A 115,343-nucleotide genomic window follows, 5' to 3' on the forward strand; every position below is an offset into this window, starting at 1 on the left:
GCACACCAGCGCCCGCTCACGGATCAGCCGCAGCCGCACGGGGCCGCCGACGTGCCGTATGGCGTTGGTGACCAGTTCGCTGACGATCAGCTCCGTGGTGAAGACCAGGTCGTCCAGCCCCCAGCGGGCCAGCTGCCGGGTGCTGGTCCTGCGGGCCTCGGCCACGACCGCCGGATCGGCCGGCAGCTCCCAGACCGCGATCTGCCCGGGGTGGAGACGCCTGGTGCGCGCCATCAGCAGGGCCACGTCGTCGTACGGCCGGTCCGGGACCAGCGTGTCGACCACCGCGCGGCAGCTCGGCTCGAGCGCCGCCGCGGCGCCCCGCAGCGCCTGCCGCAGCCGTTCGCGGTCCGCCTCGTCGGGCGCGGGCTTCCCGCCGGCCAGCAGACCGTCCGTGTGCAGGGCGAGCGTGCTGCCCTCGGCCAGGGTCAGCTCCACCGCGTCGAACGGCGGGCCGCCCACACCGAGCGCCGGCCCCTGCGGGAGGTCGATGAAGGCGACCGTGCCGTCGTGCGCCACCACGGCGGGCACGGGATGGCCGGCGGCCGCCATCGCGCACCGCCCGTCCACCGGGTCGTAGACGACGTACAGGCAGCTGGACCCGACGGACCGGCCGGGGAAGTCCCCGGACTCCCCGTCGCCCTCGTCCCGCGCCAGCCGGGACGCCAGGTCGTCCAGATGGGCGAGCACCTCCTCGGGCGGCAGATCGATCGCGGCCAGCGTCCGTACGGCGGTGCGCAGCCGTCCCATGGCCGCGGCGGCGTCGATGCCGTGCCCCGGCACCTCGCCGACGACCAGGGCGACACGGGCGCCGGACAGCGGGATGAGGTCGTACCAGTCGCCGCCCAGACCGGTCAGCTCGTCCGCCGGGCGGTAGCAGGCGGCCACCTCCACCGCGTCCTGCTCGGGCAGCCGCCGGGGCAGCAGACTGCGCTGCAGGACCAGCGCGGCGTCCCGCTCGCGGGTGTAGCGCCGGGCGTTGTCCACGGAGACGGCGGCGCGGGAGACCAGGTCCTCGGCCAGATGGAGGTCGTCCTCGTCGAAGGGGTTCTGCCGGCGGCGGAAGAACGCGGTGATGCCCAGGGTGACGCCCCGGGCCCGGACCGGGACGACCATCGCGCTCCGCAGGCCGAGCTCCAGGAAGGTGGACTCCCGGCCGCCCGGCGGCGTGGCCCACGCCAGGGCGAGCGGGTCGAGCCGCTCCTGACGCCAGGACCGGCCCGTGGTCAGGCAGCGCACCGGCGGGGAGTCCACCGGGTACGACAGGACCGCCCCGGTCTCCACGGCCGTCCGCGGCAGGTCCTTGTGCAGCGACCGCTGGCCCGCCCGGCGCAGCGGCACCCGGTCGGAGCCGGCGAGGGGGTCCGGCGGGACCTCGGCGCCGCGCAGCACCGTCTCCAGCAGGTCCACGACGACGAAGTCCGCGAGCTCCGGCACGGCCACGTCCGCCAGTTCCTGCGCGGTGCGCACGACGTCCAGGGTGCGGCCGATGCGCTCGCCGGCCCGGTCGAGCAGGGCGAGGCGCTGCCGGGCGCGGTGCCGTTCGGTGACGTCCACGACCGTGTAGTACACGCCCATCGGACGGCCCCGGTCGTCGTCGAGGCGGGTGAACGACAGCACGTGCGCGGTCTCGCGCAGCGGCGCCGAGCGGACCCGGCCGACGTGCTCGTAGTCGAGCACCTGTTCGCCGGTGTCCAGCACGTGCCGCATCCGGGCCTCGACCGCCTCGGCGTCCATACCCGGCTGGACGTCCGCGAACCGCAGTCCCAGACGCCGCCCGGCCGGCCCGCCGCCGAACTGCTCGAGCGCGGCGTTGGACCACACGAAGCGCAGCTCCGTGTCCACGATCGCGATGCCGATCGGCGCACCGGCGACCAGCTGCTCCAGCACGGCGCGGCTCATGTCCCAGCCGGCCGACCCGGCCAGCTCCGACAACAGGACCAGCAGCGACGAACGGCCCCGCGGTTCCACGGCCGCCGTGATCCGCGCCATCACCGCGACCGGCCGCCCGTCCCGGCGCCGGGCCGTCAGCAGGCCCGCCCAGTCGCCGTCCGACCGGCACCGCTCGACCAGGTCCGGCACCCGCTCGGCGTCGTCGGGGACCAGCAGCTCGGCGAACTTGCGGCCCACGGCCTCGAAGGCGCGGTACCCCAGCAGCCGCTCGGCGCCGCCGGTCCAGCTCGACACCATGCCGTGCGGATCGAGCAGCAGGGGAACGGCGTCGGCCACATCGAACCCCTGCCAGGCAACGTCCTGCTCCTTGTGTCCGCCCACGGCCGACCTCTCTGTCGCTGAGAGTGGTCTACCCCCTCTTGTCCCCATCTTCACCCTTGGGGCGGTATGAGGGCTCTCCGGGGTACGCCGTCCCCCTCCGGACCCGGAGGGGGACGGCGGCTCAGGCGCTTCGGGCCAGGACCTTCTCCACGGTGTGCAGGGCGCTCTGCAGCTCCTCCGCCGTGACGGTCAGGGGCGGGGCCAGACGGATGGTGGAGCCGTGGGTGTCCTTGACCAGGATGCCCTCCCGCATCAGGCGCTCGCTGATCTCGCGGCCGGTGCCGAGCGCCGGATCGACGTCCACGCCCGCCCACAGACCGCGGGAGCGGAAGCCGACCACGCCCTTGCCGACGAGCGACTCCAGGCCCTCGCGCAGGATCCCGCCCAGCTCCGCCGCCCGGCGCTGGAACTCGCCCGTCTCCAGCAGCTCCACCACGGCCGTGCCGACCGCCGCGGCCAGCGGATTGCCGCCGAAGGTCGACCCGTGCTCACCCGGATGGAGCACCTGGAGCACCTCCCGCCGGGCCACCACCGCCGACACCGGGACGATGCCGCCGCCCAGCGCCTTGCCGAGCAGGACGACGTCCGGGACGACCGACTCGTGCTCCACCGCGAGCGTGCGCCCCGTGCGGCCCAGACCCGACTGGATCTCGTCCGCGACGAACAGGCACCCCGCGCGGCGCGTCAGCTCCCGCACCCCGGCGAGGTAGCCGTCGTCCGGGACGATCACCCCCGCCTCGCCCTGGACCGGCTCGATCAGCACCGCCGCCGTCGTCTCGTCGACGGCCGCCTCCAGCGCCGCCAGGTCGTTGTACGGCACCACCCGGAAGCCCGGGGTGAAGGGCCCGAACCCGCTCCGCGCGACCTCGTCCGTCGAGAAGCTCACGATGGTCGTCGTACGGCCGTGGAAGTTGTCCGCCGCCACCACGATCGTCGCCCGGCCGTCCGGGACGCCCTTCACGTCGTAGGCCCACTTGCGGGCCACCTTGATCCCGCTCTCCACCGCCTCCGCGCCGGTGTTCATGGGCAGCACCATGTCGAGACCGGTCAGCGCGGCCAGCCGCCGCGCGAACTCGGCGAGCCGGTCGTTGTGGAAGGCGCGCGAGGTCAGCGTGAGCCGGTCCAGCTGGCGGTGCGCCGCCTCGATCAGCGCCGGATGCCGGTGGCCGAAGTTGAGCGCCGAGTAGCCGGCCAGCATGTCGAGGTACCGCCGGCCCTCCACGTCCTCCACCCACGCGCCCTGCGCGCGGGCGACGACCACGGGCAGCGGATGGTAGTTGTGCGCGAGGACCGGCTCCTCCGCGCCGATCAGCTCGGCGGACGTACGCACGGGGACGACAGCAGTCATGAGCGGATCTCCTGTGTGCAGCACTTGATGCCCCCGCCTGCCTTGTGGAACTCGGACAGGTCGACGGGAACGGGAACGTAGCCGCGGTCGGCGAGCCGGGCGGCGAGGGCCGTGGCCCCCGGGGAGACGAACACGTGGCGGCCGTCGGAGACGGAGTTCAGCCCGAACGCCGTCGCGTCCTCACGGGTCGCGAGCACCGCGTCCGGATACAGCCGGGCCAGGACCTCGCGACTGCCCGGCGAGAACGCCTCCGGGTAGTACGCGACGTTCTCCCCGTCCAGCACGAACAGCGCCGTGTCCAGGTGGTAGAAGTACGGATCCACCAGCGTCAGTCCGATCACCGGCACCCCGAAGAACTCCTGCGCCTCGCGGTGCGCCTCGGGGGTGGTGCGGAAGCCGGTGCCGGCGAGGATCCAGCGCCCGGCGGGCACCAGGTCGCCCTCACCCTCGCACACCGACCCGGGATGGTGCACCTCGTACCCCTCGGCCTTGAACCAGGCCTCGTACGGCACGGACTCCGGGCGCCGCTCGGGCGCCCGGAACAGGGAGCCGAGGACGCGGCCCGCCACGACGACCGCCGCGTTCGCGGCGAACACCATGTCGGGCAGTCCGGGCTCCGGCTTCACGGTCTCCACGGTATGGCCGTGGTCGCGGTAGGCGTCGATCAGCGTCCGCCACTGGCGTCGGGCGAGGGCGACGTCGACGGGACGGTCGGGATGCATCCAGGGATTGATCGCGTACCGCACGGCGAAGTGTCTGGGTTCGCAGACGAGGTAGCGCCGCCGGGACGCCACACGGAAGTCGGGCACAGAGGGGTTCCTCCGCTTCCACGCGGTCTCGACAGGGGGTGAGACCACGGTAGGAAGCGGGCGATACGGACGACAAGGAACGAGAGCTGCGTGTTCGCGCAGGAACGCTGCGCAGTTCCGCGGTTCAGCGCACGTCTGCTGCGCCCTCCGGCGCGGGCTGACTCACTCCTGCCTCAGGACTGTCCGGCAGCAGATGGGACAGCACCATCACGCTGATCGTCTTCCGGATGAACGGCTCCCGGCGGATCCGCTCCAGCACCTCCTCGAAGTGCTCCACGTCCCGCGCCCGCACGTGCAGCAGCGCGTCCGCACCGCCGGTCACCGTCATCGCCGCGGCGATCTCCGGATGGTTGCGCACCACCTCCGCCAGCCGTCGGGGCGGCGCCGCCCCCTCGCAGTACACCTCGACGTACGCCTCGGTGCGCCAGCCCAGCGCCGACGGCCGTACCGTCGCCGTGAAGCCGGTGATCACCCCGGTCCCGCGCAGCCGGTCCACCCGGCGCTTGACCGCCGTCGACGACAGCCCGACGGCCGCGCCGATCTCGGCGAAGGACGTCCTGGCGTTCGCCATCAGCGCGGTGACGATCTTCCGGTCGAGTTCGTCGAACGACGCGGGCCTGCTGTTCATGCGGGCACTGTATCCAGCGCGAACGCCCATGTCCGGGGCATGTCCAGACGTGGAAAACCCCCCTACACTCCACCTTCATGCTGCGCGCCCTCGCCGTCGACGACGAACGCCCCTCACTGGAGGAACTGCTCTACCTGCTGAACGCCGACCCCCGCGTCGCCGGCGCCGAGGGCGCCGGCGACGCCACCGAGGCGCTGCGCCGCATCAACCGCGCCCTGGAGTCGGGCCCCGACGGGCCCGAGGCCATCGACGTCGTCTTCCTCGACATCCAGATGCCCGGCCTCGACGGCCTCGACCTCGCCCGGCTGCTCGGCGGGTTCGCCCGGCCGCCGCTCATCGTGTTCGTCACCGCCCACGAGGACTTCGCCGTCCAGGCCTTCGACCTGAAGGCCGTCGACTACGTGCTCAAGCCCGTCCGCAAGGAACGGCTGGCCGAGGCCGTCCGCCGCGCCGCCGCGCAGCGCGGCGCCGCCCCCCGCGACACCGCCCCGCGCATCCCCGTGCACGAACCCGACCCCGACCACATACCCGTCGAGCTCGGCGGCGTGACCCGCTTCGTCGCCGTCGACGACATCACCCACGTCGAGGCCCAGGGGGACTACGCCCGCCTGCACACCGACCGGGGCAGCCACCTCGTACGGATCCCGCTCTCCACCCTGGAGGAACGCTGGCGCTCCCGCGGCTTCGTCCGCATCCACCGCCGTCATCTGGTCGCCCTGCGCCACATCGGCGAACTCCGGCTCGACGCGGGCACCGTGAGCGTCCTGATCGGCTCCGAGGAACTCCAGGTCAGCCGCCGGCACGCCCGCGAACTGCGGGACCTGCTGATGCGCCGGACCACGGGCTAGGCGGGGGAGCGCACATGCCACAGGACCCGACCGAACGCCGCGTGGTCGTCACCGGCCCGCCCCGCCGCGCCCTCCGCTCCTCCGGCTACTACCGTCCGCGCACCGAGATCGACGAGCAGACCACCCTCGGCCACACCTACGTCCGCTCCCTGATGCGCATCCAGCTGCGCACCGGGCTCACCGTGTTCGCCGTCCTGGCCCTGCTCATCGGGCCGCTCCCGCTGGTCTTCGCCGCCGCCCCCGACGCCCGCCGCCTGGAGTGGGCGGTGCTCGGCTTCGGGCTCTACCCCCCGCTGGTCCTGCTCGCCCGCTGGTACGTGCGCCGCGCCGAACGCAACGAACGCGACTTCGTACGGCTCGTCGAGGACCGCTGAGACCGGGACCCCCAGCACCGTGAACTCCGCCTACGCCGTTCCCGCCGTCGCCCTCGTCGTCCTCGCGACCGTCCTCGTCGGCGCCTTCGGCCTGCGCATCTCCCGCACCACCTCCGACTTCTACGTCGCCTCCCGCACCGTCGGCCCCCGCCTCAACGCGGCCGCCATCAGCGGCGAGTACCTCTCCGCCGCCTCCTTCCTCGGCATCGCGGGACTCGTCCTCGTCCAGGGCCCGGACATGCTCTGGTACCCGGTCGGCTACACCGCCGGCTACCTGCTGCTGCTGCTGTTCGTCGCCGCCCCGCTGCGCCGCTCCGGCGCCTACACCCTGCCCGACTTCGCCGAGGCCCGGCTCGCCTCGCAGACGGTACGGCGGCTCGCGGGCGCCTTTGTCGTCGGCGTCGGCTGGCTGTACCTGCTGCCGCAGCTCCAGGGCGCCGGGCTCACCCTGACCGTCCTCACCGGAGCGCCCGACTGGCTCGGCGGAGTGATCGTCGCCGTGGTGGTGACCGTCATCGTCGGCGCGGGCGGCATGCGCAGCATCACCTTCGTGCAGGCCTTCCAGTACTGGCTGAAACTCACCGCCCTGCTCGTCCCCGCCCTCTTCCTGATCGCCGCCTGGCAGAGCGACGGCGCCCCCAGCCACGCCTTCGACGAACCGGCCGCCTTCCGCGAACAGCGGGTGGTCCGCGTCGACGACACCCTCGACCTCCGGCTCGAGAGGCCGCTCACCGTCACAGTGGACGGCACCGTCGACGGCCGCGACCTCGACGGCGCCGAGACCGCGCTGTCCGCAGGCGCCCACCGCATCGACGGCGGCACCCGGCTCACCTTCGCCGGGGGCGCCGAGGTCCCCGCCGCCGGACGCGGCGCCGACGACGCCCTGTCGCCCTCGCGCGCCGAGTCCCGCGAGGAACGCCCGCTGTACGCCACGTACGGACTGATCCTCGCCACCTTCTTCGGCACCATGGGACTGCCCCACGTCGTGGTCCGCTTCTACACCAGCCCGCACGGCGTGGCCGCCCGCCGCACCACCGTCGTGGTCCTCGGCCTGATCGGCGCCTTCTACCTCCTCCCCCCGGTCTACGGAGCCCTCGGCCGTCTCTACGCGCCCGAACTCACCCTCACCGGCGACGCGGACGCCGCCGTCCTGCTCCTGCCCGGCCGGATGATCGGCGGGACGGGCGGCGACCTCCTCGGGGCGCTGGTCGCCGGGGGCGCCTTCGCCGCGTTCCTGTCGACGGCCTCCGGCCTCACCATGGCCGTGGCCGGCGTGCTCACCCAGGACGTGCTCCCCTCGCGCGGAGTACGGCACTTCCGGCTCGGCACCGTCCTCGCCATGGCCGTACCGCTCGGGGCGAGCCTCCTGGTCGGCGGACTGCCGGTGGCCGACGCCGTGGGACTCGCCTTCGCCGTCTCCGCCTCGTCGTTCTGCCCGCTGCTCGTCCTCGGCATCTGGTGGCGCCGGCTGACCCCGCCCGGCGCGGCGGCCGGGATGCTGGTGGGCGGCGGCGCCGCGTTCGCCGCCGTCGCCGCGACCATGGCCGGCTACCCGGGCACGGGGCCCTGGCACGCCCTGCTCGCCTGGCCCGCGCTCTGGTCGGTGCCGCTGGGCTTCCTCACCATGATCCTGGTGTCCCTGGCCACCCCCGGCCGGGTGCCGCCCGGCACGGCGGCGGTCCTGGCCCGCTTCCACCTGCCGGAGGAACTCCGTACGGAGGTGTCCGCGTGAGCGGTTTCCTCGCCGGTCTGCTCGTCGCCGTCCTGCCCCTGCTGGCCGCGGGGTTCTGGATCGGCCGGCGCACCGCCCGCCCCGCCGGCCTCGCCGGGCTCGGCACCCCCGTCGAGCACGCCACCTTCGAGACCCTGCACACCGCCTCCCTGGCCACGCCCCCGCTACGGGCCGGCCTGACGGAGGAGACCGCCGGCAAGTCCGCCCGCAAACTGCGCTCCCTGCTCGGCACGGACGCCCTCTGCCTCACCGACCGCGACCGGGTCCTCGTCTGGGACGGCGCCGGCGCCCACCACCGCGCCGAGATCATGGAACGCCTCGGCGGCCCCCTCGACACCGGCCGCGGCGAGGCCTTCCCGCTCACCTGCGACACCCCCGACTGCTCGGTGCGCTGGGCGGTCGTCGCCCCGCTCACCGTCGACGACCGGGTGCACGGCGCGCTCGTCGCCTGCGCGCCCCGCGAGTCCGCCGTCCTCGTCCGGGCCGCCGGGGAGGTCGCCCGCTGGGTCTCCGTCCAGCTCGAACTCGCCGACCTCGACCAGTCCCGCACCCGCCTCATCGAGGCCGAGATCAGGGCCCTGCGCGCCCAGATCTCCCCGCACTTCATCTTCAACTCGCTCGCCGTGATCGCCTCGTTCGTGCGCACCGACCCCGAACGGGCCCGCGAACTGCTTCTGGAGTTCGCCGACTTCACCCGCTACTCGTTCCGCCGGCACGGCGACTTCACCACCCTCGCCGACGAACTCCACGCCATCGACCACTACCTGGCGCTGGTGCGGGCGCGCTTCGGCGACCGCCTCTCCGTCACGCTGCAGATAGCCCCCGAGGTACTGCCGGTCGCGCTGCCCTTCCTCTGCCTCCAGCCGCTGGTGGAGAACGCCGTCAAGCACGGCCTGGAGGGCAAGGCCGACACGTGCCGCATCCAGATCACCGCGCAGGACGCCGGCGCCGAGGCCCTCGTCGTCATCGAGGACGACGGCGCCGGGATGGACCCCGTTCTGCTGCGCCGCATCCTCGCCCGCGAGGTCAGCCCCACCGGCGGCATCGGACTGTCCAACGTCGACGACCGGCTCCGCCAGGTCTACGGCGACGACCACGGCCTCGTCATCGAGACCGCCGTCGGCGCGGGCATGAAGATCACCGTCCGGCTGCCGAAGTACCAGCCGGGCGTGCACCTGACGGGGCGGCTCACCCCGAAGTGAGGCGGGCCGCCCGGACACTCCTCAGGCGCTGCGGGTGGCGACCATTCCCAAGGTGATCAGTCCCAGGACCACCCAGCCGAACCACAGCCAGCCGTTGCTGCCGAGCGCCACCGTGTACGCCGTCACGGCGACCAGACCGCCGACGGTGAGCACTCCCATGGTCTTCGTCGACGTGGAACCGTTCGTGGAACCGGGCATCGCGGCACCCTCCTCATGGTTCGGCTCCCTCCATGGTGCCCCCGTTCTGCCTCCTTACGGTGCACACGACGACATGTGCGCCGGATTTCCAGGGTTCCTCGCCGGCCCACGACCCGGCTTCGTGGACCGACGGGGCGAAGCCGTGGTCACGCGGCGGCACGTCGCGCGCACGCCGCGTCCGACTCGGTGCGCGCGACGTCCTCGTCCAGCGGGGCGGACCCGGAGCCCGGCGGGGGCGACGGCGCGGAGCCGGCCGGTGCGGACGGTGACGCGGACGGCGGCGGCGAGCCGGGGCCCTTCGTCTCCCGCGACGACTCCGCGCCCGGGGGAGGGGCCCCACCGCCGGACGTACCCGTGTCCTCCGCCACGCTCAGCGTGACGTGCGCCCCGGCCCGGGTCCGTGCCCCGCGGCCGTCGCGCGAATCGGCGAGGGACCGCTTCAGCCGGTCGACGTCGCAGATCGCCGCCTTGCCGGTGCCCCCGTACAGGCCGGGCGCGTCCCTCTGCCGCGGACCGCCGTGAACGGGCCGCGACCGTACGCCGGCGTCCCGTCCGGGTCCGCGGCGCTCGGCGAGGAACGGTGTGAGGGGGGCGACCCCCGCGGCCGCCGCCCTCACGTCGAACAACGGGGTGACCGAATCGCACCCGCCGGCGACGGGAAGTGACGACGACAGGACGGCGATCTTCCGGGTCGCCCCTTGTCCCGCCCTGCGCGTGAACGCGCGAAGTGCCGTCACCGCTCCCCCCGGCGGCCCCCTGAGGCATTCATGCCACCGGCGGACATTCCCCGTTCAGGGGGACCGGGGAGACGGTGAACTCAGTTTCCGCGTGCGTTCAGCGAGGCCAGATAGGCGTTGTACGCCTCGAGTTCCTTGTCCCCGTCCCGGTCGGCGGCGCGGTCCTTGCGCTTCGCCTGCCGCTGGTCCGAGGCGTACCACTGGAACAGCAGCGCGAGCAGCACCAGGACGGAGGGGACCTCGCTGAACGCCCAGGCGATGCCGCCGGCCGCGTTCTGGTCGGACAGGGCCTCGATCCCGAGCGAGGCGGGCGGATTCTCGAACGTCGTGACCATCGGGGTGGACGCCATCATCAGCGCGATGCCGAAGAACGCGTGGAACGGCATGCCCGCGAACAGCTCCAGCATCCGCATCAGGTACCCCGGCCGGTGCGGACCCGGGTCCACACCCATGATCGGCCAGAAGAAGACCAGGCCGACGGCGAGGAAGTGCACCATCATCGCGATGTGCCCCGGCCTGGAGCCCATCAGGAAGTCGAAGAGCGGGGTGAAGTACAGGCCGTACAGGCTGGCGATGAACATCGGGATGGTGAACACCGGGTGGGTGACGACCCGCATGTAGCGGCTGTGCAGCAGCATCAGCAGCAGCTCGCGCGGTCCCTTGCGGCCCCGCCCGGCCGGCGGCAGCGCGCGCAGGGCGAGGGTGACCGGGGCGCCGAGCAGGATCAGGATCGGCGACACCATGCTGATCATCATGTGCTGCACCATGTGCACGCTGAACATGACCATGCCGTAGTCGTTCAGCCCGGTGCACATCATGAGCCCGATGCTCAGCACACCGGTGACGAACGCGACGGTCCGCCCCACCGGCCACTTGTCGCCGCGCCGCACCAGACGGAACACGCCCCAGCCGTACAGCGCCAGCCCCAGCAGGCAGGCGACGAGGAAGAAACCGTCCGCCGACCAGGCGAGCCCTCGCCCCAGCGTGAACGGCGGCAGATCCATGGTCGTGCCGTGCCCGCTGTGATCCATCCACCGGCTCCTGTTTCGTACGGGTTGTGCGCCATCTGTCCGCACCAGAGTAGAACCGCCTCCGGCGATCTCCGTCGCCGGGGGCGGTGAACGCGCTCCGAAGGAACGCGGGGCTGTACGGACACGCGGCTCCGCCGCGGGGGCGTGGGAGACCACGGACGGCCCGCACCCCGTGGCTCACCTCACGGACCGAGCTGCCACCGGAGGGTCACAGCACGCACTCCGCTTCCGCGTACCGCGATTCCGGCACCGTCTTCAGCGTCTCGACCGCCTCGGCGAGGGACACCATCACGATGTCCGTGCCCCGCAGCGCGGTCATCCGCCCGAACTCGCCCCGGTGCACCGCCTCCACCGCGTGCCAGCCGAACCGCGTCGCCAGCACCCGGTCGTACGCCGTGGGCGTCCCGCCCCGCTGCACGTGCCCGAGGATCACCGGCCGGGCCTCCTTGCCGAGCCGCGACTCCAGCTCCAGGGAGAGCTGCCGCGCGATCCCGGCGAACCGCTCGTGACCGTAGACGTCCTTGCCGCCCTCGTCGAAGTCCATGGTCCCGGCCTTCGGCTTGGCCCCCTCCGCGGCGACCACGATCGCGAACCGCTTGCCGGCCGAGAACCGCTCGCCGACCTTCGCGGTCAGCTCGTCGATGTCGAAGGGCCGTTCGGGGACGACGACGGCGTGCGCGCCGGCCGCCATGCCGGAGTGCAGCGCGATCCAGCCCGTGTGCCGGCCCATGACCTCGACGATCAGCACCCGCTGGTGCGACTCGGCGGTGGTCTTCAGCCGGTCCAGGGCCTCGGTCGCCACGCCGACGGCCGTGTCGAAGCCGAAGGTGACGTCGGTGACGGCGATGTCGTTGTCGATGGTCTTCGGCACCCCCACTATCGGCAGGCCGTTGTCCGACAGCAGCCGGGCCGCCTTCAGCGTGCCCTCACCGCCGATCGGGATGATCGCGTCGAGGCCGAGTTCCCGGACGTGCCCCTTGGCCCGCTCCACACCGTCCCGCAGGTGCTCGGGACGCACCCGGGAGGAGCCGAGGATCGTGCCGCCGCGGGCGAGGATGCCGCTCACCGCGTCGAGGTCGAGCTTGAGGTAGTCGCACTCCAGGAGGCCCTTCCAGCCGTCCCGGAAGCCGATGACCTCGTCGCCGTGGTCGACGACGGCACGGTGCACGACGGACCGGATGACGGCGTTCAGGCCGGGGCAGTCGCCGCCGGACGTGAGGACACCAATGCGCATAGCCCGAAACAACCTTCTCGATGTGGGCCGGCACCGGACCGCGCTGTCCGGCTCGATCACCGCCACCCTAGCCGCTCCGAGGGGCGGGACCGCACCTGGCGTCCGCCTGCTGGACGACCCCGCTCACCTGTGCGGACCAGCCGTCAGACGGGCCGGTTACGCCCGTCCGACGTCCAGGTGTCCGCGCTCCGCGGGCGGGGTCCGCGGACCTTCTCAGGCGGGCTGCTGCGCCGCCGCGATGCGCTCGTTGCGCAGCGCCTCGTACCAGCGGTCGTCGGTCGGCGGCAGCGCGTTGACGTCGAGCGCCAGCTTCAGCAGCAGGTCCGCGATCTGCGGGTTGCGGGCCAGCACCGGACCGTGCATGTACGTGCCGAAGACGGTCTCGTTGAACGCGCCCTCCGTGCCGTCCCCGGTGCCGTTGCCGTTGCCGAAGCGCACCTGGGCGAGCGGGCGGGCCGTGGGACCCAGGTGGGTGACACCCTGGTGGTTCTCGAACCCGGTCAGCGGGGGCAGCCCCAGCTGCGGGTTGACGTCCCCCAGCACGTCGCCCACGCACCGGGCGCCCTCACCGCGTACCGAGACCACGTCGAGCAGGCCGAGACCGGGCTCGCGCTGGCCGAGGTCGTTGATGAACTCGTGGCCGAGGATCTGGTACCCGGCGCAGACCGAGAAGACGATCGCGCCGTTGCCCACCGCCCGGTGCAGACCGCCGTCCCGGCGCAGCCGCTCGGCGGCCAGCCGCTGCGGACGGTCCTCGCCGCCGCCGATCAGGTAGATGTCGCCGGAGGTCGGGATCGGCTGGTCGCTGCGCACGTCGAGCCGCGCCACGTCCAGGCCGCGCTGCCGCGCCCGGCGCTCCACGACGAGGACGTTGCCCTGGTCGCCGTACGTGCTGAGCAGGTCCGGGTAGATCCACACGACCCGCAGCTGGTTGTCGCTCACTTCAAGTCCCCTGGGGTGTCGTTGGTCAGTTGCCGACGCGGCGGCGCAGGTCCTGGAACGCGGTGTAGTTGGCGATGACCTCGATCCGGCCCGGCGGGCACAGCTGCACCGCCTGGTCGAGGTCGTCGCAGACCTGGAACTGCTGGTTCGCGACCTCCAGGCGCACCGCGAGGTCCAGCTTCCGGTCGCCGACGACGCAGATCGGGTGGCCGGTCAGCCGGGTGTAGTCGACGTCCCACAGCCAGGAGGTGTCGGTGCCGTCGGCGGAGCGCGCGTTCACCGAGAGGATCACCGGCGTGGGCGGCGGGTCGATCAGCGAGAACGTCTCGAGCCAGCCCGCGGGGTTCTTGGCGAGCAGCAGGCGCAGGTCACGGCCCTCGAACTGCACGACGTCGTAGCGGCCGGCCACGGCCTGGACCTGGTACATGCGCTCCAGGGCGACCTGCGGCGGCACCCCGAAGACGGCGGCGACGGCCGCGGAGCTCGCGGCGTTGGCCTTGTTGGCGCGGCCCGGCAGCTGGAGGTGGATCGGCCAGGCGGAGCCGTGCGGGTCGAGCACGTGGTCGCCGGAGAGCGCCCAGCTCGGGGTGGGCCGGCGGAAGCCGCACTCGCCGCAGAACCAGTCGTCGCCCGGTCGCTGCATCACACCGCCGCAGGACGGGCAGGACCAGGCGTCGTCCTTCCACATCTGGCCGGCGGCGACCCAGATCACGTTGGGGGAGGAGGACGCGGCCCACACCACCAGCGGGTCGTCGGCGTTGGCGACGATCACGGCCTTGGACCCGGCCAGGCCCTCGCGCCAGTTCTCCGCCAGCATCCGGGTCTCGGCGGCCCGGTCCAGCTGGTCGCGGGAGAGGTTGAGCAGTGCGATGCACTTGGGGTCGGTGTCCCGGGCGACGCCCGCGAGGTACTTCTCGTCGACCTCGATGACGCCGAACTTGGCCTCCGAGCCGCCGGCCAGCGCCGAGGTGATGCCGGCCGGCATGTTGGCGCCGAGCGCGTTGGAGACGACGGGCCCCGCGGCCCGCAGCGCCTCGGCGATGAGCCGGGTGGTGGTGGTCTTGCCGTTGGTCGCCGAGACCAGGATGCAGTCCAGGTTCTGTGCGAGCCGGGCGAGGAGATCGGGGTCGAGCTTGAGCGCCACCCGGCCGCCGATCACCGAACCGCTGCCGCGTCCGGCTGCGCGGGATGCCGCCGCGACCGCCTTGCCCGCGGTCACGGCCAGCTTGGCCCGCGGCGTGAGCGGGTCCGAGTTGCCTGCCATCAGTTCTCGATCCTCCTTGCGTACGCGCCGCGTCTGTGCCTGACGGCCACGTGGTGAGACCTCAGCCTATCGAGATCCGTTCGCACTCCAGAACCGAGGCACCATCGTGAGACGGGCGCTGCTGGAAGGACCGTACTCTTGCCGCCATGCGACACGGCTCCATCCCCGGCGTCCACGGACGTGTGCGGCCCCTCACCCTGCTCGGCGACCCGGCGCTGCACGCGCCCTGCCGGGAGGTCACCGACTTCGGCCCGGAACTCGTCCGCCTGGTGGACGACTTGTTCGCCACGATGTACGCGGCGCGGGGCGTGGGCCTGGCCGCCAACCAGATCGGCGTGCCGCTCAGGGTGTTCGTCTACGACTGCCCGGACGACGAGGACGTCCGCCACCTGGGCCACGTGGTGAACCCGAAGCCGGTCGAGACGGACGGGGTGGTGGTGCGCGGCCCGGAGGGCTGTCTGTCCCTGCCCGGCCTGGAGGCGGGGACGGAGCGGTACGACCACGCGGTCGTCGAGGGCTTCACGGTGACCGGCGAGCCGGTCACCGTCCACGGCACCGGGTTCTTCGCCCGGTGCCTGCAGCACGAGTGCGACCACCTGGAGGGCAGGGTCTACGCCGACCGCCTGACGGGGTGGCGGCACCGCAGGCTCATGCGGCAGGTGAGCCGGGCCTCCTGGCGCCGGCCGGGCTGAGCGCTCAGAATCCGGGCCCGCCGACCTTGTCGCCCGCGGCGGCCAGCCGCCCCCACAGCAGATCCGCCAGACTGCGCACCAGCTCCGCCCGGGAACAGGGCCGTTCGCCGAGCCACCAGTCGCCTGCCGCGTGCATCATGCCGACGATGCCGTGCCCCCACACCCGGGCCAGCTGCCGGCCGCCCGGCCCGAGGTCCAGTCGTTCCCCGATGACCTGGGCCAGCTCCTCGCCCATCCGGCGCAGCAGCGGCGCCGAGTGCTTGCCGACGTCGAAGCCCTGGTCGCTCTGCGACTCCTCCGCGGGGTGCATCAGGAACCGGTACACCTGGGGCCGTGCCTCGATCGCCGAGAGGTAGGTGTCCAGGGTGGCCTCGACCCGTTCGCGCCGGTCCGCCGGGGCGTCCAGCGCGGCCCGCAGCGAGTCCAGCAGGGCGTCGGTGTGCCGTTTGGCCAGTGCGGCGTAGAGTCCTCCCTTGTCGCCGAAGTGCCGGTAGAGGATCGGCTTGGTGATGCCGGCCTCGGCGGCGATCGCGTTCATCGAGGCCTGGGGGCCGTCGCGGAGCACCACCCGGTCGGCGGCCTCCAGCAGCTCGCGCCGGCGTCGGTCGGCGGACCGCTGCTGGTCGGTCCGCTGTGTGGTGTTCATGAGCTCTCCCCACCCGTGCTGATTCGGTGACGCCTGCGCAAACTAACACCGAAGGCGATCCGCTCCTCGAACGGGATGCCGGCGGTCCTGGGGAGTTGACTTTCCCTACCCGCTGGTAACAGACTCGGTGTTACCGCAAGTAACATGCATGTGCGCCGCTGGAGGGGTCATGGCCGAGTTCACCATGGAGCTCAACGACGAACAGAAGGAGGTCCGGGACTGGCTGCACGGCTTCGCCGCCGATGTGATCCGCCCCGCGGCCGCCGAATGGGACGAGCGTGAGGAGACCCCCTGGCCGGTCATCCAGGAGGCCGCCAAGGTCGGCATCTACTCCCTGGACTTCTACGCCCAGCAGTACTTCGACGCGACCGGCCTCGGCATCCCGATGGCCATGGAGGAGCTCTTCTGGGGCGACGCCGGCATCGCCCTGTCGATCGTCGGCACCGGTCTGGCCGCCGTCGGCGTCCTCGCCAACGGCACCGAGGAGCAGATCGGCACCTGGATCCCCCAGATGTACGGCGACGCCAACGACGTGAAGGTCGCCGCGTTCTGCTCCTCCGAGCCCGACGCCGGCTCCGACGTGGCCTCGATGCGCACCCGCGCGGTGTACGACGAGGCCAAGGACGAGTGGGTGATCAACGGCACCAAGACCTGGGCCACCAACGGCGGCATCGCCAACGTCCACGTCGTGGTCGCCGTCGTCGACCCGGACCTCGGATCCAAGGGGCACGCCTCCTTCATCATCCCGCCGAACACCCCCGGCTGCTCCCAGGGCCAGAAGTTCAAGAAGCACGGCATCCGCGCCTCGCACACCGCCGAGGTCGTCCTGGACGACGTGCGCGTTCCCGGCTCCTGCCTGCTCGGCGGCAAGGAGAAGCTGGACGAGCGCCTCGCCCGCGCCCGAGAGAAGGCCAGGAAGGGCGGTGAGCGCGTCAAGAACGCCGCCATGGCCACCTTCGAGGCGTCCCGCCCCGCCGTCGGCGCCATGGCCGTGGGCACCGCCCGCGCGGCCTACGAGGTCGCCCTGGAGTACGCCACCAGGCGCGAGCAGTTCGGCCGCCCGATCATCGACAACCAGGGCGTCGCCTTCCAGCTCGCCGACATGCGCACCCGGATCGACGCCGCCCGCCTCCTGGTGTGGCGCGCCTCCTGGATGGCGGTCAACGGCAAGCCGTTCACGGCCGCCGAGGGCTCGATGTCCAAGCTGTTCGCCAGCGAGACCGCCAAGAAGGTCACCGCCCAGGCGATCCAGATCCTCGGCGGCAACGGCTACACCCGCGAATACCCGGTGGAGCGCATGCACCGCGACGCCGCGATCTACACCATCTTCGAGGGCACGAGCGAGATCCAGCGCCTGGTGATCGCCCGCACCCTGTCGGGCATGCCCATCCGCTGAGGCCGGCCCCACCCGGACGACCCGGCGGTGCGGGCGGCGCCGCCGGGTTACCTCCGTCCGGCTCCCGGGGAAGGCTCGTGCGTGACCGACGCGACGGAGGACGCGATGACACGCACGGCCCGGGAGCTGCTGGAGACGACCGCCGGGGAACTCGCCCCCGACCCGGGGTCCAACCCCCTGGTCCCCCTGATCGCCCGCGGCGAGGCCGACCGGGCCGTCCTGACCGCGCTCGCCCTGGAGCAGCGCCGGGTGATCCCGGCCGACCGCCGGGCCTTCCTCCACCTGGCGGAGCGGGCCGACCCGGAGTCGGCCGCGTACTTCACCGCCCTGGCCGAGGGCGAGGCCCTGGCGGCGGGACACCTGGAGACCTTCGCGGCCGCGTGCGGCGCGGACGGGGCGCGGGCGGACGCGTACGTCCCCCTGCCGGGCTGCCAGTCCTACCCCGCGTACGTCGCCTGGCTGGCCCTCAACGCGAACCCGTCCGACGTGGTCCTGGCCCTGACCGTCAACTTCTCCGCCTGGGGCGGCTACTGCGCGACGATCGCGAAGGCCCTGCGCACCCGCTACGGCTTCGGGGACGAAGCCTGCGCCTTCTTCGACTTCTTCGCGGAGCCCGCCCCCGGCCTGGACCGTGCGGCTGTACAAGCAGTCCGGACGGCCCTGGAGGAGGGACGCCTCGACGAGAAGCGCGCACGCCGGTACGCCGACCTGCTCCAGACCTACGAGGCGATGTTCTGGGCAACGCTGAGGGAACACGCCTAGGGGCGCGGGACCGTGCACGAGGGGCGGCTACGCCGCGTGGGCACGACACGCCACGAACCACCCGCGCCCGGCTACGGCGCACCCCCACTGCTGTGGGCGATACAGGCCACGTCGATCCGGTCGGCGAGCTTCGCGAGCTCGATGGTCAATGCGGCCACCGTGTCCTCGTCGAGCCCGTCCTCCCCCGCCTCGACGAGCCGGACCCACCTCCCGCCCACCGTACGCAGCAGTTTGCTGACATCGGCGGCGGCCACCTGCAAGGTCCCGCGGTCGTCGACGATCAGAGGCAGAGTCACTTCGCGGTTCACAGTCGGGATCGTAACCGCGCGGCCGTCACGCACCCTGCCACACCGTGGTGATGTTGCAGAACTCGCGGATTCCGTGCCCGGACAGCTCACGGCCGTAGCCCGACCGCTTCACCCCGCCGAAGGGGAACGCCGGATGGGACGCCGTCATCCCATTCACGTACACGCTTCCCGCCTCCAGGTCCCGTACGAACCGGTCGACCTCGGCCTCGTCGCGGGTCCAGACGTTGGAGCTCAGCCCGAAGTCGGTGTCGTTGGCGATCAGGACCGCCTCGTCGACGTCCGCCGCGCGGTACAGCGTGGCCACCGGGCCGAAGGCCTCCTCGCGGTGGATGCGCATCTCCCGGCCGATGCCGGCCAGGACGGTCGGCGGGTAGAACCAGCCGGGCCCGTCGGGGCGCTCGCCGCCGCACAGCACGGTGGCGCCCGCGCGGACGGCGTCGTCGACCAGTTCCTCCAGGTCGTCCCGGCCCCGTTCGCTGGAGAGCGGGCCGACGTCGGTCTCCTCGTCCATCGGGTCGCCGACCTTCAGCGCCTTCATGCCCGCGACGAAGCGCTCGGCGAAGGCGTCGTAGACGTCCGTGTGCACGATGAACCGCTTGGCGGCGATGCAGGACTGCCCCGCGTTCTGCGTCCGCGCGGTGACCGCGACCTCGGCGGCCCGGTCCAGGTCGGCGGAGGGCATGACCACGTACGGGTCGCTGCCGCCCAGCTCCAGCACCGTCTTCTTGATCATCTCCCCGGCGGTGGAGGCGACCGCGCGGCCCGCGGGCTCGCTCCCGGTGAGGGTGGCCGCCTTCACCCGCTCGTCCCGCAGGATGTCGTCGACCGCGGCGGAGCCGATGAGCAGGGTCTGGAAGCAGCCCTCGGCGAAGCCCGCGCGGTGGAAGAGGTCCTCCAGGTACAGCGCGGTCTGCGGCACGTTCGAGGCGTGCTTGAGCAGTCCCACGTTGCCCGCCATCAGCGCGGGCGCGGCGAACCGCACCACCTGCCACAGCGGGAAGTTCCACGGCATCACGGCGAGCACAGGACCCAGCGGCCGGTAGCGCACCAGGACCCGGGAGGCGCCGGAGTCCTTCACGTCAAAGGCGTCGGGTTCCTCGTCCGCGAGGAGCTCCGCCGCGTGATCGGCGTACCAGTGCATCGCCTTGGCGCACTTCGCGGCCTCCGCGCGGGCCTGTGCGATCGGCTTGCCCATCTCCGTGGTGATCACCCGGCCGATGGTCTCCCGGTCCTCGTCGAGGATCTCGGCGGCCCGGTGCATCAGGCGGGCGCGCTCGTCGAAGGTCGTCGTCCGGTACGTACGGAACGTGGCCTCCGCGAGCTGGATCCGGTGCCCGATCTCCTCCTCGTCCATGGGGTGGTACGTCTTGACCGTCTCGCCGTTCGCCGGGTTCACCGTGGCGATGTGCATCGCTGTCCTCCCTGGGGCGGGCTGTGCTTTCCGACCTTCCCGTGCGGCGGTGGGCGGCGCAACGCGGGAGGTCTCCTCAGGGCGAGTGCTCCGCCAGGCGGTCGAGAAACGCGGCCTGCGCGCCGATGATCACGTCGCGGGCCCGCTCCAGGGGGAACCACGCCACCCGGTCCAGCTCCGGGAACTCCTGGATCCGCCCCGATCTCGGCGGCCACTCCATCGTGAAGGTGCCGGGGAGGACCGTCGCCGGGTCGAGGTCCGCCTCCACCGCCCAGGCCGTGACGGTCTTCCCGCCGGACTGCCGGACCTCCCCGAGCGGCAGCGCCTCCCCGTCCGGCGGCGGCAGCCCCAGCTCCTCCCGGAACTCGCGGCGCGCCGCCTCCCAGGCGGGCTCACCAGGGTCGTACTCGCCCTTCGGCACGGTCCACGCCCCGCTCTCCCGCCGGGCGAAGAACGGACCGCCCATATGACCGAGCAACACCTCGATGCCCCGATCGGTGTGGCGGAACAACAGCAGTCCGGCGCTCCGGGCGCCCTTCACGGCCGTACCCCGGGGTGCGCGGCGAGCAGGGCCTCGACCGTGTCCGCCTCCTCGGGGCGCTTGTCCTCGCGGTAGCGGATCACGCGGGCGAACCGGAGGGTGACGCCGGCCGGGTAGCGGGTGGAACGCTGGAGGCCGTCGTAGGCGATCTCCACGACGAGCTCGGGGCGTACCGTCACGACGTATCCGCTCTCGTCGACCGCAAGCTCCCGCAGCCGTTCGGTCTGCCAGGCCAGCATCACGTCGGTCAGGCCCTTGAAGGTCTTGCCGAGCATGGCGAAGCCGCCGTCGGAGGTGCGGGCGCCCAGGTGCAGGTTGGAGAGCTTCCCGGTGCGGCGGCCGTGGCCCCACTCGGCGGCCAGCACCACCAGGTCGAGCGTGTGGACGGGCTTGACCTTCAGCCAGGACGCGCCGCGGCGGCCGGCGCTGTAGGGGGCGTCCAGGCCCTTGGCCACGACGCCCTCGTGGCCGCGTGCCAGCGTCCCGGCGAGGAACTCCTCGGCCGCGCCCAGGTCCCCGGGCCCCGACACGAGGGCGCGCCGCACCCGCATGGGCTCCGGGACCAGCCGGGCCAGTTCCGCGTGGCGCTCGGTGAACGGCAGGTCCAGCAGGTCACGGCCGTCCACGAAGAGCGCGTCGAAGAAGACGGGGGAGACGGGTACCTCCCGGGCGGCCGCGGCCACGTCCACCCGGGAGCCGACCCGTCCGGCGGTCTCCTGGAAGGAACGGGGGCGGCCGTCCCCGTCGAAGGAGATGACCTCCCCGTCCAGGATGAACCGCTCGCCCCGCAACCCCCGGGCCGCCGCCGTCACTTCCGGCAGCCGGTCGGTGATGTCGTCGAGGGTGCGGGTGTGCACGCGCACGGTGTCCCCGTCGCGGTGGACCTGGACGCGGATGCCGTCGAGCTTCTCCTCCACCGCGCAGGCGCCCAGCTTCTCCACCGCCTCGGCGACCGAGGAGGCGCTGTGCGCCAGCATCGGCAGCACGGGGCGGCCGACGGTGAGCCGGAACCGCTCCAGCGCCCCGGGGCCGTCCGCGAGCAGCGCCGCCGCCACCGACTGGAGCGAGCCGGCCAGCATCACGGCCCGCCGCACGTCCGCCGGGGGCGCCCCGGTCGCCCGCGCCAGCCCTTCGACCGCGACCGCGTCCAGGGCGCCCTGCCGGACCTCACCGGTGAGCAGCCCGGACAGGAACCGCTGCTCGTCCTCGGTGGACGCGCCCAGCAGCTCGCCGACCAGCCGGGCCCGCTCCGCCCGGGAGCCCGGGCCGGACACCTCGCCGAGCGCGGTGAGCAGCGCGTCGACCTCGCGCACCGTCAGGGACGGCTCGGCGGCGGGGACGATCGGACGGCTCAGCACCTTCCAGCCGACCCCGATCCGGCCCTGCGGCAGCCGCCCGGCCAGATACGGGATGACGACGGGTACGTCGTCCGCCTCCGCCTCCCGGAACAGCCCGGCGAGCAGGGCGATCTTCCGGGACCGCGCCGAGGTGGCGGCGACCTCCTGGGACACACGGGCCAGCCGGGACAGCAGCATGCAGTCATAGTGCTCCGGAGGCGGGCGCTCCACACCCCCGCCGCCCGGCGCCTACCCGTTCAGCGCGGCGTCCAGGTCGGCCATCAGCAGGTCCCCGACGATCGCGGCCGCCGCACGGTAGCCGCCGCTCGCCGCGTGCACCACCTGCTCGGAGAAACCGATCAGATTGCCCGCGGCCCAGACCCCGGGCACCGTGGTCAGGCCGGTCGAGTCGATCACCGGGTACGTGTCGAACGGGGTCTCGTTCATCTCGGCGCCCAGCCGCTCCAGCAGACTCGTCCGCGGCACCGGGCGCGGCCCGACGAAGAGCACGGAGCGGGCGTGGACGGTGCCGTCGGCCAGCCGCACCCCGGTGAGCCGGTCGTCCTCGACCACCAGTTCCGCGACCTCGCCGGGCACCACCTCGACCCCGGCGGCGGCCAGCCGGCGCAGGTCCTGGTCGGACAGTTCCTCCTCGGCGACCCGGTGCAGGAAGAAGACGACGTCCTTCGACCACTGGGACACCATCAGCGCCTGGTGCACGCTCGCCGCGCTCGACGCGAGCACACCGAACGGCTCGTCGCGCACCTCCCAGCCGTGGCAGAACGGACAGTGCAGCACGTCCCGCCCGAACCGCTCGGCGACCCCGGGGACCGCGGGCATCTCGTCCTTCAGCCCGGTGGCGACGACCAGCCGCCGGGCCCGTACGGCCGGTCCCTTGTCGAGTACGACGGTGAAGTCCCCGTCCCCGGTGACGTCCGTGACCCGGCCCCGGACGAGCTCCACGCCGTAGCGCGCGATCTCCTCCCGGCCCAGTGCCAGGAACTCGGCCGGCGCCATCCCGTCCCGGGACAGATAGCCCTGCATGTGGGACGAGGGCGCGTTGCGGGGCTCGCCCGCGTCGACGACCAGCGTGCGGTGCCGGGCCCGGCCGAGCACCAGCGCGGCGGACAGTCCCGCCGCCCCGCCGCCCACGACGACCACGTCGTACGTCTCGCTTCCGAATGTCTCGTTCATCATGACCACCTCCTTCACGACAGTCGCCCGGGCACTGCCGTATTGACAAACAACTTTGCCGAACCTGCAATATCCGTATGACTACGGACGACGTCCTCGCGGAAGTGGGCCCCCGGCTGCGCCGGATCAGGAAGGAGCGGGAGGTGACCCTCGCGGCGCTGTCCGAGGCGACCGGCATCTCCGTGAGCACCCTCTCCCGGCTGGAGTCGGGACTGCGCAAACCCAGTCTGGAACTGCTGCTGCCGATCGCGCAGGCCCACCAGGTCCCGCTGGACGAACTGGTCGGCGCGCCGCCGGTCGGCGACCCGCGCATCCGCGCGTCCGAGCCGATCCGGCGCTACGGCCGTACCCACTGGCCGCTCACCCGTCAGCCCGGCGGCCTCCAGGCGTACAAGGTGCTGGAACCGGAGCGGAGACTCGCACCCGAACCGCGTACCCACGAGGGCTACGAGTGGCTGTACGTGCTGTCCGGGAAGCTGCGGCTGGTGCTCGGCGAGCACGACGTGGTGCTGGCGGCGGGGGAGGCGGCCGAGTTCGACACGCGCGTGCCGCACTGGTTCGGGTCGACGGGGGAGGGGCCCGTGGAGTTCCTCAGCCTGTTCGGGCCGCAGGGGGAGCGGATGCACGTGCGGGCGCGGCCCAGGCGGTCGTGACGGACGGGAATCGCGGTGTGCGGGGCGAGACGGTTCCCCGATCGGCAAGCGACCGCTTAGTATGCGGTGGACCCGGTCAGGCGAACACGACGTTCACGCTCCCGTGGAGGCCCCGCATGCAGGCATGGCAAGTGCACGAGCTCGGCGAGCCGGGCGAGGTGATGCGACTCGCGGAGGCGGCGCGCCCGGCGCCCGGTGACGGGCAGGTCCTGCTGAAGGTGCGCGCCGCCAACGTCAACTTCCCGGACGCGCTGATGTGCCGGGGCCAGTACCAGGTCAGGCCGCCGCTGCCGTTCACGCCCGGCGTGGAGATCTGCGGCGAGACCGAGGACGGGCGCCGCGTGATCGCCAACCCCGTACTGCCCTGCGGCGGCTTCGCCGAGTACGCCGTCGCGGACGCCGCCGCGCTGCTGCCCGCGCCCGACGCACTGGACGACGCCGAGGCCGCCGCCCTGCACATCGGCTACCAGACCGGCTGGTTCGGCCTGCACCGCAGGGCCGGTCTGGAGGCCGGCGAGACCCTGCTCGTGCACGCCGCCGCGGGAGGGGTCGGCAGTGCGGCCGTGCAGCTCGGCAAGGCGGCGGGCGCCACCGTCATCGGTGTGGTCGGCGGGGCCGCGAAGGCGTCCGTCGCCCGTGAGCTGGGCTGCGACGTGGTGATCGACCGGCGCGAGCGGGACGTCGTCGCCGCCGTGAAGGAGGCCACCGGCGGCCGGGGCGCCGACGTGGTCTACGACCCCGTCGGCGGCCCGGCCTACGCACAGTCCGCCAAGGCCGTCGCCTTCGAGGGCCGGATCGTCGTCGTCGGCTTCGCGAGCGGGTCCATCCCGAGCCCCGCCCTGAACCACGCCCTCGTCAAGAACTACGCGATCCTCGGCCTGCACTGGGGCCTCTACAACACCAGGAACCCCGAGCTGGTCCGGCACTGCCACGAACAGCTCACCGACCTCGCCGCGCGCGGCGCGATCAAGCCGCTGGTGAGCGAGCGGGTGCCGCTCGCCGGGGCCGCCGACGCCGTGCAGCGGGTCGCGGACGGTGTCACCACCGGGCGCGTCGCCGTGCTGCCCTCGCCGGAGAACGGAGCCGCCGCATGACCGACGCCGCCGCACTGCGCCGCCGCACCCGGGAGTTCCTGTCCGCGCACCCGCCGGCCGACACCGGCCGCCTCGACTTCCTGCGCGCCCGCTTCGACGCCGGGCTCGCCTGGGTGCACTTCCCCGAGGGGCTCGGCGGACTCGGTCTCCCGCGCTCGCTCCAGGCCGTCGTGGACGCCGAACTGGAGGCCGCCGGGGCCCCCGACAACGACCCGCGCCGCATCGGCATCGGCCTGGGCATGGCCGCGCCGACGATCCTCCAGTACGGCACGCAGGAGCAGAAGCGGCGCTTCCTGAAGCCCCTGTGGACCGGCGAGGAGGTCTGGTGCCAGCTCTTCAGCGAGCCGGGCGCCGGCTCCGACCTGGCGGCGCTCGGCACCCGTGCCGTCCGGGAGGGCGAGCACTGGGTGGTGAACGGGCAGAAGGTGTGGACGTCCAGCGCCCACCTCGCCCGCTGGGCCATCCTCATCGCCCGCACCGACCCGGACGTGCCCAAGCACCGGGGCATCACGTACTTCGTGTGCGACATGACCGACCCCGGTGTCGAGGTGCGGCCACTGCGCCAGATCACCGGTGAGGCCGAGTTCAACGAGGTCTTCCTCACCGGCGTCCGCGTCCCCGACGCCCACCGTCTCGGAGAGGTCGGCGACGGCTGGAGGGTCGCGCAGACCACCCTGAACAACGAACGCGTCGCCATCGGAGGCATGCGGCTGCCCCGCGAGGGCGGCATGATCGGCCCGGTCTCGAAGACCTGGCGCGAACGGCCCGAACTGCGCACCCACGACCTGCACCAGCGGCTGCTGAAGCTCTGGGTCGAGGCGGAGGTCGCCCGGCTCACCGGCGAGCGCCTGCGCCAGCAGCTCGTCGCCGGACAGCCCGGCCCCGAGGGCGCCGGCATGAAGCTCGCCTTCGCCCGCCTCAACCAGGAGATCAGCGGCCTGGAGGTGGAACTGAGGGGTGAGGAGGGCCTGCTGTACGACGACTGGACCATGCGCCGGCCCGAACTGGTCGACTTCACCGGCCGCGACGCCGGCTACCGCTACCTCCGCTCCAAGGGCAACAGCATCGAGGGCGGGACCAGCGAGGTCCTGCTGAACATCGTCGCCGAGCGCGTCCTGGGCCTGCCCGCCGAGCCGCGCACCGACAAGGACGTCGCATGGAAGGACCTGGCCCGATGAGCGATCTCCTGTACTCGGAGGAGGAAGAGGCGCTGCGCGCCGCCGTCCGGGACCTGCTCGCCGACCACTGCGACGCGGCGGGTGTGATCGCCCGTACCGAGTCGGACGCCCCGCACGATTCGTCCCTGTGGAAGACACTCGCCGACGGCATGGGGCTCGCCGGTCTGCTGGTCCCCGAGGACCGGGGCGGCCAGGGCGCCACCCACCGCGAAGCCGCCGTCGTGCTGGAGGAGTTGGGACGCGCGGTCGCTCCCGTGCCGTATCTGACGAGCGCCGTGGTGGCCACCGAGGCGCTGCTGGCCTGCCGGGACGGCGACGACCTGCTCGCCGAGCTGGCGTCCGGGCGCGGGATCGGCGTCCTCGCCGTCGGCCTGCACACCGCTCCCGGCGCCGCGTTCGCCACCGTACGGGCGGCGGACGGCGCGCTGCACGGGGAGTTGACCGGCATCGCGGACGCCGCCGTCGCCGGCGTCCTGCTCGTACCGGCCGACGACGGCGGACTGTACGCGGTGCGGGCCGACGCGGTCACCGTCCTCCCGCAGGTCTCCCTGGACCTGACCCGCCCGGTGGCCCGGGTGGTCCTGGACGGCGCGCCCGGGCGCAGGCTGGGCGACACGGAGACCGCCGTGCACCGCGCCCTGCGGGCCGGCGCCGGACTGCTCGCCTCGGAGCAACTCGGCCTCGCCGACTGGTCGCTGACGGAGACCGTCCGCCACCTGAAGGACCGCACGCAGTTCAACCGCCCTGTCGGCGGCTTCCAGGCCCTCAAGCACCGGCTCGCCCAGCTGTGGCTGGAGACCGTCAGCCTCCGCGCCGCCGCCCGGGGCGCCGCCGACGCGCTCGCGGCCGGCGAGGACGCCGACGTGGCGGTCGCCGTCGCCCAGGCCTACGCCGCGCCCGTCGCGGTCCGGGCCGCCGAGGAGGCGCTGCAACTGCACGGCGGCATCGGCATGACCTGGGAACACCCGGTGCACCTGCACCTCAAGCGGGCCAAGGCCGACTCGATCGCCTACGGCACGGCGGGCGCCCACCGCGAGGCACTCGCCGAACTGGTCGACCTGCGCGCGCCCTGACCGGTCGCACCGGTCGCACCACGGGAGAAGCCCGCCCCTCCGGGGGCGGGCTTCTGCGCGCGACCCGCCCCGGCGAGGTGAACGACCGACGAAGGACCGGTCAACTCCCCGCACCACCCTGCTCGTCGGCCGGCCGTGGGCCTCATACTCCGCATGGTCCCGTACGGCCCTTCCAGGGAGGCAGAGCATGGCCCTCACCACCCGTCGCAGAGCCCTCACCACCCTCGGCGCCGCCCTCGCCGGCTCGGCCGCCCTCCCCGCGCCCCGGGCGTCGGCCGGCGAACACGGTCACCGCCCACGCCCGTTGTGGCGGGCCCACGCCCACAACGACTACGAGCACCCCCGTCCCCTCCTCGACGCCCTCGACCACCGCTTCGGCAGCGTCGAGGCCGACATCCACCTGGTCGGCGGCCAACTCCTCGTCGCCCACGACCCCGAGGACCTCGACCCGTCCCGCACCCTCGAGTCCCTCTACCTCGACCCGCTCGCCGCCCGGGTCCGCGCCCACCGTGGTTCGGTGTACCGCGGTCACCGCGGACCGCTCCACCTGCTGGTCGACATCAAGACCGAGGGCGCCTCCACCTACCTCGAACTCGACCGCCGTCTGCGCCGTTACCGGCGCCTGCTCACCACGTACGCCCACGGCCGGGTGCTGCCCGGACCGGTCACCGTCGTCGTCTCCGGCGACCGCGCGGCCCGTGCCCCCATGGAGGCCCAGCGGGTCCGCCGCGCCTTCTACGACGGCCGGCTCACCGACCTCGGCAGCACCGCGCCGGCCTCCTTCACCCCCCTGATCAGCGACAACTGGGAGCTCAACTTCACCTGGCGGGGCGTCGGAGCCTTCCCGGCCGCGGAGCGCCGGAAACTGCGCGACATCGTGGGCGCCGCCCACGCGCGCGGGCAGCGGGTGCGGTTCTGGGCCACCCCCGACCTGCCGGGCCCCGCCCGCGACGCGCTCTGGGGCGAACTGGTGGCGGCGGACGTCGACCACCTCAACACCGACGACCTCGCGGGCCTGGAATCCTTCCTCGACGCCCACCGGCGGGTGTGACACCACACGTTCGGGGGACAGGTCAGCAGCCCGGACGAACCCTCCGCTACGCCACACTTGCGGCCGAACGCCGCGAAACGGATGTGGCGGAGGAGGTTGACGATGGCCATTTCCATCTCTGTGGTGCTGCTGCTCTCGGTCCTTGCGGTGATCTTCCTGCGCAACAGCGGGCTGAAGATCTCCCACGCGCTGGTCTGTCTGCTGCTCGGTTTCTACCTGGCCGGCACGAGCATCGCGCCCACGATCCACAGCGGCCTCACGGCGACCGCCGACATCGTCGGCGGTCTGCGGCCGTGAGGCCACCGCACCGGGCGCGGTTCAGCGGTCGGCGACCGCGTCCCGCGGCAGCACGGTGACGCGGTGGAAGTTGCACCCCGCCGGTGCCGGCGGTGCGGGCGGGGGTGTGTTCTGGTGCGCTTTGAGGGCGACGCTCACCAGGCTCAGCAGCAGGTCCACGTCCGTGGCACAGTCCAGATGCACCGTCACCCAGCAGGAGTTCGGCACCAGCTGTATCGCGCTCGACCCGCCCAGGTCGTAGTGGAAGCGCTGGATGGCGCGACGGGTGAGGTGGAGGTCCACGTCCCGCGCGGAGTGGAAGTGGACGATCTCGTCACGGGCGGTGCGGAGCGCCTGCCCCGTACCGCAACCGGCCGGACAGGCCGTGAGATCGGACCAGGTGAGCAGTCTCTCCATGGCTCGCTGCGCCGGTGTCATGACCTCATCGTCACCTGCTCGACGTCCGGACACCAGGAGTTGGGCGATTCGTAATCGAGCGGTGAGGTGGTGGAACCGCCGGGACACCGCGGAAAACTGACATACGATCATGTGATGACGGCCGACGGACTGATGACCTGGCACGGCGTTCCCGTTCTCCTGTGCGGCGGGGACGGCCGGAAGCTGAGCGGCGGCGACACCGCCCTCGATCTGATCGGCGATGCCATGGGCTGCCACGCGGAGGCGGTGGCCGTTCCCGTCGAGCGGGTGGCCGACGAGTTCTTCGCCCTGCGCTCGGGCGTCGCCGGAGACGTGGTGCAGAAGTTCGTCAACTACCGGATCCGGCTGGTGATCGTCGGAGACATCGCCTCCCGTGTGGCAGGCAGCGACGCCCTGCGCGACTTCGTGCGGGAGTCGAACCGCGGCACTTGGACGTGGTTCGTGGCCGACCGCGCGGAGCTCGAGGAGCGGCTCGCGCGCGGGTAGTCCCGGGTCTCCCGGGCAGTCCGCGTCAGGCCCGTTCGGCCACCGCCGCCGGGTCGTCCAGGACTCCCCGCACCACCGAGTGCGCGGCGCCCAGCAGCGGGCCCTCGGGGCCCAGCGGGGAGACGGAGACGGGACAGGCCGGCCCCGCGGTACGGCGGGCCAGTTCGGAGCGGAGCGACGGCAGCAGCCAGGGGGCGAGCCCGGACAGGGCTCCGCCCAGCACCACGCTCTCGGGGTCCAGCAGGTTGACCGCCCCGGTCAGGGCGATCCCGAGCGCCGTCCCCGCGTCCTCCAGGGCGCGTCGTACGTCCGGATCGCCCTGCTCGGCGCGGCCCGCGAGGAGGCCGACGCGGTCCTCGCCCGGCTCCAGTCCGGCCGCGCGCAGCACCGCCTCCTCGCCGGCGTACTGCTCCAGGCAGCCCCGTCCGCCGCAGGCGCACTCCGGTCCGTCCGGCCGTACCGGTACATGGCCCAACTCGCCCGCGAAACCACGGTTCCCGTGCAGCAGCCGTCCGTCCACGACGACCGCGGCGCCGATGCCGATCTCGGCGGACACGTGGAGGAAGTCGCGCGGGGTGCCCTCGCCGAGCCACAGTTCGGCCAGCGCGCCGAAGTTGGCCTCGTTGGCCACGGTGAGCGGCAGGCCCGCCGGGAGGAGGTCGCCGAGGTCCGTGTCGAGCCAGCCGAGGTTCGGGGCGCGCACGACGGTCCGGGCGTCGCGCGCCACCAGACCCGGTACGGCCACGGCGAGCCCCGCCGGCCACAGGCCCTCGGCCTCCACCTCGGCGACGACCCGCTCCGTCAGCTCGGTGAGCTCCCCGAGCACCGGTCCGGGGGAGCGGTCCCGGTTCGCGACGTGCCGCACCGCCCGCGACCGGACCCGTCCGCGCAGGTCGACCGCGCAGACCGCGAGGTGGTCGACGCCGATCTCGGCGCCGATCCCCGCGGGGCCGCGCCCGCTGACGGCGAGCGCCGAGCCGGGACGGCCCACGCGTCCGGGCCGCTCGGGTCCCAGTTCCTCCAGCAGGCCCGAGCGGATGAGTTCGTCGACCAGCGTGGACACCGCCGCGCGGGTCAGGCCGATGCGGGAGGCGACGGCGGCCCGGGACAGCGGCCCCTCGGCGCTGACGGTGTGCATCACCCGCGAGAGGTTGCGGCGGCGCATGCCCTGCTGGGTGTCGGGCAACGCGCGCCCCGGACCGGCCGGGCGGGCCTTGTGCAGCGGTGCGCTCATTCCTCCGTCGTTCCTCGTTCTCCGCGGTCGTCGGTGCGCTGACGGCCGCTGCGGCTGATCGGCCTGTGGGCCGGTGCCGGCGGGCCCGTGCCCCCCGGTCGGCGCCGGAGGGCGGGCACGGGCGGTCGGCGCCGTGCCGGTGGGCGCCGTCAGTCGGCGGTCGTGCCGCGGTTCAGCAGCGGGGCCGCGTCGGAGAGTACCCCGGCCAGCCCGGCCAGCGTCTCCTCGTCCCGCTCCACGGCCTCCAGCACCGGGCCCGCCGCCGTGTCCCAGCGCCGGGCGACCGCGGCCGGGTCCTCCCCGGTGAGCAGCCCGGCGGCCTGCGCCGCCGCACCGAGCGCGACCAGTTCCTTGGCCCGTGGCACCTGCACCGAGCGTCCCGACAGCCGCCGCACGGTCTGCTGCCAGGCGGTGCCCCGGGCGCCGCCGCCGATCAACAGCAGGGGCGCCGACGGGTCGGCGTCCTCGTCGAGGACGAGGTCGAGCGCGGCCAGCAGGGAGTACACGGCGCCGTCGTAGGCGGCCTGGAGCAGCTGGCCGCCGGTGGTGTCGTGGCGCAGCCCGTGCAGCAGGCCGGAGGAGCGGGGGAGGTTCGGGGTGCGCTCGCCGTCCAGGAAGGGCAGCAGCGTGACACCGCGCCCGGGTTCGACGGCCTCGCGGTCCAGGTTCAGCAGCGCCGCGACCCGGTCCACGGCCAGCGTGCAGTTGAGCGTGCAGGCCAGCGGCAGCCAGTCACCGCGCGCGTCGGCGAACCCCGCCACCGTGCCGGTCGGATCGGACGGCCTGCGCTGCGTCACCGCGTACACGGTGCCCGAGGTGCCGAGGCTCATCACCGGCGTGCCGGGGCGCGCCCCGAGGCCCAGCGCGGCGGCGGCGTTGTCACCGGTGCCGCACGCCACCAGGGTCCCCTTGGAGAACGGCAGGTCGTGGCCGTCGCGCACGGTCCCGGCGACCTCCCCGGGGCGCACCACGCGCGGCAGCAGCGCCGGGTCGAGTCCCACGTGCGCGAGGATCTCCTCGTCGTACGCCTCCGTCCCCGAAGCCCACCATCCGGTGCCGGACGCGTCGCCGCGGTCGGTCGTGCCCTGCCCGGTGAGCCGCTCGGTGAGGTAGTCGTGCGGGAGGCGGACCGCCTTGGTGGCGCGCACCGCGTCCGGCTCGTGCTCCGCCAGCCAGGCCCACTTGGTGACCGTGAAGGAGGCGGTCGGCACGCTTCCGGTGCGCTCGGCCCAGAACTTCGCGCCGCCCAGCTCCTCGATCAGCCGGCGGCCCTGCGGCGCGGAACGCACGTCGTTCCACAGCAGGGCGGGGCGGACCGGCTCGCCGTGCCCGTCCAGGGTGACCAGGCCGTGCTGCTGCCCGCCGATCGACACCGCGGCGGCCTCGTGCGCCGCCGGGCCGCACTGGCGCAGCGCCTCGGACAGGGCGTCCCACCACTGGCGCGGATCGCTCTCCCGGCCGGCCCCCGAGGTCACCGTGTGCGGGGCCTGGCCGCTCGCGACGATCCGGCCGGTGGCCACGTCGACGACCAGCGCCTTGGTGGACTGGGTGGATGTGTCCACGCCGACGACGAGCGGTCCCTCGGCTGCTGACATCGGTCTCTCCCTCTTCCGCACGCGGCGGGGTGTGTCTCTTCCCAGAAATGTTCCTGCATACTAATTTGTAAACCGCCATGACGAAATAGCCTCAGCGAGCAAGGAGCCGCGGCATGAACTACCAGCCCACCCCCGAGGACAAGTTCACCTTCGGACTGTGGACCGTCGGCTGGCAGGGACGGGACCCCTTCGGCGACGCCACGCGGCGGGCCCTCGACCCGGCCGAGTCGGTGCGGCGCCTGGCCGAGCTGGGCGCCCACGGCGTCACGTTCCACGACGACGACCTCATCCCCTTCGGCTCGAGCGACAGCGAGCGCGAGGAGCACATCAAGCGGTTCCGGCAGGCGCTGGACGACACCGGCATGAAGGTGCCGATGGCCACCACCAACCTGTTCACCCACCCGGTGTTCAAGGACGGCGGGTTCACCGCGAACGACCGTGACGTGCGCCGCTACGCGCTGCGCAAGACCATCCGCAACATCGACCTCGCGGTCGAGCTCGGCGCGCAGACCTACGTGGCCTGGGGCGGTCGTGAGGGTGCCGAGTCCGGCGGCGCCAAGGACGTGCGGGACGCCCTCGACCGCATGAAGGAGGCCTTCGACCTGCTCGGCGAGTACGTCACCGCCCAGGGGTACGACATCCGCTTCGCCATCGAGCCCAAGCCGAACGAGCCGCGCGGCGACATCCTGCTGCCCACCATCGGCCACGCCCTGGCGTTCATCGAGCGCCTGGAGCGCCCGGAGCTGTACGGCGTCAACCCGGAGGTCGGCCACGAGCAGATGGCCGGGCTGAACTTCCCGCACGGCATCGCGCAGGCGCTGTGGGCGGGCAAGCTCTTCCACATCGACCTCAACGGCCAGTCCGGCATCAAGTACGACCAGGACCTCCGCTTCGGCGCGGGCGACCTGCGGGCCGCGTTCTGGCTGGTGGACCTGCTGGAGTCGGCCGGGTACGAGGGCCCGCGGCACTTCGACTTCAAGCCGCCGCGGACCGAGGACCTCGACGGCGTGTGGGCCTCGGCGGCCGGCTGCATGCGCAACTACCTGATCCTCAAGGAGCGCGCGGCCGCGTTCCGCTCGGACCCGGAGGTGCAGGAGGCGCTGCGCGCGGCCCGGCTGGACCAGCTGGCCCAGCCCACGGCGGCCGACGGCCTCCAGGCCCTGCTCGACGACCGCTCCGCCTTCGAGGACTTCGACGCCGACGAGGCCGCCGCGCGGGGCATGGCCTTCGAGCGCCTGGACCAGCTGGCGATGGACCACCTGCTGGGCGCCCGGGGCTGAGCCCCCGACCGCGAGGGCGCGGCCGTCCCACTTCTGCCACGGGACGGCCGCGCCCTCGCGCACACGTCCGGGACGGCCGCTCCCCGCGCGATGGCGGGACGGCCGCGCCCCCACGTGTGGTTCGCCCCCGGTCGTGGCCGACGCGACGACCGCGCGGAATCACGCGCGCGGTGGCACGTGCCCGGGCCGACCTCCCGGCGGCGACGTCCCGCGCGGGACGGCGCGGCCCGAGCCGGCCCGGTACGCATCCCGCGGGCGCGCCCTCGCGCGGTACGACCGTGTGGCGCACGCGAGCGGTACGGGTCGGGCCCGCCGCGAGGACGGCACTGTTCCGGGCACGCGTTCCGCGTGGGGTACGCCGTGGGCATGGCGCCCGTGCCCTGAGTCCGTATCGACTTCCGCGCGAAGTCCTCGCGCAGACCCCGTATGCGCGGCGACCATGGTGTGCAGGGACATGCCACCCGCACCGCCCCGGCCGCCGGACGGCGGCAGTCTCGGACCACCCGCGAACGACGGCGCGCCGCCGCCCCGCCCTCCCGGCGGGCGCAGGCCCGTGCTCCTTCTGCTCGCCGTCGTCGCCATCGCGGCCGTGTCCCTCGTCGTCCTGACGGCCACGGGTGACGACGACTCGCCGGCCAAGGAGCCCACCGGGAGCAGCACGGGCACCGGCGGCTCACCCGCTCCGTCGCCGGGCATCCCCTCCGAGCTCCCCAGCGGTCTCCCGAGCCGCCTCCCCTCCGGTTTCCCCACGGAGCTGCCGTCCGAGCTCCCGAGCGAGCTGCCGAGCGGCCTGGAGTCGCTCCTGCCGTCCCTGGACGACGTGGAACTGCCCTGACGACACCGCACGAGACACGGTCACTCCCCGGAGAGGCCCTCGGCCGAGGCCGTCGCCGGACCCCTGCGGGAACTCCTGCCGGTGCCCGGCGACCGTGTTCCTCGCGGTAGGGCTACTGGGGCCGGTCATGGCTTTGGTGCGGTGACGGTTTCGCCGGCGGCTGACTTCCAGGTGCGCGCCCCGCCGTGGCCAGGGCCGTCGCCGGGTCCGGGGAGGAATCCCCCGCCGGGATCCACCGGCCGCGTTCCTCGCGGTACGGCCACCAGCGGCCCTCGCGGCCCAGGCGCAGCTGGACGGGTGCGCCGACCACCGTCCACCGGTTGGCCCGGGCCCGAAGCGCCGGCCGTTCGTCCTCGTCCCACGCCGAGTCGAGGGCGGCACGCGCGCGTGCCAGCCGTTCGCCCTCCACGATCCACTCCTCGTCGAGCACGGCCAGGGCCGCCGTACCGCCGTGCCGCCAGGCCCGTACGGCCACGGCCAGCCCTTCCCGGCCACGCCCCGACCCCTCGGCGAGCCGCCCCGCCACCGCGCCGCCGGGCTCCCCGGCGGCCAGCCGCACCGCGTCCCGCGCGACGGTCGGTTCCGGTTCCGCGGGCTGCCGTTCGTGCCCGTCCCGGAGCGCCCGGGCCAGCATCCGGTGGGCCTGTACGGCGGTCCGGGCGGCCAGGAACTCCAGCGCGGACGGATCGATCCCGGCCGCGGGCTCCGCCTCCGCGTCCAGCGACGGCGGAGTCCCCGGCTCGAAGGGGAGGGCGGGGGCGTCGGGAAGCGACGGCAGGATGTCACCGGCCGCGTAGGCCTCGGCCGCGTCCACGCCCTCCGGGCCCTGGGCGGGCCGCCCGGCGGACGCGTCGTCCCGGGCCTGGAGCGCGTCCAGCAGGGCGCGTTCGCCCCGCCCCCGCACCAGCAGCAGGACGAACGGGTCCTGGTCCAGCAGCCGGGCCACCTGATAGCACAGCGCCGCCGTGTGACCGCAGTGGTCCCAGGCGCCGCAGCCGCACTCCGGCTCCAGATCGCCCGGGCCCGGCAGCAGTTCGACGCCGGCCGACTCCGCGTCCTCGACCAGGTGCGTCGGCATCTCGCGGTCGAGCAGCGCTGCGACGTGCCCGGCCCGCTCCACGGCCATGGCCAGGAAACGGTCCCACCGCTCCTCGGACAGCTCCTGCAGCAGCACGTCCGCGCGGTGGGCCGTGCCGTCCCGGTCCTGTACGACCGCCGTGACGCGTCCCGGCCGTACGGACACCGCGCCGACCGCGCCCGAGCGGGCGAGCCCGCGGCCCGCCTTGAGCTGCCCGGAGTCCAGCGCCGTGCCCTCCAGCGCCGTCAGCCAGGCCCGGCCCCACCAGGTCCGCGCGAAACCGCGCCCCCGCGCGGGCGGCAGCGCGGCGAAGGTGCGCTCCGCGTCGGCCCCGTCACCGTCGTACCGGGTCATCCCCGTCCCCCTCGCAGTTCGACCAGCTCCGCCAGCTCGGTGTCGGTCAGTTCGGTGAGCGCCGCCTCGCCGGAGCCGAGCACCGCTTCGGCCAGCTCACGCTTGCGCTCCAGCAGTCCGGCGATGCGGTCCTCGACGGTCCCCTCGGCGATGATGCGGTGCACCTGCACCGGCCGGGTCTGGCCGATGCGGTACGCGCGGTCCGTCGCCTGCGCCTCGACAGCGGGGTTCCACCAGCGGTCGTAGTGCACGACGTGCTCCGCGCGGGTGAGGTTCAGTCCGGTTCCCGCCGCCTTCAACGACAGCAGGAAGACCGGCACCTCGCCGTCCTGGAAACGGCGCACCATCGCCTCGCGCACGGCGACCGGCGTGCCGCCGTGCAGGAACTGCGTCGGCACGCCCCGCGCGGCCAGATGCCGTTCCAGCAGCCGCGCCATGTGCACGTACTGCGTGAAGACCAGGACGCCGGCCCGCTCGGTGAGGACCGTGTCGAGGAGTTCGTCCAGCAGCTCCAGCTTCCCGGACCTCCCGGCGACCACCGGCCGCTCCTCCTTGAGGAACTGCGCCGGGTGGTTGCAGATCTGCTTCAGGCCGGTCAGCAGCTTCACGATCAGCCCGCGCCGCGCCATGCTGCCGGCGCCCGCGATCTCGGCCATCGCCTCGCGCACCACGGCCTCGTACAGCGCCGTCTGCTCCTGGGTGAGCGACACCGCGTGATCGGTCTCCGTCTTGGGCGGCAGCTCGGGCGCGATCCCGGGGTCCGACTTGCGGCGGCGCAGGAGGAACGGCCGTACCAGACGGGCCAGCCGGTCCGCCGCGGCCGGGTCCTGCCCGCCCTCGACGGCGTCCGCGTACCGCCGCCGGAAGGTGCCGAGCCGGCCCAGCAGGCCGGGGGTCGTCCAGTCGAGGATCGCCCACAGTTCCGACAGGTTGTTCTCCACCGGCGTGCCGGTGAGCGCCACGCGCGCGCGTGCGCCGAGGGAACGCAGCCGGCGGGCCGTCGAGGAGTACGGGTTCTTCACGTGCTGGGCCTCGTCGGCGACGACCATGCCCCAGGGGACCCCGGCGAGCCGGGGGGCGTCCAGCCGCATGGTGCCGTACGTGGTGAGCACGAACCCGCCGTCGGCCAGGTCGTCCAGCGTCCGCCGCGCGCCGTGGAAGCGGCGCACCGGGGTGCCGGGCGCGAACCGCTCGATCTCCCGCTGCCAGTTGCCCATCAGGGAGGTCGGGCAGACCACGAGAGTGGGGCCCGCGGACTCCGGATCGCTCTGGCGGTGCAGGTGCAGGGCGATCAGGGTGATGGTCTTGCCGAGCCCCATGTCGTCGGCGAGGCAGCAGCCCAGGCCCAGGGCGGTCGTCCGGGCCAGCCAGGTCAGGCCGCGCCGCTGGTAGTCCCGCAGTGTGGCGGCGAGCGCGGCGGGCTGCTCGACGGGCTCCTGCGCCTCGGGGGCCGCGAGCCGGTCCCGCAGGGCCGCCGGCCACCCGGTGGGCCGGACCTCGATCCGGCCGCCGTCGACCTCCACGGAGCCCGTCAGGGCCGCGCCGAGCGCGTCGATCGGCGTGATCTTGCGGTCCTGGCGCGCACGGGCCCGGGCCAGTTCCCGCGGATCGACCAGGACCCACTGGTCGCGCAGCCGTACGAGGGGGCGGTTCGCCTCGGCCAGCCGGTCCAACTCCTCGCGCGTGAGCCGCCGGTCGCCCAGGGCGAACCACCAGTCGAAGGCGAGCAGCGCGTCGGCGGACAGGAACGACGGCCCGTCCGCGGATCCGCTCCTCCCGGGCCCCGGGCCGTCGTCGGCGGGACCGATCTCCGCGCGGGTGGTGAGTTCGCGGACCAGTTCCCTGGGCCAGTGCACGTCGACGCCCGCAGCGGCGAGCACCCGGCCGCCGTCACCGAGGAGTTCGGCGATCTCCTCCTCCGCCAGGTCCACCGCGTCCGGCACGGTCGCCGACAGCAAGGGGGCGAGCGGCGCCCAGGCCCGCGCCGCACGGCGGAGCGCGAGCAGGGCGTCCATCCGCGCACGGGAGCCGAAGGCCGCGTCGAAGGCCCCGGCCCACACCTCGCCGGCGTCCGCGACGAGCGCGGGGTCGTTCACGCCGTGCATCTGGAGGACGGCCCGGAACGACACGTCCGCGGTGTCGGCTGTGTCCGTGAGCCCGCGCGCCTCGATCCGCAGGGACAGCCGTACGCCGGCGTCGTGGCCGGCGGCGACGTCGGCGGCCCAGGCCCGCAGTCCGGGCAGCCGTTGCGGCTCAGGTGCCGCGAAGGCGGCGGCGCCCGTCACGAGGTGGGCGGCGGGGGAGCGGGGGAGGGTGTCGGCGACCGCGTCGAGGAAGGCGCGCAGCAGCCGTTCGGGGTCGGGCAGTCGCGGCGGCCCGGTGCCGTCCAGCGGCGTCGCGTGCGCCTCGGGCGGCATCGCGGCGGCGAGCCGGCGGATCGCCTCGACGTCCTCCGCGCCCAGCGGGCCGACGCGCCAGGCGTCGTGGTCGGCGGGGGAGAGGCCGGGCAGCAGCAGGCCGCGCGCCACCAGATGCAGGGCGTGCACGGCGGCGGCGCCCCAGAACCGGGTGGCCCGGTGCGCCGCACCACCGGCACGCGCACGCGTGAGGAACGGGAGCGCGTCGCGTACCGGCAGCACGGCGGCGGGCACACGTACCGCCTCGATCCCGTCGTCGCCCGGCACCACGACGGTCAGCTCCTCGGCCGACGCCGCGTCCACGGCCGGGGGAGGCGAGCCGTCGGGCCGCCAGAACGCGACCCGACCGGTGCGGGCGGGGTCACCCGGTACGAACACGGCCGGACAACCGGCCAGTTGTTCGGTGCGGGCGGTGCGGGCGGGGTGCGCGGGGTGGGGCGTCGGGGGAGTCGTCTGCGCGGTGATGACAGAAGTCCTCAAACTTGACTAGTGAAGCCGGAGTCGCCGAGGATACAGCACGAGCGGCGTCGGCCAGGTATGCCCCCGCTGTGAGCTGAGTCACCATGGAGACGCGTCGTGCGCCTCCCGGATGGGAGGCGCACGACGCGTTCCCGCAGACCTTAGGGGGCGTATCTCAGGGACGTCTCGGGGTAGCGGTCCGGAACCGCCGCGGGCGCGGGTCCGTTTTCACGGCAGAGAGCGGCAGTGGCCGCGAAGGAGGCGACACTCATGTCGAAGAACGCCAAGATCGCCGCGGGGGGTGTGGCGGCCGGACTGATCCTGCTCATCTGGCTGCCCTGGTGGGCCGCGCTCCTGATCGTCCTGGGAGTTCCGGCCGCCGCGTACCTCGCCCTGGACCCCGCACAGCGGCGCAGGCTGCGCCGCGTCTCGCGCAAGGAGCTGGGCCGCTGAGGCGCTACGGCGTCACCGCCTCACCGGAGCCCAGCGCGCAGGAGTCGACCACGTCGCCGTCCGCGGGCCTGCCGACCGTCCGGTCCGCGGGCGGCGCGACTCCGCGCTCCACCCATGCGACCAGGGCGTCGAACGCCGAGCGGTAGCAGGGCAGGATCGGCCGCAGCCGGTCCGGATGGGTGTCGTACAGCCCGTCGGCGTGCGTGCCGTCCTGCACCGTGTAGTAGCGGTGCATCCGCCCGCGTCCGCTCGCCTCGACCATGCCGTCGTACACGTCGGAATCGACGGCCTTGGGCAGCAGCGCGTCCAGATCGCCGTGCAGGGTGATCATCGGCCGCCCGATCCGCCCGGTGAGCGCCACCCGTTCGACGGCACGGTGCACGGACGCGGGGCGCGAGGCGTAGTCGTAGGCGGCGTCGGACGGGCACGGCGCGAGGATCTGCTCCGTCGTCGACCCGGCGGAGGGGCCGGGGCAGCCCGGGTCGTGGTCCGGGTCGAACTCGGCGCGGTAGATCTTCTGGGTGAGCCCCCAGTAGACCTTCTCGTGGTACGGCCACAGGAACTCGGATCCGCGTGCGAAGCCCGCCGCGTACATGTCCTCGTCGGTGGCCCTGCCGTACATCCGGGCCACCGCCACCGGAAGGGAGAGCAGCGGGTGACGCCCCTCGGCGGCCCACAGGGTGCCCTCCCAGTCCACTCCGCCGTCGTACAGCTCCGGGCGGTTCTCCAACTGCCAGCGGGTGAGGTAGCCGCCGTTGGAGACGCCGGTCATGTACGTACGGCGCGGGGCGTGCCCGTAGCGCCGGGCCACCGCGCGCCGGGCGGCACGGGTGAGCTGTGTGGTGCGCGCGTTCCACTCGGCGACGGCGTCACCGGGACGATCGCCGTCGAGGTGGAAGTCGACGCCGGTGTTGCCCTTGTCGGTCGCCGCATAGGCGTAGCCCCGCGCCAGCACCTGGTCGGAGATCGCCTCGTCGGTCGCGTACTGCTTGCGGTTGCCGGGCGCGCCGGTGACCACCAGTCCGCCGTTCCAGCGGTCGGGCAGCCGGATCACGAACTGGGCGTCGTGCCGCCAGCCGTGGGTGTCGTTGGAGCGGGACGAGTCCGGGAAGTAGCCGTCGATCTGCATCCCGGGCACGCCGGACGGCGACCGGGTGGCTGCGGCGGTCAGCCCCGCCTGGTCGGTCATGTCGGTGTACGGCGTGCCGGCCAGCCCCGCCGTGGTCAGATCGGCGAGACAGGCACTGCGCTGATGGGCGGCGCCCGGCACGCGCACACGTTCCTGGTGCGCGCAGTGGCCGTCCTCGGCCGCGCCGGCCGGAGTCGGAGCGGTGAGAACGGCCGAGGTGAGGACGGCGACGAGCAACGGAACGCCACGGGAGGGGCGCATACGGCCTCCGAAAGGACGAGCAGCGGAAGGGGACGTGGAGCAGAGGGCGGAACTGCCCCATGGTGAGGGCCCGCCCCCGACGCCATCGATGGGTTGGCGCCCCATGGCACGGCGCCCGCACGTGGGGTTTCCACACACGCCCACTTCCTGCGCGCCTCTTCCGGACCGCGTGCGTTCAGAGCGGCCGTACGGCCATCCGGTCGAGCGCTTCGAGCAGGCCCGGCAGCTCGGGGCCCCGGCCCACCGGCAGGACCTCGCCGGGCTCCTCGTCCAGCAGGACGAACGCGATGTCGTCCGTCCGGGCCACCAGCGACCAGCCGGGGCCGTCGGCACGCAGGGTGCGCGCGCCGCCCGGGGCGAAGGACGAGCGGACCCGGCCGAGCGGCGGCGGCGAGTCGACGTACGCGCGTGCCTCCGCCAGTGCCCGCCGGATCCCGCTGTGCCCCGGCCGTCCGTCCGGCCGGGCGCCCGCTTCCTCCGTCCGGCCGTCCTCCGCGGGCTCCTCCGCGCCGTCGGCCGCCCGGGCCGAGCCGTCCGGCGCCGGGAACGCCGCGTCGTCGACCTGCTCCCGCCAGACCGCCCACCGCAGCGCGATCTCGTCGGCGCCCAGCCGGCGCTGGGCCGGTCCCCAGGACTCGGCGTCCGGCGGGGTCAGCGGGGGCCCGTCCGCGGCGTCCGGGCCGGGATCGTGCGGCGCGGGCACGTCCGGCGCCGCGACGGCCACCGCGAGGGGCCAGCCGGGCAGCGCGGCGACGACCGTGCGCCCGTCCGGCGACAGATCGTGCTCCATCCCGCAGTCCCAGGACGCGATCGCGACGGCGACCAGCGAGACGTCGTCGACGACGACGGTCCACCGGGCGCCCTCGCCGTCCTGGCCGAGCACCAGCCCGTACCCGTCGGCGAGAGGCAAAAGGCCGAGCGCCGCGCACGCCTCCGGGTAGTCGTCGCCCAGCACGCTCGGGAACTTCGCCGGCGTCAGCAGCGCCGCCGTGAGCACATAGAGCGCGTCGTCCGCGGCGGCGACGGCTTCCTCGTCCGTCCCGGCCATCCCAGCCTCCCCATCGGTTCGTCCACCGGCGCGCACCCTATGCCGACCCCGAGTCGCTTGTCACGACCCCGCGGCCACGCCCGGAGCTGCGGTTCTCCGGCCGGACGGGGCGAATCGACCACACGTCGGCGGACGGTTCGGGCGGCCGGAAGACCCAGCAGCGCCCGCGCGACCGTCCGCGGGGACTCGCCCCGCTCCCGTGCGAGCGCGATCACCGCCCGGCACGCCGGCTCGTCCACCCCGAACGACAGGACCTCCGGCGACACCCGGCCGGCCGCCCCGTCGATCCGGTCCCGATCGTCCTCCGCGCAGGCCGAGAGGCACACCGCGGCGGCCTCGGACAGACCGTGCGGACGTTCCTCCCGCACGGCCCGCTCCTCCGGGTGCGCACCGCCGGTCACTCTGCTCCCGATCCCCCGAACCCGTCCCCACATGCGGTCCACCGCCCCCGGCACGATTGTCGTCGCCGACCGTACATCTCCTGCCACTCAACGTAGAGTTGCGGTTCCGACGGCAGAAGGGGGCAACACGGTGCGACGCTTCGAACGGCTGGAACGGATCCGGCGGATGGACCCCTACCGGGAGGCCACGGAGATCTACCGGCTCAGCGCGGCCTACGAGTTCCCCTGGGACTTCACCCGGGCCCTGGAGCTGGCCCTCTACCGCACCTACGCCGTTCCCCGGATCGGCCGCCTGCTCGCCGAGACCGCGGAGCTCACCGACCGGCCCCAGAAACGCTACGACGACACCTCCCTCCTCCTGGACGCCGTCGTCGAGCACGGATTCGGCAGCAGCCGGGGCAGGACCGCGATCCGCCGCATCAACCGGATGCACCGCGCCTACGACATCCCCGACGACGACATGCGGTACGTCCTGTGCACGTTCGTGGTGATGCCCAAGCGGTGGATCGACTCCTACGGCTGGCGCAGGCTGTCACGGCACGAGACCGTCGCCGGCGCCGTCCACTACCGGACCCTGGGCCGGCACATGGGCATCAAGGACATCCCCGGGTCCTACGAGGAGTTCGAAAGCTTCCTGGACGCCTACGAGGAGGCCCACTTCGCCTGGGACGAGGGCGCGCGGCGGGTCTCGGACGCCACGCTCGACCTCATGACCTCCTGGTATCCGCGCCCACTCGCCCCCGTGCTGCGCACCGCCACGCTCGCGCTGCTCGACGAACCCCTTCTGCGCGCCTTCCGCTACACCCCGCCGAGCGCGGCCACCCGCGCGTGGGTGCGCCGCGCGGTGCGGCTGCGGGGCCGCGCGGTCCGACTGCTGCCGCCGCGGCGCGCCCCGCACTTCGCCCGGCAGAACCGGGAGATCAAGGGCTATCCGAACGGCTACCGGCTGGCCGACCTGGGCACCGACCCCGTCCCGGGACTGCGGGGTTGCCCGGTGCGGCACCCGGACTGAGCGCCCGGCCGCGTGGCCGGGGCCTCAGTCCGCGCGGACGGCCAGCGCCAGGAAGCGCGTGTCCTCGTCGGCGTACGACGTCATGCGCCATCCCGAACGGGACAGCAGCGCCCGGAGATGCGGTTCCGCGCGGAGGTCGTCCGGGGTGAGCGTGCGGCCCTGCCGGGCGGCGAGCGCCGCCCGGCCGATCGGATGGAACAGCGCGAGCACGCCACCCGGCCGCACCACCCGCGCGATCTCCCGGAGGTTGCCGGCCGGGTCGGGCAGATGGGCGATCAGACCCGCCGCGAACACGGCGTCCAGCGCGGACGGGCGCAGCGGCAGCGCGGCGACGTCGGTCAGCAGCAGCGCCCCGTCGCGGTCCCGTCCGGCCCGTGCCGCCTCCCGCAGCATGGCCGGCGTCAGGTCCGCGCCGAGGACCACGCCCGAGGGTCCCACGGCCGCACGCAGCGGAGGCAGGGCGCGCCCGGTGCCGCAGCCCGCGTCGAGCACCCGGTCCCCCTCGCGCAGACCGAGTCCGGCGACCGCGGCGGCGTAGGCCGGACCGTCGTCGGGGAAGCGGCGGTCCCAGTCGGCGGCACGCGCGGTGAAGAACTCCTGGACGTGTGTGTGGTCGTCGCTCATGCTCCGCATGATCCCTCACCGGGACGGGCGGTGCCCTTGTGCGCACGTTCGAGCGTGACGCGGTCGTTCCCATGCGCCGCCGTGCCGTGTTCCGGCCGTTTCCGAAACGCGTTCCCCTCGCGCGTCCGCGCCCTCCGGCGTCCGGGGCCAGGGGCCCCTGGACCACGTCGCCCTGGGACGGGCGCCCCGTGCTGTCGTACGCGACGGCCTGCGCCGAAGCCGCCCTCAGGCCGCGCCGCACGTCCGCGCTCGCCGCCACCGGCATCCGCCCCCACGAGCGCGTTCTCCGCGAGGCGACCGAGGGGCCGGGGGTTCCGTGGGCGACACCGCACCTCGGCCGGGACGCCGCGCGGCGACGCCTCCCGGGCCCGCGGCACACCCGTGTCCCCGCCGACCGCGGCCGGCACTTTGGAAAGAAGCGATCGACGGTCCCCGAACACTCCGACGCCCCCGGCGACGAGACGGCCGCGCCGGCGCTGGAGACACTGGCCGCCGGCGGATTCGGCGTGGGCGGGACCACCCCGGCGGGTGCGGTCGGCGAGATCCGGGCGCCGCGCACCGGGGAACTGCTCGGCGAAGCCGGCCGGTGGACGACACCGACGGCGTGGACCGGAAGGTCACCACGACCGTCGCCCTGGACCTCGAACGCCTCGTCATCGGCTCGGGACTCTCCCCGTGCCTCTTCGGCACCTCGGGGCAGGACTGCTTCCGGTTCCTGTGGGACGAGCCGGCGCGGGGCGCCCGGGCGCGGTGGTCCTCGCGGACCCCGACGCCCGGAGGACCGCTTCCCCGGACTGCCTCGCGCACCGGCGGATCCCGTCCGCCGTCGCCCTCACCCGCTTCGCGGGAGCCCGGCGCCACGACGCGGAAGACGTCCGCCGCACGCTCGACCCGGACGCCGGAACGCCCGTCGTGCGGTGCGACGCACGGCGGGCGCGACTCGGGGAAGGGGGTGCCGATCCGGCTCGTCGAGCACGCCGGACGGGTGCACACCGCCCGGCTGCTCGACTCGGCGGGACGACCGCGGGATCCGGGCTCGCGCCACTGTTCCTCGGTCATCTTCCGCCCCTTGGCCCCGTCCTCCTTGCCCGGCGCCCGGTCGTGGGGAAGGCTGGCGCGAGGGCCCTCCCGCCAGGAGGGAACGGCACACGGGGGCAGACCACGGGGAAGACCAGGGGGAGACACACGACATGGCGCAGAACCGGGGACTCGACTGGCTGCTGGACGACCTGACCCAACGAGTCGAACACGTACGGCACGCGCTGGTCCTGTCCAACGACGGGCTGGTGACGGGCGCGAGCACGGGGCTGCGGCGCGAGGACGCGGAGCACCTCGCCGCCGTCTCGTCCGGACTGCACAGCCTCGCCAAGGGCTCGGGACGGCATTTCGGCGCGGGCGGGGTGCGCCAGACGATGATCGAGTTCGACGACGCGGTGCTCTTCGTCACCGCGGCGGGCACCGGCAGTTGCCTGTGCGTACTCAGCGGGGCGGAGGCCGACATCGGCCGGATCGCGTACGAGATGACCTTGCTGGTCAACCGGGTCGGCGAGCACCTGGACGTGGACGCCCGTCGGCCGGAACCCGGCACAGACCTCTGACCTGCGAGTTCGTCCTCCACTGTGGAGTTGTCCACAGGCTCGCCACGGAAAGTGACGAAGCGGCTACGGTTTTTCCGGGCGGGCGCACCCGGCGCCGGCCGCCCACTCTCCACGGGGAGGACGAACATGCCCGTACGGCACGTCGACGCGCACGACACCACCGCCACCGCCGAGCGGCCCGTGGCGGCCCGGGACGCCTGGGTCGGCCCGGGCCGTGCGGCCCGCGAACCCGGCCTCAAAGAGACCGAGTTCGACCTCGCCGTGCAGCTCGGGCGAATCCGTGTGCTTCCCGGCGACGACGGCGGGGGCCGACGGGTGGACCGGGCCGAGATCGATCGGCTCCGTGCCGGACCGGGGTTTCCGGAGGCCCTGCGCCGGAGCGCGCAGGCCGTGGGCACCACGGAGGGCGCGGCCCTCATCGACGTGACGAAGACCCGTTTCACCCGCCTCGCGCGGCTGGGGCTGCTGGTACCCGTGAGGTTCCACCTGAACCGCTACCGCGCCGTGGTCTGGCTCCATCCGGCCGAGGAGCTACGGCTTTTCGCGGCCGACGACAGGAACGCACCCCTGCTGACGGGGCGCACGCCCGAGAGTCTCAGGAGCCTGCTCGACACCGGCGTCGACCTGCGCCCGCGGAACTGGCGCACCCGGCAGCCGGGCTTCCTGCTCCGCCGGGCCGACGACCCCTGGGCGCGCGCCGGGGCCGTGGCGTCGCTGCTCGACCCGCTGCACGCGGCAGAGGCCGTCCCGGACCCCCATGACCGTTCCCACCTCAACCGGTTCCGCAGGCCGCCACCGTCCCACGGCGCGCCCGGCTCACCGGCCGCGAACCCGGCGGAAGAGCTCATGACCGCTCAGGACCCGGACGAGGTCGCCCGGCTGCGGGCCGACCTGACCGGACTGACGGAGGAGGCGCGGGCACACCGGCCGGCGCCCCGTCCCGCTCCCCGCCGCCCCGGGCCGGACCGGCGGAGACGGGAAGCCGTCGAGCCGGTCCGCGGGACGTCCCGCGGCCTGCCGGCCCGGTGGTGGCGCGGAAACCGGTGATCTACAGAGCCCGGAACAGCCCTTCCTGGACGACGGACACCAGCATCCGGCCCTCCAGGTCGTAGATACGGCCGCGGGCCAGGCCCCGCCCGCCCGTGGCGATCGGCGACTCCTGGTCGTACAGGAACCACTCGTCGGCGCGGAACGGACGGTGGAACCACATGGCGTGGTCCAGCGACGCCATGTCGAAGCCACGCGGCCCCCACAGCGGCTCCACCGGGATCCGCACGGCGTCCAGGAGGGTCATGTCGCTGGCGTACGTCAGGGCACAGGTGTGCACCAGCGGATCGTCGCCGAGCGGGCCGACCGCGCGCATCCACACCGCGCTGCGCGGCTCGGAGCCCCTGACGTCGTCGGCGTCCCAGCGCAGCCGGTCCACATAGCGGATGTCGAAGGGCTGGCGGCGCGCCATCCGCTCCAACTGCTCCGGCAGCGCGCCCAGATGCTCACGGATCTCGTCCGACACCGTCGGCAGCGACTCGGGGTCCGGCACCTCACGGGCCAGCGGCAACTGGTGTTCGAAGCTTCCCTGTTCAGGCTTGTGGAAGGAGGCGGTCAGATTGAAGATCGTGCGGCCCTGCTGCACCGCGGTGACCCGGCGGGTCGTGAACGACCTGCCGTCACGCACCCGTTCGACCTGGTACACGATCGGCACCCCGGGCCGGCCCGGACGAAGGAAGTACGCGTGCAGGGAATGCACGGGACGGTCGCCCTCCGTGGTGCGGCCGGCGGCGACCAGGGCCTGGCCGGCCACCTGGCCGCCGAAGACCCGCTGGAGGGATTCCTGCGGGCTGCGGCCACGGAATATGTCGACCTCGATCTGCTCCAGGTCGAGCAGGGCGACGAGGCTCTCGGCCGGATTCGTCATGGGTGGGATTCTCCTGTGCTCACAGCTGGCCGACATCGGTGACCCGGAGGACCGCACGGCCCTCCGCGTCGGAGGCGGTGAGGTCGACCTCGGCGCTGATGCCCCAGTCGTGGTCGCCGTTCGGGTCGTCGAAGATCTGCCGGACCCGCCACAGCCCGTTCTGCGGCTCCTCCTCGATCAGCAGCAGCTTCGGCCCGCGGGCGTCGGGACCGGTGCCGAGTTCCTCGTGCTCGTCCCAGTACTTGTCCATCGCCTCGCCCCAGGCGTCCGCGTCCCAGCCGGCCTCGGCGTCCAGCTCGCCCAGTTCCCCCACCTGATCGAGGGCGGCGAGCTCGACCCGGCGGAACATGGCATTGCGGACCAGGACGCGGAAGGCGCGCGCGTTGGCGGTGACCGGCTTGACCTGGTCGGCCCTCTCCTGCGCCTCCTCGGCGGTCATCTCCTCCGGATTGGCCAGCTGCTCCCACTCGTCCAGCAGGCTGGAGTCGACCTGGCGCACCGTCTCGCCCAGCCAGGCGATCAGATCCTCCAGGTCCTCCGACTTCAGGTCGTCCGGGACGGTGTGCTCCAGCGCCTTGTAGGCGCTCGCGAGGTAGCGCAGCACGATGCCCTCGGTGCGGGCCAGCTCGTAGTGGGACACCAGCTCGGTGAACGACAGCGCCCGCTCGTACATGTCCCGGATGACGGACTTCGGCGACAGCGGATGGTCACCGACCCAGGGGTGGCTCTTGCGGTAGGTGTTGTAGGCGTGGAAGAGCAGTTCCTCCAGCGGCTTCGGGTAGGTGATGTCCTGGAGCCGCTCCATGCGCTCCTCGTACTCCACACCGTCGGCCTTCATCGCGGCGACCGCCTCGCCGCGCGCCTTGTTCTGCTGAGCGGCGAGGATCTGGCGCGGATCGTCCAGCGTGGACTCCACGACGGACACCATGTCCAGCGCGTACGACGGCGACTCGGGGTCCAGCAGCTCGAACGCGGCCAGCGCGAACGTGGACAGCGGCTGGTTCAGCGCGAAGTCCTGCTGCAGGTCCACGGTGAGGCGGACGATCCGGCCCTCGGCGTCCGGCCGGTCGAGCTTCTCGACGATGCCGCCGTCCAGCAGGGAACGGTAGATGGCGATCGCCCGCCGGATGTGCCGCAACTGCTGCTTGCGCGGCTCGTGGTTGTCCTCCAGCAGCCGTCGCATGGCCTCGAAGGCGTTGCCGGGCCGGGCGATCACCGACAGCAGCATGGTGTGCGTGACCCGGAAGCGGGAGGTCAGCGGTTCCGGCTCGGAGGCGATGAGCTTCTCGAAGGTCTGCTCGCTCCAGGCGACGAAACCCTCGGGCGCCTTCTTGCGCACGACCTTGCGGCGCTTCTTCGGGTCGTCCCCGGCCTTGGCCAGCGCCTTCTCGTTCTCGATGACGTGCTCGGGAGCCTGGGCCACCACGAAGCCCTCGGTGTCGAAGCCGGCGCGGCCGGCACGGCCCGCGATCTGGTGGAACTCACGGGCCCGCAGGGTGCGCACACGGCTGCCGTCGTACTTGGTCAGGGCCGTGAAGAGCACCGTGCGGATGGGGACGTTGACGCCCACCCCGAGCGTGTCGGTGCCGCAGATGACCTTCAGCAGACCGGCCTGGGCGAGTTTCTCCACCAGCCGCCGGTACTTGGGCAGCATGCCGGCGTGGTGGACGCCGATGCCGTGCCGGACGTAGCGGGACAGATTGCGGCCGAACTTGGTGGTGAAGCGGAAATTGCCGATCAGCTCGGCGATCCGGTCCTTCTCCTCACGCGTGCACATGTTGATGCTCATCAGCGCCTGCGCCCGCTCCACCGCCTGCGCCTGCGTGAAGTGCACGATGTAGACCGGCGCCTGCCGGGCCTCGAGCAGATCGGTGAGCGTCTCGGTGAGCGGCGTGTACCGGTACTCGTAGGACAGCGGCACGGGCCGGGTCGCGGAGCGGACCACGGAGGTGGGGCGGCCGGTGCGGCGGGTGAGGTCCTTCTCGAAGAAGGAGACGTCGCCGAGCGTCGCCGACATCAGCACGAACTGCGCCTGCGGCAGCTCGAGCAGCGGAATCTGCCAGGCCCAGCCGCGGTCCCCTTCCGCGTAGAAGTGGAACTCGTCCATCACGACCTGGCCCACGTCGGCGTCCTTGCCGTCGCGCAGCGCGATCGACGCCAGCACCTCGGCGGTGCAGCAGATGACCGGGGCGTCGGCGTTGACGGACGCGTCGCCGGTGAGCATGCCGACGTTCTCCGTGCCGAAGATCTTGCACAGCTCGAAGAACTTCTCCGACACCAGCGCCTTGATGGGGGCCGTGTAGAAGGTGACCTCGTCGCGCGCCAGGGCGGCGAAGTGGGCGGCCGCCGCGATCATGCTCTTGCCGGAGCCCGTGGGCGTCGACACGATCACGTTCGCCCCGGAGACCACCTCGATCAGCGCCTCCTCCTGGTGGGGGTAGAGCGTGAGACCGCGCTCCCGGGCCCACGACTCGAAGGCTTCGTAAAGGGCGTCGGGGTCGGCGGTCGGCGGCAGCTGATCGATGAGGGTCACGCCCCCATCTTGCCTGCCCGCCCGCCCGATGGGGGAATCGGCTGCGGGAGCGAAGATCGCGAACGCTACGCTGTGTCGCCGGCGGAGCGCCAACGCGCCCGGTCGACCGGACAGCGGCGAACGAGGAATGGGACGGGCAACGGCGATGATGGGACCAGCACACTCACTGTCGGGCGCCGCGGCCTGGCTCGGGGTCGGCGCGGCGACGGCCGCGGCCGGACACTCCATGCCCTGGCCGGTCCTCCTGGCAGGCGCCCTGATATGCGCCGGCGCCGCCCTCGCCCCGGACCTGGACCACAAGGCGGCCACCATCTCGCGGGCCTTCGGACCCGTGTCCCGGCGGCTGTGCGAGATCGTCGACAAGCTGTCCTACGCCGTCTACAAGGCCACCAAGAAGCAGGGCGACCCGCGCCGCTCCGGCGGACACCGCACGCTCACCCACACCTGGCTGTGGGCGGTCCTGATCGGCGCCGGCGCCGCGACCCTGGCGATCACGGGCGGCCGCTGGGCGGTGCTGGCCATCCTCTTCGTGCACATGGTGCTGGCCATCGAGGGCCTGCTGTGGCGGGCGACGCGAGGCTCCAGCAGCGATGTCCTGGTGTGGCTGCTGGCGGCGACCAGCGCCTGGATCATCGCGGACGTCCTGGACCAGCCGGGCATGGGCTCGGACTGGCTGTTCACCGCGCCCGGCCAGGAGTACCTGTGGCTGGGGCTGCCGATCGTGCTGGGCGCGCTGGTGCACGACATCGGGGACGCGCTGACCGTCTCCGGCTGCCCGATCCTGTGGCCGATACCGGTGGGCCGCAAGCGCTGGTACCCGATCGGCCCGCCGAAGGCGATGCGGTTCCGGGCGGGCAGCTGGGTGGAGCTGAAGGTGCTGATGCCCGTGTTCATGCTGCTGGGCGGAGTGGGCTGCGCGGCGGCGCTCAACGTGATCTGAGGAACACCCCTGTCCCGGACTCAGCCGGAACCCCCGCCGCCGTACCGGCGCTCGAAGCGGGCGACGCGGCCCTCCGTGTCCACGGTCCGGGCCCTGCCCGTGTAGAACGGGTGGCTCTCCGAGGAGATCTCCACCTCCACCACCGGGTAGGTCTCGCCGTCGTCCCACTCGATGGTCTGGTCACTGGTGGCGGTGGACCGGGTGAGGAAGGCGTATCCGGCGGCACGGTCACGGAAGACGACCGGGTGGTAGTCGGGGTGCTTGTCCTGCTGCATGAGTGCTCCTCGGGGTCAGCCCGGCAGGTTGTCCTCGTCGACGACGTGTATCGCGGCCTCCTCGGCGGAGGCTGCCGCGCCGTCGATGCCGACGTCCATGGCGACCAGGGACTCCTCCTCGTCCTCGTGCGCCCCCTCATCGGGGGCCACGAGCCGGCCGGAACGCGCGGCACCCACCTCGTTGTCCACGAGTTCCCCGTCGGTGTCCTGCGAATCGCCCAGGCCGTCGCCGTCGGGTGCGAGGGGGTCGGGCTGTTCCTCGGCGAGCCGCTGCTCCAGGGTCTCGCCCCGGTGGCGTTCCTCAGCCGTCACGCCGGTGTGCTCCACCGCCCAGGGGCGTTCCGGCGGGGACCAGCCCCGGTCGAGGGGATCGTCGACCCCGTCGTACTCAAGGGTGTCCTCCGCGTCGAGCAGCCCGGTGTCCTCCCTCTGCTCGGAACCGTCGGGCTGGTAGACGTCATCTCCCCATCCGTCGGCGCTGTTCACAGGTACCTCCAGGGGGTGGGGACGGGCCCCTTCTCACCGTGGACCGCGGCGGGTCGCCGCTGCACGGGGCACTGGCGCCGTCCGTGCCCGGTCCGCCGGGCCCGGGCGTCCCCGAGCCGGTGCCTGACTCCAGCCTTCCACCGGAGTTCCCCACCGCGCAACGGCACACCACCGGCGGGCCGCGCGCCCGGAATCCTCACCCCGCCCCGCCCGGCACCCTCGCCGGCGCCCCGGTCCACGGCCCGGAATCGTCCCCGGGCCGGAAGACCCGCACGGGTACGGCAGTCGGCGCGGGCCGCGTTCCCCGGTCCCGCCGCTGCCGGGGGCGTCGGACGTCCCGAGCCGGCGGCCGGCCAGGGGTACGGCACGGTGCCGCAGGTCCGGGCGGCGGGGTTCCGGGCCGGCCCGAGGCCACACCGGCGGACCCGAGGGGACCTCGCCCACGGGCCCGCCCCCGCCGGGGCGGCGCGCTCAGCCGTGCCACGAGCGCCACAGCGCCGCGTAGGCCCCGTCCGCCGCGACCAGGTCGTCGTGGCTGCCCAGCTCGCTGATGCGGCCGTCCTCCACGACGGCGATGACGTCCGCGTCATGGGCGGTGTGCAGACGGTGGGCGATGGCGACGACGGTCCTGCCGTCCAGGACCCGGGCCAGGGAGCGTTCCAGGTGCCGTGCCGCGCGCGGGTCGAGCAGCGAGGTCGCCTCGTCCAGGACCAGCGTGTGCGGGTCGGCCAGCACCAGCCGGGCCAGCGCGATCTGCTGGGCCTGGGCCGGGGTGAGCGCGACCCCGCCGGAGCCGACCTCGGTGTCCAGGCCCTCGTCCAGCGCGCGGGCCCAGCCGTCCGCGTCGACCGCCCCGAGCGCCGCCCACAGGTCGGCGTCCTCCGCCTGCGTCCTGGCGAGCCGCAGATTGTCGCGCAGGGAGCCCACGAAGACGTGATGCTCCTGGTTGACCAGGGCCACGTGCTCCCGGACCCGTTCCGCGGTCATCCGCGACAGCTCGGCGTCGCCCAGGGTGACCCGCCCGCCCCGGGGCGCGTAGACCCCGGCGAGCAGCCGGCCCAGGGTGGACTTGCCCGCGCCCGAGGGACCGACCAGCGCCAGCCTGGTCCCGGGGGCGACCTCGAGGGACACCTCGCGCAGCACGTCGACGCCCTCCCGGTAGCCGAAGCGCACCCGGTCCGCGTGCACCCGGCGCCCCTCGGGGGCGAGCCCGGCGTCACCGGCGTCGGGCTCGATGTCCCGGACCCCGACCAGCCGGGCCAGCGACACCTGTGCCACCTGCAGCTCGTCGTACCAGCGCAGGATCAGCCCCACCGGGTCGACGAGCATCTGCGCGATCAGCGCGCCCGTGGTCAGCTGGCCGACACCGATCCAGTCCTGCAGGACGAACACCCCGCCGATCATCAGCACCGAGCCGAGCACGGTCACATGGGTGAGGTCGATGACGGGGATGAGCACCGACCGCAGCCAGAGCGTGTAGCGCTCCCAGGCCGTCCACTCCCTGACCCGCTGGTCGGACAGGGCCACGCGACTCTCGCCGAGCCGGTGCGCCTCCACGGTCCGCCCCGCGTCCACGGTCTCGGCGAGCGCGGCGGCCACGGCGGCGTAACCGGCGGCCTCCGAGCGGTAGCCGGCCGGCGCCCGCCGGAAGTACCAGCGGCAGACGACCACCAGCAGCGGCACGGCGACCAGCACGGCCGGAGCCAGCTCGGGCGCCGTGACGACCAGTCCGCCCAGCAGCAGCGCCGCCCACACCACGCCGATGGCCAGCTGGGGCACGGCCTCGCGCATCGCGTTGCCGAGCCGGTCGACGTCGGTCGTGATCCGCGACAGCAGATCACCCGTGCCCGCCCGTTCCAGCACACCCGGCGGCAGCCCGACCGACCGCACCAGGAAGTCCTCGCGCAGATCGGCCAGCATCCGCTCGCCGAGCATCGCCCCGCGCAGCCGTACCTGCCGGACGAACACCGCCTGGACGGCCAGCGCGAGCACGAACAGCGCGACCGTGAACCCCAGATGCAGCTCCCGCTCCCGGTCCGAGACCCGTTCCACGAGTCCGCCCAGCAGATACGGGCCCACCATCGAGGCGACCACGGCGATCGTGTTCACGGTGACCAGCAGCGCGAAGGCACGGCGGTGCCTGCGCAGCAGCTCGCCCACGTAGGCGCGGACGGTCGAGGGCGCGCCCACGGGCAGCGTGGCGGCCGTGGTCGGGGCCGCAGGGTCGTAGGCCGGTGGCGCCACGCCGATCATGCCGTCTCCTCGATCTCTTCCAGCTGTTCCAGTCGGTGCAGGACCTCGTCCTCGCGCAGGAAGCCGTCCTCGCCCGGGACCCCGGCCCGCGCGGCCTCGTCCTCGGTCTCACGCGTCACCACGGCCCGGTACCGCGGCTCGGCGCGCACCAGTTCACGGTGGTCGCCGACGGCCGCGACGGCGCCGTCGTGCAGGAACACCACCCGGTCGGCGCGGTCCAGCAGCAGCGGGGAGGAGGTGAACACCACGGTGGTGCGCCGCGCCCGCAGTTCCCGCACCCCCTGGGCGATACGGGCCTCGGTGTGCGAGTCGACGGCCGAGGTCGGCTCGTCCAGGACGAGCACCTCGGGGTCCGTGACCAGCGACCGGGCCAGCGCGAGCCGCTGGCGCTGCCCGCCGGACAGGGACCGTCCGCGCTCGGTGATCCGCGCGTCCATCGGGTCCGCGGCGTCCACCGAGCCCTGGACCAGCGCCGCCAGCACGTCCCCGCACCGCGCGGCGTCCAGCGCGTCGCGCGGATCGACCGCACCGGACGCCGGTACGTCGAGCAGCTCGCGCAGGGTGCCGGAGAGCAGCACCGGATCCTTGTCCTGCACGAGGACGGCCCGGCGGGCGGAGTCCAGCGGCAGTTCGTCGAGCGGCACCCCGCCGAGCAGCACCGGGGCGCCCTGCTCGGAGGCGTGTCCGCCGAGCCGTTCGGCCAGCCGTCCCGCCGCGTCCGGGTCCCCGCACACCACGGCGGTGAGCCGGCCCGCGGGGGCGAGCAGACCGGTCGCCGGGTCGTACAGGTCGCCGGACGGGTTCTCGGCGTCGCGCGATCCCGTGGTGTCCGTGGCCCGCTCCAGGGACAGCACGCGCGAGGCACGCTTCGCCGAGGGACGCGAGAAGGAGTACGCCATCGCGATCTCCTCGAGGTGCCGCAGCGGGTAGGTGAGCACCATGACCGAGCTGTAGACGGTGACCAGTTCGCCGACGGCGATCCGGCCCTCGCGGGCGAGATGGACGCCGTACCAGACCACCGTGATCAGCAGGATCCCCGGCAGCAGTACCTGGATCGCGGCGATCAGGGCCCACATCCTGGCGCTGCGCACGGCGGCGTGGCGGACCTCCTGGGAGGCACGGCGGTAGCGGTCGAGGAAGAGCTCCTCGCCGCCGATGCCGCGCAGTACGCGCAGCCCGGCGACGGTGTCCGAGGCGAGCTCGGTGGCCCGGCCGGCCTTCTCGCGCTGGACGTCCGCCCGCCGGGTGGCGCGGGGCAGCAGCGGCAGCACCGCGATCGCCAGCACCGGCAGTCCCACGGCGACGACGACCCCCAGCGCCGGCTGGTAGACGACCAGGCCGACGCAGACCAGCACGATGGTGACCGCCGCCGCGGTGAACCGCGACAGGGCCTCCACGAACCACCCGATCTTCTCGACGTCACCGGTGGACACCGCCACGACCTCCCCCGCGGCGACCCGCCGGGTCAGCGCGGAGCCCAGCGCCGCCGCCTTGCGGGCCAGCAGCTGCTGGACGCGGGCCGCCGCGGTGATCCAGTTGGTGACGGCGGCGCGGTGCAGGAAGGTGTCGCCGACCGCGTTGCCCGCGCAGGCCAACGCCATCAGACCGCCGGCCAGCGCGAGCCGGCCGCCGGAGCGGTCGACCGCGGCCTGGACCGCGACGCCGACGCAGAACGGCAGCGAGGCGACGGAGGCGAAATGCAGCAGGCCCCAGGCCAGCGACTTGAGCTGGCCGGACAGTTGGTTCCGGAAGAGCCACCACAGGAATCGGGGGCCCGAGCGCGCGTCGGGCGCCCCCGGGTCGGGAAACGGAAGGTCTTGGATCTGCATGACGTCCCAGTGGCTCGGATCAGAGGGGCGGTGGAGACGGGAGAAGGCGGAGGGGCGTGCGGGCACGGCTGCGCGCCGTCCGAGGACGGAGGCAGCAAACCGTGACAGGTTGACCCCGCTGCGTACCGGGAGGCAAACGGTTTTCCACACGACCGCACGGAACCGGCGGCCCGCACGGAACCGGCGGCCCGGGCGGCCGGCGCCGCCGCACCGTCACGTCACACGGGTCGTGCGGACGCGTCGCCGCACCGCGGGGGGACCGCCCCGTCGATCAGGGTGTCCAGCAACTCGCCCAGCGCCTCGCGCTGTGCCTCCCCCAGCGGGGCCAGGATCTCCTCCGCGGCGGACCGGCGCGCGGCGCGCAGTTCCCGCAGGGCCGCGCGCCCGTCGTCGGTGAGCTCGATCCGGATCACCCGCCGATTGGCCGGATCCGGCACCCGCCGCACCTTGCCGTGCGCCTCCAGTCCGTCGACCAGTGTGGTGACGGCGCGGGGGACCACCTCCAGCCGCTCGGCCAGATCGGCCATGCGGGGCGGCGAGGCGTAGTGCGCGAGGGTGCGCAGCAGCCGCGACTGGGCAGGGGTGATGCCGAGCTCGCGCCGCTCCAGATGGCGCTTCTGGATGCGGTGCACCCGGCGGGTCAGCCGAAGCAGCTGCTCGGCCAGCAGGCCGTCGGGATCGGGGGCGGTCATGCGGGAACAATATCAGGATGTCGTTCATTGTGAGTATAGGTAACAATGAGCTAGGCTCCGCTCGCCCGCGGGCCACCACCCCGGGAGCCCGTTCCGAAGGAGACCATGCACCCCGACCGCGAACCCGACTGGACCCCGCCCGCCGACGCCGGGGAGCAACCCCGGCAGGTGCGGCGCATCCTGAAGCTCTTCCGTCCCTACCGGGGCCGCCTCGCGGTCGTCGGCCTGCTCGTCGGCGCCGCGTCGCTGGTCTCGGTCGCCACCCCGTTCCTGCTGAAGGCGATCCTCGACGTCGCCCTCCCCGAGGGCCGCACCGGACTGCTCAGCCTGCTCGCGCTCGGCATGATCCTCAGCGCCGTCCTCACCAGCGTCTTCGGCGTGCTGCAGACGCTGATCTCGACCACCGTCGGCCAGCGCGTGATGCACGACCTGCGCACCGCCGTCTACGGCCGGCTCCAGCGCATGTCGCTCGCCTTCTTCACCCGCACCCGCACCGGCGAGGTCCAGTCCCGCATCGCCAACGACATCGGCGGCATGCAGGCCACCGTGACCTCCACGGCGACGTCCCTGGTCTCCAACCTCACCAGCGTGGTCGCCACCGTCGTCGCGATGCTGGCCCTCGACTGGCGGCTGACCGTTGTCTCCCTGGTGCTGCTGCCGGTGTTCGTCTGGATCAGCCGACGCGTCGGCAACGAACGCAAGAAGATCACCACCCAGCGTCAGAAGCAGATGGCGGCGATGGCCGCCACGGTCACCGAGTCGCTCTCGGTCAGCGGCATCCTGCTCGGCCGCACCATGGGCCGCTCCGACTCCCTGACCGGCGCCTTCTCGGACGAGTCCGAGCGTCTGGTCGACCTGGAGGTCCGGTCGAACATGGCCGGCCGCTGGCGCATGGCCGTCATCACGATCGTCATGGCGGCCATGCCGGCGATCATCTACTGGACGGCCGGCATCGCCCTGCGGACGGGCGGTCCCGGGGTGTCCATCGGCACCGTCGTCGCCTTCGTCTCGCTCCAGCAGGGGCTGTTCCGCCCGGCCGTGAGCCTGCTGTCCACCGGTGTCCAGATCCAGACGTCGCTCGCGCTCTTCCAGCGCATCTTCGAGTACCTCGACCTCCCGATCGACATCACCGAGCGCGCGGACCCGGTCCACCTCGACCGGGTCAAGGGCGAGGTCCGCTTCGAGGGCGTCACCTTCGGATACGACGACAAGGGCGGCCCCGTCCTCGACGGCATCGACATCACCGTCCCCCCGGGCGGCAGCCTCGCCGTGGTCGGGCCGACCGGCGCCGGCAAGTCCACCCTCGGTCACCTCGTGCCGCGGCTGTACGACGTCACGGGCGGCCGGGTCACCCTCGACGGCGTCGACGTCCGCGACCTCGACTTCGACACGCTGGCCCGCGCGGTGGGCGTCGTCTCGCAGGAGACGTATCTCTTCCACGCCTCGGTCGCGGACAACCTGCGCTTCGCCAAGCCGGACGCGACCGACGAGGAACTGCACGCGGCGGCGCGGGCGGCGCAGATCCACGACCACATCGCCGCCCTGCCCGACGGGTACGACACGGTGGTCGGCGAGCGCGGCCACCGCTTCTCCGGCGGCGAGAAGCAGCGCCTGGCGATCGCCCGCACCATCCTGCGCGACCCGCCGGTCCTGGTGCTGGACGAGGCCACCAGCGCCCTGGACACCCGTACCGAGGCCGCCGTCCAGCAGGCCGTCGACGCGCTGTCGGCCGACCGCACCACGGTCACCATCGCCCACCGGCTGTCCACCGTCCGGAACGCCGACCAGATCGTGGTCCTCGACTCCGGCCGCGTGGTCGAACGCGGCACGCACGAGGAGCTGCTGGAGCGCGGCGGACGCTATGCGGCCCTCGTGCGCCGGGACGCCCGACTGGAGCCGACGAGATGAAGATATGCCAGGTTTGTGATGATGTGCGGGTTACCGTGCCCGCATGCAGACGAACACTCCGTCACGGAGCACGATCCGACTGACGCGCCGGGGCCGCCTCGCCCTCGCGACGCTCGGGGCCGTCGTGGCCGGCACCGCCGTGGCGGTGCCGCTGCTGATCCTGAACGGCGGCGACGACCCCCGCCCCACGGCCCTGGTGGTCCCGGAGGGCTGGCGCGCGGGCCAGGTGTACGCCGCCGTCGACGAGGTCCTCGACCTGCCCGCCGGCACCACGAGGAAGTCCCTCGCCAAGGCGGACCTGAAGCTGCCCGACGAGGCCGGGGGCAACCCGGAGGGCTACCTCTTCCCGGCGACCTATCCGCTGAAGGAGAAGGCGACCCCGCAGAAGCTGCTGTCCCGCATGGTCGACACCGCCGACAAGAAGTTCAACGGAGTACCGGTCGCCGCCGGCGCGCAGCGCAACGCGATGAACGTCTACCAGGCGGTCACCGTCGCGAGCATCGTCCAGGCGGAGGCGGCCACCAGGGCCGACATGGGCAAGGTGGCCCGGGTGATCTTCAACCGGCTGGAGCGCGGGATGCCGCTCCAGATGGACTCCACCGTCAGCTACGCCCTGAACCGCACGACGCCGGGCACGACGGCCGCCGACACCGAGGTCGACAGCCCCTACAACTCCTACCAGCGCATGGGACTGCCCCCGACCCCGATCGGCAACCCCGGCGAGGACGCGGTGCGCGCCGCGATCAACCCGGCTCCGGGCGACTGGCTCTACTTCGTCACCGTCGAGCCGGGCGACACCCGCTTCACGGCCGACTACGCGGAACACCGGCGCAACGTCGCCGAGGCCGAGACCCGGCGGAAGAAGGCGAGCGGGAAGGCGAGCGAACCGTCGGCGAAGTGAGCGGCCGGCCCCCGGCCGTCACGCCGCGACCCGCTCCTCCCGCGCCGGCGGCAGCCGGATGTCCCGCACCGCCGCGCGTCCGGCCCGGTTGGCGCCGACGGTGCTCGCCGAGGGGCCGTAGCCGACCAGATGGACCCGCGGGTCGGCGACCGCCCGCGTGCCCTCGACCCGGATCCCGCCCCCCGGCTCCCGCAGCCGCAGCGGGGCGAGATGCCCGACGGCGGGGCGGAAGCCGGTCGCCCACAGGATGGCGTCCGCCGCCACCCGCCGCCCGTCCCTCCATTCCACGCCGTCGGGCGTGATCCGGTCGAACATGGGCTGCCGGTCGAGCACACCGCCCGCCAGACCCCGGCGGACCGCGTCGTCGAGCGGCAGCCCCGTCACGGAGACGACACTGCGCGGCGGCAGTCCCTGCCGCACCCGCTCCTCGACGAGCGCCACGGCCGCCCGGCCCGCCTCCTCGTCGAAGGGGCCCTCACGGAAGACCGGGGGCCGCCGGGTCACCCACGTCGTGGCCGCCGCGTACGGCGCGATCTCCAGCAGGTGCTGGGTACCCGACGCGCCGCCGCCCACCACGACCACCCGCTGCCCGGCGAACGCCTCCGGCCCCGGGTACCACGCCGTGTGCACCTGCCGCCCCCGGAAGGTCTCCCGGCCCGGACGGTGCGGCCAAAACGGCCGGTCCCAGGTGCCGGTGGCGTTGATCAGCGCCCGCGTCGACCAGTCGCCGTCCGAGGTCTCCACCCGCAGCCGTCCGCCGGTCCCCTCCCGCACGGCCCGCACGTCCACCGGACGTCGTACCCGCAGGTCGAAGGTCTTCTCGTAGCGGTCGAAGTACTCGCCGATCACCTCGGAGGAGGCCCGCGCCGGATCGGCGCCGGCAAGCTCCATGCCGGGCAGCGCGTGCATCCCGTGCACCTTGCCGTACGTCAGCGAGGGCCACCGGAACTGCCAGGCGCCGCCGGGGCCGGGGGAGTGGTCCAGCACCACGAAGTCGCGGTCCGGCTCGAAGCCGGTCCGCCGCAGGTGATAGGCGCTCGACAGTCCGGCCTGCCCGGCGCCTATGACGACCACCTCGACCTCGCGCATGGTGTTCACATGTCCACCAACCAGGAGGAGGCCGTGGGTCTTCCCGGCACCGTTCCCCCGTGAAGCCGGGCGCATGGGCCAGGATGGAGCGCATGTCCGATGTCTTCACCACCCGAGTCCTGACCATCGCCACCGGCTCCGCCGAGAGGGTCGTCGACATCACCGGCGACTGCGAGGCCTTCCTGCGGGAGACGGCGGCCGGCCGGGACGGCCTGCTGAACGTCTTCGTGCCGCACGCCACGGCCGGTGTCGCCGTGATCGAGACCGGCGCCGGCAGCGACGACGACCTCCTGTCCGCCCTGCACACCCTGCTGCCCGCCGACGACCGCTGGCAGCACCGCCACGGCAGCCCCGGACACGGCCGCGACCACGTCCTGCCCGCCTTCGTCCCGCCGCACGCGACGCTCCCGGTGGTGGACGGACGACTGGAACTGGGCACCTGGCAGTCGGTGTGCCTGGTCGACACAAATCGCGACAACGCAAACCGGCAGGTCCGTTTGTCATTCCTCGGGTAGGGCTGCGTCTGCCGTCACTGCAGGAGTGATGTCCGGCCGTACCAAGTGAGAGAGGCCCAGCTCTGGGCAGGGCTGGATGAGCAGTGCTGCGCGGCGATGTGCGCCTGGGGAGGATGCCATCCGCGAGGAACTCGGCATCACCCGCATCGAACGCGTGCTGACCGACAATGCCTGGGCCTGACCTGTGTCAGGCCATTGCCGGCAGTGGGCTGACGTCCGCCGCCGGGGCTCCCCGGGGACTCCGTCCCCGGGGAGCCCCGGAACGCTTGACCTGGAGTGCACTTCACAATGCAGACTCCCCATCGAGCCCGGACTACCGGGCCGAAGGGGAGGACAACCATGAAATACCGCACCATAGGCACCGACCCTGCCCACCGGCGTGAGGTGAGCGTGCTCGCGCTCGGCGCGATGCTGTTCGGTTCGCTCACCGACGAGAAGACCTCTTTCGCCCTTCTCGACCGCTACGTCGAAGCGGGCGGGAACTTCATCGACACGTCCGACAACTACGCCTTCTGGACCGACGGGGGACAGGGCGGTCACAGCGAGAACGTCCTGGGCCGGTGGCGGCGCAGCCGGGGCGTCGGTGACGAGATCGTCATCGCCACCAAGCTCGGCGCCCGTCCCCTGGCTCCCGGTACCGGCTTCGTCGACAACCCGGAGGGTCTGTCGGCCAAGGTGATCCGCGAAGCGGCCGAGGCCAGCAGGGAACGGCTGGGTGTCGACAAGCTGGACCTGCTGTACGCGCATATCGACGACTATTCCGTATCGCAGCAGGAGACCGTTGAAGGATTCGGCGCCTTGGCCGCGGAGGGTACGGTCGGACTCCTCGGCGCCAGCAACCAGGCGATGTGGCGGGTCGAACGGGCCCGGGCGCTGGCCGCCGCGGCCGGGCTGCCCGGATACGAGGTGCTCCAGTACCAGCACAGCCACCTGCGCCCCCGGTTCGACGTGCCGAGCGACCTCTTCCCGGACGGCAGCCTCGGCCACGCCGGCCCCGAATTGTTCGGCTACCTGCGGGCTGAGCCCGCCCTGACCCTCGTCGCCTACTCCCCGCTGCTCGCCGGTGCGTACGTACGCGAGGACAAGCCGCTGCCGGCGGACTACGACCACCCGGGCACCCCGGCCCGGCTCGCCGAGCTGCGTTCCGTCGCCCGGGAGGCCGGCGCCACCGTCAACCAGGTCGTCCTCTCCTGGCAGATCGGCGGCGAGCTGCCGGTCATCCCGCTGGCCGGGGCGTCGTCCCTGGCGCAACTGGAGGAGAACCTGGCCGCGGTGGACCTGGAGCTGACAGCTGATCAGCGAGCCCGGCTCGACGCCGTCCACTGACGGTCCACGAGGCAGATCGGGGGGCTTCGGCACCGAAGCCAGGACAGGTGACCGTTCCGTTGCTGAAGAGGTCTACCGGAAGCAGCTCCGCCCCGTGATCCAGGCCGGGCCGTGGTCATGCACGGCCTCTTCGAGGGCGATCACGAGCGGTAGTCACGCAGCAACGCCAGAGGGTCCAGTGCAACTTGCGCACTGGGCCCTCTGACTTGGTGTTTCAGCTTTCGGAACGGCGGGATTCGAAACCACGACCTCTTCGTCCCGAACGAAGATCGGGTCAACCTGCGGGAAGCCGCATGGCTACCTGATGCACCAGCACAAGCCGGTGCTCGGCAAGGACGGGAATCCCGTAAGGCCCTGTGAGGGGCTGTGGGACCGAGCGACCCGCGAAGCGTTGAAGAAGGTGATACTCCACCGAATGGTGCCGTGGACACGCAACTCGAATCGTGAGTATCTCCTGACGAGGATCGCCCTGTGCGGGCAGTGCCACACCCGGCTGTACGGCGCACCTGATCAGACGGACCTGGCAGCGGCAGCTGCTCAACCCCACTCCGTTCTCCGCCGACTTGGCTCGAATGCCCGTTCAGCAGCCGGCGGAGCCGGATCTCGGGTGTCGCCGCCCCACTCTGGAGAATCGATGCAGTGCGTCAGAATTTGCCCCCGCTCACCCAGTGACATCCGGGGCGGCCGGGGATTATGGTGCGAACGAACAGAGTGACAACGTTGTCAGATGAGCAGGACTCGAAGGGAAATACCCCATGCGGTTTGCTTTCAGACCGTTCCGTCCCCGTGCTTCCGGTATAACAGCCGGTCTGATGGCCGCCGTACTCGTGAGTGGTGGAGTGGTCGGCATCGCCGAGCCCGCCGCCGCCGCGGGCGCGGAACCGATCGATCTGGTCAATCCGTTCGTCGGAACCCAGAACTTCGGCAACACCTTCCCCGGGGCGAGCGCGCCGTTCGGCATGGTCCAGGTCAGTCCGGACACCGGCGGCCAGGGCGGCTACGACTACAAGCAGAACTCGATCCACGGATTCAGCCAGACGCACCTGTCCGGCGTCGGCTGCGGCGTCATGGGCGAGCTGCCCATCATGCCGACCACGGGTGCAGTCGACTCCGTGGACCCGAACGCCTACCGCTCCCCGTACAGCCACGACGACGAGCAGGCCAGTCCCGGCTACTACCGGGTGGGGCTGAAGAAGTACGACGTCGACGCGGAACTCACCGCCACCGAGCGCACCGGGTGGCAGCGCTACACCTTCCCCTCCACCGGTTCGGCCAACGTCCTGTTCAACACGGGCAAGGCCAACCAGTCCGTACTGGACTCCGAGGTCCACGTCGTCGGTGACCGCACCATCGAGGGCCGGGTGCACGCCGGGGGCTTCTGTGCCGGACACGACGAGCACACGGTGTACTTCAGCGCCACCTTCGACCGGCCCTTCAAGGCCTACGGCACGTGGGACGGCGCAGACCCCGAGCCCGGCACCCGCGACGCGGAGGGAGGCGGCCAGAACGGCGCCTGGGTGACCTTCGACGCGACCACCGACCGGGACGCCGTCCTGAAGGTGGGGCTGTCCTACACCGGTGTGGAGGGCGCCCGTAAGAACCTGGCCGCGGAGACCAAGGAGTCCTTCGACTTCGACGCCACGCGTGCGGCGTTGCGGGACACCTGGAAGAAGCAGCTGGATTCCATCCGGGTCGGCGGAGGCGCGGCGGACCGGCAGAAGGCCTTCTACACCGCGCTCTACCACAGCCAGTTGCACCCGAATCTCGCCGGTGACGTCGACGGCATGTACCAGGGGTTCGACAACAAGACGCACACGGCAAAGGACTACACGCCGTATCAGAACTTCTCGCTCTGGGACACCTACCGGCCGCAGAACCAGCTTCTGCAGATGCTGGAGCCGAAGGTCGCCCGGGACGTCGCGCTGTCGGTCGTCGCGGCCGGCCGGGACGGCGGCTGGCTGCCCCGCTGGGCGCTCGCCAACAGCGAGACCAACATCATGACCGGTGACCCGGTCACGCCCTTTCTCGTAGAGGCCTGGTCAAAGGGTCTGCTCGCCGGACATGAGGCGGAGACCTACGCGTTGCTGAAGAAGAACGCGACCAGCACCCCGCCCGCCGACTCGCCGTACAACGGACGCTCGGGATCGGACCACTACACCGGGCGCGGCTACATCCCGTCAGGTCTCGAGCTCGGCAAGGACTGCGCGGACAAGGGCGGCGACAACGACTGCAAGCACCCGGCGTCGGCGACGATGGAGTACTCCGCCGCCGATGCGTCGCTTGCGCTGATGGCCGACCGGCTCGGACACAAGTCGGACGCCAAGATGTTCGCCGCGCGCGGCCAGTGGTACCGGAACCTGTGGGACTCCTCGATCCAGCAGTTCCGGCCGCGGACGGCCGACGGCACCTGGCTCACGCCCTACGACCCGGTCGAGGCGGGGCACCAATTCCATGAGGGCGGCGCGTACCAGTACCAGTGGCTGGTACCGCAGGACCCGGCTGGCCTCGTCAGCCTGATGGGCGGCCGGAGCGCCACCGAGAAGCGGCTCGACTCCTTCTTCGTCCACGACAAGCTACTCACCGACCCGGCGGGCACCGCCCGGAATGACTGGATCTCGCAGCCGTACGACTACTACGGCAAGCCGACGTACAACCCGAACAACGAGCCGGACCTGCACGCCCCGTACATGTACAACTGGGTCGGCGCCCCGGCGAAGACCGCGACCGTGGTGCGTGCGGCGATGACGCTGTTCACCAACGGGCCGGACGGGATGACGGGAAACGACGACCTGGGCACCATGTCGGCCTGGTACGTCTTCTCCTCCCTCGGCCTCTACCCGACGATGAGCGGCGGCGACTTCCTGGCCGTGTCCAGCCCGCAGTTCGAATCGGCGACCGTCCGGATCGGCAGCTATCCCAAGGCGTCCGGCACCAAGGGCCAGGGCGGCACGCTGACGATCGAAGCACCCGGAGCGAGCGACACGAAGCGGTACGTGCAGAGCGTGGCCCTGAACGGCCGGGACGTACCCCAGACCTGGCTGAGCTGGAACAAGCTCGCGCACGGCGGAACCCTTGCCCACCGGCTCGGGACCTCCCCCTCCTCCTGGGGCACGGGCAAGGGCGCCCAGCCGCCTTCCGTCAACCAGGCGTCCCCCGACAGCCGCAAGCACGTCGACGCGTCGCTGCGTCCCGCCTCGGCGGTCGTCCCCACGGGTGACGCCGCACAGACCGCGAAGTTCACGCTGGACGTCCTCGGGCAGGCTCCCGGCAAGCTGAACGTGTCGGTCACGGCGAAGGCGCCCAGCGGCTGGAAGGCCACGACGGCACAGCGTTCACCACTGGTGATCGATTCCGGTCGCCTCCCGGTCCAGAAGAAGGTGTCGCTCGACATCACCGTGCCCCCGGGCGTCGCGGCCGGGTCCTACCCGGTGGAGGTGAAGGTCGCGGGCCGAGGGACGAACTCGGTCACCCGCAAGGCCACCGTCACGGTGGGAGCCGCCACGACCTGCGCGAGTGAGGCGAACGGGCAGTGCGCAGTGAACCTGCGCGCAGACCTCGGCCACGACGGCACGGCCACGGTGGCGAACTCCGACGAGGGCGACTTCGACGGGCATGGCTGGAGCTATGACGGCGACCTGCTGCCCAAGGCGGGGCCGGTCACCTGGGACGGGGTGACGTACGACGCGCCGGAACCCACCGGCACGGCGAACAACTTCCTCGAAGCAAGCGGGCAGGCCCTCCTGCTGCCCGCCGGACACCACAGTGCGCTGAGGCTGGTCGGCTCGGCGCACAACGGTCCTGTGACCACCACACTGACCGTGCACTACACGGACGGCAGCAGCACGGAGGCGCCGGTGACGTTCGGCGACTGGGCGGGCTCCGCGCCGAACGGCAGCACGGTCGTCCTCGACATGCCGCACCGCATCAAGCGGGGCAGCGGTGTCGACGGGCCGTCCATTCGGCTCTTCGGTACGGCTGCCGAGCTCGATGGGGGCAGGACGGTCCGTTCGGTCTCGCTGCCGGACGACTCCCGCGTCGAGATCTACGCTATGACGCTCGTCTAGAGAGGGACGGCGGACCGCCGAAACCCAGCCGGCGGTGCGCCGTTCCGGATCGGCGCACCCCTCTCATCAGGGCCCCGGCGCGAAAGCGCCGGGGCCCTTCGCGTACTCGCCCACCCCGGCCTCCGGCTCACCGTCCAATGGGCGCCGACGCCTGTCCGAACGGGGCGGCCACGGCTGCCGTGCCGTCGGCATCTCCGGCTACGACGCCGGCCACGGACACCGTGACGACCTTCCGGTTTTTCTCACCATGACAGGAGCCGCCCGGGTGCAGGCGCGGCGGGTGGTCGCGGAGAACGAGCGGCAGGCGGCCGACGGCGGAGGCGTCCTCGGGGTCGGCTGTTCCCACTCGCGGCACTCGCGCGGCGGCCACTCGGAGCGGGGCACGCGGCCGATCGAGGTAAGGAGGTCGCCCCACTGTTCGCGGACGGCGGCGGCCTGGGCGACTGCGAGGTCTTGCGCTGTTCGTTTCTCCGGCTCAGCGAGTTGGAGCGGGTCTGCAGTGATCTCGGGCGGGGCGATTCCACCGGTGGCAGTCCCTGCGGTCCCAGGGGCCGGCGTCTCTGCCGAGGCTGAGTGATCAGCAGTTCGCTCAGCTGGAGGCGGAGCTGGCCAAGGGGCCGGCCGCGCATGGCCGGGAGGACCAGCGATGGACGCTGGCCTGGGTCAAGACGGTGATCGGCCCCTCTCTGTCAGCCTTGGGTGAGACGACCGCGGACAACAGGTCGTCGTCGAGCCAGACGGATACCGCCTCCTGTCGCGCGGCCACGCGAAGGTGCTCCAAGGCCATCGGAAGGAGCCAGCACATCCCGATGTCCTGACCGATCAGCCTGCGCATCTCCTCCGTGGACAGTTCGCCCACGGGCCGCTTTCGCAGGGCGTGCACCGAACGGACGAGAGGTGGTGTCGGACGGCGGATCGGGCCGGCTGACGCCTTCCAATTCTTCGACGGAACGTGTCTTGTCCACAATGTCGGACAACATTCTCTTCCAGCTCTCCGGAGAAGCTCAACGGTGTCCGATGGAATGCAGGAAGCCGTTGGGCCGATCCGACTCGGTGATCACTTGCTTACGCTTGTCGATCAACACAGCCGGACCCCGCTCGGTCATCGACTGCCTGAACACCGGCTACAAGATGAGGGACGAGAGGAAGACGCTCGTCACGTACGGGCACGACGGAGCCTGGGACCCCATGCGCGTGCCCAGGTCGGCGGCGAGGTTCCGGGCCTCAGAACTCGTGCACGACCACCCAGTAGTCGTCGTCCTCCACCGTGGAGGCACACAGATGACGTCCGTCCACCGAGACGGCGATGAACTCGGGGGCGCCCGTCGCGGCGGCGACACGCGAGGGAAGGTCCTCGCCGCCACGGTCCCTCACCCGCACCCAGCCGACCTTGCTCCCGCCGGATCCAGGGGGCAGGACCAGGAAATCGCCGCTCTCCATGAACAAGCGCGCAGGCTCGGCCCGCCGATGCCACTCCCTGCTCAGCTTCTCCAGGGCCTGAGGGTCCGAGTCGGAGACCTCGGCCGACGGCCGGACCTCGACCCCGTTCACGGCATGGAGCGCGGCATTGACGGGAGGTCCGTCGTGCGTCTGGTCCTCCACGATCTCGAGACCGCAGTTCTCGAAGATCTCCAGCCAGTGTGGCGTCAGCCGGTCGTCCATACTGCTTACCCTCCGTCGGTTCGCCGGGTTCAGCCGCCCGAATAGAAAAGGTGATGATCACCGCCTGGCTTGTTTATCTTGGCATACCTCTCCATGGACTCCGGATAGCCGACGGTGCCGTCCGGCCGTTGGATCTGTGTGTTGTCCCAGCCGAAGTTGACCAGGCTTCGAGTGTCGTCGTTCTTCGGTTTTCCGGCATGGAAGTGCGGGCCCGCCGGATCGTGGGTGTGCTCGACCACCACGCGCGAGCCGTTGTCCGTCTCGAACTGGCGGAAGTGACCCCAGTGGGCCGGGTCGGACGAATAGATGTACCCGGGGGCGTGCTTGAGGTGCCGATCCCCGGTCACGGTCCATTCGGCGATCGGTTCCTCGCCGTACCGCACGCCGGCGAGCTCGTAGGCGGCCCGCTCCGCGTCGGCACGGTGGTCGAACGGGTTGCCTCGCTCGCCGCGCGGATAAGGACTGAGCCCGAGCGGATCGGACCAGGTGTGGGGGTTGCGTACGTAGGCGACGGGGTTGGGCGCGGGAGCGAGACCGAGGGGGTCGGGCGTGATGTAGCGGGCTGTCTCGGGATCGTAGTGACGGAACAGGTTGTAGTGGAGGCCGGTCTCGGGGTCGTAGTACTGGCCGGGAAAGCGCAGCGGAGTGTAGGCCTTGCTGTCTCTCGCCCAGGCAGTGGTGCCCCACAGGGTGGCCCGCCTGCACCACGCGACGGCGCCGTCCTCGTCGATCAGCTCGGTGGGCGTGCCGACCAGATCGGTGGCGATGGCGAAGAACCGACGGTCGATCTCTTCCTGGCGGGTGCCCGCACCGAGGACGCGCTCGGTCTGGGACAGGGGAACACCGGAGCGGTGGTCCCAGGTGAGGGCGACCGTGGTTCGGAGGTCAGCCTGAAGGATGGCCTCTTCGCAGAGCGTCATCCCGTCCCACGAGAACCGGATCTCCTCGGCCACCGTCTCGACGTCGTCGGCCAGCCGCTGTTTGGCGATGCGACGGCCCAGCGCGTCGTACCGGTAGCGCCAATGGGTTCCGTCCGGAGTGACGACCGAGGTGAGGCGGTTCTCTGCGTCCCAGGTGTAGCGCCAGGTGTCCGGGCGCCGGGACGGACGCCGCTTCTGGCGGAGGGTGATGCGGCCGAGCACGTCGTGCTCGAAGCGGACGGCTCCGGCACGGAGGATCGCCGAGCCGGCGTAGGCCCGCTGTCCGATCGCCTCGCTCCCCGGATGAGAGACGGGCCAGATGGCCTCCACCTGGTTGCCGCTCGCGTCGTACACGTACCGCTCGGACCAGTTCTGCGCCCGGACGCCGACGACCTGGCCGACAGCATCCAGGTCGAAGGAACGGTTTCCGGCCCACTGGTCGTCGACCGCGCTGAGATAGCCGTCCGGGCGGTAGGTGTAGGCACGCCGGTTGAGTGTCCGGCCGCCGACGCTCACGTGTTCGGTGGCAAGACGACCGGCCGCGTCCCAGGCGGAGGCGATGGTGAGGGCGCCCTCGACGTCACCGAAGACCCGGGCCGTTTCACGGCCCGCGACGTCGTGGGTGAAGAAGACCGAGTTCCGGCCGGTGGTCAGTCGTCCGGGGCGGCCGCCCGTGTCGTATCCGTAGGTGGTGACATGCCCGGTGGGCGTGATGCGACGGGTCCTGCGTCCCACGGCGTCGTAGGCGTAGCTCATGGTGCGGCCGTCGACGATCTCGGCCTTGAGCCGGCCACGACGGTCGTACACGCAGAGCAGTTCACTGTCCGGCCCCGTCGCACGCAGAAGGCGTCCGGCCGGGTCGTACTCGTAGGTGGTGACCTTCCCCGCGGCGTCCTTCCGCAGCACCCGTCCCAGCTGGTCACGTCCGAAGGTGATGGTCTGCCCGAGCACGTCCGTGCGGGAGAGCAGCAGCCCGGCGGGGTCGAACCGGTAGCGGAGCGTCCTGCCGTCGAAGTCGGTCTCCGCGGCCACGTGGCCTGCCGCGTCGTACTCGTACGTCCACCGTGCGCCCTGCGGATCGGCGACCTCGACGAGTCGGAGGCTGGCGTCGTACGCGAATGTGTATCGAGCGCCGTCAGGAGCAGTTCGGGCGGTCAGCAGATCGAAGTGGCTGTACTCGCAACGGAGAACACCGCCGACCGGGTCGGTGTGCGTGAGCTGGTTGCCCTCCCCGTCGTAGGTCCAGGACTCGGCGGTGCCGTCCGGTGCGACGCGTCGGACGAGATTCCTGTCGGCATCCCACTCGAGGCAGGTCACCCCGCCGCCCGGGTCGGTGACACGGACCACGCTGCCCAACGCATCGCGCTCCAGCAGGACTTCGCCCCCTGCCGGGTCGGTGACCTGTACCGGCAGCCCCGCATCGTCGCACCGCACCGTGGTGACGGCGCCGAGTGCGTCGGTGACCGACGTCAGGCGACCTCGGGTGTCGTAGGTGAAGCGAGTCGTGCCACCGCCGGGGTCGGTGACGGAGGTGCGGTTACCGCGTTCGTCGAACTCCTGGAACCATCGCGCCCCGTCGGGTCCGACCAGTTCCGTGTGCCTCCCGAAACGCCCCGGCCTCATGGTGTGTCCGCTGCCGTCGGGGCGGACCGTCGAGACGAGACGGCCGTCCTCGTCGTAGGTGAAGGCGGTCGTTCGCCCCAGTGGGTCGGTACGGCTCACGAGGTTGCCGTGTGCGTCGTAGCTGTACCGGCTGGTGTTGCCGACCGGGTCGGTGGTGGCGATCACACGGCAGCGGTGGTTGATGAGGTGCCGGGTGCTCCGCCCGTCGGCGGTGGTGAGGGTGGTGGTGCGGTGGCCGGTCTCGGGGTCGGGGCCGGTGTAGGTGAGGGTGATCTGGACGTGGCCGGCCTCGCCGCCTTCGGCGATGACGCGGTCGTGGTGGTCGTAGGTGTAGTCGTAGCGGCTGTTGTTGGAGTCGATCCAGGCGGTGACGCGGTGGCGGTCGTCGTGGAGGAAGGTGGTGGTGGCGCCGGAGGGCTTGGTGACGGTGGTGAGGTTGCCGTTCTGGTCGTAGCCGTAGGACATCAGCGGCAGGTCCGCACCCGTCTCGCCCGCACCGGCCAGGAGGAGAGCGGTGATCTTCCTGTCGGTGACGGTCAGCTTCACGTGATAGCCGCCCGAGTGGACCAGGGCCAGCGGCAGCCCGTCCTCGGTGCGGTCGACGGTGATCGTGTGACCGTTGCGGTCGATGAGAGTGGTCAACCAGGCGTCGCCGTCGCCGCCGGGCTCGGCATCGTACGGGGCGGTGAAGCGGCGGGTCAGGCCGGTGTCGGGGTCGGTGACCGTGTAGTCGCCGTTGCCGTCGCGCGCGAGCAGCGTGCGGGCCGTTCCCGACTCGGGGCGGGTGGGGGAGCCCGGTATCGGATGCTGATACGGGATCAACAGGCCGTCGGCGGTGACGTGGACGACGCCGACCGCATCGATCTCCAGCCGCTCGTCGACGGTGCAGGTCCAGGACGGCCCGAGGAACCGGCCGGCCGTGAGGCCGGACTCGGTGCGGCGGGTGAACGTCAGGGGCAGGATGCCGGGCAGTTCGACGTCGGTCCGGGGGAGGAACATGCGGCCGGAGGCGAGGTCGACGGGGTCGGTGCCGTCGGTGGTGCGCGCGTGGTCGGGGCGGTTGTGGGTGCCGTCCGGAACGTCGTCGAGGATCTTGCGTGCCCGGGCCGCGTCGGCGGCGATCCGCACGCCCTTGACACCTGCGCCCGCACCGCCGGTGGCGACGGTCAGCGCGACGTCCGGCAGCAGACGTCCGAAGCCCTCGTAGGGGTCCTTCATGAAGTCGCTGACCATCTGCTTGCCCGTGCCGACCGGGTCGTTGGCCGCGAGGACGAGGCCGGAGGCGAGGCTGTTGAGGTTGGTGGTGTACTCGGCGGGGTGGGTGATGTTGTACGGGTCGAGCGGGTTGACGCCACGGACGAAGTTGAGCAGGCCGGCGGTGCCCTTGACGATGCCGCCGCCGATGTGGTCGCCCATGATCTGCGTCTCCTGCAGACCGCTCAGGGCCTGCTCGGCGTAGGACGGCTTCTCGGGGGCGGTGTCCCGTGCCGCGCGGACCGCGCCGCGGGCGGTCTCGGCAGCGGTGTTCCGCTGCTTGCGCGCCTCGGTGAGGATTTCCTGCGCCTCCTGCATCAACTTCTTGCCCGGGTCGTCGAACGTCGACGCGGGGCGCGACGGCAGGGTGGAGACGTCGTACTTCCCCGGATCGGCGTTGTGGCGGTCGACGGCCCTGTTGTAGTCCTCGATTCGCTTGCGGTGCGCGTCGGCCGCTTCCTCGGAAGCCTTGACGCCTTCCTTCCACTTGTCGATCGCCGTCTGCGCCTGCCCTTGTGCCCAGGTGACAGTTCTGGCGAACGCCTCCAGTGCGGCGGCGGCCTTCTCGCAAGCGTCGGCGCCGGTGAACCACTTCGGCGGCTGGGTGCTCACCGCCGTGCGCAGCGCCTCGGCCGCCTTGCCCTTGAGCTGTGAGGAGTCCAGACCTTTGAGGCCTTCTCCGGCGTTGTCGAACGCGGTCTGGAAACCGCGGAGTTTCTCGGCAGTGGAGCGGATCTTCTCCGGGCTGCCGTAGATGAGCTTGGTCCTGTCCTCGGTCTGCCCAAGGTCCATCTCGTCGACCTCGGCGCCCATCCGGTTCGCCACCGAGCGCGACTGCTCGCGCACCCAGTCCGCGCCGGACTCCCAGCCGACGTCGTCCAGCCGGTCCGCGGTCCAATTGCCCGCGCCCTCCACCTTGTTCCCGACCCACTCGACGCCGTCCTCGACCGCGTCCTCCACCGAGTCCGGCGTGATGTCACTGATGAAGTCGCCGATGCCCATGCTCACCTGCCCCCGCGCTCGCCGCTCTGCTGTTGCTGCTGGGCGCGTTCCTCCGGCGACGGCCCGAAGACGTTGTCCAGTGCCTGCTCACGCAGTTCCGGTGTGACGCCGGCCGCGTCGTCGATCCTCGACGTCAGATCACCGACCTGCCCCTCGGTGAGAACGGTGCGCCCGGTGTCCTTCCAGGTCTGTTCGATGTCCTGGCCGGCCTGCTCCCACGACTCCTTGCTCCAGTCCGGATCCAGGTAGTCGGGCTTGAAGACCTCGTCCCAGCCCTGCTGGGTGATCTCCTCCTCGGAGGCGTGCGGATTGCCGCCCGCCAGGGCGTTGACACCGACCTTGAGGGTGCCCTCGACGTACTGGTCGTGCTCCCACTGGGTACCCGCCGCCAGACCGAGACGGTTCGCTATCGCGCTCGCGTCGCTCACCAGGGCCCGCACGCCCCACTCCCACCGCTCGCAGAAGTCCTCGAAGTCGACGGACAGGCCGTGGTGACCGGCCTCCATGCCGGTCATCGCCAGCTCGGAGAAACCCTTGCCCATCACCGAGCCGGTCGCCCCGCCCAAGTCTCCGAGCTGATCGATGGTGGCACCGACGCCCTGCGTGAACTTGACGACCGACGCCTGGTCGAAGCTGAGGTCCACCCCGTCACCGCCCACGACCGTTCCCCTCCACCTCGGCATCCACAGCTGCTGTGTCCGGGACGACGCCGGTCACCGGCGGGAAGAACATCGCCCCGTCCTCCGTCGCGATATCGACCGCCAGCCCGGCCGGCTCATCCAGACCCGGCACGATCTCGTCCACGATCCGCGCGCCCAGCAGCGCGGCGTAGTCCATCGGTCGGTCACCCGGACCGTGCAGCAGCGCGAAACGCGCCAGCGCCACCTCGTCCGTGAACGCGCAGACCCACCGCACACCACCGGACCGCGCCGACCACAGACCACCGCCCACCGCCGGCACCAGAAGAACCGACCGCCGCATCTCACCGACCAACGCCCGCGGATCACCAACTCCCGCTCTCCGCTCGGCGATCCGCTCGGCGAGCGCCGTCCTTGCCTGCTCCACGGCCCCTCCCACCTCCTGGATCACTACCGGCACCCTAGAACAGGACGTATGTTCGGAAGAGATGGTTCGCGTCTGTGGTCGAAGCTGTCTTGACGGAGGTCGGCGGACACGAACGTCTCGAACCACAACCGGCAGGTGCGGTTGTCGTTCCTCGGGTAGCTCCACGGCTTCCGTCGCTGCGTGAGTGGTTTCGGACGGGCCGAATGAGCGGGTGCGCCTGCGCCGGCGGCGTCACTGGACGGATCGGCCGGTTGGCGGACCCGGGCGTGGGCGGGCGATGCGTCGGCCGTCACCGGGTGGTGTCCTGGTTCGTCGCCTTCCCTGTCCGATGGTCTCCTCGCGAAATGCGTTCCAGGCCCGGCTCGATCGCGTAGTCCTCGAGTGTCAGGAACACATGGCTGATGAGATGGGCGAGCGGCTCACGGATCCGTTCGCCGTTCGCCTGTGAGGTCCGCTGGTTCTCCCACCAGTCGCGTGCGAACTCAGGGGCGGCGCATGAGCCTTGTGCGAACGCGTCGAGAAGCGCCGGCGACCGTGCTGTCGCGCTGTCCGAGGTGAGTTCCTCGGGCCGGGACCAGGCCCGGTTCCGTGGGGGAGGGGGCGGCGACGGCAGGCAGGCCCGGGTGGCTTCCGGAGACGGTTTCCGCGTAGCGACCGAAGAGGGCCTGTGCCGCGTCCAGTCCTTGTCGGCCGGCAGGGGGTGCGTGCCGGTGGACGTGCCGAACCGGCCGGACGGATCGGTACGCGGAGCGCGCGCCGCCCCCAGGGCACGACAACGGCCGCGATCCGGCGGGCCGACGCCGCGTCGAGCTCCGTCCCCACAGCGACAGGGACGATCGTCTTACCGCGCGGCCACACCCGCGAGAAGGCGCCGTCCGCGCCGGTACGCGCGAAACGGCGATCGACGGTTCTTGACGTTCCGGTCGAGTCGTCCTCGGAGGAACCCGTCGTCGACGATGCCGGTGGACTGCTCGGCGGTCGGCTTCCACACGGGCTGGAACGTGCGGTCCGCGTTGGGCATGACCATCGTCCCCGCCTCGTGAGGGCCAACGAAGAGGCCGTGGCCTTCCGGTCGCACAGCACCTCGCCGGTGCGGCGATCGGCGCAGGAGGCGAGCTGCGGGAAGACGGTGCCCCGTACACCTGATGCAGGTCGAAAGCGCGAGCAGCACAGGAAAGTCGATCGTGAGAGGCAGGGGATCCCGCGATGCGGATGTGCCGCCGTCGGGCGTGCACGGGCCCGACCGTTGTCAGTGCCGAGGTCTAGCGTGATCGGTAACTGCTCATGAGGTCCCCGTGCAACGGGTGACGGGGAGGAACAGCGCCATGCACCAGGAAATCGCCGACGAGGACCGGTTCGAGATGCCCGCCGCCTGGCTGCGGGCCCTGCCCGTGCTCCGGGCCGCCGCGAAGCCGGCCGAGGACGCGGTGGAGAAGGCCGCCCGCCGCTACGCGCAGGAGGCGGCCTGGTTCGAGGCGATGTTCTCCTCCTCCGGCAGCGACCCGGAGCTGGTGAAGGAGGGCCGGGCCCATCGGGAGGGCAGTCCCTCTCCGCTCGGAGCCGCCGTGGAGATCGCCGTCGGCTGGCACCACACGATGGTGGACGTGCTCGTCGACGCCTGCGTGACCGAACACGGCCTGCCGTTCGCCGCCGGTGCCGTCGTGGAGCTGGGATGGGTCAACCCCCATTACAAGCAGTCAGGTTCCCGACGGTACGACGCGGCGCTGCGGAGAACGACCGGTTACCGGACCTACCACGTGTGGGAGACCGCCGCCCGTGTCCGGGACCTGCTCGCGGCGGCCGACGAGGAGACCCGACAGCGGACCGTCGAGGCCCTCGCCGGCCTCCGGGACAGCGTCGAGCGCCGCATCGTGGTCTCCTACCTGGTACCCGAGGAGCACGCCTGGGTCGACGAGTGCTGCGACGGTCCGATACCGAACGACTCCGTCCTGCGGCGCATGCTCCTTCTCTCCCTGTACCGGCCGGAGCAGATCGCCCGCATCGGCGAAGGAGCACGACTCGGCTGGAACGGCTGGAACCTCCAACTGCTCGCCACCCTCGCGAACCGGCTCGGTCCCGCCGTCGGGTCCCTGCTGGAGGACGCGTTCGACGGAGCCTACGGATCCGACGGACACCGGGACGTCGCGGGCTGGGCCGCCGAACTGCCCACCGACGACGCCTTCCGCCTGCTGCTGAGGAAGGGCGGCGACCGCAATGTCCGCCCCGCCCTGCTCGACGCCATGAACCGCTACCCGCGGCGGGCCCTGCGGCTGCTCTCCGCCGCCGCGGCGGGCGACAGCGAACAGGCGTCCCTCTCCCGGATGCTGCTGCCCCTGCACGTGGTGACCCACCCGGAGCTCACGAAGGAGACGCTGCCCGCCCTGCCCGAGGCGTCCGCAGCCGCCGTCGCCCCGTTGCTGAAGCGGGGCGAACGGGACGCGGAAGCGCCCGCGGAGGCGCTCCCCGCCCTGCTGGTCGCCCCGCCGTGGACCCGCAAGCGCGCCGGCCGCAAGGCCCGCGTGGCCCGCGACGTCCCCGGGGCGCCGCAGGCCGAAGTGGCCTGGAAGCCCGGGGAGCAGGAGGCCTGGGCGGCCACCATCGTCGACGAAACCCCCTGGTGGCGCGAGCACGACTGGTCCCGCGAGATCCAGCGGATGCAGCAGGGGACGTGGCGGGGCGACATCCGCGACGCCCGCCTCTTCGTCACCGGCCCCGAGGACGTCGTACGCCCGCTGCTCGACGCCTTCGCCCCCGAGCACGTCTGGGACACCGAGAGCCACCTCAGGCCCGTCGCCGCCCGCCACGGCCTGTACGCCCTGCCGATGCTGAGCCGGCTCGCCGCCCGCCACCCGGCCACCGCCGGCGGCCTGCTGCTGCCCTACCGCGGTGTCGAGGTGGCCCGGCAGATGGCCGAGTGGCTGGTGCGCCGTCAGTCGCTGAGGCCCACGGTTATCGCCTGGCTCCGCCGCCACGGCCGGGCCGCGGCCGCCTTCCTCGTTCCCGACGCCGTCGGCCCGGCGGGCAGGCCCCGCACCCACGCCGAACACGCCCTGCGGCAACTCGCCGCAGGAGTGGGCCCCGAGGCCGTGCGGGAGATCGCCGCCGGCTGCGGCGCCGAGGCCGAGGAGATCGTCGCCGACCTCCTCGCCGGCGATCCGCTGGAGGCCGCCCTCCCGGCGAGGATGCCCTCCCCCTGCACCTGGGCCGACCCCGCCCTGTTCCCGCAGATCCGGCTCACCGGCGGCCGCGGCGCCCTGCCCGACGACGCCGTCCGTCACGTGACGACCATGCTGCAGATCTCCAAGCCCGGTGACGTCTACCCCGGCCTCGCCACCGTCACCGAGCACTGCGACGCCGGCTCCCTCGCCGAGTTCGCCTGGGCCCTCTTCGAGACGTGGCGGTTCCACGGCATGCCGGCCAAGGACAGCTGGGCCCTCCATGCCCTCGGCCTCCTCGGCGACGACGAGACCGTCCGCCGTCTCACCCCCCTCGTGCGTGCCTGGCCCGGTGAGAACGCCCACCACCGGGCCGTCGAGGGCCTCACCGTCCTCGCAGCGATCGGCACCGACACCGCCCTGCGCCATCTGCACGGCATCTCCCAGCGTGTGCCGTTCAAGGCCCTCAAGAAGCGAGCCCGGGAGAAGATCGACGAGGTCGCCGAAGGACTCGGCCTCACCACCGACCAGCTCGCCGACCGGCTGGTCCCCGACCTCGGCCTCGCCGACGACGGCAGCACCGTCATCGACTACGGCCCGCGCCGCTTCACCGTCACCTTCGACGAACAGCTCCGCCCCTGTGTCCGTGACGAGACCGGCAAGCTCCGCAAGTCCCTGCCGGCCCCGGGCGTCAAGGACGACCAGGAACTCGCCCCCGCCGAGCGCAAGCGGTTCGCCGCCCTCAAGAAGGAGGTCCGAACCATCGCCTCCGACCAGCTGCGCCGCCTGGAGGCCGCCATGGTCACCGGCCGCTCCTGGACCGCCGCCGAGTTCCGCGAACTGCTCGTCGCACACCCCCTTCTGCGCCACTTGGTGCGCCGCCTGGTCTGGCTCGGCGACGGCGACGGCATGGTGACCGCGTTCCGTGTCGCCGAGGACCTCACCCTCGCCGACGTCCACGACGACGCATGGACCCTCCCCGCCGACGCCACCGTGCGCCTCGCCCACCCTCTCCATCTGGGAGACGAACTCGAGCCCTGGGCCGACCTCTTCGCCGACTACGAGATCCTCCAGCCCTTCCCGCAGCTCGGGCGCCCCGTGCACGCCTTCACCGACGAGGAGGCCACCGGCCACCGGCTGACCCGCTTCGAGGGCGTCACCGTCCCCGTCGGCAAGCTCCTCGGCCTCACCAAGCGCGGCTGGGAACGCGGCACACCCGAGGACAACGGCGTGGAACGCTGGTTCTCCCGCCCGATCGCCCGCGACCGCCACCTCGTCATCGCCCTCGGCGACGGCATCGCCGTCGGCATGGTCGACGCGTTCCCCGACCAGACCCTCGAGACCGTATGGATCGACACCGCCCCCGGTGACTACTGGGGCAGCCACACGTACCCGCACCGCCTCGGCGAGATCGACCCCGTCATCGCCTCCGAGATCCTCGCCGACCTGACCGACATCACCGCCAAGTGAGCCCCGCCGTGACCACAGTGAGCGACCCGCACCCGCCCCGCCTGCAGCGCCCGCCCGCAGAAGTGCGCCACGCCGACGAACTCGCCGAGCTGCGTGCCGGGGACACCGACCCGCGGCCGCCCGGCTGGCAGCTCAGCCTCCGTGCCGCCCTCCGCTTCGTGGTCGGAGACCCCGACGCCGGCATCAGCCGCAAGTTCGTCGGCAGCCCTTCGCTCGTCGAACGGGCCCTGGTGACCCTGGCCACCAACCGGGGTCTGATGCTCGTCGGTGAACCCGGCACCGCCAAGTCGCTGCTCTCCGAGCTCATCGCGGCAGCCGTCAGCGGCACCTCCACGCTCACTGTGCAGGGCGGCGCGGCCACCACCGAGGACCAGATCAAGTACTCCTGGAACTATGCCCTGCTGGTCTCCGAAGGCCCCTCCCGCCGCTCCCTGGTGCCCGCCCCCATGCTCCGCGGCATGGCCGAGGGACGCATCGTCCGCTTCGAGGAGATCACCCGCTGCCCCCTCGAGGTCCAGGACTGCCTGCTCTCCCTGCTCTCCGAACGCGTCGTCGCCGTCCCCGAACTCGACGGCGACGACGGCATGGTCTTCGCCCGCCAGGGCTTCAACGTCATCGCCACCGCCAACACCCGCGACCGCGGCGTCAATGAGATGAGCGCCGCACTCAAACGCCGCTTCAACTTCGAGACCGTCTTCCCGATACCCGACCTCGATACCGAACTCGCCCTCGTCGAAGCCGAGTCCACCGCCCTGCTCCGCGAGTCCGGAGTCGAGCGGGCACCCGACCGGGACCTCCTCGAGGTACTGGTCGGTACCTTCCGCGAACTGCGCGGCGCGCCCGGCCAGGACGACCGGCCCTCCGCGGTGATGAGCACCGCCGAAGCCGTCTCCACGGCCCACGCCGTCGGCCTGCGCGGCTGGTTCCTGCGCGGCGAGGCCGGCAACGCCGCCGACATCGTCTCCTGTCTCGCCGGCACCGCCGCCAAGGACAGCCCCGAGGACCTCGCCCGCCTGCGCCGCTTCCTCGAACAGCAGGCCCGCCTGCGCCGAGGTCCCCAGTGGCAGGCCCTCCACGACGCCCGGCACCTGCTGGACCAACGGTGAGCACCGCCCGCGTCACCTTCCTGGGGGTGCGCCACCACTCACCGGCCTGCGCCGGCCTCGTTCGCCGCACGATCCGCGAACTGCGCCCGGCATACGTCCTGGTCGAGGGCCCCGCCGACATGAACGACCGGATCGGCGAACTGCTCCTCGGACACGAACTGCCCATCGCCGTCTTCGGCCACTACCGCGGCACCGAACGGGTCGCCACCTCCTGGACCCCGCTGTGCGCGTACTCCCCGGAATGGGTGGCACTCACCGAGGGCCGTACCGCGGGCGCCGAGGTCCGGTTCATCGACCTGCCCGCCTGGCACCGCGCCTTCACCGACCGCCCCGACGGCGCGGCCAACCGCTACGCCGACGCCGAGACCCGCTACAGCCGCGCCACCGAACGGCTCCGCGCCCGTTACCGGGTCGACACCGTGGACGCCCTGTGGGACCGCCTCTTCGAGATCGCCGATCCGGACGGCCTGCGGGACCGCCTGGACGCCTACTTCGCCCTGGTGCGCGGCGACACCGAGGCCGACGACGGGGACCGCGCCCGCGAGCAGTACATGGCCTCCTGGGTCCGTGCCGCAGTCGCACACGCCGGCAGCCGGCCGGTCCTGGTGGTGACCGGCGGCTTCCACCAGCCCGCCCTGCGCGCCCTCACCGCCGCCCCCGGCACGTCTCCGGGCGCGGAACCCGCCGCATGGCCCCCGGTGCCCGTCCCGCCCGACGGGGCTGCGGGCGGCAGCTTCCTGGTGCCCTACTCCTTCCGCCAGATGGACGCCTTCGCCGGCTACCAGTCCGGCATGCCGTCCCCCGGCTACTACCAGCACCTGTGGGACGAAGGCCCCGACGCGGCCGCGAAAACCCTCCATCGCACCGTCGTGGAACGGCTCCGCGCCCGCCGCCTCCCCGCCTCCACCGCCGCCCTGATCTCCGCCCACACCCTCACCGAAGGCCTCGCCGCCCTCCGCGGACACCCCCGCCCCGCCCGCGTCGACGTCCTGGACGGCCTCGCCGCCGCGCTGATCACCGACGACCTCGACCAGCCGCTCCCCTGGAACACCGACGGCCCCCTGAGGCCCGGCGCCCACCCCGCCGTCGTCGAAACGGTCGTCGCCTGCACCGGCGACCGCACCGGCCGCCTCCACCCCGACACCCCGTTGCCACCCCTGGTCCACCACGTGACTGCCGAGGAGATCCGCCTCGGTCTTGACGGCGACCGCACCCTCGACCTCGACCTCACCAACCCCCGAGGACTCGAACGCAGCCGCTTTCTCCACCAGTTGCGCGTCCTCGGCATCCCCGGCCACACCCGCCTCACCGGCCCCGACCACGGAGCCGACCCCCGCGACCGCGAAACCTGGGAACCTTGCCCCCGCACCGGCCGCGACGCCGCACTGACCGAGGCCGGCGCCTACGGAGCCCGCCCCGACGAGGCCGCCACAGCCCTCCTCGCCCGCCGCCTCCGCGACACCGGTACAGCCGCCGACGCCGGGACCACCGCCGCCCTCCTCTTCGACGCCGTCCTCTGCGGAGCCGGAACCCTCTCCCGCGACCTCCTGGACGGCCTCGCCCACCGGATCCGTACTACCGCCGACCCCGGCCCCCTCGGGCGGGCCCTCGCCGTGGTACTGGGCCTCTGGCGCCATGACCGCGTCTTCGGTACCGCCCGTGACCCGCTGTTCGGCACCGTCCTCGACCACGCCGTCGACCGGATCTTCCACCTGGTGGAGGGCCTCCACGGCGGCCCGCCCGGCGTCGACGTCTCCCGCCTGCGCGCCCTGACCGCCGTCCGCGACGCCCTCCTCCACGCCGCACCCGCCCTTACCCTCACCACCCCGGAAACCGCCGCCGCAACCGCCGCCCGCATCGCCCGCGACCGGCACGCCCCCGCCGACCTGCGCGGCGCCGCCCTCGGCCTGTGCCGCGCCCTCGGAGCCCTGGCCGAACCCGCCGGCGAGGCCGAAGCGTTCGCCGTCGCGGCCGACCCCGCCGTTCTCGGCGACTGGCTGGCCGGCCTGCTCGCCCTCGCCCGCGAAGAAATCCTGCGGCCCGCCCCGAAGGGCGAACAGTCCCTGCTCGCCACCCTGGACGGCGTCGTCACCACCATGACCGACGACGTCTTCCTCCACGCCCTGCCCGCCCTGCGTCAGGCCTTCGCCTTCTTCCCGCCCCGTGAACGCGAACGCGTCGCACAACTCCTCCTCGACCGCCGGAACCTGCACGGCTCCGCCCGCACCCTGCTGCGCACCACCGCCGACCCGCTGCTCCTCGCCCGTGCCGCGGCCCTCGAGGAACACACCGGCCTCCTGCTCGACCGGCACGCCCTCGGAGCACCCCGATGACCCCCGACGACCCCCGCGCAGGACTGGAACGCTGGCGGCTGATCCTCGGCGCCCCCGCCGAACGCCGCACCGGCGGCCTCGACGGCCCGGACGCCGCCCGCGACACCGCCCTCCAGTGGCTCTACGGCCGCGACGACGACCTCGCCCGCCGTGGTGAACGCCGCGGCACCGCCGACGGCCGGGAGGGCGGCGACGGCCCCTCCACGCTCGCCGTCGTCGACTGGCTCGACGACATCCACCGGCTCTTCCCCCGGGAGACGGTCGAACGCCTCGAACGCGACGCCGTGGAGACCTACGGCATCGACGAGATCATCACCGATCCCGACGTTCTTCTCCGCGTAGAACCCAGCACCAGCCTGCTGCGGGCCGTGCTGCGCACCAAACACCTGATGAACCCGCACATTCTGGCCGCCGCCCGGCGCGTCGTCGAAGCCGTCGTGCGCGACCTGACGGAGCGACTGAGGCCGGAGGTCCGGCGCGCCCTCACCGGAGCCCGCTTTCGCCGCCCCAGCCGAGCCCCCCTCGCCCGGAACTTCGACTTCAGGGCCACCATCCGCGCCAACCTCGCCCACTACCGGCCCGAGGACCGCCGCATCCTCATCGAGCAGCCGCACTTCCACTCCCGAACCCGCCGCCACATCGAGCAGTGGCAGCTGATCCTCCTCGTCGACCAGTCCGGCTCCATGGCCGGATCCGTGATCCACTCCGCCGTCACCGCTGCCTGCCTATGGGGCCTGCCCGGACTGCGCACCCACCTGGTCGCTTTCGACACGCAGGTCGTCGACCTCACCTCCGACGTCACCGACCCCGTCGAACTCCTGATGAAGGTCCAGCTCGGCGGTGGCACCGACATCGCCCGCGCCGTCGACTACTCCGCCGGCCTCGTCGACAACCCGCGCCGCACGATCGTCGCCCTGATCACCGACTTCTACGAGGGCGGCGACGCCCACCGCCTGACCCGAACCGTCCGCGACCTGACCGGACAGGGCGTCACCGTCCTCGGCCTCGCCGCCCTCGACGAGGAGGCCGCCCCCTCCTACGACCGCGACCTGGCCGGCCGCCTCGCCGAGGCCGGCGCGCACATCGGCGCCATGACCCCCGGCCACCTGGCCGAATTCGTCGCCGGGAGAATGGCCCACGGAGGACGAACGGCATGACCCGCACCGACCTGCTCGCCCTCACCCCCGACACCCTCGCCGCCCTCGCCAACCGCGGCCTGGTCAAACGCGCCGCCAAGGACCTCGACGCCGGAGCAGGCCCCGACCTGGACGTCACCGGCGACCACACCGTGCACGGCTGCTTTCCTGACGGCACCGAGACCCGACTGCCGACCGGCGCCACCCTGCAGGACGCCAGCTGCAGCTGCGGGGCCCACGGAGTCTGCCGCCACCGCATCGGCCTCGTCCTCGCCTACCAGCGCACCGCGACCGCATCGGACACCCCGCCGCCTTTCACCGACTGGTCCCCCGGAAGCATCGACGACACCGCCCTCGCCGAGGCCTTCGGCCGTCCCGTCCTCACCGCGGCCCGTCGCACCCGCGACCGCGGCTACCAGGCCGTCCTCCACCGCCCCACCCCCGCCGACCCCGTTCCCGCCGTCGAACTCCCCGCCTGCACCGTCCGCTTCCCCGTGCCCCACCGCCCCGGCTTCGCCGTCACCGACGCCGCCGAGCCGCTACGCGGCCCGACGGTCGTCCTCGCCGTCTGGGCCTTCCGAGCCGCCGACACCGAGGGCAGCGACCGAGTCACCGTCGGAGGAAAGGAAACAACCCCGGACAACGGCGACAGCGCCCACCGCGCAGCCATGGACCTCGTCGACGAACTCCTCGTCGAAGGCGTCCCCCAGGCGGGCCCCGTCCTGGACGGAACCCTCCGCCGTGCCGGCGCCGCCCTCACGGCCACCGGCCGCCACTGGCCCGCCGCGGCCCTCGAGGGGATACGCCACCAGCTCGCCGAGCACGCCGTCCGCGGCGCCCGCCACGACCGCGAGACCCACGCCCTGCTCCTCGCCGAACTCCACGCCCGCCACCGCGCCGCCCCCACCGACCCCGCAGCCGTCCTCGGCACTGCCGAGACGGCCCGCACAGCCTTGCGCCGAGTCCGCCTCGTCGCCCTCGGCTGTCACGTCGACGGCTCCGCCCGCGACCGCACCGCCGACGTCTTCCTCGCCCACCCCGACGCCGGTGTCGTCCTCGTTCTGCACAAACGCTGGGAGCTGCCCGACGGTCAGGCGCCCACCGGCCACGACCTCGGCTCCCGCAGGATCCTCGGTACGAACCTGCGCACCCTTGCCGCAGCCAACGTGGTCAGCGAGGCCACCTCCCGCACAGCCGGCCGCGCCGTGGAGATCGCCCGCGGCCGGATCGCCACCACGTCCGTCACCCCCGTCGGCACCGCCTGGGACGACCTGCCGCCCGGGCTGCTGGTCACCGACCTCGCCGCACAGTTCCCCGCCCCCGGTGCCCTCCCTCCCCGCCTCGTCCGCCCTCGGGTGGAGGCCGAGTCCATGCGCGTCCTCGCCGTCGCGGAGGCCGGACCCGTGCGGTACGACCCGGCCGCACAGCGCCTCGAAGCCGTCCTTCACGACCCGGCCGGCAACGAGGCCCTGCTGAGCGCCGCGCACAACCCCCACTGCCCCGGCACCCTGGACGCCCTGGCCTACGCCCTCGCCTCCGGCACCGCCGACCGGATCAGCGGTTCCCTCCGCCATGACCGGGGCAGGGTCCTCCTCGCCCCTCTCGCCGTCCGCACCTCCCGCGGCGTCCTCGTCCCCGACCTCGCCCCCGGCGACGGCGACACCGCCCTCCCCGTCGCCCCGCACCCCCCGGACGATCCCCTCACCACCGCCCTGGAACAGGCCCTCGCCGCCCTCGCCGAGGCCGCCCACCAGGGCCTGAAGCACCTGACTGCCACCGACCACGACATCCTCGAATCAGCAGCCGCCCTCCTGCGCCGAACCGGCTTCCACACCACCGCGGACAAGGTCTCCGCCGTGACGACCACCCTCCGCACCCACGGCCCGGCCCCCGCCACTTCCCACTGGTACACCGCCGTCATCCGCCTCACCACAACCCTGGAACTCCACCGGACCGGCCCGTACACATGGCCGTGACTGGAAATGATGGTCCGCTGCATTCGCGTTGAGCCCCAGCACCTTGTGCACGTCGTCCTCGATCAGCTCTCGGTTCGGTGGGACGGGCCGGGTCCACGTGGGGCGGTCGCGAGGCGGGCGGCCGGCGGCGCCGACGGCCGGGACCAAGATGTCCTGACGAAGGGTGTGCGAGTGCTCAAGAGCGGCGGGCCCCGGGAGGACCAAGGATCGCGACCAGCCTCTCTTCAGGGAGGCCGGCCATCCTCGGGGTCGCCTTGACTGAGGTTGGTGGACACCGACCGCGACAACCCCGACCGCCGGGTACGGCTGAGCTTCCTGGGCTGGGGATTCGCTTCGCCGGGGTTGTGCCGGTGAGGTCCGGCCCGCCACGACCGTGGCGGGCCGGACCTCTGTACGGTCGCGGGGCGGCTCAGCCGACCTGGCAGGCGGATCCGTTGAGCTCGAATTCCGTTGGGGTTCCGGTGTCACCCGTGTGGGTGGCCTGGAAGCCGATGGAGGTGCTCTCCCCCGGGGCGAGTGTCCCGTTGTAGCTGACGTTCTTGGCCGTGACCGCACCGCTGGTGGGCGCGAAGGTCGCGTTCCAGCCGGAGATGATGGCCTGTCCGGAGCGCAGCGTGAAGGCCAGCGTCCACCCGTTGAGCGTCGACGAACCGGTGTTGGTGAGGGTGATGTTGTCGGTGAGACCGTTGTTCCACGCGCTGACGGTGTTCGTCACCCGGCAGGCGCCGTTCGCCGGCGGAGGAGTGGTGGGCGGCGGCGTGGCCTGGTGCAGGCCGAAGAACGAGATGACCCTGGCGGTCATGCCGGAGGTGGGCAGGCTGTGGCCGACGCCCGAGACGCTGATGGCCTCGACGGGCGCCTGGGTGCTGTCGGCGCCGTAGCGGGTGCGGGTCCAGCCGGGCTGCGGGCTGTCGGTGAGCACCGGGGTCCGGCTCACGCCCAGCACGTCGGTCCACTGCTTGATCTCTTCGCCGAAGTTGTTGTAGTTCAGCGTCGTGTCCGTCGTGCCGTGCCAGAGCTGCATCCGCGGCCGCGACCCGCTGTAGCCGGGGTAGGCGGCGCGCACCAGGTCACCCCACTGCCGGGGCGTCTTGCTGATCCGGCCGTTGGCGCAGGCGCTGTTCCATCCCGATCCGTCGGTGGTGGCGAAACACCCGAACGGCACGCCCATGAACGCCGCTCCGGCCTTGAAGACGTCCGGGTAGTCGCCGAGGAGCACGTTGGTCATCATCGCCCCGGACGAAGCCCCGGCGACGTAGACGCGGTCGGCGTCGGCACCGTGGCGCTGTACCACGTGGTTCACCATGGAGGCGATGCTCGTCGGGTCACTGCCCCCGTTGTGCCTGAGCGCCTGCGGGGAGGACACGTCGAAGCACTGACCGCTGACGTTGGCGTCCGGGTAGACCACGATGAACCCGTACCGGTCGGCCAGCGAGGCGAACTCGGTGCCCGAGTAGAAGCCGGGCCCGGTGCCGGTGCAGTAGTGGACCGCGACCAGAACCGGCGGGTTCGCTCCGGCGCTGGTGGGCACGTACTCGTACATGCGCAGATTGCCGGGGTTGTTCCCGAAGTCGGTCACCTCGGCGAGGGAGGCGGCCCGTGCGCTCGGCGTCGCGAGGAGGAGGCCGGCGAGCAGGGGGACCACCCCGCCGAACAGTGCCGGCAGGAGTGGGCGTATCCGTAACTTTCGTCTGGCCTTCACGCGAGCGTCCTTTCCGCGGGGGTGGTGGAGCCGATGTGGCCGATGCGAGGGGTGTGACAACTCGAGCGCTTCGAAAGTTTCAGTCCTGCTGTCGAATTGATGCGAATAAGTTAAGAGTGAGGCTGTGGGGAGTCAACAGCGGTGACTCGCTTCGCAATTGATCAGGTGGTCCACTCCCTCAGGAGCCGGTCGATCGGACATTCAGGCAAGAGGCCCGAAAGATTTCGAAGGTCATCGGGCCACCCGGCCCCGGGTTGAGGTACGTGGGTCGAGACCGGTCAGGACCCCTGCCGCCATGGCGGATCGAACCGCTCCGGGTTCGGAGGCGCGCGGTGGCGGGGCCGGCGGCGACGCCCCGCGTCCCGCTGCGAGCCGGCCGGGACGGACGCCCGTTCGACCGCGGCTCGTTCACGGCCGTTGCCGGGGAAACGACTCCAGTGCGGCCGCCAGACCGGAGGCGTCCGTGCCGATCTTGCGGTAGACCGACGAGAGCAGATGGCGCACCCCCTGCTCCGTGAGGCGCAGCTTCCCGGCGATCACCGCCGTGGACACCCCTCGGACCGTCAGCTCGGCGGCCTCCCGTTCGGGCGCGGTCAGCGTGTCCGTCTGGGCGTACCGCAGGGGCAGCGGCCGCAGTCCGGCGGCGGCGAGCTCGTCCCTGGCCCGCATCGCCAGTGCCTCCGCGCCGCAGTGCACGGCGCCCTCCAGCCCGCGGTAGAGGCGGTCGGCGGCCTCCTGCACCTGCCCGGTGCGGGACAGCGCCGCCCCGTGGCCGACCAGGGCGCGGGCCAGCTCGTAGGCCGCGGGCGACTGTTCCAGCAGGCCGACGGCCTCCGCGTACAGGTCGAGCGAGGCCCGGCCGCCGGTCACCTCGGCCAGGGTGTGCACCGCCTGCCCGATCGCCGAGGCCGCCCCGAAGTCCCGGGCCCGCTTGACCGCGTCCTGCGCGTGCCGGACCGCCCGGTCGGGCGCGGTGCGGGCGAGCGCGGACGCCAGCCCCGACTGCCAGGCGCACCAGGCGGGATTGCGCCACTCCCGCCCGTCCAGCCACTCCCCGACGGCAAGGAGCAGCACGGCGGCCTCGTCCGCGCGGCCCTCCGCCAGCAGCAGCTCGGCGTACACCGTCCGCGGGTCGGGGTAGATGACGGCGTTCGGGACCAGCCTGCCGTAGCGGTGCTGGTCGGCGACCTGGCGGGCCGCCGCCGTGCGTCCGCGGGCCAGGAGCGTCTGGATGAGGATGCCGACGGCGAACCACTGGGCGGGCACCGCCCCCTCCACCCGGTCGGCGATGCGCAGCCCCTCCCGGACGAGGTTCTCCGCCTCGGCCAGGGACCCCCGGCGGTAGCGGATGTACCCGGCGAGGGTCTGGCCCAGGGCGAGGTGGGAACCGCGCCAGCCCTTCGCCTCGCACTCCGCCATGCCCCTGCTGAACAGCTCCTCGGCCCGCCGCGGCCGGTCGGCGTAGAGGAACACCATCGCCACCGCCACCGGCACCTCGAAGCCCCGGTTCTCGTCGGTCCAGCTCAGCCCGCCCCGCAGGGCCCGCTCGGCGTACTCGAGGGCCGTCTGCCGCGGCTCGCCGCACACCACCGCCTCCCAGGCCCGCAGGCCCAGGATGTACCGCTCCTCCAGGCCCCGGCCGGTCACCTTCGCGGCCAGCCTGGCGAGCCTGCGCGAGCGGGCGACGGGGTCCGGCTCGTCGGTGCGGTACGAGCTCCACACGAAGTGGTCGGCCTGCATCCGCAGCCGGATCCGGGGATGGGTGGTGCGCCGCGCCTCGTCGGCGGCGACGGCCGCGGCCTCGGCCACCTGGTCGATGTGCGCCAGCGCCTGCGCGAGCCGGTACACGATGGACGCCCGCAGCTCCGGGTCGATGCCGGGCTCCGCCAGTGCCTCACGGAGATGCGCGACCGTGGCCGTGGGCTTGATGAGGAAGGTGGAGGAGGCGAGTTCGTGCAGCAGCTCGGCGCGCTGCTCGGGCAGCGGCGGCTCCTGGAGCGCCCGCGCCAGCAGCCGCCGGGCCGCTTCCGGGGCGCCGGCGCGCATGTACTCGCGGGCGGCCTCGCGCAGACACGCCACCGCCTCGGTGCGGCCCTCGCAGGGCACCTCCAGCAGGTGCCGGGCGGCCGCCGTCGGCCCGAATCCGGCGGCACGGATGGCCTCGGCGGCCCCGTTGTGCAGTCCGACCCGCAGCGCCGGGGGGATGGAACGGTAGATGGTGGTGGCGATCAGCGGGTGGACGAAGGCGAGTCCGTCCCCGCTCCCGTCGTCCTCGGCCAGGATCCGGGCGGCGCGCAGCCGCTCCGTCGCCTCGGCGGCCGCCTCGCCGCCGACCACGGCGATGGTGGCGGCGAGCTCCTGGGACACGGACTCGCCGAGCACGGCCGCGGCGTAGGCGAAACGGACGGTGGACGTCCCGAGGGCGAGCAGACGTTCGATCAGTCCGCGTCCCTTGACCGCCGCGGCGAGGTCCCGCATCGCGCGCAGCTCGTGCCGGGTGCCCCGCAGATTGTGTGCGCCCAGGCGGATGGCGAGTTCGACGGCCTCGAACGGGCTTCCCCCGGTGACCTGCCGGCACTCCTCGCAGAACTCGTCCTCCGCCTCGTCCCCCACCTCGTCCCTGACGATCCGCGCCACCCCCTCGGAGGTGAGCGGTTCCAGCGCGTAGGGGCGGGTGCCGAGGCTGCCCGGCAGGTCGCGCAGCGGCTCCGCCCCGGGCGGCAGGTCGTCGGGCCGGTGGGCGAGGACGATCAGCAGCGGCAGATCCGCCACCCTGGGCGCGAAGGAGGTGAGCCAGTCGAGGGACTCGACGTCCGCCCAGTGCAGGTCGTCGAGCAGCAGCACCATGGGCGCCTTCCGCACGGCGAGCCGGGTCATGACCCAGTCCAGGCCCTCGCGGACCCCGGACGGGTCGGGCGCGTGGGGGCCGGACCCCGCTTCCAGGCCGAGGGCGACGGCGACGACGTCGTACCAGCTGTCCAGGAACGCGCGGAGCTCGCCGCCGTCCATCGCGGCCAGTGAGGGCTGGAGGAGCCGGCGCACCACACGGAACGCCAGTTCCTGCTCGTTCCTGCCGCCGCAGCTCGACAGCACGGTGACGCCCTGGGCCAGCGCGCGGGAGCGGGCCTGCGCCAGCAGCGCCGTCTTGCCGATCCCGCCCGGTCCGGTGAAGACGAGGAGGCCGCCGCGCGGCGCCTGCGGCACCCCGTCCCGGGTGTCCCGCAGGGCCGCCAGCGCCTCGTCCAGGGCATGGAGTTCCCGTCGGCGTTCCAGCAACGGCCGGGACTCGGTGACGTGCTGCCGCCGCTCGATCGCCATGTGCCGTACCGCTTCCTGTCGTTCGGCCAACGGGTGGCAGACGAGCGTATGCCTGTCGCGGCGCACCGTGTCCGTGTTCCGGCAGGGCCACCACAGGACGGATGAATCGAAGGCGGCGGCGGCTTGAGGCGTCCTCCCCGTGGGTACGGGACGCCGAATGGACGGCGCCCGGGTCAGACGGGGTCCGCCGCCGCGTCCGCATAGCGCGGCACGGTACGGGACCAGTGGTAGCACCCGCGGATCCAGCCGGCCATGCCCTCCGCGTAACCGACGGCCGAGGGACTCAGCCGCGGCCTGATCTCCTCGAAGAGGCCGACGAACTCGTCGATCGCGTGGTTGATCTGCCGGATCGCCAGCATGGCGGCGACCGGCAGGGAGCAGTGACGGGCCCGCTGGTGGGCGAGGGCCAGATTGATCATCCCGCCGGTCTGCCGCTCCTTCACCGCGGAGTACAGATCGGGGATCCACACCGCCGCGTCGGCCGACAGCCGGGTCAGCCGCCGCATCACCGGGTGCTGGAGCTCCGCGTCGGACAGTTCGCACGGCTGTGCCGCCTCGCACAGCGGATGGAAGGGCTCGACCCCCGCGGTCAGCGACCGTATCGACGTGCACAGTCCGGTCGGCAGCGGGGCGGTGTCGGCCTGCGCCACCGCCTCGTACAGCAGACCGTGCACGTACTCACGGCTCTTGACGGCCCATCGCGCGGCCTGGGCGGGCGTGCACCGCTCGCGGACCCGCCGGTGCAGATCGGCCAGGGCCGCGCCGAGCGGCGTCGACGGCGGCGCGTCGTCCCGCAGGACGGCGATGCTCTCGTCCAGCATGGGCAGCAGCCGGCCGGGCCCCTGTCGGCCGATCTCCTCCGCCCGGTCGTCGAAGACGAATTGATAGGCGATCTGATCGGCGACGATCTGCAGCAGACCGGAATCCATCTCCGGACCGTTGTAGGAGGCGAGTTGGGCCGGACGGGTACGGGCGATCATTTCCGGAACCCAGCCTTCGTCCGCCAGCCCCGTTTCCCGCAGCCACTTCTCGACGCCCGCCACGGCCTGGTGCTCGTGCGGACTGCTCCGGAAAGGGAACGGCATGTGCAGATGGGCGTCGATCAGGTCGCTGAGCCGGGAGCCGGGAGCTCCGCGCAGTGCGCCGGCCGTGATGTCCTCATGCGTGGTCGACAAGGGTGTCACCCGCCCCTCGGGATCGCCGGTCGAGCCCGTTCCCGCGCGGTTCGCAGATCATCCGCAGCGACCGGGGGCCCAGCGTCACCGCGGGGCGCACCGGCGCGACGGGCCCCGGGGGGTGCCGCAGGCGCCAGCGCCGGGCGATGGTCGCGAGCGCCACCGTGCTCTGCGCCATGGCGAAGGCGTCCCCGAGGCACTTCCGGCTGCCCGCGGAGAACGGGACCATCGCGCCGTACGGCTGGTCGGTGTGCTCGCCCGACAGCCACCGCTCGGGCCGGAACCGCTCGGGGTCGGGGAACGACGAGGGCGCGTGGTGCAGCAGATACGGGCTGTACAGAACGGTGGCCCCGCGCGGCAGGCGGCGCCCGCCGAACTCGACGTCCCTGGTGGTGGACCGGGTGAAGAGCCAGCCGGGCGGGGAGTGGCGCAGGGTCTCGTTGACCACGGCCCGGGTGTAGGGGAGGAGCGGCAGGTCGTCGGAGGTGGGGAGGGCGCGCCCGGCCAGGACGGAGTCGACCTCGGCGTGCAGCCTGCGTTCGGCCTCCGGGTGCCGTGCGAGCAGGCTGAACGTGGAGGACAGGCCCAGGGAGGGGCTCTCCGACCCCGTGAGCAGCAGGGAGACGAGCTGGTCGTGCACCTCGCCGGGGGTCACCCCGTGCTCCCCGGCGTCGGCCGCCGCCAGCAGGGCCCCCAGCAGGTCGTCGCGTGGCTCGCCCGCGCGGCGCTCGATGATCGCCGCGTCCACGAGCCGGTGCAGACGGGCGACCGCGTCCCGGTACCGGCGGTTGGCGGGCAGGGGAACCCGGAACAGGGCGTCGACCGGGACGACCGTACGCACGAACAGTCCGTGGACGATCCCGGCCAGGCAGTCCCGCACCTCGGCGCTCCTCGCCGCGTCGAGCGAGTCGGAGAGGAGGACCCGGCTGATCGCCCCCGTGGTCAGGGCCATCATGGCCGCGCTGACGTCTACCTTCCGCCCCGCCCGCCACGCGCGGCACACCGACTCGGCCTCCTCGCCCATCACCCCCGTCAGGCCGGCGACGCGGGACGGGCGGAAAGCGGGCTGCAGCAGCCTGCGCTGCCTGCGGTGATCGGCGTGCGGGCAGGTGACGACCCCGTCCCCCATGAGGGCCCGGAGCCGCTCGTAGAGGGGGCCGCCCTTGTCGAAGGTGCGGGTGTCCCTGAGCATCTCGTGGACCAGTCGTGGATGGCACACCACCCAGGCGCGCACGGGACCCAGGCGTATCTCCACCAGATCGCCGTACGCGGACAGAGAATTCAGAAACTCCAGCGGGCGCCGGAACAAGGCGATACCGTGTCCGACGGACGGTAATATGCCGGGTGCGATTCCCGACCTCCAGGTCGGCGCCGGCTCATGAACGCACTTGCTCATCGAATACCACCTGTCTCAAGCGACACAAACGGAATTCAGTGAGTCCACATGGACGAGTCCACATACGTGTGGCACTCGAACCTTGTCCTGCCCATACCGGACCGGCACCCGACGCACCCCGTCCCGTCGCCCAGGGGGCGCACGGGTGCACGGGTGAGCGCACGGAATTCAGGCGTGCGCCCCATGGAACGGTCGGGCCGGGTCCGCGCCGTGGTGATCGTCGTCGTGTCGCGCGGCCGCCTCCGCGCTCACCGGCGCCCGGCGGACGGACGGGGCGCGTTCACACGTCCGAAGACGCCGGCCGTGCACACGGCTGCGTCGCGCTGCGGCGAGGAGGCCCCACGAGGAACGGGGACGCCCGCCCCTTCGCACCGGCCCCTTCACTCCCTGCCGCGGACGACGGCGACGGGACAGCCGGCGTGGTACAGCAGCGCCTGGCTGACCGAACCGAGCAGCATTCCGGTGAAGCCGCCGTGGCCGCGGGCCCCGGCCACCACCAGTTGGGCCTCCCGGCTCGCGTCGAGCAGCGCGTGCCGTACCCGCGCCCGCTCCAGACGCAGTTCCACGGCGACCCGGGGACGGGCGTCCCGCCACGGGGCCACCGCCTCCGCCAGCAGCCGCCGGTGCCGCTCACGGAGCCGGTCGAGGTCCACCACCACGTGCAAGGGATCGGCCGGTCCCTCGTACGGTGTCGGCTCGCTCCAGGTGTTCCACACGTGCATCGCGACCAGCGGCGCCCCGCGCAGCGCGGCCTCGGCGAAGGCGAAATCCGCCGCCGCGGCCCCGGCCGGCGAGCCGTCCACGGCGAGGAGCACGGGCCCCTCGGGGGCGGGACGGCCACGGACCACCATCAACGGACCGTGCCCGTGCGCGGCCAGCTGCACGACCGTCGAGCCCAGCAGCAGCTCCCCGAACCCGCCGCGGCCCCGCCCGCCGACCACCGTCAGCACCGCGTGCCGCGACTCGCTCCGCAGCACCGTCAGCGTCTCGCCGGACACCACGGTCCTGGCGATCTCCAGCCCCGGCGAGCGGTCGTGGGCACGCTGCTCGGCCCGCGCCAGGGTGCCGTGGATCATCGGGTCGAGGTCGGCCGGGCGGCTGAACGCGTGCACGATCCGCAGGCGCGCGCCGCGCAGCCGGGCCTCGTGCGCCGCGACGTCGACCGCGGCAAGACTGGACGGCGAACCGTCCACTCCTACGATCACCGTGTCGTTCACCACTCGCTCCCGTCCCCGGCCACGGCGGTACCTCCGGGTACCCGCGGAAGACGGCCCGCACTCACCCCTTCGACCTGCGGCGACACGGTTTCCCCGGACATCCTCGGCTCCGTCGCGCACCCTGTCCATCCGTGACAACACCCATGTTCCGGCCGAATGGCGGGATGGCACCATTACCCCCGTGGGGGTCGATCACCCGTGCCGTCCGACGGTACGGCCGGCACCACACTTCGCACGACATCGACAAGAGAACCGGGAAAGGGGACGGGCTGTGCCTGCTCCACGGATGAGCGCCACGCCGCTGCCGGGCATCGGCGTGAAATACGACCTCACCACGCGTGAGCACGAGCACCTGTCCGTGATCGCGCACCGCGACGGTGCCCGCACGGTCAACGTCTACCGTTCCGACGACCCGGACGCCTGCGCCCGCTCGATACGGCTGACCGTCGCCGAGTCGACCGCGCTGATCGACGCGCTCATGCCCGCCCACCACAGCCCCAACCTGCTGCACACCACCGACCTGGGACTGGTCGCCGAGCGCATCGAGCTGTCCGCCGCCTCCCACTGGAACGGTCGGCTGCTGGGCGACACCCGGATGCGCACCGAGACCGGGGTCTCGATCGTCGCCGTGCTGCGGCGGGCCGAGGCGATCCCGTCCCCCCCGCCGGACTTCCGGCTGGCCGGCGGGGACACGCTCATCCTGATCGGCACCCGCGAGGGCATCGACGCCGCCGCCACGATTCTCGGGCGGGAGTGAGCGAGTGCACTCTTCCGCGGTCTTCCTGATCGAGTTCGGCGCGATCATCCTCGGGCTCGGCCTGCTGGGGCGCCTCGCCGGACGCCTCCAGTTCTCCCCGATCCCCCTCTACCTGCTGGCCGGCCTCGCCTTCGGCGAGGGCGGGCTGCTGCCGCTCGGCGCGAGCGAGGAGTTCGTCGCGATCGGCGCCGAGATCGGCGTCATCCTGCTGCTGCTCATGCTCGGCCTGGAGTACACGGCCAGCGACCTCGTCTCCAACCTCAAGACCCAGTACCCGGCCGGCCTCGTCGACATGGCGCTGAACGCCCTGCCCGGCGCCGCCCTGGCCCTGCTGCTCGGCTGGGGCCCGGTCGCCGCGGTGGTGCTGGCCGGCGTCACCTGGATCTCCTCCTCCGGCGTCATCGCCAAGGTCCTCGGCGACCTCGGGCGGCTCGGCAACCGCGAGACCCCGGTCATCCTCAGCATCCTGGTGCTCGAGGACCTGGCCATGGCGGTCTACCTGCCGATCATCACCGCCCTGCTGGCCGGCGTCAGCCTCGCCGCGGGCAGCGTCACGCTGGCCATCGCGCTGGGCGTCGCCGGGCTCGTGCTGTTCGTCGCCGTCCGCTACGGGCGGGTGATCTCCCGCTTCGTCTCCAGCGACGACCCGGAGAAGCTGCTGCTGGTCGTGCTGGGCCTGACCCTGCTCGTCGCGGGCCTCGCCCAGCAGCTGCAGGTCTCGGCGGCCGTGGGCGCGTTCCTGGTCGGCATCGCCCTGTCCGGGGAGGTCGCCGAGGGCGCGCACAACCTGCTGGCGCCGCTGCGGGACCTGTTCGCCGCCGTGTTCTTCGTCTTCTTCGGACTGCACACCGACCCCCAGTCGATCCCGCCGGTGATCCTGCCCGCCCTCGCGCTCGCCGTCGTCACCGCGTTGACGAAGATCGCCACCGGTTACTGGGCCGCCCGCCGGGCCGGGATCTCCTCCAAGGGCCGCTGGCGTGCGGGCGGCACCCTGGTCGCCCGCGGGGAGTTCTCCATCGTCATCGCCGGTCTCGCGGTCACCGCCGGCATCGAACCGGACCTCGGCCCGCTGGCCACGGCGTACGTCCTGGTCCTGGTCGTCATCGGCCCGCTCACGGCCCGCTACACCGAGCCCATCGCGCTGCGCCTGACCGCCCGGCGCACCGCGTCCGCCGACACCGTGCCCGCACAGGTCACGATGCCGACCGCGGAGACGCTGGAGCCGGTGGACGAGAGCCGGCCCGAACGCTGAACCGGCCGGCGCCCCCGCCGACGGACGAGGCCGGGGCGCCGTTCGGATCAGGCCGGCTCCGGTGAGCGACACCCCGCAGCCGAGTGGTTCCGGACCCCGCGACCCCGGCAGGAACCGAACGGCCCGTAGCGGCTGTCGTCGAACTTCCGTCTGCCCCGCGACGCCTGGCAGGCTCCCCCACTCTCGACTTCGCTCGAGCGGGGGGACCCCATGAGCGGGAGGCGCCCCCGCCGCCGCGCCGGGCGAAAGCCCGAGTACGGCCGGTACGAGGGCTTCCGCCCGGCGCTCCCCCCAGCCTTCGGCCGGGGTCCCAGAGCACGCACCGGACGCCGCGAGGCCGCCCTCCGGGCGACGACGGAAGTGTGACGACGGCCCCTAATCCTCGAGCCGTACCGGCATCAGGAGCGAGAACGTGTGCGCGTCGTCCGGCCGGCGGATCGCCAGGGGCGCCGTGGGGTCGCCGAACTCGAGGATCAGCCGGCCGTCGCCCCCCGCGGTGAGCGCGTCCAGCAGGAACGCGCGGTTCACGGCGACGAGATCGCGGCCGTCGGCGCCGTCCCCGGCCAGAGTGACCGAGCCGTCCTCCGTCACCTCCAGCACGCTGAGACCGGCGGGCGTCCCTCCCTCCTCGCGCCCCTCGCCCGCGCGGACGGGGCCGGTGCGCACCGCCTCCCGGAAGGCCGGCGCGTCCACCACGGCGCGCCGCCCGGCCGGGAGGCGGACGAGACGCCGGTAGTCCGGGAAGTCATGGTCGAGGCACTGGCCGGCCGCCTGCCGGCTCCCGGTCTCCAGCGTCACCCGGTCACCGTCCACGGCGAGCCGGACCCGTCCTTCGCCGTCCAGCAACGCCCGCATCGCGTCGGCGAGCGGAAGGGGCACGGTGACCTGGACGCGAGGCCCGTCGTACCCGTCGGCGGCGGCGCGCGCCACGGCCATCCGGTACCGGTCGGTGGCCACCAGGCACAGCGCGTGGCCCTCGACGTCGAAGAGGATCCCGCCGAGCATCGGCAGCTCCGGGTCGGTGCCGGCCGCGAACCGGACCGCGTCCAGCGCGGCGGCCAGCCCGGGGCCGGAGAGGGACAGCCGTACGGCGGTGTCGGTGCGGAGCGAGGTCATGGGGTTCTCCCTGTGGTCGAGGAGGGCTCGGAGCGCGGAGAACTCGGCGCGGGTATCGGACAGCCCCTGCTCCAGCCGGCGCAGATGCGCCCGAAGCAGCTGTCGTACGAGATCGGTGTCGGCGCCCGCCCAGCCGGCCAGCACCAGCCGGACGTCCGCCAGCGGCATCCCGGCCCGGCGCAGCCGGGCCAGCAGCCGGGCCTCGTCCAACTGCCCGGGGGCGTACCAGCGGTATCCGCTGACCGGATCCACCCGGTCGGGGACCAGGACACCGGCACGGTCGTAGAACCGCAGGGCGCTCACGCCCAGCCCGCTGTCCCGGGCCATCTCACCAATGCTGCGCATCTCGCTCTCCACACCGCAGACCCTGGTCCCTCGACAAGGTCGAGGGTCAACCCCGGCCCGCTCCCGCCCGGCGACGGCCGTCCGGCGAGGGCCGTACGGGTGAGGGCTTCACCCGGCCCGGCGGGCCGGGGGCCACCGGCGCACCACCGGCCCACGGGGGGCGTTGGACCGGCATGGACGGCACGGGGACGGCGCGGCGCCTTTCTCGGGCGCGACGCCCCGGGCCGGTCGTACGCCGAACTCACCAGTGGGCACGGCGGCCCCACACCGATCTGCACGGCCCTCGTCGCGAAGTGGCGGGCCGAGGGCGGACGGTACCGGAGCACCGCGACGGCCTGTGGGCCTCCCTCACCGCCGCCACGGCCGGCGAGCGCGACGGTGCTGCCCGTGCGTGCCCTTCCCCGCCCGCCCCGCTGCCGCGACCTCCCCCGGAGGACACCCGCGAGGAACTCACCAGCCCTCCGGACCCGCCGGCCTCGCGCTGACCGGCGCCAGCACGGCGAGCGTGCCGGTCGCCTCGCGCAGCGCCCGCTCGAGCGGGCCGGGGGCGTGCAGGGCGCCGGTGCCGTCCGGCGGGACCAGCCACTCCAGACGCCCGGCCGGCCGGTACGGCGGCGGCACGGCGACCCAGGACCCCCGGCCCACGTGCCGCACCCCGAAGCCGACCCATTCGCTGACCGGGTCGGGCGGCAGGAAGAACCCCACTCTGCGGGCCGTGACGTCCACCAGCGTGGGACCGGGCGCCTTCAGGGGGTCGCGCCACAGGATGTCCAGGGCGAGCAGCCCGAGACGGTCGGGCACGCTCAGCACGTCCCAGTACCGGCCCGCCGCGAGCAGCGCCGTGCCCTTGCCGTGGTCCCACTCGCGTTTGCACTCCTGCGGGTCCGTGGCCGCCGCGGCCAGCCACTCGACGGCTTGCTTCCACATGGCGCTGTGCATGTCCCACCCCGGGCACGGTCGGCTGCGCCGCTGCGGGCGCGTGCGGTACGGACATGCTGGTGGATATCTCTATCCGCCGGAAGGGTGGCGCGGGCTGGCGTTTGAGGGGGGCTCGTCCGGCTCCGTGCGACGGCGCCTCCCGACCGGTCCGAGCGGGGTCCGGCGGCGGGGGGAGCGGCCCCGGCGCCGCGGCCCCGGCGCCGCTCCGGACGGGGCGCCCCGGGGTCAGCCGTCGCCTTCCGCGCGCTCCGCGTTCCGCTTCTTGATCCGGGCCGCCTCCTTGCGGACCTCGGCCTGGGTGGCGCGCTCCCGCTCCAGCCACTCGGGGCGCTCCTCCTTCAGTGCCTCGATCTGCTCGGTGGTGAGGGCCTCGGTGACCCCGCCGCGCGCGAGGCCGGCGATGGACACGCCCAGCTTCGCCGCGACCACCGGGCGGGGGTGGGGGCCGTCGCGCCGCAGGTCCCGCAGCCACTGCGGCGGGTCCGCCTGGAGCGCGTTCAGCTCGGCGCGTGAGACGACACCGTCCTGGAAGTCGGCGGGGGTGGCGTCGAGGTACACACCCAGCTTCTTCGCCGCGGTCGCGGGCTTCATCGTCTGGGTGCTCTGGTGCTGCGTCATGGCGTCCAGGGTATCGAGCGTGTGCGCGGTCGCCGACCACGGCCGGTAACCTGGCCAGGTGACAGGCTCGGAAGTGTCCCCCTCGTTCCGGCTCGTGTACGTACCCGGCGTGATGCCCGACAAATGGGTGCGCATCTGGAACGAGCGGCTGCCCGACGTCCCGCTGATCCTCACGCAGGTCCCCGCCGGGACGGCGCAGGGTCTGCTGCTGGGCGGTGACGCCGACGCGGGCCTCGTCCGGCTGCCCGTCGACCGTACGGTCCTCAGCGCGATCCCCCTCTACACCGAGCAGACGGTCGTCGTGGTGCCCAAGGACCACCTCGTCACGGCGGTCGACACGGTGTCCCCCGAGGACCTGGCCGACGACATCGTGCTGCACCCCCTGGACGACGTCCTCGCCTGGGAGAGCCTGCCCGGGCGGCCCGCGCTGGAACGTCCCGCCACCACCGCCGACGCGATCGAGCTCGTCGCGGCCGGGATCGGCGTGCTCGTCGTACCGCTGTCGCTCGCCCGGCTGCACCACCGCAAGGACCTCACCCACCGGCCGCTCGAACCGGCCCCCGGGTCGAGCGTGGCGCTGTCCTGGCCCGAGGCGGCGACGACGGACCGGGTCGAGGACCTCATCGGGATCGTCCGCGGCCGGACCGTCAACAGCACCCGCGGCCGCAGGCAGCAGCCCGCGCAGGAGAAGAAGCCCGCCCAGGAGAAGAAGAGGCCCGAACGCACCGCCCGGCGGCAGCAGCCGGCCGGCGGGTCGGCCGGCCGCGGCCGCCGGGGCGGCACCGGCGGCACGCCGAAGAGCCCGCGGAGGGGCAGGCCCCGCCGCGGGTCCTGACCCGGTCACCCGACCGTCGCGGACGGCGACGGCGCCGGGGACGCCGTGTCGAGGTCCTCCAGCCCCTTGGGGATCTCCAGCACGAGGACCGGGGCACCCGCCTGCGGAGCCGGCGGGGTCACCTGCTCCTGCGGCATCTTCGGCGGGCTGGTCTGCTGGAAGTTGACCTGCTCGTGATTGACCAGCCCCGTCTTCTCCAGCACCGTGATGTGGTCGAGCACCGTGTCGTTGGCCTGGTCGGCCAGCTGCCGCACCAGGGTGTTCCTGGTGTTGGCCCGGATGTTGGCGATGGCGGGGAAGATCTGCCCGTGCGTCACGCGCATGATGTTCACCGCCGTGGAGTCGAACTCCTTGCCGCTGGTGGACTTCACGGTCTCCACGAACCCCTGCTGCTGCGGTGACGCCTGGTTCGGCAGCGTGATGCCGAGCTCCAGGGAGATCTTGCGGCAACTGGCGTCGAGCCGGCCGTGACCGACGACCAGGTGCTCACCCGCCTCCTTCATCTCCGCCGTCGTACCGCGCTCCATCGCCAGCAGCCCCAGCGGGTGCTCCCACAGCCCCGCCGCGCGCACCTTCACCACGAAGTCGCGGTCCGCCTCGGTCAGCGGGCCGTAGTTCGTGTTGGCCACCACCCGGTCCGGCTTGGAGGATGTGTTCTGTACGCCCAGCATGGTGGGATAGGCGAGCGCGGTGAGGGTGAGGATCATGGCTCCGCCCACGAACGCGGTTCCTGCCGTGCTGCGCGAGATGCGCATCGTGCCTCCTGGGATAAGAACGGCCCAACAGCAGGAGGTACGGACGCCGGACGCGAGACAATCACCGTTCGGGAAAGAATTTTCGGCCGGGATCAGCGGGCGTAGGCGGCCTTCCGCGCCGTGCTCACCGCCTTGCCGCCGTCGGCACGGCCCAGCCGGCCCTCCGACACCCGGGCCGCCACGGTGGACCGCACCCGCGCCACCAGCGCTCCCTTGCCGCGGAAGGGAGCCCCGGCCCGGATCGCGTCGAGCGGGCGGCGCCGTCGTCCCGGGCGGGGTCAGTGGCTCCGGAGTCCGACGTGCCGAAGATCACACGTGGTTCCGGGCGCCGGACGCGGGCGCGGGTCGGGTCCTCGGCGCCCTCCGCGAAGGGCGCCGGCTCGATGCCGTCCAGCAGGTGGTGCAGGGGTCGATCCGGGACCGGGGTGAGGGAGGGCAGCAGATCGCCGGGCAGGCCGGCGTCGCGGTACAGCCCCAGCCGCACGGGCCCGGCCCCGGACGGCGGGCGACCAGGTCGACCGGGCCGTGGAACAGGGCCTGCGGCGCGGGATCGTCGAGGGCCCGTCCCACCCACGGCCGGAAGGGCACGCAGATCCTCACGGTGCCGCCGTCGCGCCAGGTCCGCGCGACCTCGACATAGCGGCCGGGGACCGGAGCGCCGGGCACGGCGCGCCCGTTGCCGGTCACCCGGAAGCCCGCGGTCGCCCAGGACGGGGCCCGCGGCAGCAGCGCGAAGGAGGCCCGGCCGCCGCCGACGGTGAGCGTGCTGCCCTGCTCCTGCGGGCAGCGGGTGGTCCGCGTGACCGTGACGCCCTTCTCCGCCCAGGTCAGCCGGGGGCGCTGGAGAAGGGGGCGGGAAGGCGTCAACGGTTCGGGAGCGATCGGTTTTGGACCTTCACCGGGCACGCGCGGACGGCGGGAGCCCCGGTCGGGGGCGCCGGGCGGAGTCCGCCAGCCAGGTGAGCGCGGCCCGCGCCGTGAACTCCTCCTGTCCGCCGCGCAGCAGTAGGCCGGCGGTGGCGAACTCGGGGGCGCCGGCCTGGGCGGCGACGTAGGGGACCGCGATGCAGCGCATCCCGGCCGCGTGCGCGGCGGCGGCGCCCGGGGCCGCGTCCTCGACCACCACGCAGTCGGCCGGGTCCGCGCCGAGCCTGCGGGCCGCCTCCAGGAAGACGTCGGGGGCCGGCTTGCCGTGCGCGACCTCGTCGGCCGCGACGACGGTGCGCAGATATGCGTCCAGACCCGTGCCGGCCAGGATCGCCTTGATCGCCTCGGGCGAGGAACCGGACGCCACGGCCATCGGCACCTCCTCGGCCGCCAGCAGTTCGACGAACGTCCGCATCTGCGGGTACACCCGCGTCGAGGCGCCGGCCAGCCGCAGGTAGTGGCGGTTCTTGACCGCGAGCAGCTCCTCCACCGGGGCGGACAGGCGGTACCGCTCCCGCCAGTCGGCGATCGTCTCCCGGGTGCTGATCCCGATGTAGCGCTCGTGCTCGGCCCAGGAGAAGTCCGGCACCCCGTACTCGGCGAGGGTCCGCCGGCCCGCCTCGTAGTAGTTCGGTTCGCTGTCCACGAGCGTTCCGTCGAGATCGAGGATGACCGAGAGGCTGCCGAGCGTGTTCATGGGGTCCAGGATGGCAGGGCTCACCTGCGCGCCGTGCGGCCGATCGACTCCACCAGCGGCAGCAGCCGGTGCGGGACGCGTTCGCGCAGCGCCACCTCGCTGCGGGTGCGGACCACGCCGGGCAGGCTGATCAGCTTCTGGATCACGTCCTCCAGGTGCGCGTTGTCGCGCGCCACGACCCGGGTCAGCAGATCGCCGCCGCCGGTGATGGAGAACGCCTCGACGATCTCCGGTACGGCGGCCAGCGCGTCGCCCACCTCGTCCAGGTGCCCCTGGGTGACCTCGATGTGCACGAACGCGAGGACGGGATGGCCCAGCGCGGCGGGGGAGAGGACGGGGCCGGCTCCGGTGATCACGCCCTCGCGCTCCATGCGGTCGAGGCGGGCCTGCAGGGTGCCGCGGGCGACCCCGAGGATCCGGGCGTACTCCCGCACGCTGGTGCGGGGCCGCTCCAGCAGCAGCCGCAGGATGCGGGTGTCGAGCTCGTCCACGGCCATCGGGCGTCACGCCCCTCTGGGTCGGCCATTGGCACGTCGATGGCCGTAGAAATGCCGAGAGTACTGTACCAATGGCTCACTTCTGCAAGACCCTGTTGAGCCACTGGTGGAAGGGATGCTGATATAGGTGAGTCGATGGCGCTGCGGACGACCCCGCGGCGCCTTTTTCGTGCCACGGCTTTCGTGCCACGGCGCACACCATCGGATCTCCCAGGGGGCGGTACGTGCTGAAGAGGGTGTTCACGGCTCCGGACCCGGGCCGGACGCGGCTGCGCTTCGCGGCGCGGGCCGTGCTCGGCATCGGCCTGGCCGTCGTCGTCTGCGGCCTGGCCGGACACTCGCTCACCGGCGCCGTCACCGGTGGGCTCGCCGCGCTGCTCGCCCTGTTCACCGTCACCGACGCCACGGTCCGCGGGCAGGCCGTCACCACGGCGCTGCTGCCCGCCGTCGGCCTGCCGGTGCTCACCGCCGCGGCCGTGCTGCACGACCACCCGGTCGCCCGCGACCTCGCCTTCCTCGCCGTGGTCGGACTCGGCGTGTACGCGCGGCGCTGGGGCCCGCGCGGCCACAGTCTCGGGGTCTTCGCGTTCATGACCTACTTCGTGGCGCAGTTCCTGCACGCGACGACCGGCCGGCTCCCCGAGCTGTACGCCTCCGTCCTGCTGTCCGTGCTCGCCGCGGCCACGGTGCGCTTCGGGCTGTGGTGCTACGAGCGCCGACTGCCCCCGGCCGTCGTGCCGGCCCCGCCCGGCGGCACCGGGCTGGCCCGGGTGACCACCCGCCAGGCGGTCCAGGCGACCGCCGGCGCGGGCTTCGCCCTGGTCGTGGGTCAGCTGGTGTCCGGGCAGCGCTGGTACTGGGCCGTCGGCGCCACCTGGTGGGTCTTCGTCAACACCGCCTCGCGCGGCGAGACCCTGGTGCGCGGCTTCCGCCGGGTGCTCGGCACCGTCATCGGCATCGGGCTCGCGCTCCTCGTCGCCGTCCCCGCGCACGGGGACGGGCCGTCGACCGCCCTGGTCGTCGCCGTCGCGGTCTTCGGCGTCTTCTACACGGCCGCCGTGTCCTACACCTGGATGATGCTCTGGGTGACGGTGCTCGCCGCCATGCTCTACGGCCTGCTGGGCGTGCTCACCCCCGACCTGCTGGCACTCCGGCTCGTGGAGACCGCCGTCGGCGCGCTCGGCGCCGTGCTGGCGGTGGCGTTCGTCCTGCCCGTGACCACGCACAGCGTCACCGACGCCTGGATCCAGCGGGCCCTGCGCTGCGTCCACGCGTGCACCGCCGAGGCGGCCGCCCGGCTGGCCGGGACCGCGGACGCCGACCCGGCGCCGACGGTGGCGGAGCTGGAACAGCTGCTCGCCCGGGTACGGCTCTCGGTCGCCCCGCTGGTGCATCCGCTGAACCCCATGCTCGGCCGCAAGCGGCGGGCCCGGCGGGTGCTCGACCTGCTCGACGACTGCGCCCGGGAGATCCGCGGTCTCGTCGCCGTCGCCGCCGACCCGGAGGCCTCGCACGACGCCCGGCTGGCCGCCGCCTGCTGGCGCGTCGAGGCCGCCGTCGAGGCGCTCACCGGCGGCCGGGACATCGCCGTACGGACCTCTCCGGCCGGGACGGAACCCGCCCTGGCCCACCTGCACGGCCTGGAGCGCGCCCTCGCCGAGCTGGCCGCGCCGCTGCGGACGCCGTCCGGCTCCCCGCTGGTCGGAGCCTGACCCGCACGGGCGTACCGGGCGGACCTCTGGTCTAGACCTGGCGTGACCGGCTGCTACCGTCACCCCGGTCGGCAGCGGACGAGAGGGGACAGTCGTGGCGGACGGCGGGCGGCGGGCGTTCATCGGGTCGTTCACGGCGGCGGGAGGCCCGGGCATCGTCACCGCAGCCATCGCTCCCGGCAGCGGCGCGCTGACCGTCCTGAGCACCCTGAACGCGGTGCCCGACCCGTCCTGCCTGGCCCTGTCGCCCGACGGCCGCATGCTGTACGCGGTCAGCGAGACGGCCGAGGGCGCCGTGGCCGCGTTCCGCGTGACCGGGGACGGGCCGGAGCCGGCCGGGCGCCGGGTGCGGGTGGACGGCAGCGGGCCGACCCACCTCAGTCTCTTCGCCGGACACGTCCTCACCGCGAACTACGGCTCCGGCAGCGTCAGCGCCGTCCCCGTCCGCCCGGACGGCGGTCTCGCGCCGGTGTCCGGGGTGTTCCGGCACAGTGGCTCCGGTCCCCATCCACAGCGCCAGCGGGGTCCGCACGCCCACCAGGTGCAGCCCGACCCGAGCGGCCGCTGGGCGGTCGGTGTCGACCTCGGCACGGACTCGGTACGGGTCTGCACCCTGGCCGACGGCGTGCTCGCACCGCACCGCGAGACCGCCCTGCGCCCGGGGTCGGGCCCGCGGCACCTGGCCTTCCACCCCGACGGGTCGTACGCGTACGTCCTCAACGAGCTCAGCCCCACCCTCGTGGTCTGCCGCTGGGACGCCGCCGGCGGCGCGCTGCGACCGCTGGCCGAGCTCCCGGTCCTGCCCGGCGCCCCGGCCGGTGACGCCTACCCGTCCGGGGTGGCCGTCTCGCCCGACGGACGCTTCGTGTGGACCGCGACCCGCGGCGAGGACGTCCTGTCGGTGTTCGCGGTCGAGGGGAGGGGCGAGACGCTGACCCCGGTCGCCACCGTCCCCTGCGGCGGTCACTGGCCCCGCGCGATCACCGAGTCCGACGGCGTCCTGTACGTCGCCAACGAGCGGTCCGGGGACGTGACCTGGTTCGCGCTCGATCCGGACACGGGAGTGCCGCGGCGCGCCGGCTCCGTCCCGGTGGCCGCGGCGTCCTGCGTGGTCACCGGCAGGAAGCCCGAGGGGGCATGACGAAGGGCCCGCTCGGAAAACCGGAGCGGGCCCTTTCGGCGTCGTGCGCGAGCCGGCCGGGTCAGTGGGCCGGGGTGCTCTGCGCCTGCTGCGGGGCGATGCCCAGCGCGGTCGTGTACTTGGCCAGCGCCAGCTTGCCGATCGCCGGGTACGGGCCGAGCGCCTCAGCGGCGGAGCAGCCCGCCTCCTTGGCGGCCTCCTCGATCAGGCTGGCGTCGATCTCCGGGCCGATCAGGTACGGCGCGAGCGCCAGCTGCTGCGAACCGGAGCCGCGCAGCTGCTCGGCCACGGAGGCGATGGAACCGTCCTGGTCCAGGGCCGCCGCCATCACCGGCACGGCGAGGCGCGCGGCGAGCAGCATGCCGGTGATCCCGGCCGCCTGCACGGCCTCGTCACCGCCCACGGAGGCCAGGATGATGCCGTCCGCCGCGGTCGCCACGGTGAACAGGCGGGCACGGTCGGCGCGGGCCAGACCGGCCTCGGAGAGCCGCACGTGCAGCGCCTCGGCGAGCAGCGGGTGCGGACCCAGCACATCGGTCAGCTCGGCGGCGACACGGCTGTCCATCACGGCCTGGCGGACCTGGCGCAGCAGCGCGCTGTCCGGGCCGGCGAGCAGCGGCACGACGACGGCGACGGGACCGTCGGGCTCCTTGACGTCCATACCTGCGGCACGGGCCTGCTCGAAACGGGCCGTGCGCTCCCCGGCCGCGTGCGCGAGGACGGACGTCAGCGAGGGGAACTCCTCGTCGTCGCCGTCGAGGTAGCCGATCCGGGCGTCCAGACCGGGCAGCTCGGAACGGGCGATGCTCACGACCTCGTCGGCGAGCGAGCGGGTGGCACTACTGGGCGCACCCGGCACAGCGAGGACGAGCGCGGGCGCGTCCTCGGGAGCCACCAGCGGCTCGGGACGGCGGTGCCGCCCGGGCTGACGGGGGCGCGGCATTCGTACTGGCAGGCCGGACGCGGGCCCAGTGGGGGTGCTCATATTGCCGCATGTTAGTGGCTTCCCGGGCTCCCCTGTTCGGGGAGGGTGCAGGTGAGCGGTATCCGTCCGGTTTTGTCTGATGGGTTACGTACGGGCGCCGACCGCGCGGGTGACGTCCTCACCTGCCGGGCCCGTCACGCACAACATCTTCTCGTCGCCCGGAAGGGTGAACGAGCCGGCGATGAGGTCCTCCGCGACGCGGACCGCCCCGTGCAGGGGGTCTCCCTCGGCCATGATCCACCGCACCCCCGGCAACCGCTCGGCCAGCTCCTCGTCCAGGGGGTCGAGCAGCGCGGCGCCCATCCGGAACAGGCCGCCGGTGAGACCGATCACCGGCGCGTCCGCCGCCGGGCACACGGCCGCGGCGGAGTCGGCCATGTGCCGGGCCGCGGCCCGCAGCACCCGCACGGCGACGGGGTCGCCGTCGGCCGCGCACGCGCCCACCCGGGGCGCGAAGGAGGCGAGCACGGCCGGCCGGTCGGTCCGCGGGTACAGCCGGCCGGGCAGCCCGGCCGCCGGACCGAACATGTCCTCGGCGCCGGCCAGCAACCGCGCGGAGCCGCCCCGCCGCCCGTCGTGCGCCCGCAGCGCCGCCTCCAGTCCCGCCCGTCCGATCCAGGCGCCACCGCCGCAGTCGCCGAGCAGGTGACCCCAGCCGTCCGCCCGGCGCCAGCCGGTCAGGTCGGTGCCGATCGCGATCAGACCCGTACCGGCGGCGATCACCGCCCCGGGCCGCGGCCCGAGCGCGCCGACGTACGCGGTGACGGCGTCCGCGGCCAGCGCCGCCCGTCGTACGCCCAGTTCACGTCGGAGCGCGTCCGGCAGCTCCGCACGCAGCGCGTCCCCCAGGCCGGCCAGCCCGGCCGCGCCGACGACGGCCACCTCCAGCCGCTCGATCCCGGCCTCGGCGCACAGGGCCCGCGCCATCGGCACCAGCCGCTCCACGAAGTGCCCCGGATCGATGCCACGCCCGCCGGTCCGCACCGGTTCCCCCGAAGCGGCGCGGGCCAGCGGGCCGCGTCCGCCGGCCCCGACGGCCACCCGCAGACCGGAACCCCCGGAGTCCACGGCGAGGAAACCGGGCCCGGTCACGGCAGGCGCCAGTCCACCGGTTGCCCGCCCTGCCGGATCAGCAGGTCGTTGGCCCGGCTGAACGGGCGGGAGCCGAAGAAGCCGCGGTCGGCGGACATCGGCGACGGATGGGCCGACTCCACCGCGGGAAGATCGCCCAGCAGCGGGCGGCAGTTGCGGGCGTCCCGCCCCCACAGGATGGAGACCAGGGGCTTGCCCCGGCCGGCCAGCGCCCGTATCGCCTGCTCGGTGACCTCCTCCCAGCCCTTGCCGCGGTGGGCGCCCGGCTTGCGCGGGGCCGTCGTCAGCGCCCTGTTGAGCAGCAGCACGCCCTGCTCGGTCCAGGGGGTGAGGTCGCCGTTGGACGGCTGGGGCAGTCCCAGGTCGGTGCCGAGCTCCCGGAAGATGTTGATGAGGCTGCCCGGCAGCGGCCGCACCTCGGGCGCGACCGAGAACGACAGTCCCACCGCGTGCCCCGGGGTGGGGTACGGGTCCTGCCCGACGATCAGGACGCGTACCTCGTCGAAGGGCTGCTGGAAGGCCCGCAGGACGTTCGCTCCGGCCGGCAGGTAGGTGCGTCCCGCGGCGATCTCCGCGCGCAGGAAGTCCCCCATCCCGGCGACTCGTTCGGCCACCGGCTCCAGGGCCTTCGCCCAGCCCGCTTCGACGATTTCATTCAAGGGTCGTGGTGCCACGGGCGTCACCCTACTGCCGCGACGGCGGCGGAGATCAACCGGTGGCCAGGACCGGACGGGATCCTCGTGCGGCTCGTGCGGCTCATGCGACGACCGCGGCCCGTACGCACAGCACGTCCGGCAGGTGCGACGCCAACTGCCGCCAGCTGTCGCCGTCGTCGGCGGACGCGTACACCTCGCCGTTGCGGTTGCCGAAGTAGACGCCCGCCGGGTCCGCCCCGTCGTGGCACATCGCGTCGCGCAGCACCGTGCCGTAGTGGTCCTCCCGCGGCAGCCCCGCCGTGAGCGGCTCCCAGCTCCGGCCCGCGTCCGCGGTCCGGTAGACCCGGCAGCGCCGGCCGGCCGGCACCCGGTCGGAGTCGGCGTTGATCGGGAACACGTACGCCGTGCCGGCGCGGTGGGGGTGGGCCACGACCGTGAAGCCGAACGTCGACGGCAGGCCCTCGCCGATGTCCGTCCAGCTTCCGCCCGCGTCGTCGCTGCGGTACACGCCCCAGTGGTTCTGCAGGTACAGCCGGTCCGGGTCGACCGCGTCCCGGGCGACCTTGTGCACGCACTGCCCGAACTCCGGGTTCGGGTCCGGCAGGAAGACCGCGGACACCCCGGAGTTGGACGGGGTCCAGCTCGCGCCGCCGTCCAGGGTGCGGAACACGCCCGCCGTGGAGACGGCCACCGTCACGGCCCGTGGATCCCGGGCGTCGGTCAGCACGGTGTGCAGTCCCTCGCCCCCGCCGCCGGGCACCCACTTCGCGCGCGTGGGGTGCTCCCACAGCGGCCGGACCAGCTCGAAGGTCTCCCCGCGGTCCTCCGAGCGGTACAGCGCGGCCGGTTCCGTCCCCGCGTACACCACGTCCGGTTCGGCTTCGGACGGGTGCAGCTGCCAGACCCGCTCCAGCGAAGCCCCTGTGTCCTTGGGGAACCTGACGGCGGGCCGGGTCGGCTCGGTCCAGCTGCGCCCCAGGTCGTCGGAGTGGAACACCGACGGGCCCCAGTGCGCGCTGTCCCCGCCGGCCAGCAGTCGCGGGCGCCCGCCGCGGGTGTCGATGGCGACCGAGTACACGGCCTGCGCGTTGAAGTGGGGACTCTCGTCGAACGCCCAGGCGCCCCCTCGCCGGCGCCCGATGAACAGGCCCTTGCGAGTGCCCACGGCGAGTAGTACCTCGGTCATGCCGATCACCTCCGAGACGTCTTCGTCGACGTCCTCGTTCCAGGACACCGGCCAGTCTGCACCCCACCACTGACAGTCACCCCCCGGATCGGCGTCGCCGCAGGCCGGGCACGGCGCCACCGCGTACGGAAAGGACCGCGCGCGGTGGCCCGCCGGCGGGCCGGCCGCCGTCCGGCAGCGCGCGGCCGGGGATCGCGTCCGGCGCGGCCGCCGCGGGCGGCGTGCCGAAGGCGTGTCCCCGGTAGCCGCCCAGCCGCGTCGCGCAGAAGGCGTCGGCGACCGCGGGCGGGGCGTGCCGGACGAGGAGGGAGTCCTGGAGGGTCGGGGCCGTCCGCTCCACCAGCCGCCGGGCGCCCGCCTGCGCCCCCTCGGCCATCTGGTCCGCCGGCCGTGCCCCGAACGCGCTGCGGTGCCGCACGTGGTGCCCCGCCTCCACGGGCGTCCTGCGCGTCGGCGCCGCCGGCATCGTCACGTGGTCCAGCCGGATGCGGTCGACCCTCTCGATGATGGTCTTCGCCGTTCCCGTGAACTGAGCGGAAGTGAGCCCACCCGGCCGCACGCCCCGCCGAGCGGCTCACCGCGTTCGCCGCCGTCGTGCGCCACCTGCCCGCCGATCCCGTCCTGACCCCCGTCCTGTTGCCCGCCGTCCGGCCGGGCGAGGAGCCGCGGTCCGCCTGCGCGGGGTGCCGGCGGGAGCTGACGGGGCAGGCGCGCTTTCGGGTGGGCGGCGCGTGACGCGCCGCGGGTGCGCACGGGGGACGGCCGGCCGTACGAGACGCCGCGCGGGACGCCTCGTACGGCCGTCACCCGTGGGGGGCTACCGGTAGGTGATGTCGGACGACGCGTACTTGCAGTACGTGCCGTCGGGGCCGGAGCCGTTGGTGCTCGGCTCCTTGCCGGTGTTGTTGCCGATGTACTTCTGGCAGGGGACGATCTTCTTGCTGCCGTCCCCGATGATCGTGATGTTCCGCAGGGTCGCGCTGTCGCCGTAGTTGGTGTTGATGCCGGCGAGCCTGCTGCCCTTCCAGGTCACCTCGATGGTGTTGAGGTTGATCGTCCGCTTGTACTGCGTGGAGCAGTTGCCGCAGGAGCGGACGAAGGTGCCGAAGTTCTTGACCGCGAAGTTCGACACGTTCAGCGTTCCGGCCCCGTTGAACTGGAACACCTTGTCGCTGGCTTCCTTGGCGCCGCCGCCGCTGACGGTGTAGACCGACCCCGAGGACTTGCCCTTGAAGGTGGCGGCGTCCTCGCCGACGTCCTCCCACCAGACGTTCTGCAGCGTGCAGGAGCCCTTGCAGTGGACGCCGTCGGCCGCGGGGGCGCCCAGGATGACGTTCTTCAGGACCGCGCCGTCCGCCAGTTCCAGGATCGGGCCCTGGTCCTCGTCCTGGCTGCCGGACCCCAGGTCGCCGGTGCCGTACAGGCGCTTCATCCCGTAGTCCTTGGTGCCGGACACGGAGATGGTGGAGGAGACGCCCTGGCTGCCGTTCGCGGTGGGCCAGGTGGCGGCGCTCGCCGGGGATGCTCCCGTGGTCATGATCATGCCAACAGAGAGACCCAGGGTGGCGAGTGCGCCCGTCAGCGCGCGGGCGCGTGGTCGTTTCGCGGAAGTCATGTCGTTCCTTCTGTCGTGTGTGGGGGTACGAGCCATGTACGTGAACGACGTTCAAATTGGTGCGCAACGAGCCCGCCCGGTTGACGTGAGCGGGTCACGCTGCTGAACGGAAGGTATGGGGTAAGCGCTTTCTAGTCAACGTTTCGCGCACATCACATTCGGCCAGGAAAGAACCGGTGCCGGTGACCCGGGACGCGGAGGGCGTCCCGGGTCACCGGCACCGGTGGCGGACGGTGTTCAGACCGAGCGGTGGTACTGGTCCGGCACGTGGACCTCGCCGCCCAGTTCGCGGGCCGCGTGCCGGGCCCATGAGGGGTCGCGGAGCAGTTCACGGCCGAGGAGCACCGCGTCCGCCTCGCCGTTGGCCACGATCTTCTCCGCCTGCTCGGCGTCGGTGATCAGCCCCACGGCGGCGACCGGCATCGGCGTCTCGGCGCGCACCCGCGCGGCGAAGGGGACCTGGTAGCCGGGCCCGGTCGGGATGCGGACGCCGGAGGCGTTGCCGCCGGTGGAGACGTCGAGCAGGTCGATGCCGTGGGCGTGCAGTTCGGAGGCGAAGCGGACGGTGTCGTCCGGGGTCCAGCCGGACCCCTCCAGCCAGTCCGTGGCCGAGATCCGGAAGAACAGCGGCTTGTCGTCCGGCCACTCCTCGCGCACGGCGTCGACCACCTCGAGCGCGAACCGCGTCCGGTTCTCGTACGAGCCGCCGTAGGCGTCGGTGCGGTGGTTGGAGTGCGGGGACAGGAACTCGTTGATCAGGTAACCGTGGGCGCCGTGGATCTCGGCGATCTCGAACCCGGCGGCGAGCGCGCGGCGCGCGGCGGCGCGGAACTGTTCGACGACGTCACGGATCCGGTCGACGGACAACTCGTCCGGCACCGGGTGTTGCTCGGAGAAGGCGATCGCGCTCGGCGCCACCGGCTGCCAGCCGTGGGCGTCCGGCCCGACCGGTGCGCCGCCCTTCCAGGGCCGCTCGGTCGACGCCTTGCGCCCGGCGTGCGCGAGCTGGACGGCGGGGACGGTGCCCTGCGACGCGAGGAAGCGGGTGATCCGGCGGAACGCCTCGACCTGGGTGTCGTTCCAGATGCCGAGGTCGTACGGCGAGATCCGGCCCTCCGGCGACACGGCGGTGGCCTCCACGACGATCAGTCCCGTGCCGCCGACCGCGCGGGCCGCGTAGTGCGCGAGGTGCCAGTCGCCGGGCGCGCCGGCCCCGGGCCCCTCGGGCGCTGCCGAGTACTGGCACATCGGAGGCATCCACACCCGGTTGGGAATGGTGACGTCGCGCAGGGTGTACGGCTGGAAGAGCGTGCTCACGAGGGGCTCCATTCGGCGGGGGCCGGGACGGGTGCGGCTCGTACGATAGACTTCGTAGTACGGGAAGTGTCAAACTACGATGGTTCTCGTACCATAAGGGTCCCCGGACCGAAGGTGAGCCGCCGTGACGACCGCCTCCCCTGCCCCCAGCAGCCGCGATCTGCCGCACCCGGCGCGCGAGGAGATCCGGCTGGAGGGCGTGCTGCACGCGCTCTCCGACCCCCTACGGCTGCGGATCGTCCGCGAGCTCGCCGCCGAGGGCGTCGAGCTGTCCTGCTCGTACTTCGACCTGCCGGTCACCAAGTCCACCACCACGCACCACTTCCGGGTGCTGCGCGAGAACGGTGTGATCCGGCAGGTCTATGAAGGCACCGCCAAGATGAACGGCCTGCGCCGGGTGGACCTGGACGCCCTGTTCCCGGGGCTGCTCGACTCCCTGCTCGCCGCGGCCGCCCACCAGGCCGCCCGTCACGACGAGCCCTGACCGTCCGGGCCCGGACGCGCCCCCTCCCGTCCCGGGCGGGGCTACTCGTCCGCTCCGCGGGCCGCCGACAGGAGGGACTCCCAGTCGGGGAGCTTGACGATGCTCCGGCCGAGGGAGGCGCCCAGCCGGGCCTCCGCCCGCTCGATCGCCTGCCAGCCCGTCCACGCGACCGGTTCGACGCCCTCGGCCCGCAGCGCCGCCAGCGGATCGCCGGGCAGGTCGCGGTCCGTGAGGAAGGGCGCGTCCCGCAGCAGGGAGGCCACCGTCTCCTTCGCGCAGGGCCGGTTGGCGCCGATGACGCCCGTCGGGCCCCGCTTGATCCAGCCCGCCACGTACTCGCCCGGAGCGACGGCGCCCTCCCGCAGCACCCGCCCGGCGAGATGCGGCACCGTGCCGCGGGCCGGGTCGAACGGCAGCCCCTCCAGCGGCACCCCGCGATACCCCACCGAGCGGAGCACCAACTGCGCCTCGATGTCCTCGAACCGCCCCGTGCCCGTGACGCCGCCGTGGCCGTCCGGCGCCGTCCGCTCGAAGCGCGCCGCGCCCACCCTGCCCTCCCGGGCGACCAGTTCGGCCGGGCGGAGGAAGAAGCGCAGCCGGATCAGCCGCCGGGCGCCCGGCGCGGGCGCCCCGGCCCAGCCGCGCAGCACCTCGACGTTGCGGCGCTGCGGGGCGGGCAGCGCGGACGGGTCCGTGTACGCCGGGTCCCGCGCCGCCTCGGCCGGGTCCACGGTGAGTCCGGTCTCCGGCAGGGTCCCCAGTTCGCGCAGCTCCTTGGTGGTGAAGCGGGCCTGGGACGGGCCGCGCCGGCCCACCATGTGGATGCGCTCCACCCGGCCGGCCGCGAGCGCGGTCAGGGCCGCGTGCGGCATGTCGGTCGGGCTCAGCTCCGTCGTGCCCCGGGCCAGGATGCGCGTCACGTCCACGGCGACGTTGCCCACCCCGATGACCACCGCGGACCGCACCCCGCGCAGGAAACCGTCGTCGGCGGCGTCCGGATGCGCGCTGTACCAGGACACGAACTCCGTCGCCGACCAGCTGCCCGGCAGTTCCTCGCCCGGGATGCCCAGCCGGCGGTCCGCGGCGGCGCCCACGCAGTACACCACCGCGTGGTACAGCTCCCGCAGCCGCCCGGCCGGCACCCCGCCCGGCCCGACCGGCACCCCGCCGAGGAAGCGCACGCGCTCGTGCTCCAGGATCGCGCGGAGGGTGTTCTGCAGGGACTTGATCTTCTCGTGGTCCGGCGCCACGCCGTAGCGGACCAGGCCGTACGGACACGGCAGCCGGTCCAGGACGTCCACGCGCACCCGGGCGTCCTGCTGGACGAGGCTCTGGGCGGTGTAGCACCCGCTCGGCCCGGAACCGACGACGGCGACACGCAGCACGGCGGAACTCCTCACCCGGGGGACCGACAGGAGATCGCTGGTGTCTCCAGCATGGCACCGCCCGCGCTCCGCTGACAGGGTGCCGTCCGCCGTCCGTGGTGCGTGTTCTTACGGAGGGAAACTGATCGCGCGGTTACGTTGCGTGTGTGCTTGAGGCATCTTTTCTTCATCTTTCTGATCGCTCTCCGGTGGAGGGCGCGGTGTCCGTGTGGCCCGCGTGGGAGGTGCGGGAGGGGGAGCGGGCGACGCGGTGGCTCCATGTGCGGCTGGCCTTCGGCGACGGGGCCCGTATCGACGCGCTGGCGACGGTGTGCGAGGGATGGGTCTGCGTCGAGGACGTACGGGCCCGGCCCGCGCTGGCCCTGGAGGACCTCCCCCTGTTCGCCGACTGGATCGAGGGGCCGCTCGCCCGGGCGTGTGGCGCCGAGGCCGAGCCGGACCCCGGGGACGGGGCCGAGCCGGGCGCGCACCGGGAGCGGCCCGCCCGGCCGAGGGAGCCGGCGGAGCACGGTCTCGTGGCGCGGGCGTACCGTGCGGCGCAGGAGCGGGGAGCCGATCCGGTCCTCGCCGTGATGGACGAGACCGGCTACAGCCGGCGCGGTGCGCTCAGGCTCATCGGCCGGACGCGCGACGCGGGGCTGCTGCCCTCACGGCACGCCCGGCGCTGAGCCGCCCGGCCGGGCGCCGTTCACGAGGACGCGTGGGGCGCACCGTCACAGCAGTTCGCGCATCCGGCCGATCTCGCTGGTCTGCTGGGCCACCACGTCGTCCGCCATCTCCTCCATCCGGATGTTGTTGCCCTGCCCCTTCAGGTCGGTGGACATGGTGATCGCCCCCTGGTGATGCGTGATCATCAGGGTGAGGAAGAGCTGGTCGAAGGCCTTGCCGTCGGCCGCGCGCAACTGCTTCAGCTGGGCCTGCGTGGCCATCCCGGGCATCGTCGCGTGGTCGTGCCCGTGCCCGTCGTCCCGCTCCGCCCTGTCGTGGCTCTTCAGCCAGCCCTGCATCGCCTTGATCTCCGGCTGCTGCGCGGCGGCGATGCGCTCGGCCAGTTTGACGACCTTCGACGACTCGGCGCGGTCCGGCACCAGTTCGGCCATCTCCAGGGCCTGCGCGTGGTGCCGGATCATCATCCGCGCGTAGGACACGTCCGCCGAGTTGGGGGAGTCGTCCTCGACGCGCTGCCGTCGGGCCTCCTCGGCCGACAGGGTCCGGTTGGCCTCCCCGGGCTCACCCGGCGCGATGACCGAAGGCCCGCCCCCGGCGGCCGACCCGGTCCCGTCCGTGCCGGAGTCGCAGCCCACGAGCCCGAGTACGACCAGGGCGGTCAGCCCGGCCGCGGCGACGGACACGTGTGACGCACGGCGGTAGTGCACAAGGACCTCCTGTAGCCGGCAGGTTGCAGAACACCTCGTGAGTGTCGACGACCGTCCTAGCACGCTTCCGCGCGACAGTGATCGAAAAACTTCATTGCACGTGTGTTGCCCCCCTGTTGGTATGTGCATGTCCACGACGATACTGCCGGTGCGAAAACCGTTCCGAGGTGAACGGAACCAGGGAGGAAAACAGTGATCCTGTTGAACGTTTCCCGAAACCGGCGCAGACGCCTGGGAGTTGCCGCGGCGGCCGGTGGACTGCTGGCCGCACTGCTCACCGCCGCGCCGGCCGCGGCGATCCCCGACCCCGGGGACTCGCCCGCCGCCGGGAAGGAGGTCTCGCGCAGCGCCCAGGCCGAGGCGCGCGAGGCCATCCGGAGCGGCGAGATACCCGGCCAGGACGAGGTCGTCCACTCCGACAACATCCGGCACGTGGCCCACGTCCCCAAGGACGCGCTGCCCGGCATCAATTCGGACCTGGCCTT

94 protein-coding genes and 7 pseudogenes (2 of these 101 running past the window's edge) are annotated in these 115,343 nt (G+C 73.0%); 41 read left to right on the forward strand and 60 right to left on the reverse strand.

All coding sequences use genetic code 11. From position 1 onward, the window contains the following. From ADK41_RS18130 to ADK41_RS18145, 4 genes are all read right to left on the reverse strand, one after another. A protein-coding gene (locus ADK41_RS18130) for a SpoIIE family protein phosphatase (RefSeq protein ID WP_030822324.1) crosses the window boundary here: on the reverse strand, positions 1–2,274 show its 5' portion. The gene continues 174 nt to the left of window position 1, outside the view; the window shows 2,274 of its 2,448 coding nt (coding positions 1–2,274); the start codon lies at positions 2,272–2,274; its stop codon lies off the left edge, out of view. 121 nt (positions 2,275–2,395) lie between these two features. Then, positions 2,396–3,622: an ornithine--oxo-acid transaminase gene (gene rocD / locus ADK41_RS18135; protein ID WP_030822325.1), complete on the reverse strand. Its 1,227-nt coding sequence runs from the start codon at positions 3,620–3,622 to the stop codon at positions 2,396–2,398. Next, complete coding sequence (gene ddaH, locus ADK41_RS18140; protein WP_030822328.1) at positions 3,619–4,431, reverse strand: dimethylargininase; 813 nt, start codon at positions 4,429–4,431, stop codon at positions 3,619–3,621. Before ddaH ends, rocD begins: the two co-directional genes overlap by 4 nt. Positions 4,432–4,555: 124 nt before the next feature. Next, entirely contained in the window at positions 4,556–5,059 is a 504-nt protein-coding gene (locus ADK41_RS18145) for an Lrp/AsnC family transcriptional regulator (protein WP_030822331.1), read from the reverse strand. Between the two features lie 77 nt (positions 5,060–5,136). Between ADK41_RS18145 and ADK41_RS18150 the strand changes: the two genes are divergently transcribed. Genes ADK41_RS18150 through ADK41_RS18165 form a run of 4 tightly spaced genes read left to right on the forward strand, consistent with a single transcriptional unit; the run spans position 5,137 to position 9,215 of the window. Further along, positions 5,137–5,907, forward strand: a complete 771-nt coding sequence (locus ADK41_RS18150; RefSeq protein ID WP_030822334.1) for a LytR/AlgR family response regulator transcription factor — start codon at positions 5,137–5,139, stop codon at positions 5,905–5,907. A gap of 14 nt (positions 5,908–5,921) precedes the next feature. Beyond that, on the forward strand, positions 5,922–6,281 hold the full coding sequence (locus ADK41_RS18155) for a hypothetical protein (protein ID WP_030822338.1): 360 nt from the start codon (positions 5,922–5,924) through the stop codon (positions 6,279–6,281). 19 nt (positions 6,282–6,300) lie between these two features. Beyond that, positions 6,301–8,013, forward strand: coding sequence for a cation acetate symporter (locus ADK41_RS18160; RefSeq protein WP_030822341.1), 1,713 nt, complete (start codon positions 6,301–6,303; stop codon positions 8,011–8,013). Further along, positions 8,010–9,215 (forward strand): sensor histidine kinase, encoded by a 1,206-nt coding sequence (locus ADK41_RS18165; protein ID WP_030822344.1) that lies wholly within the window; start codon positions 8,010–8,012, stop codon positions 9,213–9,215. The genes ADK41_RS18160 and ADK41_RS18165 overlap by 4 nt, the downstream gene beginning before the upstream one ends. A 21-nt stretch (positions 9,216–9,236) precedes the next feature. Here ADK41_RS18165 and ADK41_RS40895 read toward each other — a convergent pair whose 3' ends face one another. The 6 genes and pseudogenes from ADK41_RS40895 to ADK41_RS18190 form a co-directional block, all read right to left on the reverse strand. Further along, positions 9,237–9,413 (reverse strand): membrane protein, encoded by a 177-nt coding sequence (locus tag ADK41_RS40895; protein ID WP_030822347.1) that lies wholly within the window; start codon positions 9,411–9,413, stop codon positions 9,237–9,239. A gap of 13 nt (positions 9,414–9,426) precedes the next feature. Continuing rightward, a pseudogene (locus ADK41_RS44285) lies at positions 9,427–9,607 on the reverse strand (septum formation family protein); the annotation flags it as partial. A gap of 623 nt (positions 9,608–10,230) precedes the next feature. Next, the gene (locus ADK41_RS18175; RefSeq protein WP_030822353.1) at positions 10,231–11,181 is read right to left on the reverse strand and encodes a cytochrome c oxidase assembly protein; all 951 of its coding nucleotides are present in this window, start codon (positions 11,179–11,181) and stop codon (positions 10,231–10,233) included. A gap of 208 nt (positions 11,182–11,389) precedes the next feature. Then, complete coding sequence (locus ADK41_RS18180; protein ID WP_030822357.1) at positions 11,390–12,415, reverse strand: 6-phosphofructokinase; 1,026 nt, start codon at positions 12,413–12,415, stop codon at positions 11,390–11,392. 213 nt (positions 12,416–12,628) lie between these two features. Beyond that, positions 12,629–13,357 carry a type 1 glutamine amidotransferase gene (locus tag ADK41_RS18185; RefSeq protein ID WP_030822361.1) on the reverse strand — a complete coding sequence of 243 codons (729 nt, stop codon included), beginning with the start codon at positions 13,355–13,357 and terminating at the stop codon, positions 12,629–12,631. A 25-nt stretch (positions 13,358–13,382) separates the two neighbouring features. Then, positions 13,383–14,621: a Mur ligase family protein gene (locus ADK41_RS18190; protein WP_030822364.1), complete on the reverse strand. Its 1,239-nt coding sequence runs from the start codon at positions 14,619–14,621 to the stop codon at positions 13,383–13,385. A 146-nt stretch (positions 14,622–14,767) separates the two neighbouring features. On the opposite strand from ADK41_RS18190, the gene def reads away from it, so the two are divergent. Next, on the forward strand, positions 14,768–15,313 hold the full coding sequence (def, locus tag ADK41_RS18195; protein WP_030822366.1) for a peptide deformylase: 546 nt from the start codon (positions 14,768–14,770) through the stop codon (positions 15,311–15,313). Positions 15,314–15,317: 4 nt separating this feature from the next. On the opposite strand, the gene ADK41_RS18200 is transcribed toward def, so the two are convergent. After that, complete coding sequence (locus tag ADK41_RS18200; protein ID WP_030822369.1) at positions 15,318–15,959, reverse strand: TetR family transcriptional regulator; 642 nt, start codon at positions 15,957–15,959, stop codon at positions 15,318–15,320. A gap of 169 nt (positions 15,960–16,128) precedes the next feature. Here ADK41_RS18200 and ADK41_RS18205 point away from each other — a divergent pair, with 169 nt between their 5' ends. Both ADK41_RS18205 and ADK41_RS18210 read left to right on the forward strand, forming a co-directional pair. Beyond that, positions 16,129–17,355, forward strand: coding sequence for an acyl-CoA dehydrogenase family protein (locus ADK41_RS18205; protein ID WP_030822371.1), 1,227 nt, complete (start codon positions 16,129–16,131; stop codon positions 17,353–17,355). 105 nt (positions 17,356–17,460) lie between these two features. Beyond that, a complete protein-coding gene (locus ADK41_RS18210; RefSeq protein ID WP_030822374.1) occupies positions 17,461–18,117 on the forward strand; it encodes a hypothetical protein in 657 nt (218 codons plus the stop codon). Positions 18,118–18,188: 71 nt separating this feature from the next. Here the strand turns inward: ADK41_RS18210 and ADK41_RS18215 are convergent, their stop codons facing one another. From ADK41_RS18215 to ADK41_RS18235, 5 genes are all read right to left on the reverse strand, one after another. After that, positions 18,189–18,425: a DUF6213 family protein gene (locus ADK41_RS18215; protein WP_004991175.1), complete on the reverse strand. Its 237-nt coding sequence runs from the start codon at positions 18,423–18,425 to the stop codon at positions 18,189–18,191. Between the two features lie 25 nt (positions 18,426–18,450). Beyond that, a complete protein-coding gene (locus ADK41_RS18220; protein WP_030822380.1) occupies positions 18,451–19,836 on the reverse strand; it encodes an NADP-dependent succinic semialdehyde dehydrogenase in 1,386 nt (461 codons plus the stop codon). A 76-nt stretch (positions 19,837–19,912) separates the two neighbouring features. Next, positions 19,913–20,377: an NUDIX domain-containing protein gene (locus ADK41_RS18225; RefSeq protein ID WP_030822384.1), complete on the reverse strand. Its 465-nt coding sequence runs from the start codon at positions 20,375–20,377 to the stop codon at positions 19,913–19,915. Continuing rightward, positions 20,374–21,912 (reverse strand): ATP-dependent DNA ligase, encoded by a 1,539-nt coding sequence (locus tag ADK41_RS18230; protein WP_030822387.1) that lies wholly within the window; start codon positions 21,910–21,912, stop codon positions 20,374–20,376. Before ADK41_RS18230 ends, ADK41_RS18225 begins: the two co-directional genes overlap by 4 nt. Positions 21,913–21,963: 51 nt before the next feature. Beyond that, positions 21,964–22,911 carry an NAD(P)/FAD-dependent oxidoreductase gene (locus tag ADK41_RS18235; protein ID WP_030822390.1) on the reverse strand — a complete coding sequence of 316 codons (948 nt, stop codon included), beginning with the start codon at positions 22,909–22,911 and terminating at the stop codon, positions 21,964–21,966. Positions 22,912–22,985: 74 nt separating this feature from the next. Here ADK41_RS18235 and ADK41_RS18240 point away from each other — a divergent pair, with 74 nt between their 5' ends. The 6 genes from ADK41_RS18240 to ADK41_RS18265 all read left to right on the forward strand — a co-directional run bounded on the left by ADK41_RS18240 (position 22,986) and on the right by ADK41_RS18265 (position 28,254). Further along, complete coding sequence (locus ADK41_RS18240; RefSeq protein ID WP_030822393.1) at positions 22,986–23,561, forward strand: helix-turn-helix domain-containing protein; 576 nt, start codon at positions 22,986–22,988, stop codon at positions 23,559–23,561. A gap of 116 nt (positions 23,562–23,677) precedes the next feature. Next, positions 23,678–24,655, forward strand: a complete 978-nt coding sequence (locus tag ADK41_RS18245) for an NADPH:quinone oxidoreductase family protein (RefSeq protein WP_030822396.1) — start codon at positions 23,678–23,680, stop codon at positions 24,653–24,655. Next, on the forward strand, positions 24,652–25,833 hold the full coding sequence (locus ADK41_RS18250) for an acyl-CoA dehydrogenase family protein (protein ID WP_030822399.1): 1,182 nt from the start codon (positions 24,652–24,654) through the stop codon (positions 25,831–25,833). Before ADK41_RS18245 ends, ADK41_RS18250 begins: the two co-directional genes overlap by 4 nt. After that, positions 25,830–26,906 carry an acyl-CoA dehydrogenase family protein gene (locus ADK41_RS18255; protein ID WP_030822402.1) on the forward strand — a complete coding sequence of 359 codons (1,077 nt, stop codon included), beginning with the start codon at positions 25,830–25,832 and terminating at the stop codon, positions 26,904–26,906. Before ADK41_RS18250 ends, ADK41_RS18255 begins: the two co-directional genes overlap by 4 nt. Before the next feature lie 187 nt (positions 26,907–27,093). Further along, on the forward strand, positions 27,094–27,957 hold the full coding sequence (locus tag ADK41_RS18260) for a phosphatidylinositol-specific phospholipase C/glycerophosphodiester phosphodiesterase family protein (protein ID WP_030822405.1): 864 nt from the start codon (positions 27,094–27,096) through the stop codon (positions 27,955–27,957). A gap of 102 nt (positions 27,958–28,059) precedes the next feature. Beyond that, a complete protein-coding gene (locus ADK41_RS18265) occupies positions 28,060–28,254 on the forward strand; it encodes a hypothetical protein (RefSeq protein ID WP_030822408.1) in 195 nt (64 codons plus the stop codon). A 21-nt stretch (positions 28,255–28,275) separates the two neighbouring features. Here ADK41_RS18265 and ADK41_RS18270 read toward each other — a convergent pair whose 3' ends face one another. Beyond that, complete coding sequence (locus tag ADK41_RS18270; RefSeq protein WP_030822410.1) at positions 28,276–28,671, reverse strand: luciferase family protein; 396 nt, start codon at positions 28,669–28,671, stop codon at positions 28,276–28,278. Positions 28,672–28,785: 114 nt separating this feature from the next. Between ADK41_RS18270 and ADK41_RS18275 the strand changes: the two genes are divergently transcribed. Then, positions 28,786–29,157 carry a DUF4180 domain-containing protein gene (locus ADK41_RS18275; RefSeq protein ID WP_030822413.1) on the forward strand — a complete coding sequence of 124 codons (372 nt, stop codon included), beginning with the start codon at positions 28,786–28,788 and terminating at the stop codon, positions 29,155–29,157. Between the two features lie 25 nt (positions 29,158–29,182). On the opposite strand, the gene ADK41_RS18280 is transcribed toward ADK41_RS18275, so the two are convergent. Together ADK41_RS18280 and xylB are read right to left on the reverse strand one after the other, a co-directional pair. After that, the gene (locus ADK41_RS18280) at positions 29,183–30,391 is read right to left on the reverse strand and encodes an ROK family transcriptional regulator (RefSeq protein WP_030822416.1); all 1,209 of its coding nucleotides are present in this window, start codon (positions 30,389–30,391) and stop codon (positions 29,183–29,185) included. A gap of 149 nt (positions 30,392–30,540) precedes the next feature. Beyond that, positions 30,541–31,986 carry a xylulokinase gene (gene xylB / locus ADK41_RS18285; RefSeq protein ID WP_030822419.1) on the reverse strand — a complete coding sequence of 482 codons (1,446 nt, stop codon included), beginning with the start codon at positions 31,984–31,986 and terminating at the stop codon, positions 30,541–30,543. A 113-nt stretch (positions 31,987–32,099) separates the two neighbouring features. On the opposite strand from xylB, the gene xylA reads away from it, so the two are divergent. Both xylA and ADK41_RS18295 read left to right on the forward strand, forming a co-directional pair. Then, positions 32,100–33,266, forward strand: a complete 1,167-nt coding sequence (xylA, locus tag ADK41_RS18290; protein WP_030822422.1) for a xylose isomerase — start codon at positions 32,100–32,102, stop codon at positions 33,264–33,266. A gap of 454 nt (positions 33,267–33,720) precedes the next feature. Then, positions 33,721–34,101: a hypothetical protein gene (locus ADK41_RS18295; protein ID WP_234318634.1), complete on the forward strand. Its 381-nt coding sequence runs from the start codon at positions 33,721–33,723 to the stop codon at positions 34,099–34,101. 112 nt (positions 34,102–34,213) lie between these two features. Here the strand turns inward: ADK41_RS18295 and ADK41_RS18300 are convergent, their stop codons facing one another. After that, positions 34,214–35,533 (reverse strand): SWF or SNF family helicase, encoded by a 1,320-nt coding sequence (locus ADK41_RS18300; protein WP_051843035.1) that lies wholly within the window; start codon positions 35,531–35,533, stop codon positions 34,214–34,216. Further along, entirely contained in the window at positions 35,530–38,346 is a 2,817-nt protein-coding gene (locus tag ADK41_RS18305) for a DEAD/DEAH box helicase (RefSeq protein WP_030822430.1), read from the reverse strand. Before ADK41_RS18305 ends, ADK41_RS18300 begins: the two co-directional genes overlap by 4 nt. Positions 38,347–38,679: 333 nt before the next feature. Here ADK41_RS18305 and ADK41_RS18310 point away from each other — a divergent pair, with 333 nt between their 5' ends. After that, entirely contained in the window at positions 38,680–38,862 is a 183-nt protein-coding gene (locus ADK41_RS18310) for a hypothetical protein (RefSeq protein WP_030822433.1), read from the forward strand. A 4-nt stretch (positions 38,863–38,866) separates the two neighbouring features. Here the strand turns inward: ADK41_RS18310 and ADK41_RS18315 are convergent, their stop codons facing one another. The 3 genes and pseudogenes from ADK41_RS18315 to ADK41_RS43240 all read right to left on the reverse strand — a co-directional run. Further along, a complete protein-coding gene (locus ADK41_RS18315) occupies positions 38,867–40,252 on the reverse strand; it encodes a tannase/feruloyl esterase family alpha/beta hydrolase (protein ID WP_030822436.1) in 1,386 nt (461 codons plus the stop codon). Between the two features lie 175 nt (positions 40,253–40,427). Beyond that, positions 40,428–41,300, reverse strand: a complete 873-nt coding sequence (locus ADK41_RS18320; RefSeq protein WP_030822439.1) for a hypothetical protein — start codon at positions 41,298–41,300, stop codon at positions 40,428–40,430. Between the two features lie 140 nt (positions 41,301–41,440). After that, positions 41,441–41,734, reverse strand: a pseudogene (locus tag ADK41_RS43240) (hypothetical protein); the annotation flags it as partial. Positions 41,735–41,831: 97 nt separating this feature from the next. Between ADK41_RS43240 and ADK41_RS18325 the strand changes: the two are divergent. Then, a complete protein-coding gene (locus ADK41_RS18325) occupies positions 41,832–42,713 on the forward strand; it encodes an oxygenase MpaB family protein (protein ID WP_030822442.1) in 882 nt (293 codons plus the stop codon). A gap of 24 nt (positions 42,714–42,737) precedes the next feature. Here the strand turns inward: ADK41_RS18325 and ADK41_RS18330 are convergent, their stop codons facing one another. Then, positions 42,738–43,337: a class I SAM-dependent methyltransferase gene (locus tag ADK41_RS18330; RefSeq protein ID WP_030822445.1), complete on the reverse strand. Its 600-nt coding sequence runs from the start codon at positions 43,335–43,337 to the stop codon at positions 42,738–42,740. Between the two features lie 476 nt (positions 43,338–43,813). On the opposite strand from ADK41_RS18330, the pseudogene ADK41_RS43245 reads away from it, so the two are divergent. The 3 genes and pseudogenes from ADK41_RS43245 to ADK41_RS18340 form a co-directional block, all read left to right on the forward strand. Beyond that, positions 43,814–44,355, forward strand: a pseudogene (locus ADK41_RS43245) (GTP-binding protein); the annotation flags it as partial. Positions 44,356–44,527: 172 nt separating this feature from the next. Further along, positions 44,528–44,935, forward strand: a complete 408-nt coding sequence (locus ADK41_RS18335; protein ID WP_030822447.1) for a roadblock/LC7 domain-containing protein — start codon at positions 44,528–44,530, stop codon at positions 44,933–44,935. A 126-nt stretch (positions 44,936–45,061) separates the two neighbouring features. Next, positions 45,062–45,982 carry a DUF6397 family protein gene (locus ADK41_RS18340; protein ID WP_078661852.1) on the forward strand — a complete coding sequence of 307 codons (921 nt, stop codon included), beginning with the start codon at positions 45,062–45,064 and terminating at the stop codon, positions 45,980–45,982. Position 45,983: 1 nt separating this feature from the next. On the opposite strand, the gene ADK41_RS18345 is transcribed toward ADK41_RS18340, so the two are convergent. After that, positions 45,984–46,850: an acyl-CoA thioesterase gene (locus ADK41_RS18345; protein ID WP_030822454.1), complete on the reverse strand. Its 867-nt coding sequence runs from the start codon at positions 46,848–46,850 to the stop codon at positions 45,984–45,986. Positions 46,851–46,869: 19 nt separating this feature from the next. Continuing rightward, positions 46,870–49,383: a DEAD/DEAH box helicase gene (locus tag ADK41_RS18350; RefSeq protein WP_030822455.1), complete on the reverse strand. Its 2,514-nt coding sequence runs from the start codon at positions 49,381–49,383 to the stop codon at positions 46,870–46,872. A gap of 145 nt (positions 49,384–49,528) precedes the next feature. Here ADK41_RS18350 and ADK41_RS18355 point away from each other — a divergent pair, with 145 nt between their 5' ends. After that, positions 49,529–50,323 carry a metal-dependent hydrolase gene (locus ADK41_RS18355; protein ID WP_030822457.1) on the forward strand — a complete coding sequence of 265 codons (795 nt, stop codon included), beginning with the start codon at positions 49,529–49,531 and terminating at the stop codon, positions 50,321–50,323. 20 nt (positions 50,324–50,343) lie between these two features. On the opposite strand, the gene ADK41_RS18360 is transcribed toward ADK41_RS18355, so the two are convergent. From ADK41_RS18360 to ADK41_RS18380, 5 genes are all read right to left on the reverse strand, one after another. Further along, entirely contained in the window at positions 50,344–50,598 is a 255-nt protein-coding gene (locus tag ADK41_RS18360) for a type B 50S ribosomal protein L31 (RefSeq protein WP_030822459.1), read from the reverse strand. A 15-nt stretch (positions 50,599–50,613) separates the two neighbouring features. After that, on the reverse strand, positions 50,614–51,084 hold the full coding sequence (locus ADK41_RS18365) for a DUF5709 domain-containing protein (RefSeq protein WP_030822461.1): 471 nt from the start codon (positions 51,082–51,084) through the stop codon (positions 50,614–50,616). Positions 51,085–51,555: 471 nt separating this feature from the next. After that, entirely contained in the window at positions 51,556–53,337 is a 1,782-nt protein-coding gene (locus ADK41_RS18370) for an ABC transporter ATP-binding protein (RefSeq protein WP_030822463.1), read from the reverse strand. Further along, positions 53,334–55,166: an ABC transporter ATP-binding protein gene (locus tag ADK41_RS18375; RefSeq protein WP_030822466.1), complete on the reverse strand. Its 1,833-nt coding sequence runs from the start codon at positions 55,164–55,166 to the stop codon at positions 53,334–53,336. Before ADK41_RS18375 ends, ADK41_RS18370 begins: the two co-directional genes overlap by 4 nt. 218 nt (positions 55,167–55,384) lie before the next feature. Beyond that, entirely contained in the window at positions 55,385–55,858 is a 474-nt protein-coding gene (locus ADK41_RS18380; RefSeq protein ID WP_030822469.1) for a MarR family winged helix-turn-helix transcriptional regulator, read from the reverse strand. A gap of 105 nt (positions 55,859–55,963) precedes the next feature. Between ADK41_RS18380 and ADK41_RS18385 the strand changes: the two genes are divergently transcribed. Continuing rightward, positions 55,964–57,766 carry an ABC transporter ATP-binding protein gene (locus ADK41_RS18385; RefSeq protein WP_030822472.1) on the forward strand — a complete coding sequence of 601 codons (1,803 nt, stop codon included), beginning with the start codon at positions 55,964–55,966 and terminating at the stop codon, positions 57,764–57,766. A gap of 43 nt (positions 57,767–57,809) precedes the next feature. Further along, positions 57,810–58,667 (forward strand): endolytic transglycosylase MltG, encoded by an 858-nt coding sequence (gene mltG / locus ADK41_RS18390; RefSeq protein ID WP_030822475.1) that lies wholly within the window; start codon positions 57,810–57,812, stop codon positions 58,665–58,667. A gap of 18 nt (positions 58,668–58,685) precedes the next feature. Here mltG and ADK41_RS18395 read toward each other — a convergent pair whose 3' ends face one another. Then, a complete protein-coding gene (locus ADK41_RS18395) occupies positions 58,686–59,765 on the reverse strand; it encodes an NAD(P)-binding domain-containing protein (RefSeq protein ID WP_030822478.1) in 1,080 nt (359 codons plus the stop codon). An 83-nt stretch (positions 59,766–59,848) separates the two neighbouring features. Here ADK41_RS18395 and ADK41_RS18400 point away from each other — a divergent pair, with 83 nt between their 5' ends. The 4 genes and pseudogenes from ADK41_RS18400 to ADK41_RS43250 all read left to right on the forward strand — a co-directional run. Then, positions 59,849–60,271, forward strand: a complete 423-nt coding sequence (locus ADK41_RS18400) for a secondary thiamine-phosphate synthase enzyme YjbQ (RefSeq protein WP_030822481.1) — start codon at positions 59,849–59,851, stop codon at positions 60,269–60,271. A 339-nt stretch (positions 60,272–60,610) separates the two neighbouring features. Beyond that, positions 60,611–61,597, forward strand: a complete 987-nt coding sequence (locus ADK41_RS18405; protein ID WP_030822483.1) for an aldo/keto reductase — start codon at positions 60,611–60,613, stop codon at positions 61,595–61,597. Positions 61,598–62,409: 812 nt separating this feature from the next. After that, positions 62,410–65,661, forward strand: a complete 3,252-nt coding sequence (locus ADK41_RS18410; RefSeq protein ID WP_051843036.1) for a GH92 family glycosyl hydrolase — start codon at positions 62,410–62,412, stop codon at positions 65,659–65,661. 530 nt (positions 65,662–66,191) lie between these two features. Continuing rightward, positions 66,192–66,341: pseudogene (locus ADK41_RS43250) on the forward strand (IS630 family transposase); the annotation flags it as partial. Positions 66,342–66,433: 92 nt separating this feature from the next. On the opposite strand, the pseudogene ADK41_RS44290 reads toward ADK41_RS43250, so the two are convergent. From ADK41_RS44290 to ADK41_RS18440, 6 genes and pseudogenes are all read right to left on the reverse strand, one after another. Continuing rightward, positions 66,434–66,628, reverse strand: a pseudogene (locus ADK41_RS44290) (contact-dependent growth inhibition system immunity protein); the annotation flags it as partial. A gap of 257 nt (positions 66,629–66,885) precedes the next feature. Further along, positions 66,886–67,323, reverse strand: coding sequence for a hypothetical protein (locus tag ADK41_RS18420; RefSeq protein WP_030822492.1), 438 nt, complete (start codon positions 67,321–67,323; stop codon positions 66,886–66,888). 29 nt (positions 67,324–67,352) lie between these two features. Further along, entirely contained in the window at positions 67,353–72,122 is a 4,770-nt protein-coding gene (locus ADK41_RS18425) for a putative T7SS-secreted protein (RefSeq protein ID WP_030822495.1), read from the reverse strand. A 2-nt stretch (positions 72,123–72,124) separates the two neighbouring features. Continuing rightward, the gene (locus tag ADK41_RS18430; protein ID WP_030822498.1) at positions 72,125–72,781 is read right to left on the reverse strand and encodes a hypothetical protein; all 657 of its coding nucleotides are present in this window, start codon (positions 72,779–72,781) and stop codon (positions 72,125–72,127) included. Continuing rightward, complete coding sequence (locus ADK41_RS18435) at positions 72,771–73,187, reverse strand: SseB family protein (RefSeq protein ID WP_030822501.1); 417 nt, start codon at positions 73,185–73,187, stop codon at positions 72,771–72,773. Before ADK41_RS18435 ends, ADK41_RS18430 begins: the two co-directional genes overlap by 11 nt. Before the next feature lie 841 nt (positions 73,188–74,028). Beyond that, entirely contained in the window at positions 74,029–74,208 is a 180-nt protein-coding gene (locus ADK41_RS18440) for a hypothetical protein (protein ID WP_158717646.1), read from the reverse strand. A gap of 304 nt (positions 74,209–74,512) precedes the next feature. On the opposite strand from ADK41_RS18440, the gene ADK41_RS18445 reads away from it, so the two are divergent. From ADK41_RS18445 to ADK41_RS18465, 5 genes are read left to right on the forward strand one after another with little or no spacing between them, the layout of a single operon-like run. Beyond that, positions 74,513–77,812: a DUF4132 domain-containing protein gene (locus ADK41_RS18445; protein ID WP_037803717.1), complete on the forward strand. Its 3,300-nt coding sequence runs from the start codon at positions 74,513–74,515 to the stop codon at positions 77,810–77,812. An 8-nt stretch (positions 77,813–77,820) separates the two neighbouring features. Beyond that, positions 77,821–78,918 (forward strand): AAA family ATPase, encoded by a 1,098-nt coding sequence (locus ADK41_RS18450; RefSeq protein WP_030822509.1) that lies wholly within the window; start codon positions 77,821–77,823, stop codon positions 78,916–78,918. Then, positions 78,915–81,251: a DUF5682 family protein gene (locus ADK41_RS18455; RefSeq protein ID WP_030822512.1), complete on the forward strand. Its 2,337-nt coding sequence runs from the start codon at positions 78,915–78,917 to the stop codon at positions 81,249–81,251. The genes ADK41_RS18450 and ADK41_RS18455 overlap by 4 nt, the downstream gene beginning before the upstream one ends. Then, entirely contained in the window at positions 81,248–82,408 is a 1,161-nt protein-coding gene (locus ADK41_RS18460; RefSeq protein WP_030822515.1) for a VWA domain-containing protein, read from the forward strand. Before ADK41_RS18455 ends, ADK41_RS18460 begins: the two co-directional genes overlap by 4 nt. Next, positions 82,405–84,363: a hypothetical protein gene (locus ADK41_RS18465; protein WP_051843037.1), complete on the forward strand. Its 1,959-nt coding sequence runs from the start codon at positions 82,405–82,407 to the stop codon at positions 84,361–84,363. Before ADK41_RS18460 ends, ADK41_RS18465 begins: the two co-directional genes overlap by 4 nt. Positions 84,364–84,772: 409 nt before the next feature. On the opposite strand, the gene ADK41_RS18470 is transcribed toward ADK41_RS18465, so the two are convergent. The 5 genes from ADK41_RS18470 to ADK41_RS18490 all read right to left on the reverse strand — a co-directional run bounded on the left by ADK41_RS18470 (position 84,773) and on the right by ADK41_RS18490 (position 93,171). Beyond that, complete coding sequence (locus tag ADK41_RS18470) at positions 84,773–86,065, reverse strand: extracellular catalytic domain type 1 short-chain-length polyhydroxyalkanoate depolymerase (RefSeq protein WP_078661853.1); 1,293 nt, start codon at positions 86,063–86,065, stop codon at positions 84,773–84,775. Between the two features lie 408 nt (positions 86,066–86,473). Beyond that, on the reverse strand, positions 86,474–89,383 hold the full coding sequence (locus tag ADK41_RS18475; protein ID WP_051843038.1) for an ATP-binding protein: 2,910 nt from the start codon (positions 89,381–89,383) through the stop codon (positions 86,474–86,476). 173 nt (positions 89,384–89,556) lie between these two features. Further along, positions 89,557–90,567, reverse strand: a complete 1,011-nt coding sequence (locus tag ADK41_RS18480) for a (-)-alpha-amorphene synthase (protein WP_106979399.1) — start codon at positions 90,565–90,567, stop codon at positions 89,557–89,559. Beyond that, positions 90,542–91,954, reverse strand: a complete 1,413-nt coding sequence (locus ADK41_RS18485; RefSeq protein ID WP_063756486.1) for a cytochrome P450 — start codon at positions 91,952–91,954, stop codon at positions 90,542–90,544. Before ADK41_RS18485 ends, ADK41_RS18480 begins: the two co-directional genes overlap by 26 nt. Before the next feature lie 380 nt (positions 91,955–92,334). Beyond that, on the reverse strand, positions 92,335–93,171 hold the full coding sequence (locus ADK41_RS18490) for a universal stress protein (RefSeq protein WP_030822532.1): 837 nt from the start codon (positions 93,169–93,171) through the stop codon (positions 92,335–92,337). Positions 93,172–93,457: 286 nt separating this feature from the next. Between ADK41_RS18490 and ADK41_RS18495 the strand changes: the two genes are divergently transcribed. Both ADK41_RS18495 and ADK41_RS18500 read left to right on the forward strand, forming a co-directional pair. Continuing rightward, positions 93,458–93,928, forward strand: coding sequence for a cation:proton antiporter regulatory subunit (locus tag ADK41_RS18495; RefSeq protein ID WP_030822535.1), 471 nt, complete (start codon positions 93,458–93,460; stop codon positions 93,926–93,928). Between the two features lie 4 nt (positions 93,929–93,932). Beyond that, on the forward strand, positions 93,933–95,180 hold the full coding sequence (locus ADK41_RS18500; RefSeq protein ID WP_030822539.1) for a cation:proton antiporter: 1,248 nt from the start codon (positions 93,933–93,935) through the stop codon (positions 95,178–95,180). 375 nt (positions 95,181–95,555) lie between these two features. Here ADK41_RS18500 and ADK41_RS18505 read toward each other — a convergent pair whose 3' ends face one another. The 3 genes from ADK41_RS18505 to ADK41_RS18515 form a co-directional block, all read right to left on the reverse strand. After that, entirely contained in the window at positions 95,556–96,641 is a 1,086-nt protein-coding gene (locus tag ADK41_RS18505; protein WP_030822541.1) for a MerR family transcriptional regulator, read from the reverse strand. A 450-nt stretch (positions 96,642–97,091) separates the two neighbouring features. After that, a complete protein-coding gene (locus ADK41_RS18510) occupies positions 97,092–97,580 on the reverse strand; it encodes a hypothetical protein (protein ID WP_030822544.1) in 489 nt (162 codons plus the stop codon). A 225-nt stretch (positions 97,581–97,805) separates the two neighbouring features. Next, positions 97,806–98,198 (reverse strand): DUF5997 family protein, encoded by a 393-nt coding sequence (locus tag ADK41_RS18515; RefSeq protein WP_030822547.1) that lies wholly within the window; start codon positions 98,196–98,198, stop codon positions 97,806–97,808. 58 nt (positions 98,199–98,256) lie between these two features. On the opposite strand from ADK41_RS18515, the gene ADK41_RS18520 reads away from it, so the two are divergent. After that, entirely contained in the window at positions 98,257–99,033 is a 777-nt protein-coding gene (locus tag ADK41_RS18520) for a LysR family transcriptional regulator substrate-binding protein (protein ID WP_030822549.1), read from the forward strand. 5 nt (positions 99,034–99,038) lie between these two features. On the opposite strand, the gene ADK41_RS18525 is transcribed toward ADK41_RS18520, so the two are convergent. From ADK41_RS18525 to ADK41_RS18540, 4 genes are all read right to left on the reverse strand, one after another. Beyond that, positions 99,039–99,788, reverse strand: coding sequence for a DUF4142 domain-containing protein (locus ADK41_RS18525; RefSeq protein ID WP_030822551.1), 750 nt, complete (start codon positions 99,786–99,788; stop codon positions 99,039–99,041). Between the two features lie 309 nt (positions 99,789–100,097). Beyond that, complete coding sequence (locus ADK41_RS18530; RefSeq protein ID WP_030822553.1) at positions 100,098–100,655, reverse strand: beta-L-arabinofuranosidase domain-containing protein; 558 nt, start codon at positions 100,653–100,655, stop codon at positions 100,098–100,100. 28 nt (positions 100,656–100,683) lie between these two features. Beyond that, positions 100,684–101,412, reverse strand: coding sequence for an HAD family hydrolase (locus tag ADK41_RS18535; protein ID WP_051843040.1), 729 nt, complete (start codon positions 101,410–101,412; stop codon positions 100,684–100,686). A 20-nt stretch (positions 101,413–101,432) separates the two neighbouring features. Beyond that, the gene (locus ADK41_RS18540) at positions 101,433–101,909 is read right to left on the reverse strand and encodes an Lrp/AsnC family transcriptional regulator (protein ID WP_030822557.1); all 477 of its coding nucleotides are present in this window, start codon (positions 101,907–101,909) and stop codon (positions 101,433–101,435) included. Between the two features lie 224 nt (positions 101,910–102,133). Here ADK41_RS18540 and ADK41_RS18545 point away from each other — a divergent pair, with 224 nt between their 5' ends. Next, the gene (locus tag ADK41_RS18545; protein ID WP_030822559.1) at positions 102,134–103,621 is read left to right on the forward strand and encodes an FUSC family protein; all 1,488 of its coding nucleotides are present in this window, start codon (positions 102,134–102,136) and stop codon (positions 103,619–103,621) included. Between the two features lie 94 nt (positions 103,622–103,715). Next, entirely contained in the window at positions 103,716–104,762 is a 1,047-nt protein-coding gene (locus ADK41_RS18550; protein WP_030822561.1) for a lactonase family protein, read from the forward strand. A 61-nt stretch (positions 104,763–104,823) separates the two neighbouring features. Here the strand turns inward: ADK41_RS18550 and ADK41_RS18555 are convergent, their stop codons facing one another. The 7 genes and pseudogenes from ADK41_RS18555 to ADK41_RS18585 all read right to left on the reverse strand — a co-directional run bounded on the left by ADK41_RS18555 (position 104,824) and on the right by ADK41_RS18585 (position 111,613). Continuing rightward, complete coding sequence (locus ADK41_RS18555) at positions 104,824–105,747, reverse strand: sirohydrochlorin chelatase (RefSeq protein ID WP_030822564.1); 924 nt, start codon at positions 105,745–105,747, stop codon at positions 104,824–104,826. A gap of 84 nt (positions 105,748–105,831) precedes the next feature. Then, a complete protein-coding gene (locus tag ADK41_RS18560; RefSeq protein ID WP_030822571.1) occupies positions 105,832–106,839 on the reverse strand; it encodes an N-acetylglucosamine kinase in 1,008 nt (335 codons plus the stop codon). Then, on the reverse strand, positions 106,836–107,513 hold the full coding sequence (locus tag ADK41_RS18565) for a uracil-DNA glycosylase (protein ID WP_030822574.1): 678 nt from the start codon (positions 107,511–107,513) through the stop codon (positions 106,836–106,838). Before ADK41_RS18565 ends, ADK41_RS18560 begins: the two co-directional genes overlap by 4 nt. Positions 107,514–107,595: 82 nt before the next feature. Continuing rightward, positions 107,596–108,751, reverse strand: a pseudogene (locus tag ADK41_RS18570) (WD40/YVTN/BNR-like repeat-containing protein). Positions 108,752–108,853: 102 nt separating this feature from the next. Then, positions 108,854–109,060, reverse strand: a pseudogene (locus ADK41_RS44295) (DNA alkylation response protein); the annotation flags it as partial. A 438-nt stretch (positions 109,061–109,498) separates the two neighbouring features. Then, positions 109,499–110,296, reverse strand: coding sequence for a pectate lyase (locus tag ADK41_RS18580; protein ID WP_030822583.1), 798 nt, complete (start codon positions 110,294–110,296; stop codon positions 109,499–109,501). Between the two features lie 237 nt (positions 110,297–110,533). Further along, positions 110,534–111,613, reverse strand: a complete 1,080-nt coding sequence (locus ADK41_RS18585; RefSeq protein ID WP_030822586.1) for an NADH:flavin oxidoreductase/NADH oxidase — start codon at positions 111,611–111,613, stop codon at positions 110,534–110,536. Between the two features lie 124 nt (positions 111,614–111,737). On the opposite strand from ADK41_RS18585, the gene ADK41_RS18590 reads away from it, so the two are divergent. Further along, the gene (locus ADK41_RS18590) at positions 111,738–112,097 is read left to right on the forward strand and encodes an ArsR/SmtB family transcription factor (RefSeq protein ID WP_030822589.1); all 360 of its coding nucleotides are present in this window, start codon (positions 111,738–111,740) and stop codon (positions 112,095–112,097) included. Between the two features lie 41 nt (positions 112,098–112,138). On the opposite strand, the gene ADK41_RS18595 is transcribed toward ADK41_RS18590, so the two are convergent. Beyond that, entirely contained in the window at positions 112,139–113,482 is a 1,344-nt protein-coding gene (locus tag ADK41_RS18595) for an FAD-dependent oxidoreductase (RefSeq protein WP_030822592.1), read from the reverse strand. Positions 113,483–113,682: 200 nt separating this feature from the next. On the opposite strand from ADK41_RS18595, the gene ADK41_RS18600 reads away from it, so the two are divergent. Then, entirely contained in the window at positions 113,683–114,150 is a 468-nt protein-coding gene (locus tag ADK41_RS18600) for a DUF6214 family protein (RefSeq protein WP_030822594.1), read from the forward strand. A gap of 45 nt (positions 114,151–114,195) precedes the next feature. Here the strand turns inward: ADK41_RS18600 and ADK41_RS18605 are convergent, their stop codons facing one another. After that, positions 114,196–114,858 (reverse strand): DUF305 domain-containing protein, encoded by a 663-nt coding sequence (locus tag ADK41_RS18605; RefSeq protein WP_030822597.1) that lies wholly within the window; start codon positions 114,856–114,858, stop codon positions 114,196–114,198. Positions 114,859–115,050: 192 nt separating this feature from the next. Here ADK41_RS18605 and ADK41_RS18610 point away from each other — a divergent pair, with 192 nt between their 5' ends. After that, positions 115,051–115,343, forward strand: the start of a protein-coding gene (locus tag ADK41_RS18610) for an LVIVD repeat-containing protein (RefSeq protein ID WP_030822600.1). Its footprint extends 1,210 nt past the window's final position; only the first 293 of its 1,503 coding nucleotides appear in the window; it begins with the start codon at positions 115,051–115,053; the stop codon falls past the right edge of the window.

Origin of the sequence: Streptomyces caelestis (assembly GCF_001279005.1) — a bacterium.
Taxonomy (GTDB): Bacteria; Actinomycetota; Actinomycetes; order Streptomycetales; family Streptomycetaceae; genus Streptomyces; species Streptomyces heliomycini.

What these genes read in the sequence shown, in the direction of transcription:
- ADK41_RS18420 (WP_030822492.1), bottom strand. Translation starts at nt 67,323, where the DNA reads ATGGACGACCGGCTGACGCCACACTGGCTGGAGATCTTCGAGAACTGC.
- ADK41_RS18355 (WP_030822457.1), top strand. Translation starts at nt 49,529, where the DNA reads ATGATGGGACCAGCACACTCACTGTCGGGCGCCGCGGCCTGGCTCGGG.
- ADK41_RS18330 (WP_030822445.1), bottom strand. Translation starts at nt 43,337, where the DNA reads ATGAGCGACGACCACACACACGTCCAGGAGTTCTTCACCGCGCGTGCC.
- ADK41_RS18540 (WP_030822557.1), bottom strand. Translation starts at nt 101,909, where the DNA reads ATGGCCGTGGACGAGCTCGACACCCGCATCCTGCGGCTGCTGCTGGAG.
- ADK41_RS18175 (WP_030822353.1), bottom strand. Translation starts at nt 11,181, where the DNA reads ATGGATCACAGCGGGCACGGCACGACCATGGATCTGCCGCCGTTCACG.
- ADK41_RS18275 (WP_030822413.1), top strand. Translation starts at nt 28,786, where the DNA reads ATGACGGCCGACGGACTGATGACCTGGCACGGCGTTCCCGTTCTCCTG.
- ADK41_RS18535 (WP_051843040.1), bottom strand. Translation starts at nt 101,412, where the DNA reads ATGAACACGCTCGGCAGCCTCTCGGTCATCCTCGATCTCGACGGAACG.
- ADK41_RS18300 (WP_051843035.1), bottom strand. Translation starts at nt 35,533, where the DNA reads ATGACCCGGTACGACGGTGACGGGGCCGACGCGGAGCGCACCTTCGCC.
- ADK41_RS18310 (WP_030822433.1), top strand. Translation starts at nt 38,680, where the DNA reads ATGTCGAAGAACGCCAAGATCGCCGCGGGGGGTGTGGCGGCCGGACTG.
- ADK41_RS18315 (WP_030822436.1), bottom strand. Translation starts at nt 40,252, where the DNA reads ATGCGCCCCTCCCGTGGCGTTCCGTTGCTCGTCGCCGTCCTCACCTCG.
- ADK41_RS18210 (WP_030822374.1), top strand. Translation starts at nt 17,461, where the DNA reads ATGACACGCACGGCCCGGGAGCTGCTGGAGACGACCGCCGGGGAACTC.
- xylB (WP_030822419.1), bottom strand. Translation starts at nt 31,986, where the DNA reads ATGTCAGCAGCCGAGGGACCGCTCGTCGTCGGCGTGGACACATCCACC.
- ADK41_RS18200 (WP_030822369.1), bottom strand. Translation starts at nt 15,959, where the DNA reads ATGAACACCACACAGCGGACCGACCAGCAGCGGTCCGCCGACCGACGC.
- ADK41_RS18240 (WP_030822393.1), top strand. Translation starts at nt 22,986, where the DNA reads ATGACTACGGACGACGTCCTCGCGGAAGTGGGCCCCCGGCTGCGCCGG.
- ADK41_RS18235 (WP_030822390.1), bottom strand. Translation starts at nt 22,911, where the DNA reads ATGATGAACGAGACATTCGGAAGCGAGACGTACGACGTGGTCGTCGTG.
- ADK41_RS18270 (WP_030822410.1), bottom strand. Translation starts at nt 28,671, where the DNA reads ATGACACCGGCGCAGCGAGCCATGGAGAGACTGCTCACCTGGTCCGAT.
- xylA (WP_030822422.1), top strand. Translation starts at nt 32,100, where the DNA reads ATGAACTACCAGCCCACCCCCGAGGACAAGTTCACCTTCGGACTGTGG.
- rocD (WP_030822325.1), bottom strand. Translation starts at nt 3,622, where the DNA reads ATGACTGCTGTCGTCCCCGTGCGTACGTCCGCCGAGCTGATCGGCGCG.
- ADK41_RS18205 (WP_030822371.1), top strand. Translation starts at nt 16,129, where the DNA reads ATGGCCGAGTTCACCATGGAGCTCAACGACGAACAGAAGGAGGTCCGG.
- def (WP_030822366.1), top strand. Translation starts at nt 14,768, where the DNA reads ATGCGACACGGCTCCATCCCCGGCGTCCACGGACGTGTGCGGCCCCTC.
- ADK41_RS18260 (WP_030822405.1), top strand. Translation starts at nt 27,094, where the DNA reads ATGGCCCTCACCACCCGTCGCAGAGCCCTCACCACCCTCGGCGCCGCC.
- ADK41_RS18580 (WP_030822583.1), bottom strand. Translation starts at nt 110,296, where the DNA reads ATGACTTCCGCGAAACGACCACGCGCCCGCGCGCTGACGGGCGCACTC.
- ADK41_RS18250 (WP_030822399.1), top strand. Translation starts at nt 24,652, where the DNA reads ATGACCGACGCCGCCGCACTGCGCCGCCGCACCCGGGAGTTCCTGTCC.
- ADK41_RS18360 (WP_030822459.1), bottom strand. Translation starts at nt 50,598, where the DNA reads ATGCAGCAGGACAAGCACCCCGACTACCACCCGGTCGTCTTCCGTGAC.
- ADK41_RS18265 (WP_030822408.1), top strand. Translation starts at nt 28,060, where the DNA reads ATGGCCATTTCCATCTCTGTGGTGCTGCTGCTCTCGGTCCTTGCGGTG.
- ADK41_RS18340 (WP_078661852.1), top strand. Translation starts at nt 45,062, where the DNA reads ATGCCCGTACGGCACGTCGACGCGCACGACACCACCGCCACCGCCGAG.
- ADK41_RS18220 (WP_030822380.1), bottom strand. Translation starts at nt 19,836, where the DNA reads ATGCACATCGCCACGGTGAACCCGGCGAACGGCGAGACGGTCAAGACG.
- ADK41_RS18335 (WP_030822447.1), top strand. Translation starts at nt 44,528, where the DNA reads ATGGCGCAGAACCGGGGACTCGACTGGCTGCTGGACGACCTGACCCAA.
- ADK41_RS18400 (WP_030822481.1), top strand. Translation starts at nt 59,849, where the DNA reads ATGTCCGATGTCTTCACCACCCGAGTCCTGACCATCGCCACCGGCTCC.
- ADK41_RS18345 (WP_030822454.1), bottom strand. Translation starts at nt 46,850, where the DNA reads ATGACGAATCCGGCCGAGAGCCTCGTCGCCCTGCTCGACCTGGAGCAG.
- ADK41_RS18320 (WP_030822439.1), bottom strand. Translation starts at nt 41,300, where the DNA reads ATGGCCGGGACGGACGAGGAAGCCGTCGCCGCCGCGGACGACGCGCTC.
- ADK41_RS18525 (WP_030822551.1), bottom strand. Translation starts at nt 99,788, where the DNA reads ATGCGCATCTCGCGCAGCACGGCAGGAACCGCGTTCGTGGGCGGAGCC.
- ADK41_RS18375 (WP_030822466.1), bottom strand. Translation starts at nt 55,166, where the DNA reads ATGCAGATCCAAGACCTTCCGTTTCCCGACCCGGGGGCGCCCGACGCG.
- ADK41_RS18425 (WP_030822495.1), bottom strand. Translation starts at nt 72,122, where the DNA reads ATGGGCATCGGCGACTTCATCAGTGACATCACGCCGGACTCGGTGGAG.
- ADK41_RS18515 (WP_030822547.1), bottom strand. Translation starts at nt 98,198, where the DNA reads ATGACGCAGCACCAGAGCACCCAGACGATGAAGCCCGCGACCGCGGCG.
- mltG (WP_030822475.1), top strand. Translation starts at nt 57,810, where the DNA reads ATGCAGACGAACACTCCGTCACGGAGCACGATCCGACTGACGCGCCGG.
- ADK41_RS18230 (WP_030822387.1), bottom strand. Translation starts at nt 21,912, where the DNA reads ATGCTGCTGTCCCGGCTGGCCCGTGTGTCCCAGGAGGTCGCCGCCACC.
- ADK41_RS18465 (WP_051843037.1), top strand. Translation starts at nt 82,405, where the DNA reads ATGACCCGCACCGACCTGCTCGCCCTCACCCCCGACACCCTCGCCGCC.
- ADK41_RS18410 (WP_051843036.1), top strand. Translation starts at nt 62,410, where the DNA reads ATGGCCGCCGTACTCGTGAGTGGTGGAGTGGTCGGCATCGCCGAGCCC.
- ADK41_RS18440 (WP_158717646.1), bottom strand. Translation starts at nt 74,208, where the DNA reads ATGCCCAACGCGGACCGCACGTTCCAGCCCGTGTGGAAGCCGACCGCC.
- ADK41_RS18370 (WP_030822463.1), bottom strand. Translation starts at nt 53,337, where the DNA reads ATGATCGGCGTGGCGCCACCGGCCTACGACCCTGCGGCCCCGACCACG.
- ADK41_RS18280 (WP_030822416.1), bottom strand. Translation starts at nt 30,391, where the DNA reads ATGAGCGCACCGCTGCACAAGGCCCGCCCGGCCGGTCCGGGGCGCGCG.
- ADK41_RS18485 (WP_063756486.1), bottom strand. Translation starts at nt 91,954, where the DNA reads ATGAGCAAGTGCGTTCATGAGCCGGCGCCGACCTGGAGGTCGGGAATC.
- ADK41_RS18510 (WP_030822544.1), bottom strand. Translation starts at nt 97,580, where the DNA reads ATGCACAGCGCCATGTGGAAGCAAGCCGTCGAGTGGCTGGCCGCGGCG.
- ADK41_RS18255 (WP_030822402.1), top strand. Translation starts at nt 25,830, where the DNA reads ATGAGCGATCTCCTGTACTCGGAGGAGGAAGAGGCGCTGCGCGCCGCC.
- ADK41_RS18505 (WP_030822541.1), bottom strand. Translation starts at nt 96,641, where the DNA reads ATGCGCAGCATTGGTGAGATGGCCCGGGACAGCGGGCTGGGCGTGAGC.
- ADK41_RS18245 (WP_030822396.1), top strand. Translation starts at nt 23,678, where the DNA reads ATGCAGGCATGGCAAGTGCACGAGCTCGGCGAGCCGGGCGAGGTGATG.
- ADK41_RS18495 (WP_030822535.1), top strand. Translation starts at nt 93,458, where the DNA reads ATGAGCGCCACGCCGCTGCCGGGCATCGGCGTGAAATACGACCTCACC.
- ADK41_RS18460 (WP_030822515.1), top strand. Translation starts at nt 81,248, where the DNA reads ATGACCCCCGACGACCCCCGCGCAGGACTGGAACGCTGGCGGCTGATC.
- ADK41_RS18380 (WP_030822469.1), bottom strand. Translation starts at nt 55,858, where the DNA reads ATGACCGCCCCCGATCCCGACGGCCTGCTGGCCGAGCAGCTGCTTCGG.
- ADK41_RS18180 (WP_030822357.1), bottom strand. Translation starts at nt 12,415, where the DNA reads ATGCGCATTGGTGTCCTCACGTCCGGCGGCGACTGCCCCGGCCTGAAC.
- ADK41_RS18555 (WP_030822564.1), bottom strand. Translation starts at nt 105,747, where the DNA reads ATGAGCACCCCCACTGGGCCCGCGTCCGGCCTGCCAGTACGAATGCCG.
- ADK41_RS18155 (WP_030822338.1), top strand. Translation starts at nt 5,922, where the DNA reads ATGCCACAGGACCCGACCGAACGCCGCGTGGTCGTCACCGGCCCGCCC.
- ADK41_RS18475 (WP_051843038.1), bottom strand. Translation starts at nt 89,383, where the DNA reads ATGGCGATCGAGCGGCGGCAGCACGTCACCGAGTCCCGGCCGTTGCTG.
- ADK41_RS18385 (WP_030822472.1), top strand. Translation starts at nt 55,964, where the DNA reads ATGCACCCCGACCGCGAACCCGACTGGACCCCGCCCGCCGACGCCGGG.
- ADK41_RS18405 (WP_030822483.1), top strand. Translation starts at nt 60,611, where the DNA reads ATGAAATACCGCACCATAGGCACCGACCCTGCCCACCGGCGTGAGGTG.
- ADK41_RS18150 (WP_030822334.1), top strand. Translation starts at nt 5,137, where the DNA reads ATGCTGCGCGCCCTCGCCGTCGACGACGAACGCCCCTCACTGGAGGAA.
- ADK41_RS40895 (WP_030822347.1), bottom strand. Translation starts at nt 9,413, where the DNA reads ATGCCCGGTTCCACGAACGGTTCCACGTCGACGAAGACCATGGGAGTG.
- ADK41_RS18145 (WP_030822331.1), bottom strand. Translation starts at nt 5,059, where the DNA reads ATGAACAGCAGGCCCGCGTCGTTCGACGAACTCGACCGGAAGATCGTC.
- ADK41_RS18190 (WP_030822364.1), bottom strand. Translation starts at nt 14,621, where the DNA reads ATGGCAGGCAACTCGGACCCGCTCACGCCGCGGGCCAAGCTGGCCGTG.
- ADK41_RS18445 (WP_037803717.1), top strand. Translation starts at nt 74,513, where the DNA reads ATGCACCAGGAAATCGCCGACGAGGACCGGTTCGAGATGCCCGCCGCC.
- ADK41_RS18295 (WP_234318634.1), top strand. Translation starts at nt 33,721, where the DNA reads ATGCCACCCGCACCGCCCCGGCCGCCGGACGGCGGCAGTCTCGGACCA.